This window comes from Burkholderia ubonensis (assembly GCF_902833085.1).
In the GTDB taxonomy this organism is placed as follows: domain Bacteria; phylum Pseudomonadota; class Gammaproteobacteria; order Burkholderiales; family Burkholderiaceae; genus Burkholderia; species Burkholderia ubonensis.
On sequence record NZ_CADFEB010000005.1, the window covers coordinates 170,699 to 281,640 of the forward strand.

A 110,942-nucleotide genomic window follows, 5' to 3' on the forward strand; every position below is an offset into this window, starting at 1 on the left:
CTGCGCGTGCGCGTTCCGCGGTGTACTTGCCCGCATAGATCAGCACGCCGGGGTAGACGGCGCGCAGCTTCTGCTTGAATTCGACCGGCATCAGCGGCGCATCGTCCCAGTCCGCTTCCGCGATGTGCAGGTAGCCGACGCCGAGATCGGCAAGCAGTTTCGCGGCGGCGAGATACGTCGTTTCCGGATCGGCGTCGACGCAGCCGTTCAGCGTGGTCAGCGGCGCGAGGCGGATGCCGACGCGCGAGGCGTCGCCGGCGCCTTCGATCAGCGCCTGCGCGACTTCGCCGAGGAAGCGCAGCCGGTTCTCGAGCGAGCCGCCGTATTCGTCCGTGCGCGTGTTGGCGTTCGAGTCGATGAACTGGTTGACGAGATAGCCGTTCGCGCCGTGCAGCTCGACGCCGTCGAAGCCCGCGTCGATCGCGTTGCGGGCGGCGGCGCGATACTGTTCGACGACTTCGCGAATTTCCTCGACCGTCAGCGCGCGCGGCTCGGAGGCCTGCACGAAGCCGGGCGTGCTGCCGTCCTCGCCCGCGATGAACACGTTCACGCCCGTCGCCTGGAGCGGCGAAGACGATACCGGCTGCCGGCCGCCGAGCAGGCTCGTGTGGCTCAGCCGGCCGACGTGCCAGAGCTGCGCGAAGATGCGCCCGTCGGCGGCGTGCACGGCGTCGGTCACCTTGCGCCAGCCGGCGACGTGCTCGGGCGCATGAATGCCCGGCGTCCACGCATAGCCCTTGCCGAGCGGCGCGATGTAGGTGCCTTCGCTGACGATGAGGCCGGCGCCCGCGCGCTGCGCGTAGTACGCGGCCATCAGGTCGTTGGCGACGTCGCCGGGCTGGCTCGCGCGCGAGCGGGTCATCGGCGGCATCACGATGCGGTTCGGCAGCGTCAGCGCGCCGAGTTGCAGCGGTTGAAACAAGGGGTCCTGGGTCATGATGGGTGTCCTGTCAGGCCCGCGGCCTGCGGGCCGCGGGCGGGTATGAGAATGTGCCGGGGCGATCAGTCCCACTCCGGCGCGAGGCCGGCGGGGTCGACTTCGCGGCCGTTGCGCTCGAGCGCGGCGATCTGCGCCATGTCGTCGTCGGTGAGGCGCAGCGTCGGCGCGAGCAGGTTGCTCGCGAGGTTCTCGCGCTTCGTCGACGACGGAATCACCGAGTAGCCGAGCTGCAGCGCCCACGCGAGCGCGACCTGGGCCGGCGTGGCCTGGTGCTTCTGCGCGATCGCGCCGATCACCGCGTTGCCGAGCACCTTGCCGTACGCGAGCGTCATGTACGACGTGACGTGGATGCCCTCGCTCTGCAGGAACGCGACCAGCTTGCGGTTCTGCAGGTACGGGCTCAGCTCGATCTGGTTGGTCGCGATCTCGCCCTTGCCGACGGCGGCGATCGCCTGCTTCGTCAGCTCGATGTTGAAGTTCGAGATGCCGATCCGGCGCGTCAGGCCCTTCGCCTTCGCGTCGGCAAGCGCGGTCATGAATTCCTCGATCGACACGCCGTTGCCGGGCGCCGGCCAGTGGATCAGCGTCAGGTCGACGTAGTCGGTGCGCAGCTTCTCGAGGCTTTCCTGCAGGCTCGGCACGAGCTTGTCCTTCGCGTAGTGGTCGACCCAGATCTTCGTGGTCAGGAACAGCTCGTCGCGGCGCACGCCGGACGCGGCGATCGCTTCGCCCACTTGCGCTTCGTTGCCGTAGATCTGCGCGGTGTCGATCGCGCGGTAGCCGAGTTCGAGGCCGTTGCGGACCGAATCGATGACGACCTGCTCCTGCAGGCGGAACGTGCCGAGGCCGAAAGCGGGGATCTTGCTCATGATGTGCTCCGTGGAGTGTAGGTGGACCGGGTGGGTCCGTGAGGCATTCAGGCATTCTGGCGCTTGCCACTAATGAAATAAACGCCTCTAGAAGACAAAAATATTTGATTTGAAATCAAATACGGTTCATGCGACGGGCGCGTCCGCCGGCGCATGGAACGCGGGCAGGACTTCCGCGGCGATCTCGGCCAGCGTCTCGTCGAGCGGGCGGCGGTTGCGGCGGAAATGCAGGCCGATGTGCTGCACGCCCGCGTCGCGCATCGCCGCCAGTTCCTCGATCAGCCCGATGCGCCCCGCGCGCGCGCCGAAGCGGTGGCGCTGCAGCGGCTCGTGCGGATCGGCGGCGAGGTCGAGGTGAATGAAGCTCGTGTACGGCTTGTCGCCCGCCACCGCGCGCCACGCGGCGACGCGGTGTTGATGGTCGGACGGTGTGCCCGGGTACGCGAGGCAGCCGTCCAGGTGTGCGCCGATCCAGGCCGGCGTCTGCTGCGCGAGGCCCGCGACGAACAGCGGAATCGGCGTGCGCGCGGCGGGCAGCACGTCGAGGCCCGGCGGCAGGTGCCCGCGCGCGCCGTCGCGCAACAGCGCGATCTGGTCGCGGAAGTTCGCGCCGCGCGATTCGAAGTCGCGGCCGAACAGCGGGTATTCGACCGGCCGGTCGCCGCTCGCGACGCCGAGCAGCAGGCGGCCGCCGCTCAGTTCCTGGATCGTAGCGGCCGACTTCAGCGTCAGCAGCGGCTCGCGCAGCGGCAGCACGACGGCCGCCGTGCCGAGCAGGATGTCGCGCGTGATGCCGGCGAGGTAGCCGAGATACGAAAACACTTCGAACACCTGCGCGGCGTCGCCGAACGCCGGGTCGTACACCGGCACGTCGCGCACCCAGAGCGCGCGAAAGCCGAGCGTATCCGCGAGCCGGGCGAGTGCCGCGTGGTTTTCCAGGTCGGGCACGCCGGGGCTGCGCGCGTCGCGCTGGCGCTTCGCGTCGCCTGCCGGCGACCAGTCGTTGTCGAGCGGCAGCTCGATGCCGATGCTGAAGCCGCCGCGCGTCAGTTTGCCAAGGGGAGTGGGCATGGTCGGGAAGATCCGTTTCAGAGCGCGCGCAGGCTGCCTTCGAGCCGATGAAAATCGAGCGACGGCGCGGTGAAGAACGAGCGCGACGTGCCGGCGGCGAAGTCGTCGATGTGCACGACGGTCGCGCGGTCGGCTTCCTGCCACGAGATCGCGTAGATCTCGCCGGCGACGTGCTGCCACGCATAGGCGACTTCGCCCTTCGCGCCGGTGAAATCGCCTTCGGTGATTTCGTAGCGCATGTGGACGCCGTCGTCGGCATACGCGTTGATCGCGGTCAGCCCGGCGTAGCGGACTTCGAAGGTCTTGCCGGCAAACGGCGGACGTTGGGTCGATGCGTTCATGGTGGTGATCTCCTGCGGGTAGCGGACGGGCTCAGTGGGCGAATTCGGCGGCTTCGGCGGGCTCGGCCGTGCGCTCGGGCAAGCCGGCGCGCTGGTCGAGGCGGCCGCTCAGCGCGGTGAGCGCGAACGCGCCGAGCGTGACGACCGCGGCGATCCACGGCGTGTGGCCGAGGCCGACGTGCGCGACGATCAGGCCGCCGAGCGACGAGCCGCCCGCGACGCCGAGGTTGAAGGCGGCGATGTTGAAGCCCGACGCGACGTCGGCGGCATCCGGCGCGAAATGCCGCGCCTGCTTGACGACGTAGACCTGCAGGCCCGGCACGTTGCCGAACGCGACCGCGCCCCACGCGAGCATCGTCAGCACCGCGAGCCACTTGACGTGAACCGTGAACGTCAGCGCCAGCAGCACGACGGCGAGCAGCAGGAAGATCCGCTTGAGCGCCTTGACGGGGCCGACGCGATCCGCGAGCTTGCCGCCCCACACGTTGCCGAATGCGACCGACACGCCGTAGCCGACGAGCACGAGGCTGATCTGCGACGGCGTGAAGCCGGCGATCTGCTCGAGCAGCGGGGCCATGTACGTGAACGCGATCAGCGAGCCGCCGTAGCCGACCGCCGTCATCGCGAACACGAGCAGCAAGCGCGGCTGCGCCAGCACGCGGAACTGCCGGGCGAGCGGCGCGGGTTCCGTTTGCGGCAGCCGGCGCGGCACGAACGCGACCGCGCCGAGGAACGCGACGAGGCCGAACAGCGCGACGACCAGGAACGTCGCGCGCCAGCCGAAGTGCTGGCCGATGAAGGTGCCGAGCGGAATGCCGGCGACGAACGCGACGGTCATCCCGCTGAACATCGTCGCGATCGCGCTCGCGGCCTTGTGTTTCGGCACGAGTGTGGTCGCGATGATCGAGCCGACCGAGAAGAACACGCCGTGCGCGAGGCCGGTGAGGATGCGCGCGACGATCAGCGATTCGTAGCCGGGCGCCTGCCACGCGACGAGGTTGCCGACGGTGAACAGCGCCATCAGCCCGGCGAGCAGCGTCTTGCGCGGCACGCGGCCGGTGAGCGCGGTGAGCAGCGGCGCGCCGATCGCGACGCTGAGCGCATAGAGGCTGACGAGCAGGCCCGCGGAGGGCAGGGTGACGGCGAGATCGGTGGCGATCGTCGGGATCAGCCCGACGATCACGAATTCGGTCGTGCCGATGGCGAATGCGCTGATCGTCAGCGCGAGCAGGGCAAGAGGCATGATGGGCGCTCCAGGTTCCAGTAATGACGGAGCGCAGTGTGCCCGGTTTATTTTTGCGGAAAAACCAGTCGATTCACCAAATTGTTTTGATTTGAAATCAAGAATTGAGGGTGTCGCCCGGCCGCCTGCCGCCGCAAGATGCCCGCCGGCAGTGCGATATGATCGCTACTTCTGTTTTGTGTATTGGAAATGCCGCCATGCAAGTGCTGGTCGATGCCGACGCGTGTCCCGTCGTGATCAAGGACATGTTGTTTCGGGCCGCGCGTCGTGCCGAAGTCCACGTGACCCTGGTCGCGAATCAGTATCTGCGCACGCCGCCGTCTCCCTTTATCAAGGCGCTTCAAGTACCGGCGGGTTTCGATGCCGCCGATGCCCGCATCGTCGAGCTGGTCACCGCCGGCGATCTCGTGATCACGGCGGACATACCGCTTGCGGCCGCCGTCCTCGACAAGGGCGGCCACGCGCTCGATCCGCGCGGAAACTGGTTCAGCCGCGAGAATATCGAGGAGCGCCTGTCGACGCGTGCCATGCTGGATCAACTTCGCAGTACGGGCATCGACACGGGAGGGCCGGCGCCCTATAGCGCGCGAGATGGCAAGGCGTTCGCGGGGCAACTCGACCGGTTCCTCGCCCGTCGCACGGGTGCCGAATGATTCGAAGCTAAAGCGACGACCGACGTGTTCCTCTATCCGGGTCCTTGACCTTGAAGTCGCGTTCAACCTTAAAGTGCTTGCTGACGGCAATACCGGACTTCGGTGCAGACCGATACGCCGTCGTTCACGCAGGGCCTGTTGCCGCGAGACGTGAAGCCGGCCACGCCCGCTCCAAAGGAATCGTCCATGACCACGCCGACCCATGATCTCGTCGTATTTGGCGCCACCAGCTTCGTCGGGCAGATCCTGACCCGCTACCTGTCCGAACACCTGTCGGGCGACGGTGAGACGCTGCGCTGGGCCATCGCCGGCCGCTCGGAAGCGAAGCTCAGGCAGGTCAGGGATTCGCTGGGCGCGGCGGGGCAGTCGTTGCCGATCATCGTCGCCGACGCGGCCGACGACGCGCAGCTGCAAGCGCTATGCGCACAAACGCGGGTGGTGGTGTCCACCGTCGGACCCTATGCGCTTTACGGGGAGCCGCTGGTCAGGACGTGCGCGGAAAGCGGCACGGACTACTGCGACCTCACCGGCGAGACCCAGTGGATCAAGCGGATGATCGACAGGTACGAGCCCGCGGCCCGGCAGTCGGGGGCGCGCATCGTCCATTGCTGCGGCTTCGATTCGGTTCCGTCGGACATGGGCGTCTTTTTCCTGCAGCAACAGGCAACGCGGCAGTGGGGCGTGCCGGCCGAGCAGGTGAAGATGCGCGTCAGGACGCTGAAGGGCGGGGCGTCGGGCGGAACGGTGGCGAGCGTGATCAACGTCGTTCGGGAAGCCGCGGCCGACCCTGCGTTGCGCAGGACGCTGCTCGATCCTTATTCGCTGTGCCCGAAAGGCCACGGATTCACGGTGCGGCAGCACGCCGTCAGATCGGCCGAATTCGATCGCGACTGCGATGCGTGGATCGCTCCCTTCGTGATGGCGGCCGTCAACGAGCGTGTCGTGCACCGCTCCAACGCGCTTGCGGACAACGCCTATGGCAGCCGGTTCACCTATGACGAAGCCGTCATGACGGGCACGGGCCTCAAGGGCCGGCTGGCCGCCCTGGCGATCGTCGCCGGCCTGGGTGCGTTCATGGCGGGCGTCGTCATCAAGCCGGTGCGCGGCCTGATGGAGCGGTTCCTGCTGCCGAAGCCCGGCGAGGGGCCGAGCGTCGAGGCCCAGTTGGCCGGCCGCTACGACTTGCGTTTCTTCGGCCGCACCGGCGACGGGCAGACCTTGCGCGTGAAAGTCACCGGGGATCGCGACCCGGGTTACGGCTCCACGGGCAAGATGCTGGGCCAGGCGGCGATCAGTCTCGCGCTGGATTGCCGCAGGGACGGCGAGAAGACGGGGCGCGGCGGCAGCTTCTGGACGCCTGCGACGATGTTCGACGAGCGCTATATCGAGCGTCTGGTTCGTCATGCGGGGCTGCGTTTCGAGCGGATTTGAGGCCGTCGCCTTCGCCGATTGCGGATTCTGTGCGGTCACCCGACGACCGTCGACGCCGTCATTTGCCCGAGAACTCGACGCTGTTCGCGGTGACCAGGATTTCCCGGAAGATGCCGACCAGCGGCCGCAGGTTGACCTTGTGCCACGCGGCCCACAGGGGCGTGCGGTAGCTGAACCACGGCAGCTCGCGCACTACGACGCCTTGCGGCACTTGCTCGCGAAGGCTCTGCTGGATCATCGTCACGCCGAGTCCGGCCGCGACGAGCCCCAACGCCGCCAGGGGCTCGGTTGCCTCGACGGTAATGTTCGGGGAAAAGCCGGCCTTCGCGCAGGCCGCCACGAACGCGCCGTGACGCGGCGCGCTTTCCTCCTGCGTGACGCCGATCCAGGGTTGCGTGGCGAGGTCGTCCGCCGACAGCGTCCGCTTCCCGGCCAGCGGATGCTCGTCGGGCATCGCCAGCAGCATCGGATCGTTCAGCACCAGCGACGACTCCAGTTCCGCGTCGTCGGCGGCAGGGGGCTCGCTGACGAGCGCGATGTCGAGGCTGCGTTCGCGCAAGCCTTCGAGCTGCGCGGCGGAATGATAGTTGTACAGCGCGATGTGCACGGCCGGACGGTCGGCGCGCAGCGCTTTCAGCGCGCGGGGCAGCACGCCCGAGTGCATCGACGTTTCCAGGTAGCCGATGCACAGGCCGCCTTCGTCGCCTTTGCCGAGCCGCCGCGCGAGCGATTCCAGCCGGTTCGCGTGCGTCAGGAAGGCGCGCGCCTCGTTCAGGAAGGTGCGGCCGTCCCGCGTCAGCCGGATGCGTTGCTGGGTGCGCTCGAACAGCGTCAGGCCGAGCTTTTCCTCGAACTGGGCGATCTGGCGGCTGAGCGGCGACTGCGAAATGTGCAGACGCTCCGCGGCGCGCCCGACGTGTTCTTCCTCCGCCACCGCGATGAAGTACTGGAGTTGGCGCATGTCGAGCATATAAGACCTTGTGTGACTTAAGTGTGTCGAATTATGTCTTGGACAGGCATAACTACGCAACCTAGACTGGGCTCACTTTCCCTAACACATGGAGAAGTTCATGAGTCTCAAAGGCACACTTCCGGCTGGCAACATCATTGGCTTCGGCACTGCACCGCTCGGCAACATGTTCCGCAACATTCCCGAGGACGAAGCGCTGGCGACGGTCGAAGCCGCGTGGCAACAGGGCGTGCGCTATTTCGACACGGCGCCGTTCTACGGTGCAGGCCTGTCTGAAATGCGCGTCGGCGAAGCGCTGGCCAACCATCCGCGCGACGAATTCGTGCTCAGCACGAAGGTCGGCCGAGTGATCCTCGACGAGATCGAAGACGTCACGGCGCGCGATCTCGGCGAGAAGGGCGGGCTGTTCGAATTCGGCCGCCCGAACAAGATCGTCAACGACTACTCCGCCGACGCCACGCTGCGCTCGATCGAGGACAGCCTGAAGCGCCTGCGCATGGATCGCCTGGACATCGTCTGGATCCACGACATCGCGCAGGATTTCTACGGCGACGAATGGCTCGCGCAGTTCGAGGTCGCGCGCAAGGGCGCGTTCCGCGTGCTGACCCGGCTGCGTGAAGAAGGCGTGATCAAGGCGTGGGGCCTCGGCGTCAACCGCGTCGAGCCGTGCGAACTGACCCTCGATCTGTCCGAGGCGCAGCCGGACGGTTTCCTGCTGGCGGGACGCTATTCGCTGCTCGACCACGAGCGCGCGCTGCAGCGCCTGATGCCGGCGGCGGCCGCGCAGGGCGTCGATATCGTCGTCGGCGGCCCGTACAGCTCGGGCGTGCTCGCGGGCGGCACGCACTTCGAATACCAGAAGGCTTCGCCGGAGATCCTGGCCAAGGTCGAACGGATCAAGGCAACTGCCGCGCGCCACAACGTGAGCGTGAAGGCCGCTGCGCTGCAGTTCTCGCTCGCGCATCCCGCGTCCGTCGCGGTCATGCCGGGTGCCAGCCGTCCGGCGCGGATCGCGGAAGACCAGGCCGCGCTGAAAGAGGTCATTCCGGCCGACTTCTGGCGCGAGATGCGTGAACAAGGTCTCGTCGCGGCCCATGCGCCGCTGCCGACCGATCGTTGAACAGGGGATGACGACATGGCACAGGCATGCGCAAGCATCGACATCCCGGCGTCGGCCGACGAGGTCTGGACGCTGATCGGCGGGTTCGGGTCGCTGCCCGACTGGCTGTCGTACATTCCGAGCAGCGAACTGAGCGAAGGCGGGCGCGTGCGCCGGCTGGCCAATCCGGCCGGTGCGACGATCGTCGAGCGTCTGGTCGCGTTCGACGAAGCGGAGCGCAGCTACAGCTACGCGATCCTCGAGGCGCCGTTCCCGGTCGTGAACTATCGCTCCACGCTGCGCGTGCGCGAGAACGGCGGCCCGAACGCATCGAAAGTCGAATGGTCCGGCACGTTCACGCCGAACGGCTCGACGGACGAGGAAGCGAGCAAGCTGTTCCGCGGCATCTATGAAGACGGCCTGAGCGAACTCGCGAAGCGGTTCTCGGCAACCGCGTAACGATGCGTCGGCCGGGCGGTCGCGGCCGCGGCCGCGTACCGCAAGCCGCCCGAAATGAATCGCGATGTATCCGCCGGCGACACGGATACATCGCGATACAAGGCAACCTGTCGCGTGCGCTATAACGCAAGGCATGACCTTGATACGGAGCGCAAAATGCAACATGCTGCCTGGCACAAAGGGTCCTGCCATTGCGGGGCCGTGAAATTCGAAGTCCGCACCGCCGTCACGCCGGCGGCGCGCTGCAACTGCAGCCTGTGCCGCCGCAAGGGCGCGCTGATGAGCCCGATGTTCGACGGCCATGAGCTAAGAATCCTGGCAGGTCGGGACGCGCTGACGGTCTATCAGTTCAACACGCGCGTCGCGAAACACTACTTCTGCAAGCACTGCGGCATCTATCCGTTCCACCAGACGCGCAAGGACCCTGCATGCTGGCGCGTCAACCTCGGCTGTCTCGACGGCGTCGATGCGTACGCGCTCGATGCCGCCGTCTCCGACGGCGCCAGCCTGTCCGTGGTGGAGGACGCATGAAGCGCTGGCTGACGATCCTCCTGTTCGCCGCGGGCGGATTCGCGACCGAACTCGTTCATCCCCTGCAGTGCTCGCTGCTGACGGAAAGCCGGCTGCGAGCCGACAGGAAAGCGGACCGGCACGGCGACCGGCGACGGTGAGCGCCGGGGCGCAACCGGCATCGTCCACATCGTTGCGCAACAGCCGGCCGCGGCATGCGCCGCGCGTCGGCCATCCCGATTGCTTCCGATAAGATCGCACGCGACATATAATGCGTGCATTCGCCGCGATCTTTGCCAAGGAGGCAGCCGATGAAACCGACCCAGACAGCGCCCAGGCTGTCCGACTTCCTGTGCTTCGCCGTCTATTCGGCGAACCTGGCCTTCGGCAAGGCCTACAAGCCCATTCTCGAGGAGCTTGGCCTCACGTACACGCAATACATCACGATCATTGCGCTGTGGGAGGAGGACAACCAGACGGTCGGCAGCCTCGGCGAAAAGCTGTTCCTCGAATCCAATACGCTCACGCCGATCCTGAAGAAGCTCGAAGCGATGGGCTACCTGCAGCGTCAGCGCGATCCCGCCGACGAGCGCCAGGTGCTCGTCAGCCTGACCAAGAGCGGCCGGCGTTTGCGCGAGAAGGGGCTGGGCATGGATCTCGTCGAGGCGACCGGGCTGAAGCCCGACGAGTTCGCCAAGATGCAGAAGGCGATCGTGACGCTGCGCAATAACCTGATCCGCTCGACCGAGGAGCAGGAACAGGCGTGACGGCGGGGCAGGCAGGCGGAAGCAGGAAATGCTTCCGCCTTTTTTCAAAACAAAACACCGCATGCGATTACATCGTATGCGGTGTTTTGTGGAAATGTAATGACATCGATGCGGTCGATTCCGGCCGCTTGTCCATTCAATGACCGAAGTAGATCGAACGCTCGGCGCTGCGGATTACGTTGCGGCGGCCGGCCTGCGTGGCGGCGTCGGCGTTGCCGCCGTAGCCGGACGCCGACGTGTCGCCTGCGGCCGCGTCGTTCGCGTGAATGCGCGTCAGGGCCGCCTTCAGGTCGTCCGGGTAGTGCGGGTCGTTGGCGCGGCCCGGCTGGTAGCCCGCTTTCTGCAGTTCGGCCAGCTCCGCCCGCACTTGCGCGCGGGTGAGGGCCGCAGCGGAAGGCGAAGTTTCGACGCCGGCGAACGCGGGTGCGGTGAAGGCGGCTGAAACGGCGACGAGCAGGGCAGCGATCAGAGGGGTTTTCATGGTTGACCTCGACAAAAGATGTTCAATGGTTAGGGGGCCGATTTCGGACCGACAGGCCGCGGACATCGGGTGATGCAAAGGCATGCTCAGACCAGATTGATGGCGACGTCGATGTTGCCGCGCGTCGCTTTCGAATATGGGCAGGTCTCATGCGCGGCATCGACGATGCGTTGTGCGACGTCACGTTCGAGGCCGGGCACGCTGACGTTGAGCCGCGCCTGAAGGAAATACGCATTGCCGGACGTGCCCAGATCCACTTCGGCGTCGACCGCGAGATCCGCCGGCAGCGTGATCTTCGATGCGCGCGCCGCGAGCTGCATCGCACCGATGAAACACGCCGACCAGCCCGCGGCGAACAGCTGCTCCGGATTGGTGCCGCCGCCCGCGCTGCCCGGCGACGAAAGCTGGAGGTCCAGGCGGCCGTCGGAACTGCGCACCGCGCCGTCGCGGCCGCCGGACGAGGTGTGGGTTTTACCGGTGTACAGCACTTTTTCGATCTTGCTCATCTTGAACTCCTGACGTGGTGAAGTGGGTGTCTGCGCATGCGATTCGATCGCACGCGATGCATTCTGCGACTGGTGCTTTGCAATGTCAAGCGGTATCGATTAAATCGCATGCGATGTATATGGATGTATCCGAGGCGATACAGGGACGTATCGCCGGATCGTCCGACGGCATTAACTCGCAGCGGGCGCGTTGCGCGGCGGGGCGGCGGGGTTCAGGCCGGCAGAATTTGCGCGATTACGCAGCCCCCATGATCCGCGTGCCGAGCGAGACGCCGAGTTCGGCCAGCGACGCATTGGCCGCGAGCTGGCGGGCTTCCCAGCGTGACAGCGCGACATCGACCGCCGTACCGCGCGTGACGTCCCGCAGCGCTTCGGCGAGATCGACCGCGTTTTCCGCGGCTTTCGCGACGCCGGCCGCCGTATGCGGCCGGACGAGGCACGCCGCGTCGCCGAGCAACACCGCCCGGCCGAAGACCATCCTGTCGACCGCGAGATCCTGAATGGCCTGGGCGAACGGCGCGCGCGTCGCGTCGACGAGCGCCGCGAGCGTCGGCGCGAGCATCCGGCGGCCCGCATCGACGAGTTCGAGCCGATTGTCGTCCCGCATTGCGCCGGGCGGCAGCGAGCCGTCGCGCTGGGTGCCGTCCTGTGCGAGGAACAGCGCCGGCAGCCGGTCGGGCGCGAGACGCCGGTACCAGACCCAGTTCACGCGCCGCTCACCCGGCTCGACCGCGCCGTCGCGGCCGGGCACCAGATAGGTCAGGAAAAGATGCGCGTTGCCTTGCTGAAACGTGAAGCGTTCGCGCAACACGCGCAGTACCGAATCGGAAAGATCGCGTTCGTCGACGAGCCCGCGCCACGCGACATAGCCCGCATACGCGGGCCGCGCATCCGGAACGAGCTGCGCGCGCACGCTCGACCGGCCGCCGTCGGCGCCGACCAGCAGGTCGGCCTGCTCGACGCGGCCGCTCGCGAAGCGCGCGATCACGCGGTTGCCGTCCTGCTCGAGCCGCTCGAACGATTCACCCGCATGAACGACGCCGGCGGGCAGCGCGCGCTTCAGTGCCGTGTAGATCACGTTCCACGCGGTTTGCGTTTGCGGCATGTGGAGGCGTTGCACGATCCTGTCGTGCTCGTCGACGTAGATCCGGTCGACCGAATCGACGCCTGCATCGCGCGGCACGGGCACGCCGCCGAACGCGAACGCGCGGACGATCGGCGGCTGCAGCACGATGCCGCCGCCGCGGCTGTCGAGGTCGTGCGGCGACTGCTCGAATACCTTGACGCGCCATCCGGCCGCGCGCAATGCGGTCGCCGTGAAAAGCCCGCCGACCGATCCGCCGATCACGACTGCCAGCGGGCCTGATAAGTTTTCCATGATGCTTTCCTCGTGCAAGCCGGACCGGCCGGCGAAATCAGCGCGGCGCGCGCGCAAGCGATTCGACGAAATCGATGAACGCTCCGACGCGTTTCGAGCCCCGCTGATTCGGCAGGTAGAGCGCGGTGATGACCGAGCGGGCCGCATCGGGCGTGACTTCGTACTGTTCGAAGAGCCGGCGCAGCCGGCCCGACCGGACGTCCGCGTCGACCAGCCAGTCGGGCAGCAGCGCGATGCCGGCGCCGTCCAGCGCGGCATGCCGCAGCACTTCGCTGTGGTTCGACTTGAGGCGCCCGGCAACGATGACTTTCGCCGCGCCGTGGGCATCGGCAAACGTCCAGGCCTGCTGATCGCCGCCGAAGTGAAAGCGCAGGCACGCGTGATCGACCAGCTCGGCGGGCGTCGCCGGCGTGCCGCGCGCTTCCAGGTACGCGTGGCTCGCGACGACGTATCGCTGGAACGCGCCGTACTGCCGGGCGACGACATCCGCGGACGGCGCCGCTTCGCCGAGCCGGATCGCGACGTCGATCCTGTCGACGACGAGATCGACCCGTTCGTCGGTGAGCTGCAGATCGATGTCGAGCTTCGGGTAGCGGGCGAGGAACGCGGCGATGTGCGGCGCGATGCAGCGCACGCCGTAGGCGACGGGCACCGACACGCGCAGCGGTCCGGACGGTTCGCTGCCGCGATCGGATACGAGCGCGTCGGCCTCGGCCAGTTCCTCGAGCAGCCGCTTCGCACGCGCGTAATAGACGGCACCCGCGTCCGACAGGGTCACCTGCCGCGTCGTGCGGTTCAGGAGCACGGCGCCGAGCGACGCCTCGAGCGCGTCCACCGCGCGCACCACGGACGAAGCCGCGAGATCGAGACGCCGCCCCGCGCTCGAGAAGCCGCCGGCTTCCGCCACTTCCACGAACGCGCGCAGCGCGGAGAATTTGTCCATGTCGTCACCTTGGTGCCATCCGCAACGTTGCGTTGCATGCCGTTCGAATGCTATCCCCGGTCCTCGAGCGCTCAGGCCGCCGCGACGGCTTCGCCGTGACGCGCATAGTCGACGTACCCCGCGCGATCCCCGCCGTACCAGCCCACCGTCCTGGGTGCGGCGAGCGGCGCGTTCGCCGCGATGCGCTCGACGAGATCGGGGTTCGCGATGTAGGCGCGCGCGAACGCGACGAGATCGGCGTCGCCGGCTTCGATCAGCGTGTTCGCGGCATCCGGCGAGATTCCGCCGTTGACGATCAGCGTGCCGCCGAACGTCTTGCGCGCGTTTTCGATGATGCGCGGCAGATCGGGCTCGCCGCTCCAGCCGTTGGTGTCGGCCGCATGCAGATAGGCGACGCCGGCTTCGTCGAGCATGCGGCCGACGTAGGCGTAGGTCGCATCCGGGCTCGCGTCGCGCACGTTGTTGTACTTCGCGTACGGCGAGATGCGCACGCCGACGCGGCTCAGCGGCATCACGCCGCCGACCGCGTCGACGATTTCCTCGAGAAAGCGCGCGCGGTTCGCGACCGAGCCGCCGTAACGGTCGTCGCGCAGGTTCAGCGTCGACGACAGGAACTGGTGCGGCAGGTAGCCGTTGGCCGCGTGGATTTCGACGCCGTCGAAGCCGGCCGCCATCGCGCGAGATGCCGCGCGCCGGAATTCGGCCACCGCTTCGACGACTTCGTCCGTCGTCATCGCGCGCGACGGCGTCGCATGAATCTTCGTGTAGTAGCCGTTGCTCAGTTGGGCCCACACCTGAAGCTGCTCGAGATCGTCGTTCACGCCCGACGGCGACAGCGGGGCCGCGCCGCCGAGCAGCGTCATCGAGCTGACGCGTCCGCCATGCCACAGCTGCGCGAAGATGCGGCCGCCCTTCGCATGGACGGCGTCGGTGATCGTTTTCCAGCCGGCAGCCTGCTCGTCGGTGACGAGCCCCGGCGTCAGCTCGAACGACGCGGAGGCCGGGCTGACGTTGGTCGCCTCGGTCACGATCAGCCCGGCGGATGCGCGCTGTGCGTAGTATTCGGCCATGAGTTCGGTCGGCTGGCCGCGCGACGGCGCGCGCGAACGCGTCATCGGGCCCATCACGACACGGTTGGGAAGCGCGAGGCCGCGCAGATCGTAATTGCCGAGCAGGGAAGACATGGTGGTTTCCTCTTGAGTGAGGCAGGGCCGTGCTGCAATGCGTCCGGTCGTGCCGGGCGCAGCGGAGCGGCGGCTCCTGCGGGAAGTCGGGGGTGACGTGCCGGCAGCGTTCCTGCGCGCGAACGGCCCTGGCCGGCATCGCGCGTGAACCGGTGCCGGCGCCGGTTCAGGTCCGTGCGTGGCGTTCCGCGTGCGGCCGCCCGATCGCGAGGTAATGCGCGAGCGCGACGATCGGGAACGCGCCGGCGACGGCTGCGACGAGCGGCCAGCCGCCGTGCTCGTACAGCGGGCTCGCGAGCGCGGAGCCGGCGGCGCCGCCGACGAAGATGCTCGTCATGTAGAGCGCGTTCAGGCGGTTGCGGCTCGCGGCATGCAGCGCGTAGATCTCGCGCTGGCCGAGCACCATGTTCATCTGCACCGCGAAATCGAGCGCGATGCCGGTAATGACGAGACCGTACAGGCCGGCGCCGTGGATCAGCGCCGTGGCGTACGACAGGGTGCCGGCGACCAGCGCGATCAGCGTCGCGCGCACGGTATGGCCGGCATCCGCGAGACGACCCGCGACCGGCGCCGACGTCGCCCCGATCGCGCCGACGAGCGCGAACAGGCCGATGGCGGATTGCGACAGCCCGTAGTGACGCGTCAGCTCGACCGGCACGGCGGTCCAGAACAGGCTGAACGATGCGAACATCAGCCCCTGGTAGAGCGCGCGGTGGCGCAGCACCGGCATCGTCCGGACGAGATGCAGCAGCGAGCCGATCAGTTCGAAGTAGGTGGCGCGATGCTCGGGCTGGCGCGACGGAATCGTCAGCGCAAGCACGGCCGTGACGAGCGTCATCAGCACGGCGGCGGCCATGAACACGAAGCGCCAGCCGAACGCGTCGGCCACCACGCTCGACAGCGGGCGGGCAAGCAGGATGCCGAGCAGCAAACCGCCCATGATCGTGCCGACCACGCGGCCGCGCGAATGATCCGGCGCGAGGTGCGCGGCGAGCGGCACCAGAATCTGCACCGCGACCGAGCTGAAGCCGATCAGCAGCGAGATCGCGAGGAACAGCCCGGGCGTGCGGACCAGCCCCGCCGCCGCGAGGCTCGCGATCGACACGACGGCCGTCACGATCATCAGCTTGCGGTTCTCGAGCAGGTCGCCGAGCGGCACGATGAAGAACAGGCCGAGCGCGTAGCCGATCTGCGTCAGCGATACGATGAGGCTCGCCGTGTCGCCGGACATATGCAGGCCGGGCGCGATGAGTTCGGTGATCGGCTGCGCGTAGTACAGGTTCGCGACGATCGCGCCGCAACTGAACGCGAAGAGCAGAATGAGCCCGCGCGTGAGCTTGGGCACATGCCCTTGAGCCGCGAGCGAGGGGGTATGCGTTGACATGGTCGACTCCTTGAAAAGTGATGCCGGGCGCCCGTCCGCGGAGCGGGTGCAGTCATTGCCGCCGCGGTGAAACGAGGCCACCGCACTGCCGTCCAGCTTATTGATCGATCGATAACCGGGGAATACGCCCGGCGCGCAATCGAGCATTGCGCGCCGTGCAAAGGCCGGATCGGTCGCGCGTCGTCATGCGCTTCCCGAAACGTGCCGCCCACGCAGTCGTCGCGAATGGCGAAAGGCTGTACGGCCCAGTCTGGCTTGAAGCGGCTGAAATGTCCTAAACCCGCCTGAATTCCGTCGCTCGATGCGATGGGCGGCCGGCGTGGCGCGCATCCGGGGCGGCACGAGGAAGCGGGGGCGTTCGCGGCGGGCGCCGGGCGATATCGCGCTGAACGCCGAGCGCCGAGCGTGCGCAACCGCCGCGTTCAGTCCCGCTTGCCCTGCAGCGTCGGAATCTGCTCGAACAGGCTGGAGAGCCAGTCGACGAAAAGCTTGAGCTTGGCCGGCACGTGCCGATTCGGCGGATACAGCACCGAAATCGGCCGCGCCGGTGTATTGAAGCCGGTCAGGACTTCCCGCAATTCGCCCGACTTCAGATAAGGATCGACCAGATACAGCGAGGTCTTGATCAGGCCGATTCCCGCGACGCCGCACGCGATATAGGTATCCGCATCGTTGACGGCCACCGTGCCGCACATCTGCATCACGCGCGGCTCGCCGTCGACGACGTATTCCCACGCCCGCGGCCGCCCCGTATCGGCGGAGACGTGGCTGACCGCGACGTGCTGCGCGAGATCCTCCACCGTTTCGGGTTCGCCGAACCGTTCGAGATAGGCGGGGGACGCACAGGTGCAGGTCGTCAGGCTGCCGATCCGCTTCGCGATCAGGCCGGAGTCGTCGAGCGCGCCGACGCGCACGACGCAATCGACGCCCTCGCCGACGAGATCGATCTGGCGATCGGTCACGCCCAGCTCGATCGTGATGCTCGGGTGCGCGGCCAGGAACGCCGGCAGCGCCGGCACCATGATCTGTTTCGCCATCGCCGGCGGCAGATTCACCTTCAGGCGGCCGCGCGGCGCATTGCGTGCGTGGGACACCGATGCTTCCATGTCGTCGATCTCGCGCAGCACCGCGACGCAGCGTTCGTAGTAGGCCCGCCCGTCCTCGGTCAGCGCGATCCGGCGCGTCGTGCGGTTCAGCAGCCGGCAGCCGAGGTGTTGCTCGAGCGCGCTCAGCAGCGCGGATACGCGCGGCGTCGTGAGCCCTGTCGTGTCCGACGCGCGCGTGAAGCTGCCCGTCTCGACGATACGCGTAAACACCCGCATCGAAAGCAGTGTATCCATCGTTCGATCCTCTCCAACCCGTGAATCGTCGGCGCCGGTGCGTGCCGGCGCGCTGTCGAGTGCGTGCCGCTATGCGTCGATGCGCTTGCGGAGCCCGTCGCCGGCGAACGGCATTTCACGCATGCGCTGGCCGGTCGCATCGAAGATCGCGTTGGCCAGCGCGCCGGCGGTCGGCCCCATCGACGCCTCCGCCGCGCCGAGGAACGGCGCGCCGGGACGGTTGATCAGATGGACCTTCATGCTCTGCGGCGCGGCCGAGAAGCGCAGGATCGGATAGCTGCTCCAGTCGAAGCTGCGAATGCGCTGCGTGTCGTATTGCAGCGCCTCGTACAACGTCCAGCTCGCGGCCTGCACGATGCCGCCCTCGATCTGGTTGCGAATGCCGTCCGGCGACACGATCTGGCCCGCGTCGACCGCGGCTTCCGCGTGTTCGAGCGTCACGTGGCCGGTTTCCGGCACGACCGAAATCTCGACCGCGAGCGCGACGTAGGCCATCAGGTTCTTGTACTTGCCGAACGCGAAGCCGACCCCGCGGTTGCGCGCGCGCGGCGGCCGCGGCCAGCCGAAGCGCGTCGCGGCGAGCTGGATCACGTGACGCGCGCGGGGGTCCTGCATGTGGCGCAGCCGGAACTCGACCGGATCGACGCCGGCCGCGTGCGCGAGCTCGTCCATGAAGCTCTCGATCGCCCACACGTTCGTGTGCGCGCCGAGCGAGCGCATCGCCGAGGTCTGCAGCGGCATCGTCGGCGAGAAATTGTTGACGACGTGCAGGTTGGGCAGCGCATACAGCGGGATCGCGTTGCGGTCGCCGCCGCCCTCGGGCTGCACCATCGGCGTCGACGGCGCAGGCACGAACGGCGGCTCGAGCATGCGCGCGGGCAGCAGCCGGCCGGCGTTGACGATCCGCTCGTTGTGCGAACTGCTCCACAACGCGTAGTTCCAGTCGACGATGTGGCCGCTCGCATCGAGCGACGCGCTGAGTTCGGTCACCATCGCCGGCGTGAAGTGGTCCCACGTATGTTCCTGCTCGCGCATCCACTGCACGCGAATCGGCTTGCCGGGCATCGCGGCCGCGATCAGCGCCGCGTGCGCGGCCGCGTCGTCCGCGCCGTTGTGCCCGTAGCAGCCCGATCCTTCGGTATGGATGCAGCGCACGCTCGCCTTCGGCATCGACAGCATCTCCGCGAGCGCGTCGCGCAGCGGGTAGACGCCCTGCGAGTGGGTCCACACGGTCAGCATGCCGTTCTCGAGCCGGGCGACCGCGCACGACGGCCCGATCGAGCCGTGCAGCAGGTAGTTCTTCAGGAACGTCGCGGTGAGCGTTTTCGTGGCCGGCGCGGTCGTCGCATGCGCGTTGGCGATCTCGATGCGCTGCGTCGCGATCCGCTTCAGGTCGTCGTGAACCGTCTTGCGATCGGGCAGCGGCCGGCCGGGCGACCAGCGGCAGCCGGCGGCCAGCGCGCGCTGCGCGACGACGGCCTGCCATTCGCCGCGCGCGACGACCGCGAGCATGCTGCCGTTGCGCACGATCCGCACGACGCCGGGCAGCTTCAGGATCGCGGCCTCGTCGAACGCGAGCAGCTTCGCGTCGTATACGGGCGGCATCACGACGCGCGCATGCAGCATGTCCGGCAGCGTCATGTCCTGCACGTAGCTGACGCCGCCCGTGACCTTGTTCGGAATGTCGACGCGCGGCAGCGACGTGCCGATCACGGCGAACGTGGCCGGATCCTTCAGCGGCGACGTCGGGGTCGCGCTGCGATGCAGGTCGACGCTGCGCACCGCGTCGCCGTAGCGCATCGTGCGGCCGTCCGGCGCCTTGATCACGGCGTCGGCGGTCGTCAGCAGGCGCGCGTCGATGCCGAACTGCTTCGCCGCCGCGTCGACCAGCAGCCCGCGCACCTGCGCGGCGGCATTCAGCAACGCGGAGCCGCTGTCCGCCATCGTGTGGCTGCCGGCGGTCAAGCCCTCGTCGGGCGACGCGCCCGTATCGGCGGTGAGGAAGGTGATCAGCGAGGGCTTCATCCCGAGCTCCTCGGCGGCCACCTGCAGCAGCGCGGTGCGCACGCCGGTGCCGAGCTCGACCTTGCCCGTGAACACGGTGACCTTGCCGTCGGGCGTGATCCTGATCCACGCGTCGAGCAGCGGGTTGGTCTTCAGGCTGCCGGCGAGCGTTGCCGTGGCTTTCGACACGTGCACGGCGGCGCCTTCGTCCGCGATCACGACCTGGGCGGCGGCGCGGGCGGCCGGCGCGAGGCTGAACGCGACGAACAGCGCGCCGGAAACCATGAAGTGCCGGCGGCCTTCGTCGATGTCGTCGTGAGCGTTCATTACAGTGCCTTGTTGATCATGACAGGGGCGGAGCCGGGCTCCGGCTCGGGCAGGCCCGCGACCTGGCGCACGGCTGCCAGGATTCGCATGTGGGTGCCGCAACGGCACAGATTGGGTTCCATGTGCGTGCGCAGCTCGTGCTCGGTCGGCTTCGGATTGCGCTCGAGCAGCGCCTGCGCGCGCATGATCATCCCCGCGATGCAGTAGCCGCACTGCGCGGCCTGGTGATCGATGAACGCGCGCTGCAGCGGGCCCGGATGCTCGGCGGTGCCGAGGCTCTCGATGGTCCTGACGCGGCGCGTGCCGACGGCGGCGACCGGCAGCAGGCACGAGAACATCGGCTTGTCGTCGACGATCACGGTGCAGGCGCCGCATTGTCCGAGCCCGCAGCCGAACTTCGCGCCGTGCAGATGCAGGTCGTTGCGCAATGCATAGAGCAGCGGCGTGGACGGATCGATGTCGAGCGTGTGCTGCACGCCGTTCACGTTGAGGGTGATCATCGCGCGCTGTCCTCCTTTCTGAGCTTCGCGGCCATCGCTTCGACGCCGGTCCACGCGGGCCGGTCGGAGTAGGCCGCGCGAATGTACGCGGCAAGGTCCGCGATCTGGGCGTCGTCGTACTGGTCGAGATACGACGGCATGTAATTCAGTGAGTCTTCGCCATGCCAGCCGATCCCGTTGAACATCATCTGGATCGCGTTGCGCGGCGTATCGGCGCTGACGGCCGTGCTGAACGCGAGCGTCGGCCGTTCGCCGATCGCCTGCATCGGCGACGCGGGCCCGTGGCACTGCGCGCACGACGCCTGGAACAGCACCGCGCCGCGATGTTCGTCGGGCGTCGCCGCATTGCGCGCGGCGACGGGCGTCGCGGGCCGTGCGCCGGCCGGCTTCTGGATCGACAGGATGTAGGCGGCGATCGCCTCGACGTCCTCGACCGGCACCGTCGCGAGATCGCGCGTGACGGGGAGCATCGGCCCGGCCGCCGCGCCGTGCTCGCTCGCGCGGCCGGTGCGCAGGTACGTGACGAGCTGCGCCTGCGTCCACGGGCGCGTCGCATGGCCGAGCGTATTGAGCGGCGGCGCTTCCCAGCCGTCGACGATGCCGCCGTCGAACGCCTTGCCGGCCTGTTCGCCGCCGATCGCGTTCAGCGGCGAATGGCAGGACGCGCAGTGGCCGAGGCCGTCGACGAGCAGCTTGCCGCGGTTCCATTGCGCGGATTGCGTCGCGTCGGGCTGGTACGCGCCCTTGCGCAGGAACAGGATGTTCCAGAACGCCAGCGGCGGACGGAAGTTGAGCGGGAAGATCAGGTCGTTCGCCGGCGCGGCCGCGCGAACGGGCTCGCGGGTCATCAGGTACGCATAGGCGGCCGCGATGTCGTCGTCGGTCATCCGCGTGAAATGAATATACGGAAATGCCGGGTAGAGCAGGTGGCCGTCGCGGGCGATCCCGCTGCGCAGCGCGCGCGCGAACGCGTCGCGCGACCAGCGGCCGATGCCGGTGTCGGGGTCCGGCGTGATGTTGGTCGCGTAGATCGTGCCGAACGGCGTCGCGAGCGGCAGCCCGCCGGCGAACGGCCGGCCGTCCTTCGCGGTGTGGCAGACGACGCAGTCGCCGAGTGCGACGACGCGCGCGCCCGCGCGCACGAGCTGCGGATCGAACGACGTGCGCGCGGGCGGGTCGATCGGTGCGATCGACGGCTGCACCATGATGCCGATCGCGATCGCGAGGCCTGCGATCGCAACGCCGGCCGCGCCGAACCAGAGTTTTTTGTGCTTCATGCGGGCTCCGCGCGGCGGCGAATCGCAATGGGGATCATGTCGTCACTCCAGGGAGGGAGGCCGCGCGCGGGCGATGGCCGGCGCGGCGTTGGGTGCAGGCAGTCTATGCCAGCGTCGACGTCATATCTTGAAGCGAGGCTGAAACGTTCTGAATCAGGACGACAGGCCGAACTACGCCAATCAATCGTCGTGAATCGATGTGCCGAGCCCGAACGATGCGGCGAGCTGCGGTCCTTTCGCGAGCAGCGTCGTCACTTCCGTGCGCCGCTGCGCCGACCAGCGCGCGAGGCGCTCGACCACATCGGCCGCATCGGGCGGCAGCGCTTCGGCGAGCGACACGGCGTCTTGGGCCGCCTTCGACGTGCCCGACGCCGTATGCGGGCGCACGGTGCATGCGGCGTCGCCGACCAGCGCGACGCGGCCGCCGACGAAGTCGGGGCTCATCGCGTCGAAAATCGCCTGCACGAACGGCGCGCGCGTCGCGAGCACCAGTTGCGACAGCACGGGCGGCAACCGCTCGGCGGCCAGTTGCCGCAGCGACGCGGTGCTGTCGTCGGCGAGCTGTCCCGGATGGACCGACGCGTGATGGACGCGTCCGTCGCGATCGGTCAGGTGGCGGCGCAGCGCATCGGGGTCCGCTTCGTTGCGATACCAGAGCCAGTTGAAGCGGCGTGCGCCGGGTTCGAGCGAGCCGTCCAGCGCGGGAATCAGAAACGCCATGAACAGTTCGCCCGGCGCCTTGTGAAGCGTCATGTTCTCGACCAGCGACGCGATCGCGGCCGCGTCGAGCGCGGCTTCGTCGACGATGCCGCGCCACGCGACATAGCCGGCGAACGACGGCGCGTAGCCGGGGAAGAGCCGCGTGCGCAGGCTCGATCCCGCGCCGTCGGCCGCGATCAGGAGATCCGCGCGGACGCGTTCGTCTTCGACGTGCACGTCGATGCCGTCGGCGTGCTGGTCGAAGCCGGTGATCGCGCGGCCGTAGCGGATCCGTCCCGGCGGCAGCGTATCGCACAGCGAGCGGTAGACGGCGTCCCACGACGAGAACGGCAACATCTCGGGTTCGTCGCGCGTGACGGCGCCTTGACGATCGATCCATCGCCGCCGATGCGTCGGCACGCTGATCATGCGGCGGCAATGCCGGCCATGCTGTTCGAGAAACGCCATCATGCGCCGCAGCACGGCCACACCGCCGCCCTGGCCGCGCAGCGGGTTGGGCGAGCGCTCGTAGACGGTCACGTCGTGCCCGATGCAATCGAGCGTCAACGCGGCCGCGAGGCCCGCGATCGAGCCTCCTGCAATGACTATCTTCATCGTGCGTGGCCTCGGTTCTTGCGCGGATTCGATTGTGCACGATCGCTTTGCGGCCGGGCCTTAATTCTTATTAAGCGCGACAACGCAACCCGTACCGACGTCGAGTCGGGATGGCGGACACATGACTCGGTCGCGGCACGGATTGATCGTCGCCGGATTGCGCGTTTATCTTTTTTCAGGATCTGCGTCCGACGCGGGCGGCATCCAGCCGCCACCCAACGCGCGCACGAGGCTCAACGTCGCGATGGCGAGCGCCTGGCGGCTGTGGATCAGCTGACGGCGCGCATTCAGCGCGTCACGGTCGGCGTCGATGACCTCGAGATAGCTGACGTAACCGTGGCCGTAGCGGCTCGACGACAGTCTCGCCGCCGCTTCGGTGGCGTGCGCCGCACTGTCGTAGCGCGCGATCCGCTCCTTCTGCGCCGCGATGTCGTTGAGTGCGTCCTGCACCTCGCGCAGCGCGCCGATCGAAGTTGCGCGATAGTTTGCGTCTGCAATGGCCGCACCCGCCGCCGCCGCGGCGACGGCGGCCTGGCGCTTGCCGCCGTCGAGCAACGTCTCGGCGACGCTTGCGCCAAGGCCCCACAGCGAACTGTTGCGGTCGAGAAACGCGCCGAGGTCGCGGCTCGCGAACCCGCCCTGGGCGGTCAGCGTCAGCGTCGGCAGCCACGCGGTGCGCGCGACGCCGAGTTCGAGGGACGCCGCATCGACGCGTCGCGCGGCCGCGAATACGTCCGGCCGTTGCGCGAGCAGCGTGGACGGCAGGCCGGGCGGAACGTCCGGCACGCGGAGGGTTGCCGCGGTCGGCGCCACGTCGAACGCGGTGGGCGAGACGCCGGTCAGCACGGCGAGCGCGTCGGCGAGATTTTCGCGCAGCCGCCGGCTGTCCGCGAGATCGGCGCGGGCCGTATCGAGGTCGGCCGCCGCGCGCAGCGCGTCGAGATCGCTGGCGGCGCCGGCCCGCACGCGCGCGGCGATCACGTCGAGCGCAGTGCGTCTCAGCTCGATCGCGCGGGCGAGCGTCGCGAGGTCCTGTTCGACGTAATGGAGCGTCAGGTAATCGCTCGCGACGTCGATCGCGACGCGCAGGCGGACGCTATCGCTGTCCGCGGCTGCCTGCAGCACGTTCTGCCGGCCGATATCCGCATCGCCGCGCAGGCGGCCCCACAGATCGACTTCATAGCGCGCCGCAAACGGAACCGACCAGTTGCGCATCATGCGTTTCGGCAATGCGTTGTCGACCGTGCCGGACGCGCGCGCCCGACTGAACGACGGATCGACGCTCACGGTTGGCGCCAGCACGGCCTCGCGCACGCCGAGCAGCGCCTGCGCCTGATCGACGCGTGCCGCAGCGGCGCGGATATCGAAATTGTGCGCGAGCGCGGCATCGACGAGCGCGTCGAGATGCGGATCGCCGAACAACGCGGGCCACCGGGCAAGCGACGGCCGGCGCTCCGGCGGCATGTCCGCGTGGCGGTACCGGTCGAGGCCGAGCGGTACAGGGGCGAGGGGCTGCGGTGCGATCGTGCAGCCGCTCAGCACGCAGGCGACGAGCAAGGCAATCGAGCGGTTCATGGATACTCGCGGCCGCGTTGCAGCGTGACGACGACCGACAGCCCGGGCCGGATGCGCGGCTCGGCCGCCGCCCGGCCGTCGAGCAGGATCTTGACCGGCACGCGCTGCGTGACCTTCGTGAAATTGCCCGTCGCGTTATCGGGCGGCAACAGCGAGAATTGCCCCCCGGTCGCGGGCGACAGGCTGTCGATACGCCCGCCGAAGGTCAGGCCCGGAAGCGCATCGAAGCGCAATTGCACGGCGTCGCCCGCGCGAACGCGCCGGAGCTGGGTTTCGCGGAAATTCGCGACGACCCACGCGCGCGGCTCGACGAGCGTGAGCAGCGCCTGGCCCGGCGACACATGTTCGCCGGTTTCGACGGTCTTCTTGCCGACGTAGCCGTCCGACGGCGCGACAACCGTCGTGTACTGGCGCTGGAGCAGCGCATCGCGCAACTCGGCGTCGTTCTGGCCCGACACGGCATCGGCCGCCTGCCAGGCGGCCAGCGCGCTGCGTCGTTGCGCATCCGCTGCCGCGATCCGTGCATGCGCGGACTTGCGCGCCGCGTCGGCCGCATCGTATTCCTGCTTCGACAAGCCGCGCGGCGTCTCGCGGGTCAGTTCGCGCGCCCGAGCGTAATCGAGTTCGGCCTTTTCGGCATCGGCGTGCGCCGACACGCGCGTGGCGTCGGCCTGCTCGACCAGCGCACGCGCGCGGCCGGCATCGGAGCGCGCCTGTGCGACGCGTGCTCGCTGCAGCGCGACGCGCACGTCGAAATCGCGCATGTCGAGCTGAACCAGCGGGTCGCCCGCATGCACGAACTGATTGTCGTCCACCAGCACGCGCTCGACCGTGCCGGCCACGCGCGGGGAAATCACGTGCAGGTGACCCGTCACATACGCATCGTCGGTGCCGCGATCGCGTGCCTCGAATTCGTAGATCAGCAGCGCGACGAGCACGAGCGCGAATCCGGCAATCAGCACGATCGGGAGCCTGCGCGAGCGCGCGGCGGGAACGGACGGCGTGTCCGGGGAAATCGGGTTCACGGTCGGGAAACTCCATCGAACAGACAGGTTACGGAACATCGCGCTATGCTTGCGCGAGCTTTATTTGCGGGAGCCGATCGACGATGAACACCACGTACGCCACCGACAGCGCGGCGCCGACCACCGGCGCGTCGTCGGACATACCGACGCTTCGTTCGATCGCGGCGATCGCGGCCGTGCTGCTCGGCGCAATCATTTCGACGCTGACATCGCGCATCACGTCGCTCGGACTTGCCGACGTGCGCGGCGCACTCGGCGTCGGGTTCGACGAGGGCGCGTGGATCAACACGGCGTTCACCGCGTCGCAGATGTTCGTCGGACCGCTCGCGATCGCGGCGGCCTTCATGTTCGGCACGCGTCGCGTGCTGCTGGCGGGAGCCGCGGTGTTTCTCTGCGCCGAAAGCGCGCTGCCGACGTGCACGAACTTCGGCACGTTCATCGTGTTCCAGAGCATTGCCGGGCTCGCGTCCGGCGTGTTCGTGCCGTTGACCGTCGGGTTCGTCGTCCGCACGCTGCCGCCGCGGCTCATTCCGTTCGGCATCGCCGCCTATGCGATGAACCTCGAAATGTCGCTCAACCTGTCGGCGACGCTCGAGGGCTGGTACAGCGAACACCTGAGCTGGCGCTGGCTGTTCTGGCAGAACGCGCTGCTGACCGTGCCGTTCATCGTCTGCCTGATGCTGTCGCTGTCCAACGAGCCGATCAAGCGCTTCGCGACCGGCATCGACTACCGCGGCATGCTGCTCGGCGCCGGCGGCTTCGCCTGCCTGTGCGTGGCGCTCGATCAGGGCGAACGGCTGTTCTGGCTCCAGTCGCCGCTGATCGTCGCGCTGCTGTGCATCGGCATCCTGATGGTCGCGGCCTTCCTGATCCACGAACTGGCATCGCGGCAGGCGGGTCTCGACCTCGGCTACCTCGTGCGGCCCAACGTCGCGCTGCTGCTCCTGCTCGTCGGCCTCGTGCGCTTCACCGTGCTCAATACGAGCTTCATTCCGTCGGTGTTTCTCGCGAGCACGTACGGGCTGCGTCCGCTGCAGATCGGCGACACGCTCCGCTGGATCGCGATGCCGCAGCTCCTGTTCGCGCCGTGCGTGGCATGGCTGCTGCAGCGCGTCGATCCCCGCCGGCTGATCGTGGCCGGCTTCGTGATGGTCGCGGTGGCTTTCGCGCTCGGTTCGCGCCTCACGCCCGTCTGGGCCGAATCCGATTTCATTCCGTCGCAGATGCTCCAGGCGCTGGGGCAGACGATGGCGCTCACGTCCGTCGTGTACTTCTTCGGCAAGCACGTGACCGCCGAGCATGCGCTGACGTTCGGCGCGGTCGTGCAGACCGCGCGCCTGCTGAGCGGACAGCTCGGCACGGCGTCGATCGCGGTGATTCAGCGCATCATGGAGGCTACCCATTCGAATCTCGTCGGTCTGCATGTCACGCTGTCGGATCCGGAAACGCTCGAGCGGCTGCGAGCCGGCGCGGCGTCGCTCGTTTCGCACGGCGCGACTGTCACGGTGGGCGGCCAGGCTGCCTATGCGCTCCTCGATCGGGCGGTTCGCGTCCAGGCGACGACGCTCGCGCTTGCCGACAACTTTCGGGTCGCGACGGCATTCGCCGTCGCCGGGGCGCTGATCGGCATGCTGCTCAAGCCGGTGCGTTCGCGTTGAGCGCCGGATGCCGGGCCGGCGGATTTCCCGCATCGACGATGTTAGCGATCGCGCGCCAAAACGGAATCGCCGCGGCCTGAATCGTCCTGAAACGTGCTGAACGGCCGCCGCGGAATTCAGAACATTTCAGCCTGAACTCAGGACACGCGCCGTCGGCGCGCCTACATTGCCGATACGGAGATCGTCAGCGGGAGCGCGGGCAGGAGGCCTGCCTGCACGGCCGCTCGGTCGACGTCGACGAATCCATTGAATGCAAGACAGGCCGATGCCATGCGGCGACGCGCAGTCGTCATCGGTCGCCATGCGTGCCCGAGTCCCGCTTCGATATGCTGATCCTCTCCGACACGGTCGCGTACGGCGCGCCGATCGTACTTGCCGACGTTGCCGCGTGGCGGCTGCTGGGGCCAGGCCGCTCCACCGCCGGCGCGGCATGGCGATGCGCGGCGTTCGCGGCGCTGACGTACGTGCTTTTCGCGACCGGCGTCAGCCCGCTCGCGGTGCCCGCGTCGCCCGACCGCTTCGGTCGACTTGCCATCCAGGCGATCTGCGTCGCGTGGTGGCTGCAGTGCGCGATCGTTTTCAGCCTGATGCTCGATCATCTGCTGCCGCGGGCATGGCGCAGTCAGCGGCTGTTCCACGATATCGCCGCCGGCGTCGTGTTCGGCGCCGCCGCGGTTGCCGCATTGGGCTATGTGCTCGGACTGCCGCTGAGCGGGTTGGTCGCGACATCCGGCGCCGTGGCCGTGATACTGGGTCTCGCCGTCCAGAACACGCTGAACGACGTGTTCTCCGGCCTGGTCCTGAACACCACGCAGCCGTTTCGCCTGAACGATACGGTGTCCATCGGCGGTCTGGAAGGGCGGATCGTCGAAAGCAACTGGCGCGCGACGAAGATGATCAACAGCCTCGGCAACCTGGTCGTCGTGCCGAACAGCGCCGCCGCCAAGGCGACGATCGTCAACCTCAGCGAACCCGCGAACACGCATGGCGTGACGCTGACACTCGAGATCGATCCCGAAGTGCGGCCCGCCATCGTCATCGATGCGCTCGACCGGGCCGCCGCCAGTTCGCCGGACGTGCTGACCAGTCCGGAACCGATCGCGCTCGTCAAGGCGTTCAGGACAAACTCGGTCGAATACGAGCTCATCTGTTACGTCGATGCGCTGCAAAAGAAGGCGGCCGTGCGCAACCGGCTTTACGATCTGGCCCATCGGCATCTGGCAGCCGCGGACGTTGCGTTGCGCCCGCTCGCAGGGACGTCCGCGGATCGCCGTCCCGCTTCGCGCCGTCAGCGGCTGCTGCGCGCGGTCGAACTTTTCACGCGTCTCGACGACGAGGATCTGGCAGCGCTGGCCGACACGCTCACATCACGCGTGTTCGGCAAGGGCGATGTGATCTATGCGTCGGATTCCGATACGCGCCTGCTGACGATCGTCGAATCCGGCGTGGCGTCGGTGCGCGTACCCGGCGCGACGGGCGACGTGGAGGTCAGGCGGATGGCGCCCGGCGATGCGATCGGCCAGTCGGTCGTGCTCGCCGGCACGCGGCTTCACGCGACCGTTTACGCCATGACCGCCATGACGGTCTATCAGCTACGAAGTCGCGACCTGTCCATGCTCATCGGCAAAAAACCCGAACTCGGCAGATTGATGTGCGAATCCCTCACCGAGCACATCGCGACGGAGGAGAAGATGATGATTCCGCCGGCCGTGAAGGAGCATGCGTCGTTCAGCCTGGTTGCGTGGATCGAGAAGGAGATGAAGCGCTTTCACGATTCGATCGCCTGATTTCGGTCGCCTGATTTCGATCGCCTGATATGCGGCGACCGATTGCGGCCGGGCTGTCGAGAACGGCCGCTTGCCGCATTGCGCGCCTTGCAAGCGGCCGTTCTCGTGGCGACGCATGCGCGGTCCATCTGTGCGCTGCATCGCCGGCGTCGCGTCAGCGCACCGTCGCGGCGGATTGCCCGAACAGGATGCTGCGCGATTGCTCGTCGACGACGGGCGTCACGTTGATTTCCTTCGCGCGCTCGTACGCGCGGGTCGTCGCCGGCCGCGCACCGATCCGCTCGAACCACCGCGCGAGATAAGGGAAATCGTCGAGACGCTGACGCTGGCGCTCGTGCGGCACGATCCACGGATAGCATGCGATATCGGCGATCGAGTAATCGCCCGCGATGTAGTCGCGGCCGTCCGACAGCTGCTTGTCGAGCACGCCGTACAGCCGCGACGTCTCCTTCACGTAGCGATCGATCGCATACGGCAGCGGTTCGGGCGCGTACTGCGCGAAATGATGGTTCTGCCCGGCCATCGGCCCGAGCCCGCCCATCTGCCAGAACAGCCACTGCAGCACGAGATTGCGGCCGCGCAGGTCCTGCGGAATGAAGCGGCCGGTCTTGTCCGCGAGATACAGCAGGATCGCGCCCGATTCGAAGATCGACAGCGGCTCGCCGCCGTCGGCCGGCGCCCGGTCGACGAGCGCGGGAATCCGGTTGTTCGGCGCGATGCGCAGGAAGTCGGGCGCGAACTGCTCGCCGCGGCCGATGTTCACCGGGACGATCCGGTACGGCAGCCCGGCTTCCTCAACGAACATCGTCACCTTGTGCCCGTTGGGCGTCGTCCAGTAGTAGAGGTCGAGCATGTCACGCTCCGGTCGCGGCGCCGGCCGCGAGCCGCGCGTTCTGCGGGAACATCGCGCGGCGGGCCTCGTCGTCCATCTCGAGCTTGAACGCGTGGCGCGCCTTCAGCGCCTCGGCGCGCTGCGCGGCCGGCCGCGCACTGATTTCGTCGAGCAGGCGCTTCACGTTCGGCAGTTGTTCCCACGCGGCTTCGCCGAGCACGAACGGCACCGCGCGCGCCCAGCCCCACACCGCCATGTCGACCAGCGTGTACGTGTCGCCGAGCATGTAGCGCGACGTCGCGAGTCGCTCGTCGACGATGCGCCAGTGCCGCCACGCCTCGAAGTCGTAACGGTTGATCGCGTACGCGTTCGGCTCCGGCGCGTGGTGCTTGAAGTGCACCGCCTGTCCCGCATACGGGCCGATGCCGGTCGCGACGAACATCAGCCACGACAGCATCGCGCCGCGCGCGGCCGGCGTGTCGTCGGGGAGGAACCGGCCGGTCTTTTCGGCGAGGTACAGCAGGATCGCGTTGCTGTCGAACACCGTGGCGTCGCCGTCGACGATCGCGGGCGTCTTCGCGTTCGGGTTGATCGCCCTGAATGCGGCCGAGTGCTGTTCGCCCTTGCGCGTATCGACCGGCACCAGCTCGTACGGCAGCCCGGCTTCTTCCAGGAACAGCGCGACCTTGGCGGGATTCGGGGAAGGGTGGTAGTGGAACTGGATCATCGGCGTGATTCCTTCGTTGAAGTAGGGTTGAACCAAGGGCTCCAATCTACCGGAATCGACGGGATGGCAAGTTACAATAAGTCCGAAAATCGCAACCAATCGTCCCATGCCAGATCGACTCTCCAATCTCATCAGCCGCTTCGACCTGCAAGCGCGCGTGTTCTCCGACCACAGCGCATGCAGCGTCGACGATGCCGGCAGCCACGACGGGGCCGGCCATCTGCACCTGTTGCGCGCCGGGCGGATCGTCGTGACCGGGGCCGCGACCGGACGCCAGACGATCGACGCGCCGAGCATGCTGTTCCTGCCGCGGCCCCAGTCCTGCCGGGTCGACATGGGGGCGCACACGCCGGCCGATCTCGTGTCCGCGCGCATTGCCTTCGGGTCTCGCGACGAGAATCCGCTGCTGCGCAGCATGCCTGACCTGCTGGTCACGCCGCTGAACTGCGTGCCGTCGCTCGACGCGGTCCAGCAACTGCTGTTCGCCGAAGCGCTCGAGCCGGCCTGCGGCCATCACGCGATGGTCAACCGGCTCGTCGAAGTGCTGATGGTCCAGATGCTCCGCCATGCGATGCGCAAGCAGCTCGTCGATACCGGCTCGCTCGCCGGCCTGTCCGATCCGCGGCTCGGCAAGGCGCTGACCGCGCTCCATTCGGACCCGTCGCGCAACTGGACGCTCGAGGACATGGCCGGGACGGCCGGCATGTCCCGGTCGCGGTTTGCCGCGCATTTCGCGGACATCGTCGGCGTGCCGCCGGGCGAATACCTGCTGCAGTGGCGGATCGGGCTCGCGAAGTCGCTGCTGCGCCGCGGCCGGCCGGTCAAGCTGGTTGCCGCCGAAGTCGGCTACGGCAGCGCCAGCGCGCTCGCGCGGGCGTTTGCGCAAGGCGTCGGGCTGACGCCGACGCAGTGGCTCGCGCTGCAGCGCGGGTAGGCCGACGAGCTGTGGTTATCGAGATCCGGCGCGACGTAGTCGGGTGCGTTTTCGTGGTCGCCAGTTTCGCTTCAAAATACGATCGTTAAGATAAGAAAACTTATCCTGACCGCGCCGAAAAATTGCAAACCGGATGCATTCGAAATTCACTTTTAGTCGGATTCGGGGGGCCTTATCCGGGGGAGGGCGGGGGATGACGCCGACGCGCGCGTCCGGCGAAGCCCTCGAGAATGCGAGTAGCCGAAAGCCGGGCAAGGGCAGCGCATGGTCCGGACAGCCGCCTGGCGCGGCTTCCTCGCCAGGCCGGCGCGCGCGCCGAATGCGAGTTGTTGGGAGCGGGCCACCGCTTATATTCTGACGTCCTCAGGCGGTAACGGCATCGGGCCACCGCCACTGCACGAGAGATCGAACATGACCGACGTCACCCGAACCATGAAGCTCAATCACCTGAGCTTCCCCTCCGCCGACACGCTCGCGACCGCCAGATTCTTCGAGCGGTATCTGGGTTTCACGATCGCGGGAAGCTGGCAACAGTCCTACATCCTCAAGCGTGCCGGTTTCGACGTGGTCATCGATCACGCCGGCGACACCGTGCCCGCCTGGCCGAAGGCGTTTCATGCCGGGTTCGAGCTGCCGAGCCTCGATGCCGTTCGCGAGCTGTATGAGCGCTTCAAGGAAGAGGGCGTCGAGATGGAAACGGAGATCTTCAACAACGGACGCGGTTCGCGCTTCTTCTGCCGCGCGCCGGGCGGCGCGATGTTCGAATTGAACACGCGCGCGGACGCCGCACCGGAATACCGCGGCACGTTCGACGACTGATTCCCGGTCGTTCATCGGCCGGTTCCGGACCCGGATGATCAGTTCTACTGCCGATTCCGTGCGGCGGCATGTCATGGCGAGGTTGACACTGCCGCCCTGCGACCGTTACATTCGCGTCGCGGGGCGGTGGGTCAAGCACACCCCCGGAGCAGGCAGCGCATGTTCCAGGACTACGGGGCTACCCCGTGGATGAGATCGACTCCCCGATGCGTCGCAAGAGCCGCGATTGCGCGTTGCGCAAGACAGCTCTCGCAGCACCAGGCACGTTGGCTCATCGTCCCGCCCATCCATATTCATGCGTTCATCCGTATACGACACCGCGCGCACGATCGCCGATGCGATGCTGGCCGGGCCGCCGGACCCCGGCGGCGTGGCCGCGCGCATGGCGGCCGTGCTCGGCGATGCGCCGGCGTGGCTGCTCGACGTCGCGCGCGACGCGGTCGCGCGTTTCGGCGCGCGCTGGGCCGCCGTCGAGGCCGGCGACCTGACGCGGCTCGTCGCCGAGGCGCCGGGATTTGTCGCAGCATGGCGCAGCGACAGTCCGCCCGCGATCGTCCGCATCCTGCCGCGCCCCGCGGTGCAGCGGCCGTTGCCGGCGGCGCTCGGCGCGCTCGATTTGCCGCAGTGGCCGACGCCCGGCGAGCTCGCCGGCTGGCTCGGCGTCGCCGTGCCCGACCTCGACTGGCTGGCGGACCGGTGGCGCGTTGCCGCGCGCGGCAGCGAGACGCCGCTGCATCACTACACGTACCACGCGTTCGACAAGCGCGACGGCGGATGTCGCCTGATCGAGATTCCGAAGGGCCGTCTGCGCGAAGCGCAACGCAGCATCCTGCACGGGCTGCTCGATCGCGTTGCGCCGCACGACGCCGCGCACGGCTTTCGCAAGGGGCGCGGCATCGTGTCGTTCGCCGCGCCGCACGCGGATCGCGCAGTCGTGATCCGGTTCGACCTCGCCGACTTCTTCGCGTCGGTCAGCGCGGCGAAAGTCCATGCGCTGTTCGATACGCTCGGCTATCCGGTCGAGGTCGCCAGGACGCTGACCGCGCTTTGCACCAACCGCGTGCCGTCGGCGCGGCTCCTTGCGCCCGACCTGCGCGACCGGCTCGACTGGTCCGGCCGCCAGCGCTATCGCAACCGGCACCTCCCGCAGGGCGCACCGACGTCGCCCGCGCTGGCCAACCTGTGCGCGTACCGGCTCGACACGCGGCTTGCCGCGCTCGCACGCTCGCTCGACGCGACCTACACGCGTTATGCCGACGATCTCGCATTCTCCGGCGGCGCCGTGCTGACGCGCGCGACGGAATGGATGACGGTCAGGGTCGCCGCGATTGCGCTCGAGGAGGGCTTCGCACTGCAACTGCGCAAGACCCGGGTGATGCGGCGCGGCGTGCGGCAGCGGCTTGCGGGCGTGGTCGTCAACCGGCACCCGAATCTCGCGCGCGACGAATTCGACACGCTGAAGGCGATACTGACCAACTGCGTGCGACACGGGCCGGCGTCGCAGAACCGCGCTGCGCATCCGGATTTCCGCGGCTATCTCGCCGGGCGCGTCGCGCATGCGACGATGCTGAACGCGGCGCGCGGGATGAAGCTGCAGGCGATCTTCGACCGGATCGTGTGGGACGCGGGCGATATCGGCACCTGAGATCCGTCGACAACGGAACAGGAAACTGCCTAGCGGGTCTCGCTCGTGCGCCGGCCGGCGATACCAAGCCGCTCTTCGAGATAGCATCCCAAGGCCCGCTGCATCTCCCGACGCAACGATACGCGCTCGCGCGGGTCGACCAGCCGGATTCCCTGAATCGTCGCGCGGATCATCAACGCGCCGGCATGGTGTGCGATCCCGCCCGCATTTTGCGTGATTAAGGTCAACCCGTAATCGCGGTGTTTTTGCGATTGTGTGAATCGCCCGGCGTATTGTCCGTCGACTTGAATCCGTGTTCAACGGCATCGTCATGCGGCGCAGCGCTGCGTCACGCTTTCGACCGGCTGATCGATCAGCCGAAGTGTCGTCTGCTTCGTCCGAAGTTCCTCAAACAGGAGTTGCAGCATGTCCGATGTCAACCACGCGGTACCATCCCCGGTCCAGTGCGCGCAAGACGCGATCGAATACGGGATCGATGCCTGGCAACGCAGCGTATTGCTGCTGGACGTGCTGCGTGAGCGCGGCAACATCTATCTCGATCATGCGCGGTCCGGCAAGCCTCCTGTTCTGGCGTTCGAGTACGAAGTCGTCATGGACGGCCGAGCGCTGTCCGAGCCGGCAAATTATGCACTGGCGCGCATCGTCCCCCCGGACGGATCGCCCGAGACCGATCCGAAGAAGCGACCGTTCATCGTCATCGATCCCCGCGCCGGTCATGGGCCGGGCATCGGCGGCTTCAAGATGGACAGCGAGATCGGCATCGCATTGACGCAGGGACACCCATGCTATTTCGTCTTCTTCTTTCCCCACCCGGAACCGAGCCAGACGATCGAATCGGTCACGCGCGCGGAGATCGCCTTTCTCGAATGCGTGGCGCAGCGGCACCCCGACGCCGAAGACAAGCCGTTCCTGATCGGCAACTGCCAAGGCGGATGGGCTGCGCTGATCCTTGCCGCCGCCGCGCCCGAGATGGCCGGGCCGCTGCTGCTCGCGGGCTCGCCGGTGTCCTACTGGGCCGGCGTGGCCGGCAAGAACCCGATGCGCTATACGGGCGGCCTGCTCGGCGGGACATGGCTCGCGTCGTTTGCCGGCGACTGCGGGAATGGAACCTTCGACGGCGCCAACCTGGTCAACAACTTCGAGCAGATGAATCCGTCCAATACCTATTGGACGAAGCTCTACAACGTCTACGCGAACATCGACACCGAGCCTGCCCGTTTCCTGGAATTCGAGCGCTGGTGGGGCGGCCATTTCCTGATGAACAAGGAGGAAATGGAATGGATCACGCAGAACCTCTTTGTCGGCAATCGCCTGTCCGCGGGCGAGGTGGTATCGGCTGACGGCAGGACGCGCATCGATTTGCGCAACATCCGTTCGCCGATCGTCGTCTTCGCATCGTGGGGCGACAACATCACGCCTCCGCAGCAGGCGCTTTACTGGATTCCGGATCTGTACGACAGCGTCGACGCGATCCGCTGCAACGAGCAGACGATCGTCTATTGCCTGAACGACAGGATCGGGCATCTGGGGATTTTCGTGTCCGCCGGCGTCGCGAAGAAGGAACATGCCGAACTCATCAGCGCGCTCGACCTGATCGACGTGCTGCCGCCCGGCCTGTACGAGGCGGTGATCGAGGATACGCAGCCCGACCTGCCGGGTCTCGAGTTTGTCGCGGGGCGGTATCTGATTCGTTTCGAGGCCCGGGAGATCAGCGACATTCTCGCGCTCGGCGACGGGCGCGATGGGGAGCGCGCGTTCGAAGTCGTCAAGCGCGTCGCCGAAATCAACCAGGGCGCTTACGACAAGTTCGTTTCGCCGTGGGTGAGGGCTGCATCGAATCCGTGGACCGCGGCGTGGGCACGGCTGATGAACCCGGCACGCGTCGAGCGGTGGGCGATTTCGAACCTGAATCCATGGGCGTTGCCCCTCGAGCTGACGGCGGACGCGGTACGGACCTGGCGGCAGGCGGCGTCGCCCGAGAACCCGCTGGTCAAAGGCGAGAACCAGGTATCGCAGGCGATCGTACGAGGTCTGGAAGGCTATCAGGCATGGCGCGACGGCGCCGTCGAGATACTGTTCAGGACGATCTACGAATCGCCGTGGCTCGCATCGCTGGTCGGCCTGAAGGAAGGGTCCGTACAGCGACGCACGAACGAAACGGAGAGTTGGCTCGAAGAGGAATTCAAGCGGCTCAAGCGGCTTGAGCTTGAAACCTGGTTCGAGAACGGCACGCTGCTCGACGGCGCGATGCGCCTGCTCATCTACTGCGGGCGCGACCTTCGTGTCGTGGATGAGCGCCCGTTCAACGCGATGCGCGAGCTGATGCGCGAATCCGGACTCGACGCGCAGATCCGGCTCTCCGACCTCAAGCAAGTGACCAAGCGTCAGACCTTTCTGGTGCTGCTGGACGAGGAGCGCGCGCTGGCGGGGCTTCCCAGGCTACTGGTGCGCGAGTCCGACCGCCGTCGCGCGCTCGACGCCGCCTATGCGTTGGCAGCCACCGTCGGCGAGATCGCGCCGGCGGAGCGGGCTCGATTCGACCGTGTCGCCGAGGTGCTCGGCTTGGCGCCGCGCGCGCGTCGCGCGACGCAGTCGACGGAATCCGCGTGAGTGCCGGCCATGGAACGCAACAATGAAGAATGGATGATCGCATCGCATACCCTTGATCTACTGGGAGAGCCTGAATGGAGAAGATCCCGAACTTGCCGCTCGAGGGGCGCAAGGCGCTGATCCTCGGCATCGCGAACGAGCATTCGATCGCCTATGGCTGCGCGCGGGCTTTTCGCGAGCTGGGTGCGGAACTGGCGATCACCTACGCGAACGACAAGGCCCGTCCGTATGTCGAGCCGCTCGCGCGTGAGCTCGGAGCGTCGCTCGTGATGCCGCTCGACGTGTCGACGCCGGGTGAAATGGACGCGTTGTTCGACGCGATTCGCCGTACGTGGGGTCGACTCGACACGGCGGTTCATTCGATTGCATTTGCGCCCAAGGCGGATCTCCAGGGCGGTTTGATCAACAGCTCGGCGGAGGGGTTCGCAACGGCCATGGATGTGTCGTGCCACTCGTTCATTCGGATGGCGCGGCTCGCCGTACCGTTGATGGATCAGGGCGGAACGCTGTTCGCGATGAGCTATCTGGGGGCCTCCAGGGTCGTGCCGAACTACGATCTGATGGGGCCGGTCAAGGCGGCGCTCGAGGCGACGTGCCGATATCTCGCGCACGAGCTTGGTCCGCGCGGCATTCGCGTTCATCCGATTTCGCCGGGGCCGCTCAAGACGCGTGCCGCGTCGGGACTCAAGGATTTCGATTTGCTGCTCAACGAAGCGGTTGAGCGGGCGCCGCTTGGAGAACTGGTCGACATCATGGATGTCGGTTTCAGCTGCGCCTATCTCGCCACACCGTATGCACGGCGTATTACTGGAAACACCATGTTCATCGACGGCGGCGTCAGCATCATGGGCTAGGCGCCGCGCGCGGCGATCCTGGACACCGTCGAGCGCGTCGCTTGATTTCCTTGCAAAGAGATTCCCGACATGAGATTGCTGATCGGAAACTTGCCGCCCGGTACCGGGAGCGTGCGCTTCAACCAAGGCAGGAATCGGACATTTCTAATGAGCCCAAATCGGACATTACTAAAAAGCTCTAACATATGAGCTGGTGATAATTGAGATTATGTAAACTTTCAGGGGCTAACGAAAAACTGATATTCATCGAGGTCGGTTGCATCAAATGAAAACCCCGGCTTCGACTGGGGTTTCAGCTTGCGTACACGCCCAGGCACACCAATCGCCAGCATGCGCGGCGGAATGTGCCGCCTCGCAGAAACGAACGCGCATGCTCCGGCAATTGTTATCGCACCAATGACGGCCGTCCGTCACGGCTGCGTTCATACCGACCATCACTTCCCGGCCAGATCATTCGCAAACTGATTCGTATAGCCAAGAGTGCCAACGCCGCCGATGGAGTTGCACGTCGACGATGCGGCGCCGGGCGGACAATCGACGTCACGGTCAAACGACCAGAAGTGGACACCCACGAGCCCGTTCTGTTTCACAAACGCGGCCGTGGTGTCAGCATCCGCAGGTGTGAAGGTTTCACCGGCCACATCGTTGCCACCAATCATCGGAGTCAGCTCCATCTGACTGTACGGTACGCCCCAGTGATCGTGCAGGTTCATGGCCGCCTGAATGGCCGACTGTCCCATCTGGCAGGCACCGTTCGCGACCACGCAGTTCCCCGGCCCCGCCGAACCGTAGTCCATCGTCATCAGGTTGATGGTGTAGTTCTTCAGGCCGTACGTCTGGATAGCCTGCATCACCCAATCACCGTAAATGTTGAAGCTGTCTGGTGCGCTTGCGCCCCATGAACTGGCCGTGACCGCTCCCGGCTGCGAAGGGGCAAGTGTCGCCAGAGTGAAGCTGAAACGCAGATTGGGATAATTCTGCTGGGCCACGGCCACGCGCTGCACCAGATCGTTGATCACCTGTTGCGTCTGCCCTGCCTCGATATCGAAATCGATTCCGACGAGGTTATTTGAGGCATAGCGATTGATGAAAGTCGCCATGCCCGCATCGCTACCGCACGTGAACGAACCCGCTGCGCCGCCGGTGGAAATCACATAATTCACGTTGGCCGCGGTGAACAGCGGCACATTTGCGGCGGCCAGCGCCCCACCATCGACGCCCGCCCAGTTCTCGCTGCCGCATTCGCCGGTTGCAAACGCGAGCGTCAGCGCGCGAACATTGGTCGGAAGCACCGACAGCACCGGGCTCATCTGGCCTGTGACGTTCGACGAGATGACGTTCGTGTTCCAGTTCATCGAAATCGTCGCATCCTTGTACGGGCTATACAGGAATGCCGGAGCCGTGCCGGTACCGGAGCTGGCCGAAGGCGCCGTGGTCGTGGCGGCGCCTGTGTCGAACGGTGCCCACGCTAACAGGAGAGCCGATGCGACGCCCAAGATCGGCCGCCTCGTGATTCCGGATGGTTCTTTCTTCATTTCCCTGCCCTCGTTGAGTTGGGTGATTTATTTCATGTCTGTCATCTGAACTACCGAATCAACGTCGTAATCAGATCCGCCTTCGGACTACCCCAGCCGGTTACCAGGTCGTAGCCCTTCACCGCCGAGTAACTTCCCGACGTGCCGCTCGCAATATCGTGGAAACCTGCCGTATAGGCCGGCGTCAACGCGCCATTGACCTGGTTCTGCGCATAAATCAACGGATTGAAGTAACCGACGGGCGCTTTGTGCGACGCGGCGGCCTGCTGGTTGGCCAACGCAATGAAGCCGGCCCACATGGGTGCGGCAAAACTGGTTCCGCCAAACTCGTTCGCAGTACAGTCGGTCTGGTTGGCGCATACATAGAAGGTGAAGTCGGCGTTGGCGGAGACGTCCGGTCCATTGCGGTAGGTCGTGGAGCCATGGTTACTGGAATTGATCACGCCGCGGATCTTCTGCCACGATGGGATCGCGATCTGGTCGGGGGAGACGCCGCCGCCGCTGTCGCTCCAGGCCGTCTCGGCCTTCCATGCGCCCGCCGCGGAGCCGGTCGTCAGATCGGTCCCGCCGACGGAAATGACGTAGGCGCTGTCCGCGGGCCATGCCTCGTTGCTCGTCGACCAGGTCGAGCTGTCGCCGGACGCGGCAAAGAACGATTGTCCCTGGGCGGCCATTTTCTCGAAGTACGGGTCCAGCGTGGACGGATCGGCCGGCGTCCAGCCCCACGAGCAGCCGATCGTCATCGGCAGCGGGTTGCGGGTCGTCATCGCGCTGAGGATGGCCGTGTCGGTGGAACCCACATACATCGTCAGACTCGCGAGCCCGGGCGCCATGCCGAGGGCCTGGGTCATGTCGAGCGTCTGTTCGCCGTCATCGCACACGCTTGGGTCGCAGGACGTCGCGGTCCCGTCGGTCGAGAGCAGCGTGATCGGGACACGATTGGTCTGGCCGGCGTTGCGGAAATAGGTGTCGAGGTCGGCCAGCTCGGTTCCCGCGTATTCAAGCAGGGCCAGGTGTTGCCCCGCGCCCGTCAGGCCGGCGCCGCCATAGTAGGCCGCTCGCATGTCGCTTCCCAGGAACGAAGCGAACGGACCCGAACCGGTCGTCGCACGGGTGACGATGGAATCCGGGCTGATGCCGTGCGCTTTCGCGTAGTCGCCCTTCTTGACGAACAGCGGATGCGGGATCGAATAGTTGTCGAGCCCCGAGACGTGCCAAAGCGGAACGTCCATCGAGGTCGTCGGTTCACGATCCGGGCCGAAAAAAAGCCGGCCTTCCGTCGGATGCCGGTAGTAATGCAGCCTCAGGTTGAAGGCCGCTTCAATGACCGAAGCGGGTCCGCTCACCTGTACATCCATGCCGTCGCGGCTGCCGCCTGTCAACGTCAGGCCGTGCTTGACGAGATACTGCACGGTCGAATCGTAATCCGCTTGTGTCGGACCAAATCGGGCGCTGAATTCGGCAGGCGTCAGGTAATGACGGAAGTTTGGACTGGCCGGATTGGTGACATCCGCGACGAACGCGTCCAGGCCCTTCCGATCCCGCAACGGGAGAACCACGTCGAGCACCATTCGTTGGTCCGCAGGGAAGTCTCTAACCGGCGCAGCCATTGCGATGCCGGTACCGGCCCGGACGTGGCGAGTCAGCAACTCCGCTGCGTGGCTTGCCGCCGCACCAAGCGTGAAGCACAAGGCGAGCGAAAGTGAACAGGCATGTGGAATGCGGCCGACTTTACTTTTGAAACACTGCCTTTCAGTAAATGTGACTTGAGTCATGGCTGCTCCTTGAATTGACAATGAGCTGCTTGAGTCGCGCCTTAATGGATTGCAGATTGGGAGTTGCGATTGGCATTTTTTGGTGCCAATATCGGAGGCAAATTTTTTATTGTTGATTCTTTCGAAACATCACCGGCCTGGCTGGCAATTTTTGCTTGAGACAAGCATAGAACCTCGCGAATAAACATCAAGCATTATTTAGAAGATTGTGCTCGACCGCACCACGGCCAGCCAAGGCGCAGCATGGAGTCGAATGAAAGGAAAGAAAGATTCGATGTTCAAGGCATCAAACAAGCGCCCCCGCCCCTCGGATTGTTATTTTTCTCGGCGATTGTTTTTAAATATAAAAACTGCCTGCGGGCAGCGAGAAATCGTTAACGAAATTACCGATTTTTTATTCATTAAAAATATTCCGGCCCGCAACCAACCTCCACACCTCGCTATCACCCACCCGGCGCATCATCGGCCTCATCCGCCTCGGCAGGATACCGATGCTGCCCGAACCGCAGAATCAGCACGCCCACGGCAAGCAGCACGATGCCGAGCGTCGTCATCAGCATGTGTTCGGGGCTGTCCGTCACGCCGCGCAGGATCAGGTCACGCGCGAGCGACGTCATCGCGATATAGAGCGGGAAGCGCACCGGCAACCGCCCCAGACGCAGGTACCGCACGGTCATCGCGAGCACTTCCAGATACAGGAACATCAGCAGCAGGTCCGTCAACGAAACCGCGCCGGCCACGACGACCTTCCAGGCTTCCTGTCCCATCGCGAACGACGTCGCGAGACCGATCACCACGAGCCCGGCGAGTTCGGCCGCATGAAGAAAGCGGTCGAAGCGCCGGCGGATGCGGTCTGCCGCGGTGGCCAGCGGCCGAGAGGTATTCAATGTATTCAATGTGTTGAACAGCATAAAAAGTGGATCGACATCCTCGTTCTCCCGATCGGCGACGAAACCATCATTGATTCGTTATCCCGATCAAACTGCGCACTGCGCCCGACTGCCTGCCTTGCTCGACCACCGCGACATAAACGCGCATTGCGGCCGACGGCTTCATCGTGACGCTCATTGCCGGATGAGCCGAAGCCCTAATCTACTTCACGCGGCGCGCCGGCATCAAGAGCACAGCTGCCGCCGGGCTGTGCTCCAATCCGGCGTCAATCAAGCATTCGAATAACAGATCGGCGATTCGTGTTCCAAAGTCGCATCGAAGCTGTTAGATTGCTTTCGCATCGATATCCTGCGATGCGGCGGTCGCGCATGTCGCAATCGAGAACAGACGCCTGTCACACTTCTCCGATACGCTTTCGCAAAGCAGCATTTCAACAACCCGCGTATCGTATCGGCATCAATAACACCGACACACCCGATGCAGACAAACCTTCCCTCCCCTCAGAACGTCCATAGCCCGCCGACCCGCAACGCGATCTTCCTCGTCGCGACCCTCCATCCCGGCGCAGACCACGCGGACACGATCCGTGCGTGGTGCGGCGACATCGCCGCCCTCGTCCGCTCGGTCGGCAAGCGCGTGCCGTCCGGCAACCTGTCGTGCGTGTGCGGCTTCGGCGCCGATGCCTGGGATGCGCTGTTCGGCGCGCCGCGGCCCGCGTCACTGCATCGGTTTCGCGAATTCGGCGCGGGGCAGCGCGTTGCCGTGTCGACGCCCGGCGACATCCTGCTGCACATCCGGGCAGACGCGATGGATCTGTGCTTCGAACTCGCGACCCAACTGGTCGGGCGCCTCGGCGACGCGGTGCAGTTCGTCGACGAAGTGCACGGCTTTCGCAATTTCGACCAGCGCGCGATGATCGGCTTCGTCGACGGCACGGAAAACCCGGACGGGCGCGAAGCGGTCGACTTCACGGTGATCGGCGAAGAAGACCCGGAATTCGCGGGCGGCAGCTACGTAATCGTGCAGAAGTACCTGCACGACATGGCCGGATGGAATGCGCTTCCGGTCGAAACGCAGGAGCGCATCATCGGCCGCACCAAGCTGTCGGACATCGAGCTCGACGCCGCGGTCAAGCCGTCGTCGTCGCACAGTTCGCTGACGACGCTGGTCGAGAACGGCGAGGAGGTGAAGATCCTGCGCGACAACATGCCGTTCGGCCGTCCCGGCGCGGGCGAGTTCGGCACCTACTTCATCGGCTATGCACGCTCGCCCGCCCCGATCGAACAGATGCTCGAGAACATGTTCGTCGGCCGGCCGCCCGGCAATTACGACCGGCTGCTCGATTACAGCCGCGCGGTGACGGGCTCACTCTTCTTCGTGCCGTCGGCAGACCTGCTCGACGCGCTCGCCACGCGCGCCGCACCAGCCGCCGATGCCGGCCAGCCGGCCGCCCCCCCATCGACCGAGCCGGCCTCCGGCGGCTCGCTGAAAATCGGATCGCTCAAAGGAGCCCACCCGCATGAATAACCTGCACCGCGAACTCGCCCCCATCTCCGCAGCCGCCTGGGCGCAAATCGAAGAGGAAGTGGCCCGCACCTTCAAGCGCTCGGTCGCCGGCCGGCGCGTCGTCGACGTCGAGGAGCCGGGCGGCGTCGAGCTGTCGGGCGTCGGCACGGGCCACCTGAGCGACATCGCCGCACCGCGCGAGCACGTCGGCGCGAAGCTGCGCGAGGTCAAGGCGCTGGTCGAGTTCACCGTGCCGTTCGAACTGCGGCGCGATGCGATCGACGCCGTCGAGCGCGGCGCGCGCGACGCCGACTGGCAGCCGGCGAAGGACGCCGCGCAGCGCCTCGCGTTCGTCGAGGACAGCGCGATCTTCGACGGCTATCCGGCCGCGGGCATCGTCGGCATCCGCGAAGCGACGTCGAACCGCAAGATCGCGCTGCCGAGCGACGTCGGCGCATACCCGGGCGCGATCGGCGACGCACTCGAGGCGCTGCGGCTCGCGGGCGTCGACGGCCCCTATTCCGTGCTGCTCGGCGCGGACGCGTACACGGCGCTCGCCGAGGCGCGCGAGCACGGCTATCCGGTCCTCGATCACATCAAGCGGATCGTCAGCGGCGAGATCATCTGGGCGCCCGCGCTCAGCGGCGGCTGCGTGCTGTCGACGCGCGGCGGCGACTTTGCGCTGCATCTCGGTGAAGACGTGTCGATCGGCTACCGCAGCCACAACGACGAAGTCGTGCATCTGTACTTGCGCGAAACGTTCACGTTCCTGATGCTGACGAGCGAAGCATCGGTGGCGGTGGAGCCGCAGCAGGCGGCCGTGTAACCGGATTAACGGATCGCGTCAGCGGCTCGCCATGAACCGCTGACGCCGACGCACCCCTTCAAGTCCCGCGGTGTCAGGCGTTCAGCCACGGCATCGCGGGCGCATCCCGGGCCGTTCGTTTGCCCGAGTATTCCCCTCCTCACGCGGATGCCGGATCGCCTCCGGATTCTCGCCCCGTCTCACCCGAACGCATTCGCACGACGAAACGACGCAAGACGTTTCGCGCCTGTGACGAACGCGTATTCGTCTGTACTCCAATTCAGCACGCCTCCCCTTCGCGCAAGGGTGCAATTCACGCGCCACGACGCCGCCAACTGTGTCTTGGATGGCATCCGTCGATCCGTTATTTTTTGACGCATTCAACGTGATGCGGCGAGCTCCTCGAAGCACTGCGCCGCACCGCATCGGACATTGCCCATCGACCTCTTTCACGGACAGGAGCCACCCCACGATGCCCGCCGTTTGCGATATCTGCGATGCCCGGCCTGCCGTCTCGCGCGCGACCGTGAACGATGCGGCGAACGACTCGAAGGAGACTCGCTGACCCGCCCGTGCTCATTTCGAACGGCGCGCGCCCCCGCACGCGCCGCTGGCGCCGCCCCGCCCTCGCGCGGCGGCGCCGAACCCGGCCGCCACGCGGCCTAACCCGAGCCGCGATCCGGCCTGCCCGGAACGGCTCACGGAGCATTCACATGACAAATCGACGCGAAGTGCCAGGTATCAGGAAGTACGACGGGCCCGCCGGCGGTTGGGGCGCGCTTCGCGCCACGGCCGACGCCGTACGGACGCAGATGGACGCCATCGAGGCGCCGATCATCCTGATGCGGACCAACCAGCCCGACGGCTTCGATTGCCCCGGCTGCGCGTGGCCCGACAAGGAGCACAAGTCCACGTTCCAGTTCTGCGAGAACGGCGCGAAGGCCGTCACGTGGGAAGCAACGAGCAAGCGCGTGACGCCCGAGTTCTTCGCGGCGAACACCGTGTCGTCGCTGTTGCGCATGTCGGACTACGAGCTGGAGAACATGGGCCGGCTCACCCATCCGCTCGTCTACGATCGCGCGACCGATACGTTCCGCGCGGTCGAATGGGACGCCGCGTTCGCGCGCATCGGCGAGGTGCTGCGCGGCCTGCCGCCCGAGCAGGTCGAGTTCTATACGTCCGGCCGCGCATCGAACGAGGCCGCGTATCTGTACCAGCTGTTCGCGCGCGAGCTCGGCACCAACAACTTCCCCGACTGCTCGAACATGTGCCACGAGCCGACCAGCGTCGGCTTGCCGCAATCGATCGGGATCGGCAAGGGCACGGTGTCGCTGGAGGACTTCGACAAGTGCGAGCTGATCATCTCGATCGGCCACAATCCCGGCACCAACCACCCGCGGATGATGGGCACGCTGCACGAGTGCTCGCGGCGCAACGTGCCGATCATCGTGTTCAATCCGCTGCGCGAGCGCGCGCTCGAACGCTTCGCGGACCCGCAGGACATGATCGAGATGGCGTCGTTCGGTTCGACCCGGATCGCGTCGACGTACTTCCAGGTCGATGCGGGCGGCGACGCGGCCGCGCTCAAGGGGATCATGAAGGCGCTGCTCGCGCTGGAGGCCGAACAGGGCAACGTGCTGGACCGCGCGTTCATCGCCGAGCATACCGAAGGGTTCGACGCGTTCGCAGCGGACCTGGAAGCGACGCCGTGGGACGACATCGAGCGGGCCAGCGGCCTCAGCCAGGCGCAGCTCGAACAGGTTGCGATCGCGTATGCGAAATCGAACGCGACGATCGTCACGTACGGGATGGGCGTCACCCAGCACAACAAGGGCACGGCCAACGTGCGCCTGATCGCCGACCTGCTGCTGCTGCGCGGCAACTTCGGCAAGCCCGGCGCGGGCATCTGCCCGCTGCGCGGCCACTCGAACGTGCAGGGCAACCGCACCGTCGGCATCACCGAAAAGCCGTCCGAGGAGTTCCTGAAGAAGCTCGAGGAGGTGTTCGGCTTCACCCCGCCGCAACACCACGGGCACGACGCGGTCCAGGCGATGCAGTCGATGATCGACGGCACGTCGAAGGCGCTGCTGTGTCTCGGCGGCAATTTCGCGGTGGCGCTGCCCGATCCGGAGCAGTCGTTCCCCGCGATGGGCAAGCTCGACCTGAGCGTGCACGTCGGCACCAAGCTCAACCGCTCGCACCTGCTGGTCGCGAAGGAGACCTACGTGTTCCCGTGCCTCGGCCGTACCGAACTGGACGTCCAGGCGAGCGGCCCGCAATCGGTGACGGTCGAGGATTCGATGTCGATGGTGCATGCGTCGGCCGGCAAGTTGAAGCCTGCGTCCGAGCAGCTGCGCTCGGAACCTGCGATCGTCGCGGGGATCGCGCACGCGACGCTGCCCGACAGCAAGGTCCAGTGGCTCGACGCGATCGCCGACTACGACCGCATCCGCGACATGATCGACCGGACGATTCCGGGCTTCGAGGCGTTCAACGAGCGTATCCGCACGCCGGGCGGCTTCCGCATGCCGCTGCCGCCGACCGAGCGCGTGTGGCCGACGCCGACCGGCAAGGCGATGTTCTCCGTGTACAAGGGCGTGAAGGAAGACGCGGACGTGCTCGGAGCGGAGCAGGTGCTGCGGCTGATCACGCTGCGCAGCCACGACCAGTACAACACGACGATCTACGGGCTCGACGACCGCTATCGCGGCGTGTTCGGGCGTCGCGACGTGCTGTTCATGAACCCGGCGGACTTCGCGAAGTACGGGCTCGAGCACGGCGACCTGGTCGACATCGAGACGGTCACGCCGTCGGGCCGGACGCGGCGCCTCGAGAAGATCACCGCGATCGAGTACGACATCGCGCCGGGGTCGGTCGGCGCGTACTATCCGGAGGCGAACGTGCTGGTGCCGCTCGACTATATCGACAAGGAAAGCGGCACGCCGTCGTACAAGTCGGTGCCGGTGCGGGTTGTGCGGTCGGCTACGGTGTGATGATGGGCGGCACGGGCACGAATCGGTGCCCGTGCCGCCAACGTGAAAATGGCGCGTCGGGATGACGCGCCATTTTTGGGGTTCGCGGATTTCTGTGAATGTCGCTGTCCGACCCATCGCCGTCAGACGGTCAACACGGAATCATCGGCTTTTGGAAATCACGTCACTCATGTATTCATTCAGATCGCGAAAATCCTGAACGGTCCAGGAGTGCGGCGCCAGCTTTACGCCGTTCTCCCTCAAAGTTCTCGGAATCAGGTCCCCGTTCGGACGAAGTATTACCGATGAAACAATGACGCCTGGATAATCATGGAGTCGCTTTTTGAACGCAGCAGTTGTGAGGTCAGGCGTGGCAGGGTTGCTTTTCTTGGCCAATGGCCCGGTGCCCTTGATATCTGCGCCATGGCACATCGCGCATCTCTGGATATAGAGATTTTTCCCGTTGATGTTTTGCGAGAAGGATAGTGAAGGTTGAGTCAACACCAACGCTCCTAGCGAAGCGATGAACAATTCTCTTGCTGTCATTTGGCCTTGTCGTATCACGCAGATTGCCGGGCCGGGGAGTATAAACTCGTATTCGCGGAATGACCGCAGCCGATCGCCGACAGTCTGCCCCGCGCTCCCCGAAAATCCGCGAAGGACCATTTTTTTGCCTTTTTCGCGCCGCGCGCTGCGCCGCGGCCAATCTGGCCAATTCAGGTCAACTGGTAAGTCTCCGTCGGCGCGACCTCCTTCGGCAACTCGGCGCCACACAGCTCGAGCACCGACCGCTCGATCGTCCTGGCCATCGCATCGAGCGCCAGCGCGTTGGGCGCCGTGCTGAACGGCTCGGCGACCTCGTTGGCGATCGCCTCCAGCGCGATCAGCGTATAGGAGATGAACACGCAGATCAGCGGCGTGAAGAATTCCGTCGAATCGACGAGGCCGAACGGCAGCAGCACGCAATACGCGTAGACGGTGCGGTGCAGCAGCACGCTGTACGCGAACGGGATCGGCGTCGACGCGATCCGCTCGCAGCCGCCGACCGCGTTGCCGAGATGATTGAGCTGCTCGTCGAACATCCAGGTCGCGACGTCCGGGCCGTCGGCGCGGCCCTGCATCCGCATCAGGCGACCGCGAATCTCGTCGAGCAGCGCGACCGGCTTATAGCATTTGCGGGCGAGCGCGTCGGTGCGCGCGCCCCCGAGGATGCGCGTCAGGTCGTCGGCCGGATCGGTGTGGCGCAGCTGATGCTTCAATGCGTAGACGAATGCGATCAGCAGGTCGATCGTCTGGTTGCGCAACGCGTCGTCGACGTGCTCGGGCAGATAACGCCGCATCTGCGACGTCAGCGTGCGCGACGCGATCAGCACGTCGCCCCACAGGTGCCGTGCTTCCTTGAAGCGCTCGAAGCTCGCGTTGTTGCGGAAGGCGAGGAAGATCGCCAGCGCGAGCCCGAACAGCGTGAACGGCGCCGTGTTGAGCGGAATCTTCTCGCCGAAGATGCGACCGTTCGTAAAGACCGCCAGCGTGCTGACGATCGCCATGAAAACGAGCTGCGGAATGATCGATTGCAATACCGAGCCGTTCCACACGAACAGCATCTGCAACCAGTTTTGTCTCGGTCTGACGATCATGATGATTCTCTGCGGGCCGTGGCGCAGCCGCGTGGCCCCTGCGTAACGAAAACGGCCCCGCGAGGCGGGGCCGGGGTGCGGGTGTCGCAAAGCCCGTCGGCATGACCTGCGCCCGCAGGCGTCAGTGGTGGTAGCCGTCCCCTTCGCGCACCTTGCCGCGGAACACGCGGTATTGCAGCCCGTTGTAGACGAGGATGACCGGCAGCACGATCACCGTGCCGACCAGCGCGAACAGCTGGCTCGAATGGCTCGACGATGCATCCCAGATCGTCAGCGACGGCGGCACGATGTTCGGCCAGATGCTGATGATGAGGCCCGTGTAGCCGAGGAAGCACAGCGCGAGCGTCAGCAGGAACGGCGTCGCCTCGTGCTTGCGGCGCACGGTGTGGAAGATGCCCCACACGCAGACGAGCACCAGCACCGGCACCGGCAGGAACCACACCAGGTCGCCGCTGCCGAACCAGCGATGCGCGACGGCCGGCAGGCCGATCACGGTCCACAGGCTGACGACGGCCATCGCGCCGAGCAGCACGCCCGTCAGCGGCTTCATCAGCACGCGCATCTTGCGCTGCAGCTCGCCGTCGACCTTGAGGATCAGCCAGCCGCAGCCGAGCGCCGCATAGGTCGCGAGCACGCCGAGCCCGCAGAACAGGCTGAACGGCGACAGCCAGTCGAACGGGCCGCCGACGAACGTGCCGTTGGCGATCTTGATGCCCTGCAGCAGCGAGCCGAGCACGACGCCCTGGCAGAACGCCGCGAGCGCGGAGCCGCCGATGAACGCGAGATCCCACAGATGCTGGGTGCGCGTCGCCTTCGCGCGCAACTCGAATGCCGCGCCGCGGAAGATCAGCCCGACGACCATCAGGATCAGCGGCAGGTAGTTCGCCGGCAGGAGCGTCGAATACACGACCGGGAATGCGCCGTACAGCCCCGCTCCGCCGAGCACCAGGAACGTCTCGTTGCCGTCCCACACCGGCGCGACGGTGTCGAGCATCACCTGCCGCTCGGCTTTCGCGTCGAAGAACGGAAACAGCAGGCCGATGCCGAGATCGAAGCCGTCCAGCACCACGTAGATGAACACGCCGAGCCCGATGATCGCGGCCCATACGACAGGAAGATCGATGTGCATGGCTTACTCCGCTTCGGTGACGTTGAGCGGCGTGGACAGCGCGCTCTTGCGCAGCCCCGGATGCCGGTGCAGTTCGATGTATCCGGCGTTCGCGGCCGGCCCGTGCTTCATCAGTTTCAACATGTAGTAGACACCCGTTCCGAATACGAGGAAATACACCACCACGAAGATCAGCAGCGACACGCCGACCTGCTGCGCGCTGAGCGGCGCGACCGAATCCGCGGTGCGCAGCACGCCGTACACCGTCCAAGGCTGCCGGCCGACCTCGGTCGTGATCCAGCCGGCGAGCAGCGCGACGATGCCCGACGGCCCCATGCACAACACGAACCACTGGAACCAGCGCGTTTCATAGAGGCGGCCGCCCTTTCTGAGCAGCAAGCCGAGCAGCGCTGTGAGCAGCATCAGCATGCCGAGGCCGGCCATGATCCGGAACGTCCAGAAGATGATCGTCGAGTTCGGGCGGTTCTGCGGGGGGAATTCCTTCAGCCCGCGGATCTCGCCGCTCCAGCTGTGCGTGAGGATCAGGCTGCCGAGGTGCGGCACCTGCACCGCGTAGCGCGTGACTTCCGCCTGCATGTCGGGCAGGCCGAACAGGTTGAGCGCGGTGCCGCCCTTCTCGGTTTCCCACAGACCTTCGATCGCCGCGATCTTCGCCGGCTGGTATTCGCGCGTGTTGAGGCCGTGCGCATCGCCGACGACGATCTGCACCGGCGCGAGCAGCAGCAGCATCCACAGCGCCATCGAGAAGCTGCGCTTGACCGGCTCGTCGCGGCGGCCGCGCAGCAGATGCCACGCACCGCAGGCGGCCACGATGAAGCCCGCGACGATGAACGCCGCGATCGTCATGTGCGCAAGGCGGTACGGGAACGACGGATTGAACACCACCTTCATCCAGTCGACCGGAACGACGATGCCGTCCCGGATCGCGTAGCCCTGCGGCGTCTGCATGAAGCTGTTCGACGACAGGATCCAGAACGTCGAGATCAGCGTGCCGACCGCGACCATCAGCGTCGCGAAGAAGTGCGCGCGCGGGCTCACGCGGTTCCAGCCGAACAGCATCACGCCGAGGAAGCCGGCTTCGAGGAAGAACGCCGTCAATACCTCGTACGTCAGCAGCGGCCCGGTGATGTTGCCGGCGATCCGGGAAAACCCGCTCCAGTTGGTGCCGAACTCGTAGGCCATCACGACGCCGGACACGACGCCCATGCCGAAGCCGACCGCGAAGATCTTCGACCAGAACTGGAACATCGATTTGTACGCGGCGTCGCCCGTGGCCAGCCAGCGCCATTCGAGCACGGCGAGAAAGCTCGCCATGCCGATGCTGATCGCGGGGAACACGATATGAAAGGACACCGTGAACGCGAACTGCAGCCGCGCCAGGTGGAATGCATCGAAGATTTCCATGATCGTTGTGTGGTCGTGGTTGTGAAGACGTCCGCCCGAAGCAGGAAATCCCCGCGAGGCCCGACGGCCGCCCCTGCGGCCGGCCCGGCGATCGCATGTGAATCGCATCGCACCGGCATCGAGGCGAAACGACGATATCGCGTTTCGAATGCCGCTCGCAATCACTCGCTCGCGCTTGCGAACTGTGCTCGTTGCCCCCTTCGCGAGGTGTGCATGTAAAACCGGGTTGCCCCGCATCACGCCTGCTATCTGTACTGCTTTTTCGGTCGCGGCGCTGTGCACGTACGCCCCAACCGAACGCCCGTAAGCTGGCAGCGGATTCGGGTTCCCGGCACTCGGCGTACAGATGCGACGGCCGTCGCGGGTCCCGTCATCCATCGGCGCGCCGATCGTTCGGCCGCCTGTCGAAATTCAGGGGATCTTTCATGCAGCCATGCGCCCTTCCAGTCGAGCCGGTCGGCAGCGTCGCGTGCGACGTGACGCGCCATCGTCACGGAGACCTCGCACAGGTCGTCGACCGAGTCGTCGAGGAGTGCCCGGTCGCCCTCGTGTTCAACGATATTTCGCATGCCGTGATGATGGCGACGCCGATCGACCTCGACGTGTTCGGCCTCGGCTTCGCGCTGAGCGAAGGCATCGTCGAGCGCGCGTCGGACGTCTTCGACATCGAAAGCGAATGCACGGCAAGCGGCGCCGTGGTGCGCCTCACCGTCGCCCAGCAGGCGTTCATGGCGCTGAAGGCGCGGCGGCGCGCGCTGGCCGGCCGCACCGGCTGCGGCGTGTGCGGCATCGAGAGCATCGAGCAGCTCGACCTGCATCCGTCACGGATCCGACACGCGGGCGCCGCGGCCGGCATCGGCGCCGACGCGGTCGAACGCGCGTCGCGCGCGCTGCCTGCGCACCAGGTGCTGATGCGCGACACCGGCGGGATTCACGCGGCCGCGTGGTGCAGCCGCGACGGCGCGGTCGTCGACGTCTTCGAGGACGTCGGCCGGCACAACGCGCTCGACAAGCTGATCGGCCAGCTCGCGCAGCGCCGCGCGGACACGCGCGACGGCTTCGTGTTCCTGTCGAGCCGCGCCAGCTACGAGCTCGTCCGCAAGGCCGCGCGCCTCGACATTCCGATGGTCGCGACGATCTCCGCGCCGACCTCGCTCGCGATCGACGTCGCGCGCGAAGCCGGCATCCGCCTGCTCGGCTTCTGCCGCGGCGACGGCTTCGTCGAATACACCGCTCCGGCCGCTCAGGCCCATTCTCCGGCAGCCCTTGAACAGTAACGCCACGATGACCCGACCGATCGACTTCGAAACCGCCCAGCAGCAGTTCGCGCACGCGTTCGCGCGGCCGCTCGCCGCGACGTCCGTGCCGACCGCCGACGCGGCGGGCCGCGTGCTGGCCGCGCCGCTCGTCGCCGTGCTCGACCAGCCGAGCGCCGACCAGAGCGCGATGGACGGCTACGCGGTGCGTCACGCCGAACTCGCGAGCGGCACGCCCTTGCCCGTCGCGCAGCGCTGCTACGCGGGCGATGCGCCGTTGCCGCTCGCGCCGCGCACCGCGGCGCGCATCTTCACCGGCAGCCTGATCCCGCCCGGCGCGGATACGGTCGTCATGCAGGAAGACGCACAGGAACGCGACGGACACGTGACGTTCGATGCGGACGTGCGTTGCGGCATGCACATCCGCCGCCGCGGCGAGGAGCTGCAGGCGGGCCGCGTGCTGATTCCCGCCGGCGTGCGGCTGCGGCCCGCGCACGTCGGGATGATCGCCGCGCAGGGCATCGGTTGCGTCGACGTTCATCCGGCGCTGCGCATCGGCATCCTGACGACGGGCGACGAGCTCGTCGCGTGCGGCCAGCCCCGGCTGCCGCAGCAGATCTACAACAGCAACGCGCCGATGCTGGCCGCGCTGGTTGCGGGCGCCGGCGCGATCGTCGCGGCGAGCACGCATGCGCACGATACGGCGGACGCGATCGACCGCGCGCTGCGCGACCTGCATGCCCGCTGCGACCTGATCGTGTGCGCCGGCGGCGCGTCCGTCGGCGACCGGGATCTCGTGCGACCCGCGCTGACCGCGCTCGGCGCGTCGTTCGTGCTGTCCGGCGTGCGCATGAAGCCCGGCAAGCCCGTCGCGCTCGCACGGCTCGACGGCAAGCCGGTGGTGCTGCTGCCCGGCAATCCGGGCGCCGCGCTGACGGCGTTCGCGCTGCTCGTCACGCCGCTGATCCGCTGCCTGCAGGGGCGCGACGAGCGCCTGCCGCTCGCGCCGTCGCTGCCGATCGGCGCCGACATCGAAGCGGACGACGCGCGCGACCGTTTCATCCGGGTGCGATGCGGCGTTGCATCGAACGGGCTGCCGGTGCTCGATACGCTGCGGCAGCAAGGCGCCGGCACGCTGTGCTCGCTCGCGGACGCGGCCGGCATCGCCCGGCTGCCGGCCGGCCGCGCGATCGCGCGCGGCGACGCGGTGCCGTACTACGATTTCGCGCAATGGCTCGCATGACGGCCGCGACGCGCATCGTCATGCTGCGGCGCGGCGGCGAACTGTATTCCTGCGATTCGGCCGGGATTGTGTCTCTGCACGGCCATTGCGGCGGACTATCCTCCGGCTTGGCGCCTGTCACGGCCGCCGTGCCGTCGTGCCGACGCGTCGCGCGGGCCGCCGACGGCCCGTTTCCTCTCATCCTGCGCAGGCCAACGGACAGATCGTGAACGTCATCGACTCCGTCACGCCGACCCTCACCGCGCCGAGCCGCGGCGCGGCGGCGAGCGACCCACCCGGCACCGTCGACACGCTCGCCCGCCCGCTGCGCGACTTGCGGCTGTCCGTCATCGATCAGTGCAACTTCCGCTGCACGTACTGCATGCCGCGCGAGAGCTTCGGTGCCGACTACGCGTTCATGCCTTCGTCGGCGCGCCTGTCGTTCGCGGAGCTGACCCGCATCGCGCGCGCGTTCGTCGCGCTCGGCGTCGAGAAGATCCGCCTGACCGGCGGCGAGCCGCTGCTGCGGCGCGGGATCGAAACGCTGATCGAGTCGCTTGCGGCGCTGACGACCGTCGACGGCAAGCCGGTCGAGATCGCGCTGACGACGAACGGATCGCTGCTCGCCGCGAAGGCGCGCGCGCTGCGCGACGCGGGCCTCGGGCGCGTGACCGTGAGCCTCGATGCGATCGACGACGCGGTGTTCCGCAAGATGAGCGACGTCGACATGCCGGTGTCGCGCATCCTGGCCGGCATCGAGGCCGCGCAGGCGGCCGGGCTCGCGCCCGTCAAGGTCAATTCGGTGATCGAGCGCGGCGTCAACGACGACCAGCTGCTGCCGCTCGTGCGCGCGTTCCGGCACACCGGCATCGCCGTGCGCTTCATCGAATACATGGACGTCGGCGGCGCGCAATTCTGGGCGACCGACAAGGTCGTCACGACCGCGCAGATGCGCGGGATCATCGAATCCGCGTATCCGCTGCTCGCGGACGCCGCCGACGACGACGCGCACGTCGGCACCGCGCTGCGCTATCGGCACGCCGACGGCGCGGGCGAAGTCGGTTTCATCGCCAGCGTCTCGCATCCGTTTTGCGGCACGTGCTCGCGCGCACGCGTGTCGGCCGACGGCCAGCTGTACACCTGCCTGTTCGCGACGCACGGCACGGACCTGCGGCCGTGGCTCGGCGACGCGGCGCCGCTCGATCAGCTCGTCGCCGCGATCCGCGGCCGCTGGCTGCGCCGCGACGACCGCTACTCGGAGCTGCGCGCGGCGCACCGCGCCCGTCGCACCGGCAAGACCTACCCGACGGTACGCATGTCGCTCGTCGGCGGCTGACGGACGGCTGACCGCTGCCGCGCGATGCGAGACGAACCGCCCCCTGGAGAACAGTCATGACGTCACTCATCGATCCGCAAGCCGAGCCGGACGACCCGGCACGTTCCGACCGCCGTCACGGCGACGAGCCCGCCGGGCCACCCCCGCATTCGCCGCCCGCGATCTCCGGCGGCATCGAGGTCCGGGTCCAGTACGAACCGATCGACGTCGATGCGGAGATCACGCCGATCGTGCGCAACCCGCGCGTCGGCGCGGTCGTGAATTTCCTCGGCGTCGTGCGGCAGTCGGGCGACGTCGACGACGTCGTCTCGCTCGACATCGAGCACTATCCTGGCATGACCGAACGGTCGCTGTGGAGCATCGTCGAGGAAGCGTCCGCGCGCTGGCCGCTCGAAGCGGTCAGGATCGTGCACCGGATCGGCCGGATCGCGCTCGGCCATCCGGTCGTGCTGGTGGTCGTGGCCGCGCCGCATCGGGCCGCGGCCTTCGACGCGTGCGAATTCATGATGGATTTCCTGAAGACCCATGCGCCGTTCTGGAAGAAGGAAATCCGGCACGACGGCGTGGCCGAATGGGTCGAGGCCAAGACGCACGACGATCACGCCATGAAGCGCTGGGGCTGACCCGCCCGCCGCACCTTCCCTTCCCGCCAACGACCCATCATGAGACTGACGATCAAATATTTCGCGAGCATTCGCGAACAACTCCGCATCGACGAGGAAACCCTGGAGATCGACGCGCCCGAGCTCACCGTGGATGCATTGCGCGGCACGCTCGCCGCACGCGACGAACGCAGCGCACAGGCGCTGCGCGACGAGCGGCCGGTGCGCACCGCCGTCGATCACGAGATGGTGACCGGCTCGTTCGTGTTGCGCGAGGACTGCGAAATCGCGTTCTTCCCACCCGTCACCGGCGGCTGACGCACGGCGCGGCGAACCCGCCGCGCCGTGCGCTGCGCCCCGCTCAGTTCAACTCAGCGCGCGCAGATCGCCGCCAGCTTGCCGACCGTGATGACCGCCTGCTCGATCTGGCTCGACCATGGGCTGCTGTAGTTCAGCCGGATGAAGTTCCTGTAGTTGTCCGAAATCGAGAACATGTAGCCGGGGCCGATGGTGATCCCCTGCTCCAGCGCAAGCTGGTACAGCCGCATCGCATCCACCTTCGCGGGCAGCTCGACCCACAGCACGTAGCCGCCCGCCGGGCTCGAGATGCGCGTGCCTTCGGGGAAGAACCGTGACACGATCGCCCGCATCAGGTTCGCCTGCTGCGCATACGCCTTGCGGACCCGCCGCAGGTGATGCTCGTAGCCGTCGCGTTCGAGGAATTCCGCGATCGCGAGCTGCGGCAGCAGCGGCGTCGTCAGCGTGTTCAGGAACTTCAGCTTCTCGACCTGATCGCGGTAGCGGCCCGGCAGCGCCCAGCCGATCCGGTACGCGGCCGTCAGGCTCTTCGAGAACGACGAGCAGTGCAGCACGAGCCCCTTCTTGTCGAACGATTTCAGCGTGCTCGGATGCGTGTCGCCGAAGTACAGCTCGTTGTACACGCCGTTCTCGATGATCGGCAGCTCCGCCTTCGCCGCGAATTCGACCAGTTCGCGCTTGCGCTCGTCCGGCATCTGGAAGCCGAGCGGATTCTGGAAGTTCGGCATCACCATGCACGCGGCGATCGGCTGCGACTTCATGATCGCCGCGAGTGCGCCGATGTCGATGCCGTACTCCGGATGCGTCGACACCTCGATCGCCTTCATCCCCATCCGCTCGATCGCGTGCAGCATCGCATAGAAGGTCGGCGACTCGACCGCGATCACGTCGCCGGGCTTCGCGACCGCCTGCAGGCACAGGTTGATCGCCTCCGTCGCGCCGACCGTGACGATGATCTCGTTCGGGTCGACCGACATGCCGTTCTCCAGGTAGCGTCGCGCGATCTGCCGCACGAGACGCGGGCTGCCGGGCGGCAGCCCGTCCGTCACGCCCCACAGCGACTTGTCGCGGCCGGCCGCATACGCGTAGCGGTTCAGCTTCTCGAACGGAAACAGGCCGGGGTCGGGGTACGGCGAGCCGAGCGGCACCGCGTCGTCGGCGTCGATCGAGCGCAGCGTCGACAGCACGAGCCGGCTGACGTCGACCGACGACGAGATCGCGATCGGCTTCGACGGGCGCAGCTCGTGCACCTGGCCGTTGCCGTCGTCGCGCCGCAGGTTCACGAAGTAGCCGGACTGCGGGCGGCTTTCCAGCAGGCCGCGGCTTTCGAGCAGCAGGTATGCGTGCAGGACCGTCGTGATGCTGAGCCGGTGCTGCTGGCTCGCCTGCCGCACCGACGGGATCCGGTCGCCGTGCCGGTACACGCCCTGGCGGACCAGGCGCTCGATGTCGTCCGCGAGCTTCTCGTACAGTTTCATCGTGCGCCTCCCGCCGGGGCGCCGCCCGGGACGTGATGCGTCGCGCGCTTTCCGTTCGACCTTGCCTTTTCCATCGCTTGACTCTCTCGTGGGGGCATCCGCAGCGCCCCCAAACCTCGGGCGCCGCGATGCTGTGCTTTTGATGATGGAAGAGTAAAAGGAGAACAGTCGGTCGCGAGCACACACATTCATCGTGCGCACAAGAGTACAGTTTGGGCAATCAGGGTTACTGCGCGCGAACTGTACGTCTTACGAATTCGCGACGGGGAAGTGTCGGGAAGAGAAGTCGAATCGCGGAAAGGTAGGGAGCACGAACGGTCCCCGACGGCAATTTACTGGCGCACGCTCGCCCCTCGGGCGCGCAGCCTGAAAAGATGCGTCGCCTCGATCCCGCCGTCGGCCGCCATGACGGCCGACGACGATCGCCCGCGCCGGCTGCCGCTCAAGACGCCATGCCCTGCATCTTGTGCGAGAAATGCGCGCGCTCGGCGGTTTCCATCAGCGACAGGAACTCATCCTGCGTCATGTGGATCAGCGCTTCGTGGTCGCCGGCCTCGAAATAGACTTCCGGCTGCGTCGCCAGATTTTCCTCGAGGAACGTCTGCATGCCGTAGGCCATGCAGACCGGCGGCAGCGCGCCCGCATCGCAGTCCTTGAACAGCTCGCGCAACTCGAGCTCCTTCGCGAGCACGAGATGCCGGCCGGTCTTCGCCCAAAGATCGGACAGGCGCACCGCGTGCGTCGTCGGCAGCACGGCCGCGACATAGCCGTCGTCGTCTTCGAGCAGCACGGTTTTCGCGAGGCGATCGCCGGGGATATGCGCGGCGGCGGCGGTCTCCATGCTCGTATGGCTATAGGGGTGGTACACGACTTCGTACCGCGAGGACTTCTGCCGCAGGCAGTCCTGCAGGGTCGCAGACATGGACATGGCACACCTCGTCTGAACGAATCGGGCGAACGGCGTTCGCTCCGGATTCGTTCAGCATAGGTCGCAATCGCGCGAATGGAAAATCCCGTTGCCCCCCATCGTCACGCCGGTTCCAGACCCTTCTCGCGCAGCCATGCGGGGTTGAACAGCCGCGCGCGATAGATGTCGCCGCGATCGCACAGCAGCGTCACGATCGTATGTCCGGGTCCCATCCGGCGGGCGAGCCAGACTGCCGCCGCGACGTTGATGCCGCTCGATCCGCCGACGTACAGCCCCTCCTCGCGCAGCAGCCGGTAGACCATCGTCACGCACTGCACGTCGTCGATGCGCACCGCGTCGTCGATCGGCGCGCCGGCGAGATTCGCGGTGATCCGCGTCGAGCCGATCCCTTCGGTGATCGAGCTGCCTTCCGCCTTGATCTCGCCCGTTTTCACGTGGCTGTAGAGGCCGCTGCCGTGCGGGTCGGCGAGCACGATCCGGATCTCCGGGTCCTGCTCCTTCAGGTAGCTGCTCACGCCAGCCAGCGTGCCGCCTGTGCCGGTCGCGCACACGAATGCATCGACCGTGCCCGCCGTGTCGCGCCAGATTTCCGGCCCGGTCGTCTCGTAGTGCGCCTGCCGGTTGACGAGGTTGTCGAACTGGTTGGCCCATACCGCGTTGTCGAGCTCGTCCGCGAGCCGGCCGGCAATCTTCTGATAATTGTTCGGGTCGCGGTACGGCGCCGCCGGCACCGGCCGCACCTCGGCGCCGAGCGTGCGCAGGATTTCCATCTTCTCCGGCGATTGCGTTTCCGGTATCACGATCACGCAGCGATAGCCGCGCGCCGCGCAGATGTGCGCGAGCCCGATGCCGGTGTTGCCCGCCGTCCCTTCGACGACGGTGCCGCCCGGCGTCAGCACGCCGCGCTGCTCGGCGTCGCGGATGATGTAGAGCGCCGCGCGGTCCTTCACGGAGCCGCCCGGATTCATGAATTCCGCCTTGCCCAGGATCTCGCAGCCGGTCTCCGCGCTGAGCTTCGCCAGCCGGATCAGCGGCGTGCGCCCCACGCAGTCGACGAAACCTTGTCGCACGTCCATATGCCCCTCCGTCGCGCGCCCAACCCGCACACAACGAAGGATAGGACGCCGCGCCGCCGCCCGCTTTCGCCGCCGGCGATCGCGTACTAAGCTTGGAGAGCCCATCCGCGACGCCCGCGCCGCATCGCCCCAGACGAGGTCCGCCATGCTGCAATTGCACACCGTGACCGTCCACAAGCCCGAGACGATGAACTTCATTCTCGGCCAGACGCACTTCATCAAGTCCGTCGAGGACATCCACGAGGCGCTCGTCGGCACCGTGCCCGGCATCCGCTTCGGCCTCGCGTTCTGCGAGGCGTCGGGCAAGCGGCTCGTGCGGCGCTCCGGCACCGATCCGGACCTGGTCGAGCTCGCGTCCCGCAACGCCACCGCGATCGGCGCCGGTCACGCCTTCATCGTGCTGCTCGGCGACGGCTTCTACCCGGTCAACGTGCTGAACGCGATCAAGGCCGTGCCGGAGGTCTGCCGGATTTTTTGCGCGAGCGCGAACCCGACCGAGGTAATCGTCGCGGAGACCGCGCAGGGCCGCGGCATCGTCGGCGTCGTCGACGGCTTTACGCCGCTCGGCGTCGAAAACGACGACGACGTGCGCTGGCGCAAGGAGCTGCTGCGCACCATCGGATACAAGGCGTAGGCGGGATACGCCGCGAACCCGCGCCGGCCCTGGTGGCTTTGCAGGCCAGGCTCCGCGATGACGCGTCAGGATTCGGCGGCGGTAAAAAAGCTCGACCGTTAGTTGCGATTCGTCGGGATGTGCGGTGCGTGTGCCCTATACTTCCCCGCAGGCCGATACCGGGAGCGACGCATGCATTACCAGCTGATCTACGAACTCGTCGACGACTACCTGACGCGGCGCGAGCCGTTCCGCGCCGAGCATCTCGCGCTCGCGCACGCCGCCACCGAGCGCGGCGAGCTGGTGCTCGCGGGCGCGTTCTCGGACCCGGCCGACCAGGCCGTGCTCGTCTTCGAGGGAGACTCGGCCGAAGTGGCCGAATCGTTCGCGCGCGCCGATCCTTACGTGCAGAACGGCCTCGTCAAGTCGTGGCGCGTGCGTCCGTGGCGCGTCGTGGTCGGCAAGCACGCGCCGCGCTAGGGTCTGCTCACCAGGCTACAGCCACCCTGCCCGCTTGAAGCGCCACCACAGCGCGAGGTCGGTCACGAGCATCACGCCGAGACAACCGTAGAAGCCGTACTTCAAGTGCAGTTCGGGCATGTTGTTGAAGTTCATCCCGTAGATGCCGGCGATCATCGTCGGAATCGCGAACAGCGCGGCGAACGAGCCGAGCCGCTTGGTCACCTCGTTCTCCGCGAGCGAGATCATTCCGAGATTGACCTGGACCGCCGTCACGACCATCTCGCGCCGCCCCTCGATCGTCCTCACGATCCGCTGCAGGTGGTCGTACACGTCGCGAAAGTAATGCTCCATCCCGCTGCAGACCTGCGGGATGCGCCCGCCCGTCAGCTTCGCGAGCGGCTCGAGCAGCGGCGCCGTGTGCTGGTGCAGCATCACGAGCTGGCGCTTCAGCGAATACAGGTCCTCGATGATCGCGCGCGACGCCGCGGGCGTCGCTTTCGCGAAGATGCGGTCCTCGAGCTCCTCGAGCTCGTTGCCGAGCGTCTCGAGGACCGGGAAATAGCGGTCGACGACCTGGTCCATCAGCGCGTAGAACACGAACGCAGAGCCTTCCTGCAGCAGATGCGGCTCGCGCTCGCAGCGCGTGCGCACCGCGCGGAAATCCTGCTCGGTGTGATTGCGGATCGACAGCACGTAGTTCGGCCCGACGAACACGTTCAGCTCGCCGACGTTGAATTCGCCGTCCTTGTCGAACTCGACCGTGTGCAGCACCGCGAACAGCGAGTCGCCGTATTCCTCGATCTTCGGCCGTTGATGGCCCTTGCGGGCGTCCTCGAGCGCAAGCTCGTGCAGCCCGAATTCCTCGCCCATCAGTTCGAGCTCGTCCGGCGTCGGGTCTTTCAACGCGACCCACACGAAGCACTCGGGCTTCGACACGTAGTCGCTGATGGCGTCGATGTCGATGTCGGCCAGCTTGCGGCCGTCCTGGTATGCAGCGCAGTTGATCAGCATTGTTTCCATCATGTTGCGGTTTCGTCCGCCAGTTTACCGGTTTGTCGCAGGTCCGGTCCCGCTTCGGCGCGGCTTGCGCGGCGCGCCGTTATTGGTCATGATCGGGCTGCGTGCGCCGCGGCATGCGCGGGCACGCACCCGCACGCCCGCACGCGGCCCGGCCGCGCGGCCTCATCACCTCAGCGTCAAGGAGACGGACCCATGTGGTATTTCTCGTGGATACTCGGCATCGGCGTTGCGCTCGGCTTCGGCATCATCAACGCGATGTGGCTGGAAGCGGAAGTGTATCCGCGCGACCCGAATCTCAACGGCGCCAGCCGGCCCGGATCGGGGAGCACGCCCTCGTGACGCATCTGGTGTTCTTCTGCGGCCACGCCGGCACCGGCAAGACCACGCTCGCGAAGCGGCTCATCGGGCCGCTGATGCGCGCAACCGGCGAGGCCTTCTGCCTGCTCGACAAGGACACGCTGTACGGCCGCTACAGCTCGGCGGCGATGGGCGCCCTCACCCACGACCCGAACGACCGCGACAGCCCGCTCTACCTGAAGCATCTGCGCGATCCCGAATACCAGGGCCTGCTCGACACCGCGCGCGAGAACCTCGCGCTCGGCATCGGCGCGCTCGTCGTCGGCCCGCTGTCGCGCGAGGTGCGCGACCGGCGCATCTTCGACCGCGCGTGGCTCGGCATCGGCCCCGAGGTCACGCTGACGGTCGTCTGGGTCCATGTGCCGGAAGACGTCGCGCACCAGCGGATCGTCGCGCGCGGCAACCCGAACGACGCGTACAAGCTCGCGCACTGGGACGAATACCGGCAGCGCCGCTTCGTGCCGACCGGCGCCGAATGCGAAGGGCTCGTGATGTTCGACAACACCGCGGCGACCGACGCGGACGTCAACGCGCTGCTCGCGCGGATCGTGCCGCCGCCGCGGGCGCCGCTCGTCCCGCCGCTGCCCGCCTGAACGCTCCTGCCGCAAAGCATCCTGCCGCAAAGAAAAAACGCCGGGCGGCGCATCGCGCCCCCGGCGTCGTGACGGCGTCGTGCGCCGACGTCAGGCCATTCAGGCCAGCGCGTGCACGCGCTCCATCGTGCCGCCGTCGTACAGCTTGCCGAAGCGGTTCGCGAGGAACGCCTTCAGCGACACCTTCTCCTGCGGGATGAAGCCGTGCTGCGGCAGCTTCTTCTCGCGGAACAGGTCCAGCACCGCGCACATCGCGCCGGCCGTCGTGATCTGGATCGCGCTCATATGCATCCCGCACACGTCCTTCGCGAAGATCTTGCGCGTGAACACGTCCTGCACCAGCTGGCCGTCCTTCACGCCCGTCACCGTGACGAACACGAGTACGACGTCCTGCTTGGTCGACGGCACCGCGCGGCGCATGATCGACTTCAGCGTGTCGCGATCGGTCGACAGGCGCAGGTCCTCGAGCAGGAACTGCACGAGGTCGCGGTGGCCCGGGTAGCGCACCGACTTGTAGTCGAGCGTCTCGACCTTGCCCGACAGCGTCTCGCACAGCGTGCCGAGGCCGCCCGACGTGTTGAACGCTTCGTATTCGGTGCCGTCGAGCGAGAAGTGCTCGAGGCCTTCGAGCGGCTGCACCCACTGCTTGCGGCCGTCGCGGATCGCCTCGCACGGCTGGCAGTATTCGTTGATCAGGCCGTCGACGCTCCACGTCAGGTTGTACTTCAGCGCGTTGGTCGGGTACTCGGGCAACGCGCCGACGCGCATCTTCACGTCGCGCACCTCGCTGAAGCCGTTCACGAGCTCGTGCGCGGCGATGCCGATGAAGCCCGGCGCGAGGCCGCACTGCGGCATGAACGCGCGGTCGGACCCGTCGGCCAGCTCGCGAATCGCGTGCGTCGCGCGCACGTCCTCGGTCAGGTCGAAGTAATGGACGCCTGCCGCCTTCGCGGCGGCCGCGACGTTGACCGCGAGGTAGTACGGCAGCGCGTTGACGAGCGCATCGAAGCCCTTGACCGCTTCGCGGATCGCATTCGCGTCGGCCGAATCGACACGCTGCGTCGCGATGCCTTCGCGCGACAGCTTCGCGAGCGCATCCGCGTCGCGATCGAACGCGACGACTTCGTAGTCGCCGGTTTCACGCAGCATGTGAGCAATGGTGTGGCCGATCAGACCTGCGCCGACGATGGCGATTTTCATGCGCTTATCTCCTGATGATGGGTTGTGTTGTGTACGGCGTTGAGCCATGCACACAGTCTAGGGATGCGCAAAATCAGTTCCAAGACGAAGAATGATGCGAAACGACGGGTATCTTCGACGTTATGACGTCACATTTCGTCGGTTCGTCGAACCACGCCGTTTCCGCCCTGCCGGCCGCGCTATGGGTGGCCTAAGTTTCCCGCGCCAGACTGCTTGCCGATCACCCGACTCCAAGGAGGCTTCGGCATGCAGCAAACCCTATCCGTCCATCGCGCGCCGCACTGGCTGAACAAGGTGCCCGACGTCGCGCTGTCGTTCTGGATCATCAAGATCATGTCGACCACGGTCGGCGAAACCGGCGCGGACTTTCTCGCGGTCAACGCAGGCCTCGGCCAGGCCGTCACGCGCATCGCGATGGCGTCGCTGCTCGCGATCGCGCTGTGGCTGCAATTGCGCACGCGCCGGTACGTGCCGTGGATCTACTGGCTCACGGTCGTGCTGGTCAGCATCGTCGGCACGCAGATCACCGACCTGCTCACCGACGGGCTGGGCGTCAGCCTGTATGCGAGCACCGCCGCGTTCGCGGTCGCACTCGCCGCGATCTTCTTCGTCTGGCATCGCGTCGAGGGCACGCTGTCGATCGACACGATCGTCACGCCGCGACGCGAACTGTTCTACTGGGCGGCGATCCTCTGCACGTTCGCGCTCGGCACCGCCGCCGGCGATCTCGCAACCGAAGCGCTCGGCCTCGGCTTCACGGTCGGCGCGCTGTGCTTCGGCGCACTGATCGCGGCCGTGTTCGCGATGTGGCGGCTCGGCATCGACGCGGTCCTCGCGTTCTGGATCGCCTACATCCTCACGCGGCCGTTCGGCGCGTCGCTCGGCGACCTGCTCACGCAGGCCCGCACGTACGGCGGGCTCGGCATCGGCGCTGCGTGGACGAGCCTGCTGTTCCTGACCGTGATCGTGCTGCTCGTCGCCGCCGCGCAGTTTGGCGTCGGCCAGCGCACACCGGCCGACGCCGCCGAATGAATCCCGACCGTTTCCGTTCATCGACTCGAGGACACATCATGCGCATTCCGGATTGCGTTTCCCGTCTCGCCCTCGCCGCGGTCGCGGCTGCCGCGCTGAGCGTCGCCGCCGGCTGTTCGAAGCATCAGGACGCGAATGCGTCGACCCCGGCGGCCGCGCCGGCCGCTTCGTCATCCGCCCCCGCCGGCGCAACGAAGCTCGGCGACCTGTCGGCGTTCCGCACGATCGCCGCCGACGTGAGCGCGCGGGTCGGCAAGGGCGACCTGCCCGGCGCGAAAACCCGCATCAAGGATCTCGAGATCGCGTGGGACTCGGCCGAGGCCGGCCTGAAGCCGCGCGCCGCCGACGACTGGCACGTGGTCGACAAGGCGATCGACCGCGCGCTCGCCGCGCTGCGCGCCGATCACCCGACCCGGGCCGATTCGGCCGCCGCGATGAAGGTCCTGCTCGCGGCCTTCGACCGGTTCGGCGGCAGGTGATCCCGCCCGGGGCGCGCGGCGCACGTGACGCGAAGCCGGGAATCGCATACGCTGGCGGCGTTTGCGCCGCACGGAGAGCACGCATGCGAATACTGCTGGTCGAAGACGACCCGATGATCGGCGAAGCGGTCCAAGCCGCGCTGAAGGATGCGTCGTATGCAACCGATTGGGTGACGGACGGCGCGCACGCGTTGACCGCGTTCACGGCGCAGCATTACGACCTGGTCCTGCTCGACCTCGGCCTGCCCGGCCGCGACGGCCTCGACGTGCTGGCCGGCATCCGCGCGCAGGACGCCACCGCGCCGCTGATCGTCGTCACCGCGCGCGACGGTCTCGACGACCGCCTGCGCGGCCTCGACGGCGGCGCCGACGACTACATCGTGAAGCCGTTCGAGATGGCCGAACTGCTCGCGCGGATCCGCGTCGCGATCCGGCGCCAGGCCGGCTCGGCCGCGCCGGTGCTGAGCAATGGCGTCGTGTCGCTCGACCCGGCGACGCGCGAAGCTGCCGTCGACGGGCTTGCGCCGGTGCAGTTGTCGAATCGCGAGTTCTCGCTGCTGCGCGCGCTGCTGGTGCGCCCCGGCGCGATCCTGTCGCGGCGCGAGCTCGAGGACCGCCTTTACGGCTGGGGGGAGGAAGTCGAGAGCAATGCGGTCGAATTCCTGATCCATTCGCTGCGCCGCAAGCTCGGCAGCGCCGTCATCAAGAACGTCAGGGGCGTGGGATGGATGGTTTCAAGAAGCGCCTGAGCGAGTCGATCCGGTTTCGCCTGTCGGCGGCGCTGTCGGTCGCGATCCTGGTCGTCGCGACGGTCGCGGCCGCGTTCGCGTTCTCGTCGGCGTTCGACGAAGCGCACGAACTGCAGGATGACGTGCTGCGCGAAATCGCGACGCTGCTCGACCGTCAGCGCGCGCCGTCGCCCCCCGGCGGCGCCGCGCACGCGCGCGAAAGCGACGAGCTGTCGCGCGTGATCGTGCAGCCGCTCGGCCGCGACGCGCGGCCGGCCGCCGTCGGCGGGCCCCGGCTCGCATTGCCGGCCACGCTCGCCGACGGGCTGCATACGCTCGAGGCCGGCGGCAAGCCGTATCGCGTGATGGTCCACACGCTCGCGAACGGCGAGCGCATCGCGGTCGCGCAGGAAGCCGGCATGCGCGACGACGTCGCGCGCGAAAGCGCGTGGCGCACCGCGCTGCCGCTCCTGATCCTCGTGCCGATCCTGCTGCTGCTCGTCGCCGATCTCGTGCGCAAGCTGTTCCGCCCCGTTGCGGCGCTGTCGGCCGGGATCGATGCGCGTGACGAGCACGACCTGCGGCCCGTGCCGGCCGGGCACGTGCCGGTCGAAGTGCAGCCGTTCGTCGTCGCGATCAACCGGATGCTGGGACGCGTCGCGCAGTCGGTCGACGCGCAGCGCCGCTTCGTCGCCGATGCCGCGCACGAATTGCGCTCGCCGCTCACGGCCATGTCGCTGCAGGCCGAACGGCTCGCCGACACCGACCTGCCGGCCGATGCGCGCGCGCGCCTCGCGGCGTTGCGCGGCGGGCTCGAGCGCAGCCGCAACCTGATCGAGCAGCTGCTTGCGCTCGCACGGGTGCAGAACGCGCCGGCCACGGCGCACGGCCCCGTGTCGGTGCAGGCGGTCTATCGCCGCGTGCTGGAAGACCTGATTCCGCTCGCCGAAGCGAAGGCGCTCGACATCGGCGTCGAGGAAGGCCCCGACGCCGACGCATGTGTCGACGAAAACGAGCTGGCGTCACTGGTCAAGAACCTCGTCGACAACGCGATCCGCTATACGCCGCGCGGCGGCCGCGTCGACCTGTCGACGCAGGCGACGGCGTCGCACGTGGTCCTGACGGTCACGGATACCGGGCCGGGCATTGCGCCGCACGAACGCGAACGTGTATTCGATCCGTTCTACCGGGTGCCCGGCAACGAGCAGATCGGCTCGGGGCTCGGCCTGTCGATCGTGAAGACGATCGCCGACCGGATGGGCGCCGTCGTCACGCTCGCGTACGCGGACGAACGGCAATGCCGCGGGCTGCGCGTGTCGCTGCGGATTCCGCACGGCCGGCCGCCGCGCGCTGCGCCGGCCGAGGCCCGACAGGACAGGCTGCCCGCCGCCGGCATCACGGCGCAGGCGACGGACGACGAGCGCCGACCGCGCTGACCGCGCGCATCACCCGCCGATCGTGCCGCGGTCGATCTTGCGCGACAGGATGATCGACGTCGTCGTGCGCTCGACGCCTTCGAGCGCGCCGATCTGGTCGAGCAGGTCGTTGAGCCGCTCCGGCGAATCGGCGCGCAGCCATGCGACGTAGTCGTATTCGCCGCTCACCGCGCACAGCAGCTGCACTTCGGGCATCCGGTCGAGCTTCTTCAGCACGTCCTTGCCGTACTTCGGCGCGAGGATGATGCCGACATACGCATAGATGCTCGCGTCGAGCACGTCCTGCCCGAGCCGCACGCTGTAGCCGGCGATCACGTTGGTCCGCTCGAGCCGTGCGATGCGTGCGACGACCGTCGTGCGCGCAACGTCGAGCTGGCGCGCGAGATCCGCGACGCTCGCGCGCGCATCGGCTTGCAGCAGCGCGACGAGTTGCCGGTCGAGGTCGTCGAGTTGGTCGAGGCGAGGTGGACGCATGAGGCTTGAGGCACGCGCGGAGCGCATTCGGATTGGAAGGTGACGGGATGATAGCGCCGAACGCCTGCCCGCCCAACCGGCGCGTGCATCGGCGACGGCAGACGGCCTCGCCGAACCTCGCCGAAAGGTTACGCAACGATTGCGATTCGTATCGGATGTAAGCAAGTGTCGCGTTGGCTGAACGCGCGGCGCGCGTCGTGCTACTAATATGTTGCGACGCGAAACCCGCGTGCGCCGCAGAAGCGCCCGCACCCGCTCGCACGACACTACCCGGAGAGCCACCATGAAGAACATTTCGCTCACCCTCGCTGCGCTCGCGCTTGCGACCAGCGCGTTCGCGCAGACGCAGACGCCGCCGCAGGCGCCTGCGCAGCCGGCTGCCGCCGCCCGCCACGAAGCGCGCCTCGAGGAGCGCATCACGTACCTGCACAGCCAGTTGAAGATCACGCCGGCGCAGGAGCCGCAATGGAAGACCTTCGCCGACACGATGCGCGCGAACGGCGAAACGATGGGCCGCCTGTACCGGCAGCGGATGGAAAGCCGCAACGCAACCGCAATCGACGACATGAAGCAGTACGCGGAGCTCGCGCAGGCCAACGCCGACGGCGCGAAGAAGCTGGCCGACGCGTTCGCGCCGCTCTACGCGAGCTTCCCGGCCGACCAGAAGGCGCTGGCCGACACGACGTTCCGCAGCTGGCTGCACCGCGGCGGCGAGCCCCGCGGCAAGGCCAAGGCGGCGCCCGGCGCGGCCGCGAGCGCACCCGCGAAGCCCTGACGCGTGACGCGCAGCCGCCCCGCCCTCGCCGGGCCGGACGGCTGCGCGGCTTCCGCCGGCGACCGGCGCCGATTTCACAGCGCGCCGATTTCGGGATAAGCTCCACGCTTTTCCCGCATTTCCTCGCCATGCTAGAACTCAAGCAACTCGATCTCGGCACCGATCCGCAGGCCCGGCGCGTCGTCAAGGACGAGACCGTCGCGGTCGCCTTCGCGGCCGGGGACGGCGAACTGATGAGCCTCGAAGGCCCGAACCGCTACGTGGCCGGCGATGCGCTGATCACCGGCTCGACCGGCGACCGCTGGGTCGTGTCGCGCGCGCGCTTCGACGCGAAATACCTGCCGGCCGATCCGGCGCTCGCGCACGGCGAGCCCGGCGCGTACCGGAACCGGCCGGCGGTGGTCCTCGCGAAGCGCATGGACGAGCCGTTCACGATCGCGCGCTCCGCGAACGGCGACACGCTGCGCGGCGTCGCGGGCGACTGGGTGATGCAGTACGCGCCCGGCGACTACGGCGTCGTGCAGGCGCAGCGCTTCGCGCAGGTCTACCGCGACGCCGGCTGACGCCCGGCCGGCACCCTCAAGACGCCGCGCTCAAGCAAACTCCTCGTCGAGCGCAATCTCCGCGTCGCGCGACACCGCTTCGCCCGCCGCATGGCGCTCTTCGAGCGAACCCAGCATCGCTTCCACATACGCATGCAGCACCGCGTGGCTGCGCGCGCGCTGCATCGGCCTCATCGCCAGATAGCGCGCGAGCGCGGCCGGCGCGATGCGCACGTCGAGCGTCATCCGTTTCGGCGTCGCGCCGAAACGCATCGCGAGCCAGTGCACGGACAGGAAGCGGCCGCGTTCGTCGCGGCTTTCGACGAAACGGGTCTGCTCCGGGAACAGCTCGCAGATCACGCGCGCGAGCGCATCGAATTCCCCGCTTTCGCATTCGATCAGATAGTCATCCATCTCACGCCTCCCGTCGGGCCGCCGCGCGCGACGGCCGGCAGAGCTTCACCAGCACGCCGATCAGCAGCGCGGCCAGCATGAAATGCCACGCCTCGGCCCACGCGGCCGGCAGGATGCGGACCTGATAGAGCATCCCCGGCACGTACGCGAGCGCGTGCAGCGCGATCGCGAGCGGCAGCACGCCGCGCCAGCCGGCGCGCATGCCCCGCCACATCAGCATCGAAAGCGCGACCTGCAGCGCGAACGCCGCAACGCGCTCGAGCAGCAGCATCGCGATCGACGGCGCCGACAGCGTCGCGAGCATCACGTGCAGACGCAGCACCGCATCGCCCGGCAGCCCCGCGAGCTGCGCGTCGAGCTGGCCGTGATTCGCGAGCCATGCGAGGTAGATCCACTGCCCCCAGACGAGCACGCCGACGAACCATGCTTGCGCGCCGCCGTGACCGAGCCCGTAGCCGATCGCGCGACCGTCGCCGGCCGTCGCGCCGTAGCGGCGGCTCAGGTAGCGCATCCCGAGATAGCGCCCCACTTCCTCGAACACGCCGGCCGTGAGCGCGCCGTACGCAACGAACGCGAGCGGCTGCGTCAGCCAGCCGCCGGCGGACGCCTGGCTCAGCACGATCCCGTGAAATGCGCGTTCGACGACCATCGCGAACAGCGTAAACGCGGCGACGCCGACGATCGCGTCGCGCTTGTCGAGCGACAGCGGCTTGCGCAGGATGCGGTAAAGGACGAGCGGCAGCAGTGCGAGGATCAGCGTGGCGGCGATCAGCAGCGCCAGCGTGAAGGGGGAAACAGTCATGTAAATCCTTGTTCGGGGCAGCGCACCTGGCGCGCTGTGTGCCCCGAATGATACTCAGCTTGCGGTCGACGCGCGCGCGATCAGCTCGCCGGGCAGCAGCGCGACGCGCACGTCGCCCGCCGCGCCGTCGATCCGCTCGTGGACGAATTCCACCGCCTTGTAGCCGATCTCGTAGGTCGGCTGACGAATCGTCGTGATGCCGATCAGCTCCGCCCATTCCGGATCGTCGATCGACACCAGCGCCGCCTGCGTCTGCCACGCGGAGCCGAAGCGGGCGCGCAGATGCCGCGCGATCGCGAGCGCGACCGGCGCGTTCGCCGCGAACAGCGCCGCGCGCGTGCCCCGCTGCGCGGCCGCGTCGATCCGCGCATCGAGTTCGGCGAGCGCGGCGGCCGCGGCCTCGGGCGCATTCAGGTCGAGCACGACGGTCCGGGGCACCGGCCGGCCGTGCGCGGCGAGCGTCGCACGGAATGCTGCCTCGCGCAGGCGCCGCGAGCTGACCTGCTCGAACGGCTGCACGACGAAGTGGATTGCGTCGAAACCGCGCTCGATCAGGTGCCGCACGCCCATCTCGATCGCATCGCCGTTGTCGAGGCCGATCAGGTCGGCGTCGAAGCCCTCGACCGTCCGGTCGACCAGCACCGCCGGAATCCCGCCGCCGCGCAGCGGGCGCAGCACGTCCTCCTCGGCGCCGAGCGCGTTGACGATCAGCCCTTCGACGCGATACGTGGTGAGCAGCTGCAGGAAGCGGCGCTCCATCTCGACCTCGTTCGCCGCGTGGCAGATGAGCGGCATGTAGCCGAGCGCGTGGCACGCGGCCTCGACGCCCAACAGCACCTCGACGGTATAGGGATTGGTCAGGTCGGCCGCGAGCATGCCGAGCAGCCGGTTGCGGCCGCGCTTGAGGCCGCGCGCCATCTGGTTCGGCCGGTAGTTCAGCCGCGCGATGGCCGCTTCGATCCGCTGGCGCAGATCCGCGGACAGCACATGGGTCTCGCCGTTCAGATAGCGCGAGACGCTGGTCTTGCCGGTACCAGCCTCGCGGGCGACGTCGCTGATCGTCGCGGGACGCTGGCTGATGGGGTGCGATTCGGTCACTGTCGTGCCTCGCGACGTGCGATCCGCTCTGCGACATACGCGGGCGGACGTTTGTTGTTGGATAGGTAAGCCAACTGACGGACTCTCCTGTCGGTCAGCCGCGCCGGACCCGGCGCGGATACGGGTCGCCCGAAGCCGCTTGCAACGGCGCCGGCTTCGAGACGACGAGCGGGCGATCATAACGCAGCCGACGGGGCCGCTCCAAGTCCATCGACTCTAAACGATCGACGCGAAAAACGCCCGTCGTACGCGGCCCCTCCCGGCCGCGCCCGCGCGCTCAGCCGGCGCGTGCGCGGGTCAGCGCGTCCGGATTGACCAGATTGACGCGCAGCGTGCCCGCCAGCGCGCCGACCAGGTTTTCCGCCGCGCAGCGCGCCATCGCGTGCCGCGTTTCGTGGGTCGCCGAGCCGATGTGCGGCAGCGCGACGACGTTGTTCATCCGCAGCAGCGGCGAGTCGGCCGCGAGCGGCTCCCGCTCGAACACGTCGAGGCCCGCGCCGCGGATCGCGCCCGCGCGCAGCGCGTCGATCAGCGCCGCCTCGTCGACGACCGGCCCGCGCGACGCGTTGATCAGGATCGCGCCGCGCTTCATCTTCGCGAATTCGGCCGCGCCGATCAGGTGGCGCGTCTCGTCCGACAGCGGCACCTGCAGGCACACGAAATCGGACGCGGCGAGCAGTTCGTCGAGCGTGACGCGGCGCGCGCCGTACTGCGCCTCGGCATCCGGCTGCGCGGAGCGGTTCGTGTACAGCACCCGCATCCGGAAGCCGAGCGCCGCGCGGCGCGCGACCGCCGCGCCGATCCGCCCGAGCCCGACGATGCCGATCGTCTTGCCCTGCACGTCGGTCCCGTACAGGTCCGGGCCGATGCTGTGGTGCCAGCGGCCGGCCTTCACCCACTCCGCCAGCTCGACGACGCGCCGGGCCGACGCGAGGATCAGCGAGAACACCGTGTCGGCGGTCGACTCGGTCAGCACGTCCGGCGTGTGCGCGAGCACGATGCCGCGCCGGGTCAGGTCCGCGACGTCGAAGTTGTCGTAGCCGACCGAGATCGTCGACCACGCCTTCAGCCGCGGCGCGCGCTCGAGCATCGGCGGCGGGATCTTCAGGCTCGCGCCGATCGCGCCGTCCGCGTTGCCGAGCGCCGCGGCGAGCGCGTCGGCGCCGTCGACCTGCACGACTTCCGCATGCTCGCGCAGGTACGCGAGGACGTCGTCGGGCAGCGGCTTGTAGGCGACGATACGAGGCTTCATTGAGGCATTTTTCCTTGCAGCGGCGCGCCGAGCGGCTGCGCATCGCGCGCCTGGGGTTTGACGGACAGCGTGAGGATCACCGCGGCGACCAGCGCGGCGCTCATGAACGCGTACGACGCGACGGGCGAGCCGGTCGCGCCGTTCAGGTAGCCGACGAAATAGGAGCCGACGAACGAACCGAGCGCGCCCATGCTGTTGATCAGCGCCATCGCGCCGCCCGCGACGTTCCTCGGCAGCAGCTCCGGCACGATCGCGAAGAACGGGCCGTACGGCGCGTACATCGCGGCGCCGGCGACGACGAGCAGCGCATACGAGATCCAGAAGTGCGTCGAGCCGAGCGCATACGATGCGGCGAACGCGGCCGCGCCGATCAGCAGGAACGGCCACACGAAGCCGCGGCGCGAGCCGAGCCGGTCGGACGCCCACGACGCGGCGAGCATCGCGATCGTCGCCGCCAGGTACGGCAGCGCGGACAGCCAGCCGGTCGCGACCATCCCGAGCGCGGAACCGTTCTTGACGATCGACGGCAGCCACAGCACGAAGCCGTACACGCCGATGCTCCAGCAGAAGTACTGCGCGCACAGCTTGATCACGGCCGGCGAGCGGAACGCCTCGCCGTAGTTGCGCATCGGCTTGATCGCCGCCTGCTCGGCCGCGAGCGCGGCGTCGAGGTCGCGCTTTTCCTGCGCGGTGAGCCAGTTGGCCTGCGCGGGCTTGTCCTGCACGAGGAACCACCAGCACACGGCCCAGAGGATCGCCGGCACGCCTTCGGCAATGAACATGTGGCGCCAGCCGAATTCGTGGACGAGATAGCCCGACACCACCGACATCCACAGCACCGTGACCGGGTTGCCGAGGATCAGGAACGTGTTCGCGCGCGAGCGTTCGCGCTTCGTGAACCAGTTGCTGATGTAGATCAGCATCGCCGGCATCACGGCCGCCTCGACGACGCCGAGCAGGAAGCGGATCGCCATCAGCGACGGGATGTTGCTGACGACGCCCGTGAGCGCCGCGCACGCGCCCCACAGCACGAGGCTCCAGAACACCAGCGTCTTGACGCTGCGGCGTTCCGCGTAGATCGCGCCGGGAATCTGGAAGAAGAAGTAGCCGAGGAAGAACAGCGCGCCGATCAGCGACGACAGGCCCTTGCTGATGCCGAGATCCTGGTTGATGCCGGCCGCCGCCGCGAACCCGTAGTTCGCGCGGTCGAGATAGGCGAGGCTGTAGGTAATGAAGATGATCGGCATGATCATCCACCAGCGACGAGCGGCGAGATTGGCAGTCATGGATGTGTCTCCTGAGTCGACCGGGGTGCTTCAGCACCGGCTACGGTCCCATGCAAAGCGATGAAATAGCCCGCGATTGTGCCGTGCACGGCATCTCATTGCGCGGCGAAGTTTTCCTCTAAGCGATCGGCCCGATTGCTGACGTTTTCGAGACAGTCGAGCTGCTCGCGGGTCGGCAGGCCCTCCGAGTCGCCGATCACCTGGATCGCCAGCGCGCCGATCCGGTTGCCGCGCGTGACCGCCTGCTCGACGTCGCGGCCTTCGAGCAGCGCGCTGACGACGCCGACCGCGAAGCCGTCGCCCGCGCCGACCGTGTCGACGACGTGCTCGACGCGCACGCCGTCGACCGTGCCTTCGCGGCCGTCGGCGGTCAGATAGTACGCGCCTTGCGCGCCCAGCTTGATCACGACGCCGCGCGCGCCCTGCGCGAGATAGAAGCGCGCGATGTCGGCCGGCGCGTCGCGCCCGGTCAGCTGCCGCCCTTCCGCGAGGCCCGGCAGCACCCAGTCGGCGAGCGCCGCGAGCGCGTTCAGCGTGTTCGCCATCGCTTCGGCGGACGGCCACAGCGTCGGGCGCAGGTTCGGATCGAACGAGATCGTCTTGCCGGCCGCGCGCATCTCGCGGGCCAGGTGGAACGCAAGCTCGCAAGACGTCGCGGAAATCGCCGGCGCGACGCCCGTCAGGTGCAGGTGGCGCGCGCCGAGCACGTAGTCGGCCACGTAGTCTTCGCACGACAGGTGGCTCGCCGCCGAGCCCTTGCGGAAATACTCGACGGTCGGATCGCTGCCGTCGTCGTTGCGCGACTTCAGCTGGAAGCCGGTCGGGTAGCGGTCGTCGACCGTCACGCACGACGCGTCGATGCGTTCTCGCGCGAGCGTGTCGAGCACGTAGCCACCGAACGAGTCGCGCCCGACCCGGCTCACGTAGCCCACGCGGAAGCCGAGCCGGGACAGGCCGATCGCGACGTTCAGGTCGGCGCCCGCGATCCGCTTCGTGAATTGCGACGCGTGCGCAAGGTGGCCGGTCTCGGCGGCGACGAACATCGCCATCGCTTCGCCGTAGGTGACGACATCGAGTTGCTGGTGCATCAGTGAATTCCTCCGTGTCCTTTACGCATTCGTGCGCGCTTCAAGGGGCTTCATGCGGCATCAAGCGGCTTCGAGCCACGCGACGCGATGGCGCGCGTCACGCCCCAGGTCGGCGGCATCGAACGGAAACTCGATGCCGCGCGGCGCGTGCCGCGGCAGCGCCGCCAGCACGGCCGTGACGAGCGGGTCGCGCGGCGCCGGCGCGACCGCGAAACGGCGCGCGCCCTCGCCTTCGACCGCCTTGCAGTGAATGTATTCGACATGCGGCGCGAGCGCATCCGCGCACGCGAGCGGCGCTTCGCCCGGCCATTGCCAGTTGCCGATGTCGAAGGTCATGCCGAGCGCGCGCGGCGCGCCGGCCGCGTCGAGCGCGGCGAACAGGCCGCGGAACTGCGCGAGCGAGCCGCCGACCGGCAACTGCCCGTTCTCGACGACGACCCGGGCGCGCGCGCCTTGCGACAGCGCGACGATGTCGGCCGCCTGCGCGTTGCCGGCAAAGCCGCCGAGCTGGAATTTCACGAAGCGCGCGCCGAGCGCATCGGCTTCGGCGAGCGTGTCGCGCAGCGCATCGGCGTCGAGCGCGCCTGCGTCGGTGTACAGGTTGGCGGGCGTCGAGTAGACCGACCACAAGCCGTGCGCCGCGAGCTGCGCGCCGAGCGCGGCCAGCGCGTCATGCGACGCGTCCGCGTCGGACGCGAACAGCTCGCGCCGCACCTCGAACCCGGCCGCGCCCGCCTGCGCGGCGGTCGCGACGAATGCCCGGTGGCCCTCCTGTCGCACCCGGTCCATGCCGAATGCGCTCGCCACGATCACGATGTCTGCCATGTTGCCCTTTATCACCGAAATGGAACCGGTTCCATTTGCGTGAAACGGATGGTGCGCCTCGTGCGGGGGGCACGCCATAGAGGAAATCCCTAGGAACCGCCCCGTGCGCGCGTCAAATCCCGTTTTGCGCAAGGCTCAACGCCAGGAACTGCGCCGCGACCCGCGACGGCGCGCCGCCGTGCGGCACGAGGATCGAGAAATGACGCGTGAGCGGCGCAGGCGCGAACGAGCGCATCACGAGCGCGGCATCGTCATGCCGCAGCGACATCGCGGACACGAAGCCGACGCCCATTCCCGCCCGCACCGCCTCCTTCACGGCCTCGACGCCGGCGATCTCGAGCGCGACGCGCAGCGGCGCGCCGGTGTGCGCGAACGCGCGCTCGACGAGCTGCCGCACGCCCGAGCCCGCCTCGCGCAGCACCAGCGGATGCCCGGCCAGCGCGTCGAGCGACACGCCGCCCGCGTGCGCGGGCCCCGCCAGCGGATGCCCGGCGGGCACGATCGCGACGATCTCGTCCTCGTGCCACGCATGCACGGCCGTGCCGGGCGGCAGCGCCTCGCCCGGCGGGCCTTCGATCAGCGCGATGTCGAGCGACGGCAGCGCGGCGACCACTTCGGACGTGTTGCCGCTCATCGTCTGGATCGCGACGCGCGGCGCCGTCGGCTGGAACGCGGCGATCAGGTACGGCAGCAGGTAGCTCGCGGGCGTCGTGCTCGCGCCGATCCGCAGCGTGCCGGCGTCGAGCCCGCGCACCGCGTCGCGAAACGCGCGCGCCTGCGCGAACGTGTCGCGCAGCGCGTTCGCATACTGCGCGAGCTGCTCGCCGGCCGGCGTCAGCCGGATGCCGCGGCCGTCGCGCTGGTACAGCGGCTCGCCGAACTCGTCCTGCAGCAGGCGCAGCTGGCCGGACACCGCCGGCTGCGACAGATGCAGCGCCAGCGCGGCGCGGCTGATGTTCAGGTGCTCGGCGACGGCCGCGAACGTTATCAGTTGATCCGGGGTCATGGAGATGAATTATCGGTTTTCCGGATAGTTTATGTCACAAATCACAATTTTTCATATCGATATAACCAAACTAGGATTAGGGCATTGAAATGACGATCCGATCCGGGTTCCATCATGTCCACTGCTCCGACTCCCCATCTCAGCCACGCCGCGCCGTCGATGCGCGGCCAATTGAACGGCATCCTGTTCGTCGCGCTGTTTGCCGCGGCCGTGACGAGCCTGTCCGAACTGCCCGCGATCGCCGGGCTCGGCCTCTCCCCGCTGATCGTCGGCATCGTCGCCGGCGCGTTGTACGGCAATGCGCTGCGCGACGGCATGCCGGCCAGCTGGGCGGCCGGCGTCAACTTCTCGGCGCGCAAGCTGCTGCGCATCGCGGTCGCGTTCTTCGGGCTGCGCGTGAGCCTGCAGGAAATCGCGCAGGTCGGCCTGCCGGGCCTGACCGTGTCGGTGCTGGTCGTCGTCAGCACGCTCGTGATCGGCACCTGGGCCGGCATGAAGCTGATGAAGCTCGACCGCGATTCCGCGCTGCTGACCGCCGCCGGCAGCGCGATCTGCGGCGCGGCCGCGGTGCTCGCGTTCGAATCCACGCTGCAGTCGAAGCCGCACCAGAGCGCGATGGCGGTCGGCAGCGTCGTGCTGTTCGGCACGCTGTCGATGTTCGTGTACCCGCTCGCGTATCACGCCGGGCTGCTGAACCTCGACGCGGCCGGCCTCGGCCTGTTCTTCGGCGGCACGATCCACGAGGTCGCGCAGGTGGTCGGCGCGGCGAGCGACGTCAGCCCGCAGGTCGCGCACATCGCGACGATCGTCAAGATGACCCGCGTGATGCTGCTCGTGCCGGTGCTGCTCGCGCTCGGCTGGTGGCTCGCCCGCTCGGCCGGCGCAGCGGCCGGCGGCGCGCACGGCAAGCGCAGGATCGCGGTGCCGTGGTTCGCGCTCGGCTTCCTCGGCTTCGTGATCGTCAATTCGCTGAACGTGCTGCCGGCCGACGTCACGCACACCCTCAACGTGCTCGACACGTTCGCGCTGACGATGGCGATGACCGCCCTCGGCATCGAGACCCGCGTGTCGCAGATCCGCGAAGCCGGCCCCCGCGCGTTGACGACCGGCCTGATCCTGTACGTGTGGCTGATCGCCGGCGGCTACGGGATCACCTGGGCGGTCCAGCACTGGCTTGGCTGAGCCGCACGCCCGCTCCGCCTCGCGCGCCGCGCCCGCCGGGAAGGTCCCGCGGGCGCGGCGCAGTGCTATGCTTCGCGTCGTTTTCCACGGTCCTCGCTCAGTCGTGCTTTCCTTCCTGCTGAAGCTGCGCACCCGCGCCCAAACCCTGTTCCGCCTGTCGGACGCCCATACGATGCTGATCTGGTCGGTGATCGTCGGGATCGGCGGCGCGTTCGCGACGATCGCGTTCCGTGAAGGCATCGAGGTCGTGCAGCGCGTGGTCTCGGGCCACAGCGGCAGCTTCGTCCAGATGGCGAAACGCCTGCCGTGGTACGTGCGCTTCTGGCTCCCCGCCGCGGGCGGCTTCCTCGCCGGCTGCGTGCTGCTGCTCGCGACGCGCAGCGACGCGAAAACGCGCAAGACCGACTACATGGAGGCGGTCGCGCTCGGCAGCGGCGTCGTGCCGGTGCGGCAGAGCCTGTGGCGCAGCGTGTCGTCGCTGCTGACCATCGGCACCGGCGGCTCGATCGGCCGCGAAGGCCCGATGGTGCAGCTCGCCGCGCTCGCCGCGTCGCTCGTCGGCCGCTTCGCGCACTTCGACCCGCCGCGGCTGCGCCTGCTCGTCGCGTGCGGCGCGGCGGCCGGCATCACGTCCGCGTACAACGCGCCGATCGCCGGCGCGTTCTTCGTGTCGGAGATCGTGCTCGGCGCGATCGCGATGGAAAGCTTCGGCCCGATGGTGGTCGCGTCGGTCGTCGCGAACATCGTGATGCGCGAGTTCGCCGGCTACCGGCCGCCGTACGAGATGCCGGTGTTCCCGGCGGTCGCGGGCCCCGAGGTGCTGCTGTTCGTCGTGCTCGGCCTGCTGTGCGGCGTGCTCGCGCCGCAGTTCCTGCACCTGCTCGACGCGTCGAAGCACCAGTTCAAGCGGCTGCCCGTGCCGCTGCCGGTGCGGCTCGCGCTCGGCGGCCTGATCGTCGGTGTGATCTCCGTGTGGATTCCGGACGTGTGGGGCAACGGCTACAGCGTCGTGAACCAGATCCTGCATTCGCCGTGGACCTGGCAGGCGCTCGTCGCGGTGCTGGTGTTCAAGGTGCTCGCGACGGCGGCCACCGCCGGCTCCGGCGCGATCGGCGGGGTCTTCACGCCGACGCTGTTCGTCGGCGCGGTGCTCGGCTCGCTGTTCGGGCTCGGCATGCAGGCGCTGTGGCCGGGGCACACGTCCGCGTACTTCGCGTACGCGATGGTCGGGATGGGCGCGTTCCTGGCGGGTGCTACTCAGGCACCGCTGATGGCGATCCTGATGATCTTCGAGATGACGCTCAGCTATCAGGTCGTGCTGCCGCTGATGGTGTCGTGCGTCGTCGCGTATTTCGTCGCGCGCGCGACCGGCACGACGTCGATGTACGAGATCACGCTGCGCCACCACCAGGACGCGCAGGAGCGCCTGCGGATCCGGACCACGCAGATGCGCGAGCTGATCCAGCCCGCGCAGACGGTCGTGCCGCTGACCGCGAGCGTGGCCGACATGACGCGCGTGTTCCTCGAATACCCGGTGAAATACCTGTACGTGACCGACGACGCGGGGCGCTTTCGCGGCGCGGTCGCGCTGAAGGACATCACGTGCGACCTGCTCGACAAGCGCGACACCACCGACAAGACGGCCGCGCACTACGCGCACACGCCGTTCCCGCTCCTCACGCCCGACATGCCGCTCGGCACCGCGCTCGAGCTGTTCATGGGCTTCCAGGGCGAGCGGCTGCCGGTGATCGAGAGCGAGGCGGAGCCGACGCTCGCGGGCGTCGTCTACAAGACGTCGCTGCTCGACGCGTACCGGCGGATGACGGGCGAGCGCTGATTCAGTCCGGCGCGCGCCCCAGCACCGCCCACGAGAAGAACCCCGCGAGCACGGCCTCGGCCGCCTCGGCCGACACGTGCTGCGGGTCAGCCGTGTAGTACGACTGCACGCCGTCGCACAGGCTCATCAGCCCGAGCGCGAGCGTCTCGGCCGGCAGCCGCAGCGGCGTGCCCGAGTGCTCCGAGAACGCACGGATGATGTCGGTCATCCGCGTGCGCGATTCCTGCAGGAACTGGTTGAAGCGCACGCGGAACTTCGCGTCGCGCGCCGCCTGCAGCTTCGCCTCGACCCAGAGCAGGTGGCACCGGTCGTCGATATGCATCCGCCGGTAGTAGGCAAGCGCGGTCGCCTCCATCTGCTCGCGCGTGCCGCCGCCCTCGAAGATCTGCCGCAGCTCCGCCTGCACGGACGCGTGATCCCGCTCGAGCAGCTCGAACAGCAGCTCCGCCTTGCTGCGGAAATTCGAGTAGAACGCGCCCCGCGTAAAGCCGGCGGCCGCGGCGATGTCCTCGACGCTCGCGGCGACGAAGCCTTTCTCCAGAAAAATCGACTGCGCAGCACTCAGCAGACGCTCGCGCGTCTGGTCCTTGCTCTGCTCCCGGGTCAAGCGCGTTGGTTGTTTCATGCCGCGAAGTCTAGCACCAACCCAGCACCAGCTGGCTTTCAGATTCATCTTTGCATTCAGATACAGCACTGTATTAGAATCCGCAACAGTATCCGAAAGATCTGGTCCGCGCGCATCGTCGCGCGCCGCTCGGGGCAAGCGCCCGCCGCTTGCCGGTTTCGCTCCGCTCTTACCGCCTCTGGGGGTTTCGTGAATCGCTCCGGTTCCCGCGCTGCGCTGCTGGTCGGCGCCGCGCTCGTCGTCGCTGCCTGTCACCCGAAAGAATCCGCACCACCCGCACCCCGCCCCGTCGTTGCCCAGCCGGCTCGCGCCGACGGCGTCGCGATGTCGCGCACGCTGCCCGGCGAGATCCAGCCGCGCTACGCGACGCCGCTGTCGTTCCGCATCGCCGGCAAGATCGTCGAGCGCAAGGTGCGGCTCGGCGACACCGTCAAGGCCGGCCAGGTCGTGGCGCTGCTCGATCCTTCGGACGTCGAGAAGAACGCCGCGAGCGCGCAGGCGCAGCTCGATGCCGCGTCGCACCGCCTCGCGTTCGCGAAGCAGCAGCTCGACCGCGACCGCGCGCAGGCCCGCGAGAACCTGATCGCGACCGCGCAGCTCGAGCAGACCGAAGATGCATACACGTCCGCGCTCGCACAGCGCGACCAGGCGCAGCAGCAGCTCGCGCTCGCGAGGAACCAGTTGCGCTACGCGACGCTCGTCGCCGACCACGCGGGCACCATCACCGCCGAACAGGCCGACACGGGCCAGAACGTGTCCGCGGGGCAGCCCGTCTACCAGCTTGCATGGGCAGGCGACGTCGACGTCGTCAGCGACGTGCCGGAAGCGGCGCTCGCGTCGCTCGCGCCGGGCCACGCGGCGAGCGTCACGCTGCCGTCGCTGCCGGGCCGGCAGTTCGCCGCGAAGGTGCGCGAGGTCGCGCCGGCCGCCGATCCGCAAAGCCGCACCTACCGCGTGAAGCTGTCGCTCGAACGGCCCGACCCGGTGATCCGCCTCGGCATGACGGCCGACGTCGCGTTCGACGGCCCGCCGGCCGGCAACGACGCCGCGACCATCACGCTGCCCGCGACCGCGCTGTTCCATGACGGCCAGCATCCGGCCGTGTGGGTCGTGCGCGCGAAGAACGACACGCTGGAGCTGCGCCGCGTCGACGTCGCGCGCTTCAACGAGCGCACCGTGACCGTGTCGCACGGGCTGCAGCCGGGCGAGCGCGTCGTGCTGCAGGGCGTGCACACGGTCAGCGCGGGCGAGAAGGTGCGCGCGATCGCGCCGCTGCATCCGGAGGACTTCGCGTCATGAGTTCGTTTCGCGAAGAAAGCCGCTTCAACCTGTCCGCGTGGGCGCTGCGCCACCAGGCGCTGGTCGTCTACCTGATCGTGCTGGCGACGGTCGCGGGCATCCTCGCGTACACGCGCCTCGCCCAATCCGAAGACCCGCCGTTCACGTTCCGCGTGATGGTGATCCGCACCTTCTGGCCGGGCGCGACCGCGCGCCAGGTGCAGGAGCAAGTGACCGACCGGATCGGCCGCAAGCTGCAGGAAACCCCGGCGATCGACTTCCTGCGCAGCTATTCGCGCCCCGGCGAATCGCTGATCTTCTTCACGATGAAGGACTCGGCGCCCGTGAAGGACGTGCGGGAGACCTGGTACCAGATCCGCAAGAAGGTCGGCGACATCGGCTACACGCTGCCGCCCGGCGTGCAGGGCCCGTTCTTCAACGACGAGTTCGGCGACGTCTACACCAACATCTACACGCTCGAAGGCGACGGCTTCTCGCCCGCGCAGCTGCACGACTACGCGGACCAGCTGCGCACGGTGCTGCTGCGCGTGCCGGGCGTCGCCAAGGTCGACTATTTCGGCGATCCGGACCAGCGGATCTTCATCGAGGTCAACAACGCGCAGCTCACGCGCGTCGGTATTTCGCCGCAGCAGCTCGGCCAGGCGCTCAACGCGCAGAACAGCGTGGCGTCGGCCGGCGTGCTGACGACCGCCGACGACCGCGTGTTCATCCGGCCGAGCGGCCAGTACGACAACGTCGCCGCGCTCGCCGACACGCTCTTGCGCATCAACGGCCGCACGTTCCGCCTCGGCGACCTCGCGACGGTGAAGCGCGGCTACGACGATCCGCCCGTCACGCAGATGCGCAGCGCGGATGCAGGGACGAACGGCAAAGGCGCGGCCGACAAGAACGCGGCAAGCAAAGCCGTCGTCGGCAAGGCGGTGCTCGGCATCGGCATCACGATGCAGCCGGGCGGCGACGTGATCCGGCTCGGCAAGGCGCTCGACGCGACGTCGCAGGAACTGCGCGCGCAATTGCCCGCCGGCCTCAAGCTGACCGAGGTGTCGAGCATGCCCGATGCGGTGTCGCGCTCGGTCGACGACTTCCTCGAGGCGGTCGCCGAAGCGGTCGCGATCGTGCTGGTCGTGAGCCTCGTGTCGCTCGGGCTGCGCACCGGGATGGTCGTCGTGATCTCGATTCCGGTCGTGCTCGCGGTCACCGCCCTCTTCATGTACCTGTTCGACATCGGCCTGCACAAGGTGTCGCTCGGCACGCTGGTGCTCGCGCTCGGCCTGCTCGTCGACGACGCGATCATCGCGGTCGAGATGATGGCCGTGAAGCTCGAGCAGGGCTACAGCCGCGCGCGCGCCGCCGCGTTCGCGTACACCAGCACCGCGTTCCCGATGCTGACGGGCACGCTCGTCACGGTGTCCGGCTTCCTGCCGATCGCGCTCGCGAAGTCGAGCACCGGCGAATACACGCGCTCGATCTTCGAGGTGTCGGCGATCGCGCTGATCGCGTCGTGGTTCGCGGCCGTCGTGCTGATCCCGCTGCTCGGCTTCCACATGCTGCCCGAGCGCAAGAAGCACGCGCACGAAGCGCACCTGCCCGACGATCACGAGCACGACATCTACGACACGCGCTTCTACACGCGGCTGCGCGGCTGGATCCACTGGTGCATCGAGCGGCGCTTCGTCGTGCTGGCGATCACGGTGGCCCTGTTCGTCGTGTCGCTGCTGGGCTTCTCGCTCGTGCCGCAGCAGTTCTTCCCGAGCTCCGACCGGCCCGAGCTGCTCGTCGACCTGCGCCTGCCCGAAGGCGCGTCGTTCGCGGCGACGCTGCGCGAAACCGAGCGCCTCGAGCAGACGATCGCCGGGCGCCCCGAGATCGACCACGCGGTCAATTTCGTCGGCAGCGGCGCGCCGCGCTTCTACCTGCCGCTCGACCAGCAGCTGCAGCTGCCGAACTTCGCGCAGTTCGTGATCACCGCGAAATCGGTCGAGGATCGCGAAAAGCTCGCGCGCTGGCTCGAAACCACGCTGCGCGACCGGTTTCCGGCGGTGCGCTGGCGGCTGTCGCGGCTCGAGAACGGGCCGCCGGTCGGCTATCCGGTGCAGTTCCGCGTCAGCGGCGACACCATCGCGACCGTGCGCGGCATCGCCGAGCAGGTCGCGGCGACGATGCGCGGCGACGCGCGCACGGTGAACGTGCAGTTCGACTGGGACGAGCCGGCCGAGCGCTCGGTGCGCTTCGAGCTCGACCAGAAGAAGGCGCGCGCGCTGAACGTCACGCCGCAGGACGTGTCGAGCTTCCTCGCGATGACGCTGTCGGGCACGACCGTCACGCAATACCGCGAGCGCGACAAGCTGATCGCGGTCGATCTGCGCGCGCCGCAGGCCGACCGCGTCGATCCGGCGAAGCTCGCGGGCCTCGCGCTGCCGACGCCGAACGGCCCCGTGCCGCTCGGCTCGCTCGGCCGCTTCACGCCGTCGCTCGAATACGGCGTGATCTGGGAGCGCGACCGCCAGCCGACCATCACCGTGCAGTCGGACGTGCGCGCCGGCGCCCAGGGCATCGACGTCACGCATGCGATCGACGGCAAGCTGAACGCGCTGCGCGCGCAATTGCCGGTCGGCTACCGGATCGACATCGGCGGGTCGGTCGAGGAAAGCGCGAAAGCGCAGAAGTCGATCAACGCGCAGATGCCGCTGATGGCGATCGCCGTGTTCACGCTGCTGATGATCCAGCTGCAGAGCTTCTCGCGCGTGCTGATGGTCGTGCTGACCGCGCCGCTCGGGCTGATCGGCGTGGTGTCGACGCTGCTGCTGTTCGGCCAGCCGTTCGGCTTCGTCGCGATGCTCGGCGTGATCGCGATGTTCGGGATCATCATGCGCAACTCGGTGATCCTCGTCGACCAGATCGAGCAGGACATCGCGGCCGGCCACGGGCGCTTCGACGCGATCATCGGCGCGACCGTGCGGCGCTTCCGGCCGATCACGCTGACGGCCGCCGCCGCGGTGCTCGCGCTGATCCCGCTGCTGCGCTCGAACTTCTTCGGGCCGATGGCGACCGCGCTGATGGGCGGCATCACGAGCGCGACCGTGCTGACGCTGTTCTACCTGCCGGCGCTGTACGCCGCGTGGTTCCGCGTGAAGAACGACGAGCGCGATGTGCCGGGCAGCACGCCGCCCGCCGCGCCGTCCGGAGCCTGACCATGGAGCTGTCGATGAATCTGATGACGAACACCGCGCGCGCGCTCGCGGCCGCGGGCCTCGCCGGCGCGCTCGCGGGCTGTGCGTGGTTCGCGCCGAGCGGCGAGCCGCCGGCGATGCCGTCGCCCGCGCACTACGGCGCGACGCCGCAAGCGGCGCAGACGGTCGCGGCGCAAGGCGTCGCGCAGCATTTCGAAGTGGGCGCGCAGCCGGTGCCCGACTGGTGGACGCAGTACCGCTCCGACGCGCTGAACGCGCTCGTCGACGAAGGGCTGCGCAACAGCCCGACGCTCAGCGCCGCCGCGCACACGCTGAACGCCGCGCGCGAGCAGCTGCGCGCGCAGATCGGCAGCTCGATGCTGCCGTCGATCGACGCGGGCGGCCAGGCCGCGCGCCAGCGCGCGCTCGGCGTGCCGATTCCCGCGCTCGGCGCGCCGACGCTGCTGTACGACACGTTCATCGGCCAGCTCCAGGCGCGCTACACGATCGACCTGTTCGGCGCGTCGCGCTTCGCGAACCGGGCGCTGGCCAAGCGCGTCGACGTCAGCGCGTTCGAGCTCGAATCCGCGCGCCGCGCGCTCGCCGCGAACATCGTCGTCGCGTCGGTCACGAGCTCGGTGCTCGGCGCGCAGATCGACACGACCGAAAGGCTCGTCGCGCTCGCCGACGCGCAGGCGCGCGACGCGGAACGCCGCTACGCGCTCGGCGCCGCGTCGCGCGGCGATGCGCTCAACGCGCGACAGAGCGCGGAGACGGCCGCGGCCGGCCTGCCCGCGCTGCGCCAGCAGCGCGACTCGGCGCGCCATGCGCTCGCGGTGCTGGTCGGGCGCACGCCGGACCAGCCGCCCGCGGACCTCGCGCTCGCCGACCTGCATCTGCCCGCGCAGGTGCCGGTCGTGGTGCCGTCCGACCTGCTGAGGAGCCGGCCCGATATCCGCGCGGCCGACGCGGCGCTGCAGGCCGCCGCGGCCGAGGTCGGCGTCGCGACCGCGCAGCTGTTCCCGCAGCTGTCGCTGTCGGCGTCGATGGGGCAAGGCGGCTTCAACTGGCCGGCGATGCTGTCCGGCGCGGGCGCGATCTGGAGCATCGGCGCGTCGCTCAGCCAGCCGATCTTCCACGGCGGCGCGCTGCTCGCGCAGCGCCGCGCGGCCAAGGAAAGCTACGCGGCCGCCGTCGACCAGTACAAGCAGACCGTGCTCACCGCGTTCCAGGACGTCGCCGACTCGCTCGCGGCGCTCGAGCACGACGCACAGGCGCTCGACGCGTCGGGCCGCGCCGCGCTCGCCGCGCGCGGCGCGTATGACGATGCGGCCGCGCGCGTGCGGCTCGGCGCGCTGCCACCGTCGGCGTCGCGCGCGAGCGAGCTGCAGTACCGCAACGCGCGGCTCGACGAGATCCGCGCGACGGGCGCGCGGCTCGCGGACACCGCGCGGCTGTACCAGGCGATGGGCACGCCGCCCGACGGTACGGCGGCCGGCCAGCAAGCCCGCGCCGCGATCCCGCACGCGACGAACGCGCCACCCACGCCGCAATGAGCCGGCCCGGGCGTCGGGCGCCGCGCCCGACGCCCGATCTTCCGCTTGACCCTCACGTAGCGTAACGTTCGAGACTCCAGCGTGCGCACCAAACGGAGGAACGAATGCGGCTGAAAGTGGGAGAACTGGCGAAACGCAGCGGGCTGACCGTCCGCACGCTTCATCACTATCACGCAATCGGTCTGCTGACGCCTTCGGCGCGCGCCGACAACGGCTACCGGCTGTACGACCGCGACGACATCGCCCGGCTCCACCAGATCCAGGCCCTGCGTCGCTTCGGACTGTCGCTCGCCGAAATCGGCGACTACCTGAACCAGTCCGGCGCCCCGCTCGTCGACCTCGTCGCGAAGCAGATCACGCTGCTCGACCGTCAGATCGAACAGAGCGCGCAGTTGCGCGAGCGGCTCGTGCGCCTGCACGCGCAGCTCGCCGAAGGCACGGAGCCGGAACTGGCCGATTGGCTCACCACCCTGGAGTTGATGACCGTGTACGACAAATATTTCTCCGAGGAAGAACTCGCACGCATGCCGATGTACCGCAAGAGCCAGACCGGCGACGCGGAATGGATCGCGCTCGTCGCCGACGTGCGCGCGCTATATGACACGGGCGTGCCGCCCGAGGACGAACGCGTGCGCGCGCTCGCCGACCGCTGGATGACGCTGCTCGTGCGCGACACGAACAACGACCCGCGGCTGTTGGCGAAACTGAACCTGATGCACGAACGCGAGCCGTCGATGCAGACGCAGACCGGCATCTCGACCGCGTTGCGCGACTACGTGCTGCGCGCGGTGGCCGAAACGAAGATGCGGATCTTCGAGCAGTACCTCACGCCGGACGAGATCCGCTTCATGCGCGCGCACTACGGTGAGCGTGCGATGGAATGGCCGCAGTTGATGGCCGACGTGCGCGATGCGATCGACGCGGGTGCACGGCCCGATTCGCACGAGGCCCGCGCGCTCGCGCGGCGCTGGCTCGACCTGTTCCGCAGCTATGCGGGCGACGATCCGGCCACGCACGCGAAATTCCGCCACGCGATGATGAACGAGCCGGCGCTGACGAAGGACGCGTGGGCCGACGAGACGCTGCTCGGCTTCATGCGGCAGGCGATGGCGCAATTGAGTCCGCAGCAGCATTGAGCGAGGTTTGGCCGGGCCACATGCTCACCGCATGCGGCCCGGCCGCTTGACGGACCGGACGGGATGCGCGCGCTTACGGATAAGCGCGCAGGCTGACGCCGCGCCAGTGCTTCGTCATGTAGCGGAGAAACGCGGGGTTGGCCTTCAGGTCCGCGTTCGGGACGGGCCGCGCGCCGCCGTCCATGAACTTGCCCTGCATCGTGATGAGTTCCTCGCCGCGCAGCACGTATTTCCGGCCCTGATCGATCAGGAAGTACTTGACCTCGTCGGGGCTGACATCGCCGCGGCAGCCGATCTTGTACGCGAACAGGAACTGCTTGCGGCCGTTGCCGAGCAGGTCGAGCATTTCGACCGACGACGGCACGACGTCGAGAACCTTGTCCAGATCGCATGCCGTCACGTCGTCGCGCACCTTCCAGTCCGGCTGTCCGTTCAGCGTCCCGACGATCCTCAGCTGCGCGCCGTCCGGCCGCGGGGTCTGGGTGATCGTGACCGCGTGCGCGCCGGTCGTGTCGGTCCAGGTGTACTCGGCTGCGTGAGCGGCGTGGCTGAAGAGCATGGCGGCGATCGCGGGCCATGCGTAGTGGAAGCTTGTTTTCATTGTGACGGCGAATCGCGGAATGGACGCGCCATTATCCCGAAAGGTGCAAGCTGCCGCCATGCGACGCACGCCGCTCACCACTTGCAGCCGGTATCGCGCACCGCGTCGATCGCGAGCGCCGGAATCGCGAGCAGCCCCATTCCCGCATACGCATTGCGGCAGTCGGCACGGCGCGCCTCCGACATCCCGCGCGCGAGCGTGGCGTCCGCCGTCGCCCGCCTCGACACGCCCGCGCCGGACGAGGCCCCCAACCCGCTGATGGTCGCGGCCGCCGGACTGCGCCGGCTCGTTCGCGGCGCGCCGATCGCATCCAGGTCGCGCCGCCAGTCGACGTCGGGCGCCGGCGCGTCGGCCGGGCCGCTTTCGCGGGCGCTCACGGTGTCCGCACGCGTGACGGCCTCCGCTTTCGCCATTCGCGTCGCCGCTGCGGTCGAACGCGCCGGCACGCGTGTCGCCATGCTCGCGCCCCGGTCGCGCAGCGGGCGCGCGCCGCCGGACCCGGCCGCATCCGTCCGGCCCCGAGCCGGTGCGATCGTCGCCGGCTCGCGCGGCGGCTGCGCCGGCGTCTGCATCGGAATCAGCTCGACGCTCAGCGCCCGCCTGGCCGTGTCCGCCACCGGCAGTCTCGCGGCGCGCTCGGCCATCGACGCCGACCGCAGCGCCAGCCAGCCGAGCAGATGGAGCGACGCCACGACGACGAACGCCAGCACGCCGACGCCCAGCCGCTGCCGCTGCCGCAGCGTATCGACCTTGCCGACCGCCACGTTTCCCGTCATGCCCGAACCGCGCGTTTGCGCGACGCGTCAGCCCGCGTCGGCGACATCGTCGTCGCTGAATGCGAGCAGATCGCCGGGCTGGCAATCGAGATGGCGGCAGATCGCCTCGAGCGTCGCGAAGCGAATCCCCTTGACCTTCCCCTGCTTGAGCAGCGACAGGTTCTGTTCGGTGATGCCGACGGCCGCCGCGAGGTCCTTCGAGCGGACCTTGCGGGTCGCGAGCATCACGTCGAGCTTGACGATGATCGGCATCGCGCGCGCCTCACACGAATTGCCGGTGCTCGGCGTCGAGCGCGCTCGCCTGCCGCAGGATGTGCGCGATCACGAGGATGCAGGCCGAGGTGAACAACGCGACGACATACGGCATGCCAATGCTGATCGTGACGACACGGTGTCCGGCCGGCTCGCGCATCGTCGCCCACATGCTCAGGAGCGGCTCGCACACGATGCTCAGCAGGACCCACAGACCGACCGCGCGCCCCATCTTGCCGAGGTGCCCGGCGGCGTCCGCCGAGAAATAATCGCCGCCCGCGTAGCCGCGGAACAGCAGGCGCAGATGACGCAGGCCGCTCGCCAGCGCGACGAGCGGCACGCTCGACAGCACGATGCCGCCGGCCTTCTGCCACCACGGAAACGCGGCGACGTCGACGCCGAGCCCGGCGATCAGCGAATCGGTCAGGCCGAAGCCGAGGCCCGCGCCGGACGGCGTCGCATTCAGCGACGGCGCCACCCAGCATGCGGCGTTGAGCAGCATCATCGCGACGATGAACCAGAGCGTGACGGCAGCCATCCGCTGGCTGACACGGGCAATGCGATCGGCAGGCATGCGAATTCCTCGCGGTAGGGAGAACATGCCCGGATTCTAAGCGATGAATTATCGTAAAACAATCATTAATGATCGTCCGGGTTTTAATATTTGTCGCAATGCATGCATATGCGGCGATCGGGTGCCGTCACGCGTCCCGCGTCGCGATCCCGAGCGCGCGCAGCCGCCGGTACAGCGTGCGCTCGCTCAGCCCGACGCGCTCGGCGAGCGCGCGCCGCGTGCCGCGGAACGAGCGCGCGATCCGCACGAGTTCGTCGTCGGACGGCGCGCGCGACGCGTCCGGCAGCCGCGACGCCGCGTCCGCAAACGCGACTTCGTCCGGCAGGTGCTCGACGCGGATCGTGCCGTCGTCCGCGAACAGGCATGCGCGTTCGAGCACGTTGCGCAATTCGCGGATGTTGCCGGGCCACGCATAGGCGTCGAGGCACGCGCGCGCGGCGTCGGTCAGCGTGTGCGGCGCGGCGAGCGCGTCGCCCGCCGCGGCGCGCGCGTTCGCGATCCGCCGCAGGATCGACGCGGCCAGCAGCGCGACGTCGCCGTGCCGCTCGCGCAAGGCCGGCAGGTGAATCGGAAACGCGTTGATCCGGTAATAGAGATCCTGCCGGAACCGGCCGTCGTCGATCATCGCGCGCAGCGGCTTGTGGGTGGCGGCGACCAGCCGGAAATCCGCGCGCAGCGTCTCGACGCCGCCGACGCGCCGGAACGTGCCCGACTCGATCAGCCGCAGCAGCTTCACCTGCATCGGCAGCGGCACGTCGCCGATCTCGTCGAGAAACAGCGTGCCGCCCTGCGCGGTTTCGACGAGGCCCGGCTTGCGCGCCGCCGCGCCCGTAAACGCGCCCTTCTCGTAGCCGAACAGCTCGCTTTCGAACAGCGTCTCGGCGATCCCCGAGCAATCGACCACGACGAACGGCCCCATCGCCCGCGCGCTCGCCTCGTGCAGCGCCCGCGCGAACAGTTCCTTGCCGGTGCCCGACTCGCCGAGCAACAGCACCGGCAGCAGCGACGGCGCGACGCGCTGCAGCGCGCCGAGCGCCGCGTTGAACGCGTCCGAGCCGCCGACGAGCCCTTGCGCGCTCGGCTGCGCGGACGCGCTCTTCAGCGTCGTCAGCCGCTCGACGTACGCGATCACGTCGCCCGCCGCATCGAAGATCGGGCGCAGCTCGACGTCGACGTGCTCGGGGCCGCGCGGCGTGTGATGGATGTGCAGCACGCGGTCGGCGCCGCGCGATTCGAGCGCCTGCTTCATCGGGCAGTGCTCGCCCGCCTGGTCGCACGGCACGTCGTAGTGGTGCGACACGCGGTAGCAATGCCGGCCCACGTGCTCGACGCCCGCGACGCCGAACTGCCGCCGGTACGCGCCGTTCGCCGCAAGGATCCGGTAGTCGGGATCGACCACGATCATCGGCTGCGGATCGTGTTCGAGGTAGGAGACGAGCGCGCCCACGTCGGGCGCGGCGCCGCGCGGCTGTGCGGGAACGATCGGGATGATGTCGTGCTGGCTCATGGTCGGGTTCGGCGGGATCTGTCATGCGAACTGCCAATTCTGCCATGACACTGCCGGAACTGGCAGCACGCATGCGCCGGCAGGTTGCGCGCGGCGCCGCCCGCCGCGTGCCCGATGGTAAAAACCCGAACTGAATCAAGCCTCTGGCGCGTTCCCCGGTGCGTTACGGCCGCCTGGCACGGTTTTTGTACTACCGGACGTCGATTGCAGAACCTGAATGAGGACGATCCCGTGAGCAACCTGCCCGTCATGTCGGTCGAAGGCTTCTTCGACCCGGCGACCAGCACCATCAGTTACCTGCTGCTCGATACGACGAGCCGCGAATGTGCGCTGATCGACAGCGTGCTCGACTACGACCCGAAGTCGGGGCGCACGCGCACCGCCAGCGCCGACCGGCTGCTTGCGCGCGTCGCCGAGCTCGGCGCGACGGTGCGCTGGCTGCTGGAGACGCACGTGCACGCCGACCACCTGTCGGCGGCGCCGTACCTGAAGGCGCGCATCGGCGGCGCGATCGCGATCGGCGCGCAGGTGCGACGCGTGCAGCATGTGTTCGGCCGGCTGTTCAATGCGGGTGCCGGCTTCGCGAGCGACGGCAGCCAGTTCGACCGGCTGCTCGACGACGGCGACGTGCTGCCGCTCGGCGCGCTGTCGATCCGCGCGCTGCACACGCCCGGCCACACGCCGGCGTGCCTGACCTACTGCGTCGACGACGGTGAGCAACGCGCCGCGTTCGTCGGCGACACGCTGTTCATGCCCGACTACGGCACCGCGCGCTGCGACTTCCCCGGAGGCGACGCGCGCACGCTGTACCGGTCGATCGCGCGCGTGCTCGGCCTGCCCGCCGACACGCGCCTCTACATGTGCCACGACTACCCGCCCGGCGGCCGCGACGTGCAGTACATGAGCACCGTCGCCGAGCAGCGGCGCGCGAACGTGCACGTGCGCGACGGCGTGACCGAGGACGACTTCGCCGCGATGCGCACCGCGCGCGACGCGACGCTCGACATGCCGGTGCTGATGCTGCCGTCGGTGCAGGTCAACATGCGCGCGGGCCACCTGCCCGAACCCGAAGACAACGGCGTGCGCTACCTGAAGATCCCGCTCGACGCGATCTGAGCGCCCCGCCGCCGCCCCAACCGAAGGACCCACAAAATGAACATCCGCAAGCTGACCGACACGCTGTCGGTCTCGCCCCAGATCACGGCGGCCGACCTGCCCGCGCTGCACGCCGCGGGCTTCCGTGCGATCGTCTGCAACCGCCCGGACGGCGAAGGCCCGGACCAGCCGACCGTCGCCGAGATTCGCGCGGCCGCCGCGCCGCTCGGCATCGCCGTGCACGACCTGCCGGTCGATTCCGGCAAGGTCACCGACGATCAGGCCGCGCGCTTCGGCGCGCTCATCGCGTCGCTCCCCGCGCCGGTGCTCGCGTACTGCCGCACCGGCACGCGCTCGGCGACGCTGTGGGCGCTGTCGCAGGCGGGCCTGCGGCCGTTGAACGACATCGTCGCGACGGCCGCCGCGGCCGGCTACGACCTGGCCGGCATCGCGCCGCGCGTCGCGGCGCGCGGCCAGCGCGCGACGCAGGCCGTCGACGCCCGGCACGACATCGTGATCGTCGGCGCGGGCGCGGCCGGCCTCGCGGTCGCCTCGAGCCTGCTCGCGCGCGACCGGTCGCTCGACATCGTCGTGATCGATCCCGCCGACGTGCATTACTACCAGCCCGGCTGGACGATGGTCGGCGCGGGCGTGTTCCGGCCGGAGACGACCGCGCGCCGGATGTCCGACGTGCTGCCGCGCGGCGTGCGCTGGATCCAGGCGGCCGTGGCCGGCTTCGAGCCGGACGCGCATGCGGTCGTGCTCGACGGCTGCCGGCGGATCGGCTACCGGCAGCTCGTCGTCTGCCCCGGCCTCAAGCTCGACTGGCATGCGATCGACGGCCTCGCCGACACGCTCGGCCGCAACGGCGTCACGTCGAACTACCGCTACGATCTCGCGCCGTACACGTGGCAACTCGTCCGCGAATTCCAGGGCGGCCGCGCGCTGTTCACGCAGCCGCCGATGCCGATCAAGTGCGCGGGCGCGCCGCAGAAGGCGATGTATCTCGCGTGCGACCACTGGCTGCGCTCGGGCCGGCTCGGCGCGGCGAACGTCGAGTTCTGCAATGCGGGCGCCGCGCTGTTCGGCGTCGCCGACTACGTGCCCGCGTTGATGGAATACGTGAAGCGCTACGACATCGGGCTGTCGTTCGGCCACAACCTCGTCGCAATCGACGGGCCCGCACGCCGCGCGACGTTCCGGCGCACGCTGCCCGACGGCGGCGCGGAAACCGTCGAGCGCGAGTTCGACATGATCCACGTTGTGCCGCCGCAGAAGGCGCCCGATTTCGTGCGCGCGAGCCCGCTCGCCGACGCGGCCGGCTGGATCGACGTCGATCCGGCCACGCTGCGGCACAAGCGCTTTCCGGACGTGTTCGCGCTCGGCGACGCGACCAACACGACCAACGCGAAAACCGCCGCCGCCGCGCGCAAGCAGGCGCCCGTCGTCGCGCACAACGTGCTCGCGGCGCTCGGCAAGGCGCAGGGCGACGCGGCCTACGACGGCTACGGCTCGTGCCCGCTGACCGTCGAGCGCGGCCGGATCGTGCTCGCCGAATTCCTGTACGGCGGCAAGGTCGCGCCGACCTTCCCCGCGTGGCTGATCGACGGCCGGCGTCCGTCGCGGCTCGCGTGGCTGCTGAAGGAGCGGTTGCTGCCGCCGCTCTACTGGAAGGCGATGCTCAAGGGCCGCGAATGGCTCGCGAAGCCGACCATCGCCGACTGATCGTGCCCGACCGGATGACATCATGCTGATCTCTCTCGTGCTGGGCGGCATCGTCGGCGCTGTGCTCGGGCTCACGGGCGCGGGCGGCGGCATTCTCGCCGTGCCCGCGCTCGTCGTCGGGATGGGCTGGCCGATGCAGCAGGCGACCCCGGTCGCGCTCGTCGCGGTGGCCGGCAGCGCCGCGCTCGGCGCGCTCGAAGGCTTTCGCCGCGGCCTCGTGCGCTATCGCGCGGCGTTCCTGATGGCCGCGGCCGGCGTGCCGCTCACGACGCTCGGCGTGCGGCTCGCGCACGTGCTGCCGCAACGCGTGCTGCTCGCGCTGTTCGCGGCGACGATGCTGGTCGTCGCCGGCCGGCTGCTGCGGCAAGCGCTGCGCACGCCTGGCGGCGCCGTGCAGGCTTCGCCGCTGTGCGTCGGCCGCGTGAACCCCGACACCGGCCGGCTCGTCTGGTCGTGGCCGGCCGGCCTCGCGCTCGCGTCGACCGGCGCGATGACCGGCCTGATGACGGGCCTGCTCGGCGTCGGCGGCGGCTTCGTGATCGTGCCGATGCTGCGCAAGTTCACCGACGTGTCGATGCACGGGATCGTCGCGACGTCGCTGATGGTGATCGCGCTGGTCGGCACGGGCGGCGTGTTCGCGACGCTCGCCGCCGGCACGCACGCGCCGCTCGACGTGACGCTGTGGTTCACCGCGACCACCGCGCTCGGGATGGCGGCCGGCCGCGGCGTGTCGCGCTTCCTGTCCGCGCGCCACGTGCAGGTCGGGTTCGCGGCCGCGCTCGTGTGTGTCGCGCTCGGGTTGCTTGTGAAGGCGGTGTTGGGTGGGTGAGCGAAGGGGCGCACGTCACAACTTACTTCGGTAATCATCCATCAACGCCCCCCAGCAAAGCACCGGAACCAGCGGCATCGCGAACGTCGCGATGCCCGCCTCACTGTCCGCAAAAATGACAGCCGTCCAGTGGAGTGGTGGCAACCGTGAATCGCTCGGGCGGCACCTGCAAAACGTCCCTGACAACGTGGATCGCCAGTTGCTTTCGCACTTCCGCCAGCGCTTCCGGATTATTTGATGACCCTGCTATTCGGCGTCACTCTTGGGTCGTTACAAAGGCGCTCGCATCCTCCCTTGCACAACGGCAAGAGACTTACACCGAGTTGCAGATAGCCACCATTTCCAGTGCTATCCCTTTCATAAGGCGAGTTCATTACGTGCGTGTCAACATAAATATATTGCCGCTTTATTCCAAGTTGAATTAAGAAATCCCTAAGTTGCCAACCTCTCGATTCCGCCAACTCCTTGGGGCTGTTTTCGCCGGAAAAAGCGTTCGCAACAACCTGTGCTTGAATTTCGACGTCGGGCCATCGCCGCGCATTCAACACAAGGTCTACCATTTTTAAGCGATACGAATTTGGTATGCCTTGATAATTCAACGGAACGCTTTCGACCACATCCTCAGATATGGCGCAGGCGACAACCTGTTGAAAAGCACCCAAACCAAATATCAGAAAGACGGTTAAAACGCACTTTCTCATAACATCACCAAATTCCCTTTTTCTTGAAGTCATCCATATACTCAAAGTGAGCAATATAGCACGCAATATTGTCCGCATTCCTGCTTGCCGCATCCGGATCACTTTGCGCCCAATAGCCGATACCGCTAGCAAATCCGTAATTCACGTCGTCCGAGTCAAATGTGTCAATATAATGTGTACACTCGTGAATTAGAATCTTCAGCTTGCAGTTTCCAGCGACGTAAACGTCTTCAACTGTGCAAAAGTGCGGATAGATTGCAATAATTCTTCGCGCCGAATCCGGCTTGCATACTGCTGCATCGTTACTGCCGCTGTTCGGCACGATGTCGCAGGTAATATTTCTAGCCTTCTGCTCATCCCACCGGATGATGTTCTCAGGCTTCAACTCTTGCATCGCCACAGCGAGCTTTGGCAATCCGGCACTCAATTTCGCCCGGAGTGCGTCGTCAGCGCGACCGAACCAGAATTGCGCCCGCTTTTTTGCAGATACGTCCCATCGAGCCACGTCTGCGATTCTTTCTTTAATAAGAATCACCGCAGTATCTCGCAGTCGCATTATCAGCGCGCGAAATTCCTTATTGCTCATGCTTGGGCAGATTGGCGTTGTGTTTACGAGAACGTCGACCTTCGAGCCCGGCGTCGTGTTCGTCGCGGCAGAATCGTGAACAAGTTCGTAGCCGTCATTAGGCATTTTCGTTTCTCACAATTTCAAGGTAAAGCGATTCGATGTTGGTCGTGGTGACGCGCTGCGTATGGCCGGTAGCGTCCGTGGCACCGCTGAACACTTTTCCGGACGCAGTACGGATTCGGTATTGCACACGCGCCAGTGGTCGACCGGTGTCGGCGTCGCGCAAAACATATTGTTCGTCGTGTTCGACCCGCCCCTCCGCCGCCGAACGCAGGGCACCTTGACCTGTCAGCGTCGCCACTTGCTCTGCCGTGAAAACCATTCTCATGTTGCGCTCGGCGTAGAAGACCGGCGGTGGGTTGCAACCGCACACGTTAATGTCGCCGCTCAACGCCCATTGCTTGCCGTTCGGGCCTGTGCCGGGCCAGCGCGGCCCTTTCGGCGCGATGAATCCTTCCTGCTTGCAGGCCGTGCAGTAGGTTTTCATGTAGAGCGTGGCGATATGTACCCTCGGCGGTGGGTTCGAGCAGGTCACGGTGCTGAGACCTTCGGTGATGACCGCACTGCCGGCGCGGTCGCCTTGAGCGAGAAAAGACCGGATCATGTCGCCGCCGCTTGGTCAGCCACAGTCGCCAGTTTCACCACCGTGAACGTATCGGCGAAGCCCCTGCCCTCACGTTCCGGGCTATCGGTGATCGCGTCGCCATTGTCGAGTTCGCTCCCGACGAAAGCGAGCGGCGCGAAGTCGTTGCTCAGTTGCGAGCCGGCACGCACGAACGGCTTGCTCTCCGACGCAGCAGCAAATCCCGCCCCGTCGATGACGACGGCTTCGCTGCCGTCATCGTAATTAACGATGTCGCCAACACAGGCCAACAACAGTCCGCGATAACTCGCCTTGCCCGTGACTTCGGCGCCCCACCCTCCGCGCTCGGTACGTGAGCCGATGGTCGCGAAAAGATGCGAAAGTGCGTTTGCATCTTGTTCATTCGTCATCCTGAACCCCTTTCCGGTTAGCGGGCAAAATATGCCCCTTGCCAACCTAACGCTGCCCCAACAGTGGGATCAATCGGCCGCGTACGAAAAGGTGATAACGGTTTTCTGGTATCCGAACGAATGTCACGAAAAGCTGGCGGGCAAACAATGGCGGGGGTGAAAGTCAATTGTTCGGAGGCGCGGCGTCGGCCGGATGCCCGTACCGACTGCTAGACTTGCCGCCACGCGCCATCGCCCGGCGCACCAACACCTGCAGACAACGAGAAAGGAGTCAATCCATGCCGATCAACAAAAGAAGATGCACGGCGATTGCGGCGTTGATGCTCACGCCGCTCGCCGCGTTCGCAGCACCCGCCTATACCGCGGCACTAACCCTCGCCAGCCTCAACCCATCCGTCGGCGGAACCGACAAGGCGACGCTGCAACTCTCCAACACCGGCACCACACCCGCCGCCGCCGGCCTGACGATCGGCATGCCCGCCGGCTTCACGGCGGACGGCTTGACGAGCGTGTGCGGCGGCGCGCTCACCGCAAGCGACGCCACTGTCACGCTCTCCGGCGCGACGGTGCCTGCCGGCGGCGCCTGCACGTTCACGTTCACGACTCACGTGCCGCCCGTCGCATCGCTGCCGCCGCCGGGCGCGCGCAGCTTCAGCATCACGGCGAGCACCGCTGCGGGCCTCGCGACGCTGTCGTCCAGCAGCGCGCCGACGCTCAAGGGCTTCCTCGGCGCGACGCCGGGGCTGTACAGCAATACGTGGTTCCCGTCGACGGTGCGCAGCGTCGCGATCCTCGACCTGTTCATCACGCCGCAGACCGACCCCGGCCCGAACTCGAACGTGTTCTGGTCGAACCAGGTCAACTCGCTGCACGGCTATACGGGCCTGCAGTCGACCGAACTGGTGTCGGCCACCGAAGGCGTCGGCAAGCAATTCCTGTTCAGCCTGTGGGGCGCGACCGCCGCGAAGCCCGGCACCCCCGCGAGCGCCGGCATCGGCGCCGGCAGCTACTGCACGGTCAGCGGCTCGGCGACGGACGGCAGCGCGGGCGCGCAGTGCCGCTACCGCTATGAGTGGCAGGCAGGCCACACGTACCGGTTCCGCATCACGCCGGACGCGAACCAGGGTCCCGGCTGGTTCAAGAGCAACGTGACCGACGTGACGAACGGCGCGACCGGCGACAGCTTCGACATCGGCAGCATCTACGTCGGCACGACGCAGACGCAGGTGCCGGTCTCGTCGATCAGCCAGTGGGTCGAGTACTTCGACTGGAATTCGAGCCGCACGAGCTGTGCGTCGGTCGCGTACACGAACGCCCGGTTCAGCGTGCGCGCGTACGACACGCTCGGCAATGCGGTGACGGTGCCGGCCCCGTCGGTCACGGTCAACAAGACCTGCCCGGCGTCCTACGCGAACGCGTCCGCGTCGAACGGCGTCGCGACGCTGATCGGCGGCCCGCAGCAGTCGGCGGCCGGCCTCGTCAAGGCGAACGGCGCATGCCTGACGGCCACGAGCGGCCTGCGCGACGGCAGCCCCGCGGCGCTCGGCGCCTGCCCGACGCTCGCGTCGGTGCGCGCGTCCGGCGGCACGCACTTCAATCCGCAGCTGTGGGTCGCCGCCGGCGACGGCACGCTGCAGACCAAGTCCAGCTACTGCCTGACCGCCCCCGCGCCGGGCGCTGCCGGCGGCGCGCTGCTGCGCACCTGCGTGCCCGGCGAAGCGGACCAGCAATGGCAGGTGACGGCAGGCCCGCAGCCGGGCGCCGTGCAGCTCGTATCGCTGCCGTCGAGCCGCTGCCTCGCGCCGGCCGGCAGCACGCTCGGCCTCCAGCCGTGCACGGCGGCCACAGCCGTCTGGACGACGCCGGGCAAAAGCTTCGCGTACTGACCTGACCGGCGTGCCGCACGACGGTACAGAAGAAAACGCCCGGCCCGACTCGTCGTCGGCACCGGGCGTTTTACGTGGCATCGGGCGAAACGGCGTCAGGCCATTGCCGCAGCTGCCGCCGTCATCCTGCGCCGCTCCTGGCGCAGCATCACGAAGTTCGCAATCACGACGCCGGCCGTCACCGCGAAGATGAGCAGCGTCGCGAGCGCGTTCATCTCCGGATTCAGTCCGAGCCGCACGCGCGAGAACACGACGAGCGGCAGCGTCGTCGAGCCGGGGCCCGACAGGAACGCCGACAGCACGAGGTCGTCGATCGACAGCGTAAACGACAGCAGCCAGCCGGCGATCAGCGCCTGCGAGATCAGCGGCAGCGTGACCGCGAAGAACACCTTGAGCGGCGTCGCGCCGAGATCGAGCGCAGCCTCCTCGAGCGACGGGTCCAGCTCGCGCACGCGCGACTGCACGATGATCGCGACGTACGAGATGCACAGCATCACGTGGCCGAGCCAGATCGTGAAGATGCCGCGCTCGGCAGGCCAGCCGATCCACTTGCCGAGCTCGATGAACAGCAGCAGCAGCGAGATCCCCTGGATCACTTCCGGAATCACGAGCGGCGCATTGATCATTCCGCTGAACAGCGCAAAGCCGCGAAAACGCCCCATCCGTGCGAGCACGAAGCCGGCCCACGTGCCGATCACGACCGACGCGGTCGCGGTCATGAGGCCGATCTTCAGCGACAGCCACGCGGCGGTCAGCAACTCGTCGTCGTCGACGAGCGCCGAGTACCAGCGGAACGAAAAGCCGGACCAGACCGTGACGAGCTTCGACTCGTTGAACGAATAGACGATCAGGCTGACGATCGGGATGTACAGGAACGCAAAACCGGCAAGGAGCGCCGCGAACTGCAGGAAACGATTCGGCTTCATTGACGGCGGCCCTCCTGCTCTTTCGCCTGGAAACGCTGGAACATCGCCATCGGCACGAGCAGCAGCAGCACCATCGCGCAGGTGACCGCGGAAGCCATCGGCCAGTCGGCGTTGTTGAAGAACTCGTTCCACATCACGCGGCCGATCATCAGCGTGTTCGCGCCGCCGAGCAGTTCCGGAATCACGTATTCGCCGACCGCCGGGATGAACACCAGCAGGCAGCCCGCGATGATCCCGTTCTTCGACAGCGGCAGCGTGATCTGCACGAACGCCTTCCACGGCCTGGCGCCGAGGTCGTATGCGGCTTCGAGCAGGCGCAGGTCCATCTTCACGAGGTGCGCATAGAGCGGCATCACGAGGAACGGCAGGTACGAATACACCATCCCGATGTAGACCGCGTAGTTGGTGCGGTACAGCTCGATCGGCGTATGGATCAGGCCGATCGCCATCAGGAAGTTGTTCAGGAGGCCGTTGTTCTTCAGGATGCCGATCCACGCATACACGCGGATCAGGAACGACGTCCAGAACGGCAGCATCACGCCCATCATCAGGATGTTGCGGGTCGCCGGGTTCGAGCGCGCGATGTAGTACGCCATCGGATAGCCGAGCAGCAGGCACAGCAGCGTCGTGATCGCGGCGACCAGCACCGAGTTCACGTAGGTCGCGAAGTACAGGCTGTCGGTCAGCAGGAACGCGTAGTGCGACAGGTTCAGCGCGATGTGCACGACGCCGTCGGTGTACGTCGCGAGCTCCGAGTACGGCGGGATGCCGAGCTGCAGCTCCGCGAAGCTGATCTTGACGACCAGCACGAACGGCACGAGGAAGAACAGCACGAGCCACGTGAACGGGCCGGCGACGACCGCGGTGCGGCCGGTCAGGTTGAAGCGCCTCACCGGCCAGTTGAGCAGGGACTTGAACGCGGTCATGAGGTCAGCACCACGCCCGCCGATGCGCTCCAGCGCACGTAGATCTCGTCGCCGAGCGACGGCGTCTCGAGCTCCGAGATCGCGAGGCTCGACACGTTCGCGATCACGGTCTTGCCGCCGTCGAGCTTCACGTGATAGAGCGAATACCCGCCCATGTACGCGACGTTCGAGATCCGGCCGTGCGCCCAGTTGAACGCGCCTTCGGGCGGCTTGCGCGTCAGCGCGATGCGCTCGGGGCGCACCGACACCGAGACCGGCATGCCGAGCGGGCCGGTGATGCCGTGGTTCACGTACAGTCGGCACGGCAGGCCCGGCGACTCGATGAACACGTGGTCGGGCTCGTCCTCGACGGTGACGCCGTCGAACAGGTTGGTCGAGCCGATGAACTCGGCCGAGAAGCGGGTGTTCGGATACTCGTAGACCTCGTTCGGCGAGCCGATCTGGACGATCTGGCCTTCGCTCATCACCGCGAGCCGGTTCGCCATCGTCATCGCCTCTTCCTGGTCGTGCGTGACCATGATGCAGGTGACGCCGACCTTGTTCAGGATGTTGACGAGCTCGATCTGCGTGCGCTGGCGGATCTGCTTGTCGAGCGCCGACATCGGCTCGTCGAGCAGCAGCAGCTTCGGGCGCTTGACGAGCGAGCGCGCGAGCGCGACGCGCTGCTGCTGGCCGCCCGACAGCTGGTGCGGCTTGCGCTTCGCGAACTTGCCCATCTGCACGAGCTCGAGCGCCGCATGCACGCGCTCCTTCAGCTCGGCCTTCGGCACGCCTTCCTGCTTCAGGCCGAACGCGACGTTCGCTTCGACCGTCATGTGCGGGAACAGCGCGTACGACTGGAACATCATGTTCACGGGCCGCTTGTACGGCGGCATCTGCGCGAGGTCCTCGCCGTCGATCAGGATCTTGCCCGACGTGACCGTCTCGAGGCCGGCGAGCATCCGCAACAGCGTCGACTTGCCGCAGCCCGAGCTGCCGAGCAGCGCGAACAGCTCGCCTTTGCGCACCGTCAGGCTGACGCTGCGCACCGCTTCGGTCTCGCCGAATTTCTTGACGACGTCGATGATCTGGACAAAGTTCTCGGCGCGCGAACCGGCGCCGGACGAGGAAACGAAGGACGGCGCGCTCGCAACCGGCGCACTCGACTGGCTATTCATGATGTGCTGCTTCTCTCCTGCGTTTGACGAACAAAGCCCCCGGGGGCACCAGGGGCTTCATGACTGCATGTGCGACTCCGGCCCGCTTTGCGTCAGCGTCCCGATTTCAGCTCGGTCCACAGACGCGTCTGCAGACGCTGGATCTCCGGCGGCAGCGGCTTGAGCAGGAACAGCGTCTTCACGACGTCGGCCGGCGGATAGACGGCCGGATCGTTCGCGACGTCAGGCCGCACGTACTTGCGCGCCTCGGCGTTCGCGCTCGGGTAGTACACCGCGTTCGTGATCGCCGCGTGGACCTTCGGGTCCTCGATGTAGTTGATCCACTCCAGCGCGGCTTCCTTGTTCTTCGCGTCCTTCGGGATCGCCATCACGTCGAACCAGACCGGCGCGCCGCCCTTCGGGATGTAGTACTCGACCTTGTACGGCTTCTTCGCTTCCATCGCGCGATGCTTCGCGATCACGACGTCGCCCGACCAGCCGAACGCGAAGCACAGGTCGCCGCCGACCAGGTCGTTGATGTAGCCCGACGAGTTGAACTGCGTGATGTACGGGCGGATCTTCTTCAGCACTTCCATCGCGGCCTTGTAGTCGGCCGGGTTCGTGCTCATCGGATCCTTGCCGATATAGTGCAGCGTCGCCGCGAACATCTGGTCGGGCGCGTCGAGCACCGACACGCCGCACGCCTTCAGCTTCGAGATGTTTTCCGGCTTGAACAGGATGTCCCAGTTGTCGAGCGGCACCTTGCCGAGGATCTGCTGGGCCTTGTTCACGTTGTACGCGAGGCCGGTCGTGCCGTATGCCCAGGGCACCGCGAACTTGTTGCCCGGGTCCGCGCCCGCGACGAGCGCCATCAGTTGCGGATCGAGATGCTTGAGGTTCGGCAGCTTCGACTTGTCGAGCGGCGTGAAGATGCCGGCCGCGATCTGCTTGCCCGCGTAGTTGCTGGTCGGCACGACGATGTCGTAGCCCGAGCTGCCGGTCAGCAGCTTCGCCTGCAGCGTGTCGTCGCTGTCGTAGTTGTCGTAGCGGACCTTGACGCCCGTCTGCTTCTCGAAATTCGGGATCGTGTCCTTCGCAATGTAGTCCGACCAGTTGTAGACATTGAGCTGCGTATCCTTCGCCGCTGCCGCCGATGCGCCCACGCACAGCGCCAGCGCTGCGAACCGGCCCGCCACCTTTGCTTTCATCCCGTTCTCCCGTCCGGCCGGACGCGTGTCCGGCTGTCGTCTGCCTCGCCATGACCGCGCGTGAAAATCCGCGCTGTCCCTTGAAAACCCCGAAAGCTACCATTATTCGACGCCCGTCACAAAAAAATCATGCCGGTGTCGCGCAAACGGAACAGATTCCTGTCGCAAACCGCATACCGGCTCGCGCAGCGGGGTAATCCGGGGGAAATTCTATCGGGTAATTTCCGTCTGTCCATCCCGAAAATGGACGGCCGAAAGCAATCGGCCGACAGGCGGCCTCGCCCGGCATCACGCCGGGCGCCGGGAGCGGTCGCGTCCGATGCATTAAAATGCCCGCTGACGTTTTCCCGTGCGAACCTTCCGATGGCCTCCAATCTTCACGACCTGCCCGACAGCCCCTGCATCGGCGTCTGCTCGACCCTCTTCGACGAAGTCTGCAAGGGCTGCGGCCGCACGGCCACCGAGGTCTCGAACTGGGTCTTCCTGAGCGACGACGAAAAGCGCGCGGTGTGGGAGCGCATTTCGCGCGAAGGCACCGCGATGCGCTTCCAGTACGACAAGCTCTGACGCGACGGCGCGTTCCGGCGCGCAAACAAAAAAAAGCGGCACGCATACCGCCGTGCCGCCAACCCCAACTCTGTTCTTATTGCGTCTGTTGCGCGTGCTGCGTGATCAGAACTTCATCCCGACGCCCACGCCGACGATCAGCGGATCGATGTGCAGCGTGCCGATCGGCTTGTCGCCGAGCGTCGCGTCGGTGCTCATCCAGATCTTCTTCACGTCGACGTTGACGAACACCTTCTTCGTCACCTGCACGTCGAGGCCGAACTGCAGCGCCGGGCCGAAGCTGCTCTTGTTGATCGACACGCCCTGCCCGCCGACGTTGAGTCCGTTGTTGTAGAAGTACGTGTAGTTCAGGCCCGCACCGACATACGGACGCACCTTGCCGGCATGGTTGAAGTGATACTGCAGCAGCAGCGTCGGCGGCAGCACGTTCACGCCGCCGAGGTTGCCGAGGTTCGACGTCATCTGGTGCCGCGACGTGCCGAGAATCAGCTCGACGCCCAGGTAGTCGCGGATCATGTACGTGAAATCGAGCTCCGGCACGATCGCGTTCTTCACGCCGACGTTGATCGCGCCCAGCGTGTCGCTGCCGCGCTCGTTCGGCTGAATGCTGATCGCGCGCAGGCGGGCCAGAAAATCACCCTGGTAAATACCGTCGCCCTGCGATGCTGCGTGCGACACCGCCGGCATCGCGGCAAGACCCGCAGCGCATGCCGCGGCGGTAACAAATTTTTGAATCGTCTTATGCATCTGTATGGACCCCCAAAGAACGGAATCCATTCTGCCGGGAGGGTCTTGGGTGCGTTTTGATGTTCGTCAAGCCAGCGTAAACGCTGGACGGTTTGTCGCAGGCTCGCCCGCGCTGCCCGTGAGCAGCAGGTCGAGCAGATCGCGCACGCTGCGGATCGCACGGCCGAACGGCAGCGCTTCGCGGCCGCGGAAGAACAGCCCGTTCGCGACGTCGCCGCGCAACGCGGCCGCGAGGCGCGTATCGATGCAGAAGTGCCCGAACTTCTCGATGCCGTCGCGCAGCCCGCACACGCTCAGGCATTCGAGCGCGGCCGGACAGCGCAGCTTCAGCGCGCCGAGCTTCTCGCGTATGCGCGCCTCGTTGCGCAGGTAGCGCTCGAGCCACGGCGTCTTCACCGCGCGCGCGGGCAGGCCCGTCACGCTGACGAACTCGACGATGTCGTCGGGGCTCGCGTCGGCGAGCACGCGCTTGAAATTCGGATGGGCGTCGCCTTCCGCGGTGACCGCGAACGGCGTGCCGATCTGCACGCCGTTCGCGCCGGCGGCCAGCGCGTCGCGCACCGCGTCGTGACTGTTGATCCCGCCGGCGACGATCAGCGGAATTCGCTCGCGCTCGAGGCCGAGCGACGCGATCACCTGCGTGGTCTCGTCGAGCACGCGCGCGAAATCGAAGCGCGCGTCGTGCATGTCGTCGAGCTGCGTGACGCCAAGATGGCCGCCCGCGTGCGCGGGATGCTCGATCACGATCGCATCCGGCAGCCGGCCCTTCTTCATCCACTTCTTCAGCACGAGCGCGATGCCGCGGCTGTCCGACAGGATCGGAACCAGCGCGATGTCGCGGCCGTGCGTCAGGTCCGGCAGGTCGAGCGGCAGGCCCGCGCCCATCACGATCGCGTCCGCGCCTTCGTCGCAAGCGACGCGCACGTAGTCCGCATGCGCGCGGACCGCCTTCATCACGTTGACGGCGATCATCCCGCGCCCTTCGCCATAGGTTTTCGCGAGACGGATCTCGCGCGCGAGCGCCTCGAGATTCGCGGCTTCGAGCGTGGCGCGGTCCGGTTGCGCGCGGCAGCGCGCGAGCAGGTCCGCATGGTGATGCCGCAGGTCGATGCTCGCGATCGTGCCGAGCGCGCCTTCGCGCGCGACGCTGCCGGCGAGGCGATGCGCGGACACGCCGACGCCCATGCCGCCTTGCACGATCGGCAGCAGCGAACGGCCGCGAATCACGAGCGGCGGGAAGGAAGTGCGTGCGGACATCGGGTACCTCGTCGAACATCGGGAAATGCGATGATCGGCGCGTCCGCCGACGCGCACCTTGAGCGGCGTCAAGAAAAAACGGCACGCGCGGTGCGTGCCGTTTTCAGAAATCGCGCGTCGTGCCGTTCAGGCGGGCTTCGCCGGCTTCAGCTGCATCGACTTGTATTCGAGGTATTCCTCGAGTCCGTAGACGCCGTTCTCGCGCCCATGGCCCGACTGCTTGAAGCCGCCGAACGGCGCGGCCATGTTCCACGTGCCGCCGTTGATGTCGACCTGCCCGGTGCGCATGCGCCGCGCGACGCGCAGCGCGCGCTCGTCGCTGCCCGCCCACACCGCGCCGCCGAGGCCGTACGGCGAGTCGTTCGCGATGCGGACCGCTTCCTCCTCGTCGCGATACGTGATGATCGACAGCACGGGCCCGAAGATTTCCTCCTGCGCGATCGTCGATTTCGGATCGACGCGGCCGAACACGGTCGGCTTCACGAAGAAGCCCTTCTCGATGCCGTCAGGCAGGCCGACGCCGCCCGTCACGAGCTCGGCGCCTTCGTCGATGCCGCGCTGGATGTACGACTGCACGCGCTGCTGCTGCGCGGCCGACGCGAGCGCGCCGAGACGCGTCGCCTCCTGCCGCGGGTCGCCGGCGACGTACGCTTCGGCCGCGGTCTTCGCCAGCGCGCGCGCCTCGTCGTAACGCGCCTGCGGCACGAGCATCCGCGTGTGTGCCGAACAGGTCTGCCCGGCGTTCAGGTAGCACGCGTTGACCGTGCCCTTCACCGCCGCCGCGAAGTCGGCGTCGTCGAGGATCACCGACGCCGACTTGCCGCCCAGCTCGAGCGCGACGCGCTTGACGCTCGCGGCGGCCAGCTCGGCCACGCGCTTGCCCGCGCGCGTCGAGCCGGTGAACGACACCATGTCGACGTCGGGATCGGTCGCGAGCACTTCGCCGACGACGGGCCCGTAGCCGCACACGAGGTTGAATACGCCGGCCGGCAGCCCCGCGGCATCGATCGCCTCGGCGAGCATGAACGCGTTGAGCGGCGCGACTTCGGACGGCTTGAGGACCACCGTGCAGCCGGCCGCGAGCGCCGGCGCGACCTTCAGCGTGATCTGGTTGAGCGGGTAGTTCCACGGCGTGATCGCCGCGACGACGCCGACCGGCTCGCGCACGACGAGCGAATTGCCCACTTGCGCGTCGAACTCGAACGACTCCGCGAGCTTCGCATACGCGTTCCAGTTGTAGATCGGCCCGCCGACCTGAATCGCACGCGACAGCTTGATCGGCATCCCGACTTCGCCCGTGATCGACTGCGCCAGCTCCTCGCTGCGCGCCTGCAGATGCTCGGCGATCTTGCGCAGATACGCGGCGCGGGTCGCGGGCGGGGTCGCGGCCCAGCCGTCGAACGCGGCGCGCGCGGCGCGGATCGCCGCCTGCGCATCGGCCGGCTGCCCTTCCGGAATCCGGCCGATCACGGCCTCGGTGCCCGAATCGATCACGTCGATCGTGCCGGCGCCCGCCGGTTGGCGCCAGGCGCCGTCGATATAGAACTGGTCGTAGGTTTTCATCGTCGTGTTCCGTCTCCGTGGAAACGACCATTTTAGCGAGCGCGGAACGCGCGTGACGGCATGCGGCGCCGGCGCGGCGATCCGCGCGGTGCAGGATGACGCCGCGCCGCCATGCGCCCCCCTATCCGCACCAGTCCGGGTGCGCGGCATGGTCCGCATCGTGCTATGTTTTTAGTATCGGCACCGGCGCCTTGCGCCCGGCCGCCACCCGGAATCGACGCTTATCGTGAGCGCTGCCATGACCGACGCCCGTCCCACCCTCGGCTCGCACGACCGCCTGGAGCTCCTCTGCTGGCTCACCTGCGGCAATCTCGGCGCGTACTACCTCAATGAGGCATGGCCGGATTCCGCGTTCCAGGTACAGGCCGCGCACCGCTGGCTCGACCGCCATCACCGCATGGCCGACTGGCTGGCGATCGCGAAGCTGTCCGCGCTCGCGCAGGACATCGCGAAACGCCACGCCGGCTTCGTCGACGCGGCCTGGGCGCGCGACGCGGTCGAGGAGATCGTCGACACCGACGACCTGAACTATCAGGCGCGGCTCGTGCAATGGGTGTACGACGACTGCTGCAAGGCGCTCGCGGACCAGCGGCTGGCGGATTGACGACGAGGCGGACATGCGGCGCACGGATCGATGCTCGGGCGCCGTGCCTGCAGCCCAACTGAACCTCGAACCTGCAAGGATGATCGCGTGACACGCGCATACCGACTTTCGCTGATCGCCGGCGCCTTCGCCGTGCTTGCCGCCTCGGCCCGCGCGGCCACCCCGGCGGCGCCCGCCAGCGCATGCCCGTCGCCATCGTTCGACCGATACCCGGCTCGCGCCGTGCGCGCGCCGCGCACGCTGCCCGACGCGCCTCGGCTGCGCAGCAAGGAAGCCCGCCTCTACCGTACCGTCATTCGAGGCGAATTCACGGAACCCGCCAATTTTGCCGGTCACTACCGCGTCGCCGTGTGGGGTTGCGGGACGGACTGCCGGAATTTCGCGATCGTCGACAAGTACACGGGAACGACCTACACGATGCCCGGCGTGCAGGAGATCTCGGGGGTGATGGGCAATGGCGACGAGCGGCTCGACTTCCGGAGCGGCAGCACGTTGCTGATCGTTTCGGGCTGCTTCAACGACGACTGCGACCACGGCAACGCCAAGGCGGCCCGGTTCTTTTACGAATGGACCGGCACGCGGTTGCGCCTTGCCGGCACGTGCCCGCTGGACATCGAGCCGGCCGAGTGATTGGCGACCTGCCGGTTCGCCGCTCGGCGCGCCGGCTCGTCGCGACACATGCGCTTCGCCACCTTCATGCAGGGCGCCCGTCCACTGATACGGCATGCCCGCCCCGACGACGCGCTGACTGCCGCTGAAACCGCCATTCGGCGTCCCCTTCCGATTCCCTGCAACGCGGCCTGCACGCCGGCGGCCATCGCCTTCCGGCCTGCGAACGTCGTCGCGGTCGAACCTCTGCCGTTCGCCGCCTTTCGCCCCTCGGATACCTGCACCTGGCGATACGGCCCGCGCAACGTCGAAGCGCATTGTTGCAGCGCTATGCATACAAGCCTTTTCCCGAGCGTCCAAACCTTTTGCTCGGGGGTAATTTTTTGATATTCCGCAGATCAATGCGATCTGATATTCTGCGCGGCAGCCGGCGATACCGCGTCGCGCCTTGTCACCGGGGTGCCGCATGCGCCGCTGCAGTGCAGCGATTCGGGCCAGGCAAAACAATCGTGAGAAGTCGGTAAATCAGACCGGTCGCGTAGAACGCGAATTGACACAGCGACCGAAAGACAACCGAAAGCTTGATGTCGGATCGCAATCCGCAACGCCTGCACGTATCCACCATGCTGCCCCGACCATCCGCACTTGCCGACGCGCACATTCTTGTCGTCGACGACCAGCCGGACCAGCTTCACCTGTTGATCACCATCCTGCGCCGTGCCGGCTACCGGATCAGCATTGCATTCGATGGATCACAGGCGTATCAGCGGGCGCTGGCGATCTCGCCCGACCTGATCCTGATGGACGTCCGGATGCCGCGCATGGATGGCTTCGCGGCCTGCCGGCTGCTTGCCGAAACGCCCGGCACGTGCGCGATTCCGATCATTTTCCTGACGGTGGCCGGCGACCTCGACGAGCGTCTCGAGGGGCTGGAGATCGGCGGCGTCGACTACGTGCTGAAGCCGTTCGAGCCTGCCGAGGTTCTTGCGCGGATTCGCATCCACCTCGGCCGCGCGAAAGGCGGCCGGCATGCCGAAGCCGATCCGGCTGAGTCGGACCCCACCGGCAACAACGCCATCGTTCGCGCGGCCATTCGGCATCTTTCGCAAAGACTGAGCGACCCGCCCACGGTCGAACGGCTCGCCCACCTGGTCGGCACCCATGAAAAGCGGCTGACGCGCGCATTCCGGGACACCCTTGGCCAGACCGTATTCGAGTATCTGCGCAACGAACGTTTGCGGATTGCTCAAGGCCTGCTGAGTACCACGCCGTTGAGCATCGCCCAGATTGCCGAAGAAATCGGCTTTTCGAGCCCCGCGAATTTCGCCACGGCGTTTCGCGAGCGATTTGACGTCACGCCGTCGGCCTACCGGGACGAATGTCGTTCATGTCGCTTGCAGGAGCCGGCCGTCATCCTGGATGCCCGATCTTGATCTCGGCTAGCGCCGCGACAACGACCGTCATGTGGCGACGGTTGCTCTTGCTGTTCCTGTGCCTGTGCGGGTGGGTGTCGTGCGCCTTTGCCGTGCTGCCCGATGCGTCCGCCCAACCGATCCCGCAGCGTGCTTCGCTGGACCGGATTCAGGTATTCGAAGACGTGTCGGGCCGGATGCGGCTGGACGACGTACTCGCGCTGCCGACCGAACGCCCGGGCGGGTTTCGCTCCGTGCGGCAGGACGGATTGAAACCCGGCTTCTCGCATTCGGCGTGGTGGCTGCGGGTGACCGTGACCAACCGCGGCACGACGGAATCGTCGCTCGTCCTTGCGCTCATGGAACCGCGCCTCGTGCACGTGGACTTCCATATCGGAAGGGGCGGCCATCGGACACCTGACGGCATCGATGCCGTCGCGGCGCCGGCAGCGCGGCCATCGGCATCCCGCAATCCATTGACGCGATTCACCCTCGGTCCCGGCGAGCAGGCCGTCGTCCTGATTCGCGTGACGGGCGATACCGCGCTCGCGCTCGAGCCGAAGCTGTATGCGGCCGCGGAATACGACGCGTTCGAGAAGCGCGCGGCGCTTTGGGGCGGCGGCCTGATCGGCGGCATCCTGGCGCTCGGATGGTGCGCGTTGCTGATCGCCTGTTTCTCGCGCAGCGTCTCGTTTCTCCTGCTCGCGGCCGTCTGTTTCATGACGGCATCGTATGAAGCCGCCGTGCGCGGTTATACGAAAGTCTATCTATGGCCGCACGCAGTCGAATGGAGCGCCCGCAGCGTT

General features: G+C 67.6%; 108 protein-coding genes and 1 pseudogene (2 of these 109 running past the window's edge). 48 read left to right on the plus strand and 61 right to left on the minus strand.

Annotation, left to right across the window (positions count from 1 at the left end; translation table 11 throughout):
* The 5 genes from HWX31_RS15205 to HWX31_RS15225 all read right to left on the minus strand — a co-directional run.
* Positions 1–937, minus strand: the 5' portion of a protein-coding gene (locus HWX31_RS15205; RefSeq protein ID WP_174959950.1) for an alkene reductase. It extends 179 nt beyond the left edge of the window; the window shows 937 of its 1,116 coding nt (coding positions 1–937); it begins with the start codon at positions 935–937; its stop codon lies off the left edge, out of view.
* Positions 938–1,002: 65 nt separating this feature from the next.
* Entirely contained in the window at positions 1,003–1,809 is an 807-nt protein-coding gene (dkgB, locus tag HWX31_RS15210) for a 2,5-didehydrogluconate reductase DkgB (RefSeq protein ID WP_174959952.1), read from the minus strand.
* Positions 1,810–1,935: 126 nt separating this feature from the next.
* Positions 1,936–2,880: a TIGR03571 family LLM class oxidoreductase gene (locus HWX31_RS15215; RefSeq protein WP_174959954.1), complete on the minus strand. Its 945-nt coding sequence runs from the start codon at positions 2,878–2,880 to the stop codon at positions 1,936–1,938.
* 17 nt (positions 2,881–2,897) lie between these two features.
* The gene (locus HWX31_RS15220; protein ID WP_059613669.1) at positions 2,898–3,221 is read right to left on the minus strand and encodes a MoaF-related domain-containing protein; all 324 of its coding nucleotides are present in this window, start codon (positions 3,219–3,221) and stop codon (positions 2,898–2,900) included.
* Between the two features lie 31 nt (positions 3,222–3,252).
* Entirely contained in the window at positions 3,253–4,464 is a 1,212-nt protein-coding gene (locus tag HWX31_RS15225) for an MFS transporter (RefSeq protein WP_174959956.1), read from the minus strand.
* Between the two features lie 197 nt (positions 4,465–4,661).
* Between HWX31_RS15225 and HWX31_RS15230 the strand changes: the two genes are divergently transcribed.
* Together HWX31_RS15230 and HWX31_RS15235 are read left to right on the plus strand one after the other, a co-directional pair.
* Positions 4,662–5,117 carry a YaiI/YqxD family protein gene (locus HWX31_RS15230; RefSeq protein WP_059613665.1) on the plus strand — a complete coding sequence of 152 codons (456 nt, stop codon included), beginning with the start codon at positions 4,662–4,664 and terminating at the stop codon, positions 5,115–5,117.
* 186 nt (positions 5,118–5,303) lie between these two features.
* Positions 5,304–6,548, plus strand: a complete 1,245-nt coding sequence (locus HWX31_RS15235; RefSeq protein ID WP_174959958.1) for a saccharopine dehydrogenase family protein — start codon at positions 5,304–5,306, stop codon at positions 6,546–6,548.
* 58 nt (positions 6,549–6,606) lie between these two features.
* Here the strand turns inward: HWX31_RS15235 and HWX31_RS15240 are convergent, their stop codons facing one another.
* Entirely contained in the window at positions 6,607–7,518 is a 912-nt protein-coding gene (locus HWX31_RS15240; protein WP_174959961.1) for a LysR family transcriptional regulator, read from the minus strand.
* 100 nt (positions 7,519–7,618) lie between these two features.
* On the opposite strand from HWX31_RS15240, the gene HWX31_RS15245 reads away from it, so the two are divergent.
* The 5 genes from HWX31_RS15245 (at position 7,619) to HWX31_RS15265 (ending at position 10,353) form a co-directional block, all read left to right on the plus strand.
* On the plus strand, positions 7,619–8,638 hold the full coding sequence (locus HWX31_RS15245) for an aldo/keto reductase (protein ID WP_174959963.1): 1,020 nt from the start codon (positions 7,619–7,621) through the stop codon (positions 8,636–8,638).
* Between the two features lie 15 nt (positions 8,639–8,653).
* A complete protein-coding gene (locus HWX31_RS15250; RefSeq protein ID WP_174959965.1) occupies positions 8,654–9,076 on the plus strand; it encodes an SRPBCC family protein in 423 nt (140 codons plus the stop codon).
* 156 nt (positions 9,077–9,232) lie between these two features.
* A complete protein-coding gene (locus HWX31_RS15255) occupies positions 9,233–9,607 on the plus strand; it encodes a GFA family protein (RefSeq protein WP_174959967.1) in 375 nt (124 codons plus the stop codon).
* The gene (locus HWX31_RS15260; protein WP_174959969.1) at positions 9,604–9,747 is read left to right on the plus strand and encodes a hypothetical protein; all 144 of its coding nucleotides are present in this window, start codon (positions 9,604–9,606) and stop codon (positions 9,745–9,747) included. The genes HWX31_RS15255 and HWX31_RS15260 overlap by 4 nt, the downstream gene beginning before the upstream one ends.
* Before the next feature lie 150 nt (positions 9,748–9,897).
* Positions 9,898–10,353, plus strand: a complete 456-nt coding sequence (locus HWX31_RS15265) for a MarR family winged helix-turn-helix transcriptional regulator (RefSeq protein ID WP_042584058.1) — start codon at positions 9,898–9,900, stop codon at positions 10,351–10,353.
* A gap of 136 nt (positions 10,354–10,489) precedes the next feature.
* Here the strand turns inward: HWX31_RS15265 and HWX31_RS15270 are convergent, their stop codons facing one another.
* The 13 genes from HWX31_RS15270 to HWX31_RS15330 all read right to left on the minus strand — a co-directional run bounded on the left by HWX31_RS15270 (position 10,490) and on the right by HWX31_RS15330 (position 25,630).
* Positions 10,490–10,834, minus strand: coding sequence for a DUF4148 domain-containing protein (locus HWX31_RS15270; protein ID WP_174959971.1), 345 nt, complete (start codon positions 10,832–10,834; stop codon positions 10,490–10,492).
* A gap of 86 nt (positions 10,835–10,920) precedes the next feature.
* Positions 10,921–11,340, minus strand: a complete 420-nt coding sequence (locus HWX31_RS15275; protein WP_174959973.1) for an organic hydroperoxide resistance protein — start codon at positions 11,338–11,340, stop codon at positions 10,921–10,923.
* Between the two features lie 235 nt (positions 11,341–11,575).
* On the minus strand, positions 11,576–12,718 hold the full coding sequence (locus tag HWX31_RS15280; protein ID WP_174959975.1) for an FAD binding domain-containing protein: 1,143 nt from the start codon (positions 12,716–12,718) through the stop codon (positions 11,576–11,578).
* A gap of 37 nt (positions 12,719–12,755) precedes the next feature.
* The gene (locus tag HWX31_RS15285) at positions 12,756–13,661 is read right to left on the minus strand and encodes a LysR family transcriptional regulator (RefSeq protein ID WP_174959977.1); all 906 of its coding nucleotides are present in this window, start codon (positions 13,659–13,661) and stop codon (positions 12,756–12,758) included.
* Between the two features lie 71 nt (positions 13,662–13,732).
* Positions 13,733–14,845, minus strand: a complete 1,113-nt coding sequence (locus HWX31_RS15290; protein ID WP_174959979.1) for an alkene reductase — start codon at positions 14,843–14,845, stop codon at positions 13,733–13,735.
* Positions 14,846–15,011: 166 nt separating this feature from the next.
* Positions 15,012–16,229 (minus strand): MFS transporter, encoded by a 1,218-nt coding sequence (locus HWX31_RS15295; protein ID WP_174959981.1) that lies wholly within the window; start codon positions 16,227–16,229, stop codon positions 15,012–15,014.
* A gap of 422 nt (positions 16,230–16,651) precedes the next feature.
* Positions 16,652–17,569, minus strand: a complete 918-nt coding sequence (locus tag HWX31_RS15300; RefSeq protein WP_174959983.1) for a LysR family transcriptional regulator — start codon at positions 17,567–17,569, stop codon at positions 16,652–16,654.
* Between the two features lie 69 nt (positions 17,570–17,638).
* Positions 17,639–19,900: a xanthine dehydrogenase family protein molybdopterin-binding subunit gene (locus HWX31_RS15305; RefSeq protein WP_174959985.1), complete on the minus strand. Its 2,262-nt coding sequence runs from the start codon at positions 19,898–19,900 to the stop codon at positions 17,639–17,641.
* Positions 19,900–20,400 (minus strand): (2Fe-2S)-binding protein, encoded by a 501-nt coding sequence (locus tag HWX31_RS15310; RefSeq protein WP_174959987.1) that lies wholly within the window; start codon positions 20,398–20,400, stop codon positions 19,900–19,902. The genes HWX31_RS15305 and HWX31_RS15310 overlap by 1 nt, the downstream gene beginning before the upstream one ends.
* On the minus strand, positions 20,397–21,677 hold the full coding sequence (locus tag HWX31_RS15315; RefSeq protein ID WP_059617538.1) for a c-type cytochrome: 1,281 nt from the start codon (positions 21,675–21,677) through the stop codon (positions 20,397–20,399). Before HWX31_RS15315 ends, HWX31_RS15310 begins: the two co-directional genes overlap by 4 nt.
* Before the next feature lie 180 nt (positions 21,678–21,857).
* Positions 21,858–22,991 (minus strand): FAD binding domain-containing protein, encoded by a 1,134-nt coding sequence (locus HWX31_RS15320; protein WP_174959989.1) that lies wholly within the window; start codon positions 22,989–22,991, stop codon positions 21,858–21,860.
* Between the two features lie 165 nt (positions 22,992–23,156).
* Positions 23,157–24,566 (minus strand): efflux transporter outer membrane subunit, encoded by a 1,410-nt coding sequence (locus HWX31_RS15325; RefSeq protein ID WP_174959991.1) that lies wholly within the window; start codon positions 24,564–24,566, stop codon positions 23,157–23,159.
* Positions 24,563–25,630: an HlyD family secretion protein gene (locus HWX31_RS15330; RefSeq protein ID WP_174959993.1), complete on the minus strand. Its 1,068-nt coding sequence runs from the start codon at positions 25,628–25,630 to the stop codon at positions 24,563–24,565. The genes HWX31_RS15325 and HWX31_RS15330 overlap by 4 nt, the downstream gene beginning before the upstream one ends.
* Before the next feature lie 44 nt (positions 25,631–25,674).
* On the opposite strand from HWX31_RS15330, the gene HWX31_RS15335 reads away from it, so the two are divergent.
* Both HWX31_RS15335 and HWX31_RS15340 read left to right on the plus strand, forming a co-directional pair.
* The gene (locus HWX31_RS15335) at positions 25,675–27,249 is read left to right on the plus strand and encodes an MFS transporter (RefSeq protein ID WP_174959995.1); all 1,575 of its coding nucleotides are present in this window, start codon (positions 25,675–25,677) and stop codon (positions 27,247–27,249) included.
* 326 nt (positions 27,250–27,575) lie between these two features.
* Positions 27,576–29,036, plus strand: a complete 1,461-nt coding sequence (locus tag HWX31_RS15340; RefSeq protein WP_174959997.1) for a mechanosensitive ion channel family protein — start codon at positions 27,576–27,578, stop codon at positions 29,034–29,036.
* Positions 29,037–29,190: 154 nt separating this feature from the next.
* Here the strand turns inward: HWX31_RS15340 and HWX31_RS15345 are convergent, their stop codons facing one another.
* Both HWX31_RS15345 and HWX31_RS15350 read right to left on the minus strand, forming a co-directional pair.
* Positions 29,191–29,889 (minus strand): glutathione S-transferase N-terminal domain-containing protein, encoded by a 699-nt coding sequence (locus HWX31_RS15345; RefSeq protein WP_174959999.1) that lies wholly within the window; start codon positions 29,887–29,889, stop codon positions 29,191–29,193.
* 1 nt (position 29,890) lies between these two features.
* On the minus strand, positions 29,891–30,595 hold the full coding sequence (locus tag HWX31_RS15350) for a glutathione S-transferase family protein (protein WP_174960191.1): 705 nt from the start codon (positions 30,593–30,595) through the stop codon (positions 29,891–29,893).
* 106 nt (positions 30,596–30,701) lie between these two features.
* On the opposite strand from HWX31_RS15350, the gene HWX31_RS15355 reads away from it, so the two are divergent.
* The 3 genes from HWX31_RS15355 (at position 30,702) to HWX31_RS15365 (ending at position 33,993) form a co-directional block, all read left to right on the plus strand.
* Entirely contained in the window at positions 30,702–31,529 is an 828-nt protein-coding gene (locus HWX31_RS15355) for an AraC family transcriptional regulator (RefSeq protein WP_174960001.1), read from the plus strand.
* 411 nt (positions 31,530–31,940) lie between these two features.
* Complete coding sequence (locus HWX31_RS15360; RefSeq protein WP_174960193.1) at positions 31,941–32,348, plus strand: VOC family protein; 408 nt, start codon at positions 31,941–31,943, stop codon at positions 32,346–32,348.
* A gap of 295 nt (positions 32,349–32,643) precedes the next feature.
* Positions 32,644–33,993, plus strand: a complete 1,350-nt coding sequence (locus HWX31_RS15365) for a reverse transcriptase family protein (protein ID WP_174960003.1) — start codon at positions 32,644–32,646, stop codon at positions 33,991–33,993.
* Between the two features lie 29 nt (positions 33,994–34,022).
* Here HWX31_RS15365 and HWX31_RS15370 read toward each other — a convergent pair whose 3' ends face one another.
* A complete protein-coding gene (locus HWX31_RS15370) occupies positions 34,023–34,220 on the minus strand; it encodes a hypothetical protein (RefSeq protein WP_174960005.1) in 198 nt (65 codons plus the stop codon).
* Positions 34,221–34,398: 178 nt separating this feature from the next.
* Between HWX31_RS15370 and HWX31_RS15375 the strand changes: the two genes are divergently transcribed.
* Positions 34,399–36,603, plus strand: a complete 2,205-nt coding sequence (locus tag HWX31_RS15375; RefSeq protein ID WP_174960008.1) for a DUF3141 domain-containing protein — start codon at positions 34,399–34,401, stop codon at positions 36,601–36,603.
* 74 nt (positions 36,604–36,677) lie between these two features.
* The gene (fabI, locus tag HWX31_RS15380; protein ID WP_174960010.1) at positions 36,678–37,457 is read left to right on the plus strand and encodes an enoyl-ACP reductase FabI; all 780 of its coding nucleotides are present in this window, start codon (positions 36,678–36,680) and stop codon (positions 37,455–37,457) included.
* 434 nt (positions 37,458–37,891) lie between these two features.
* Here the strand turns inward: fabI and HWX31_RS15385 are convergent, their stop codons facing one another.
* Complete coding sequence (locus HWX31_RS15385; RefSeq protein WP_244143754.1) at positions 37,892–38,812, minus strand: glycoside hydrolase family 18 protein; 921 nt, start codon at positions 38,810–38,812, stop codon at positions 37,892–37,894.
* Here HWX31_RS15385 and HWX31_RS34960 point away from each other — a divergent pair.
* Positions 38,799–39,041 carry a hypothetical protein gene (locus tag HWX31_RS34960; protein WP_244143755.1) on the plus strand — a complete coding sequence of 81 codons (243 nt, stop codon included), beginning with the start codon at positions 38,799–38,801 and terminating at the stop codon, positions 39,039–39,041. The genes HWX31_RS15385 and HWX31_RS34960 overlap by 14 nt on opposite strands.
* A 1-nt stretch (position 39,042) precedes the next feature.
* On the opposite strand, the gene HWX31_RS15390 is transcribed toward HWX31_RS34960, so the two are convergent.
* Positions 39,043–40,767 carry a S53 family peptidase gene (locus tag HWX31_RS15390; protein WP_174960014.1) on the minus strand — a complete coding sequence of 575 codons (1,725 nt, stop codon included), beginning with the start codon at positions 40,765–40,767 and terminating at the stop codon, positions 39,043–39,045.
* 443 nt (positions 40,768–41,210) lie between these two features.
* Complete coding sequence (locus HWX31_RS15395) at positions 41,211–41,654, minus strand: phosphate-starvation-inducible protein PsiE (RefSeq protein ID WP_174960016.1); 444 nt, start codon at positions 41,652–41,654, stop codon at positions 41,211–41,213.
* Between the two features lie 481 nt (positions 41,655–42,135).
* On the opposite strand from HWX31_RS15395, the gene HWX31_RS15400 reads away from it, so the two are divergent.
* The 3 genes from HWX31_RS15400 to HWX31_RS15410 all read left to right on the plus strand — a co-directional run bounded on the left by HWX31_RS15400 (position 42,136) and on the right by HWX31_RS15410 (position 46,962).
* Positions 42,136–43,185 carry a Dyp-type peroxidase gene (locus tag HWX31_RS15400; RefSeq protein WP_174960018.1) on the plus strand — a complete coding sequence of 350 codons (1,050 nt, stop codon included), beginning with the start codon at positions 42,136–42,138 and terminating at the stop codon, positions 43,183–43,185.
* A complete protein-coding gene (locus tag HWX31_RS15405; RefSeq protein WP_059614953.1) occupies positions 43,178–43,990 on the plus strand; it encodes a family 1 encapsulin nanocompartment shell protein in 813 nt (270 codons plus the stop codon). The genes HWX31_RS15400 and HWX31_RS15405 overlap by 8 nt, the downstream gene beginning before the upstream one ends.
* A 692-nt stretch (positions 43,991–44,682) precedes the next feature.
* A complete protein-coding gene (locus HWX31_RS15410) occupies positions 44,683–46,962 on the plus strand; it encodes an FdhF/YdeP family oxidoreductase (protein ID WP_174960020.1) in 2,280 nt (759 codons plus the stop codon).
* A 141-nt stretch (positions 46,963–47,103) separates the two neighbouring features.
* Here HWX31_RS15410 and HWX31_RS15415 read toward each other — a convergent pair whose 3' ends face one another.
* The 4 genes from HWX31_RS15415 to HWX31_RS15430 form a co-directional block, all read right to left on the minus strand.
* The gene (locus HWX31_RS15415) at positions 47,104–47,487 is read right to left on the minus strand and encodes a c-type cytochrome (RefSeq protein ID WP_174960022.1); all 384 of its coding nucleotides are present in this window, start codon (positions 47,485–47,487) and stop codon (positions 47,104–47,106) included.
* A gap of 170 nt (positions 47,488–47,657) precedes the next feature.
* Positions 47,658–48,578: a bestrophin family protein gene (locus tag HWX31_RS15420; protein WP_174960024.1), complete on the minus strand. Its 921-nt coding sequence runs from the start codon at positions 48,576–48,578 to the stop codon at positions 47,658–47,660.
* A 121-nt stretch (positions 48,579–48,699) separates the two neighbouring features.
* Entirely contained in the window at positions 48,700–49,707 is a 1,008-nt protein-coding gene (gene cydB / locus HWX31_RS15425; protein ID WP_174960026.1) for a cytochrome d ubiquinol oxidase subunit II, read from the minus strand.
* Positions 49,708–49,710: 3 nt separating this feature from the next.
* Entirely contained in the window at positions 49,711–51,111 is a 1,401-nt protein-coding gene (locus HWX31_RS15430; protein ID WP_059638296.1) for a cytochrome ubiquinol oxidase subunit I, read from the minus strand.
* Positions 51,112–51,536: 425 nt separating this feature from the next.
* On the opposite strand from HWX31_RS15430, the gene fdhD reads away from it, so the two are divergent.
* The 5 genes from fdhD to moaD all read left to right on the plus strand — a co-directional run bounded on the left by fdhD (position 51,537) and on the right by moaD (position 55,845).
* Entirely contained in the window at positions 51,537–52,388 is an 852-nt protein-coding gene (gene fdhD / locus HWX31_RS15435) for a formate dehydrogenase accessory sulfurtransferase FdhD (protein ID WP_174960028.1), read from the plus strand.
* A 7-nt stretch (positions 52,389–52,395) separates the two neighbouring features.
* On the plus strand, positions 52,396–53,610 hold the full coding sequence (locus HWX31_RS15440; protein WP_174960030.1) for a molybdopterin molybdotransferase MoeA: 1,215 nt from the start codon (positions 52,396–52,398) through the stop codon (positions 53,608–53,610).
* A gap of 205 nt (positions 53,611–53,815) precedes the next feature.
* A complete protein-coding gene (moaA, locus tag HWX31_RS15445; RefSeq protein ID WP_174960032.1) occupies positions 53,816–54,925 on the plus strand; it encodes a GTP 3',8-cyclase MoaA in 1,110 nt (369 codons plus the stop codon).
* Positions 54,926–54,981: 56 nt separating this feature from the next.
* Positions 54,982–55,548 carry a molybdenum cofactor biosynthesis protein MoaE gene (locus HWX31_RS15450; protein ID WP_174960034.1) on the plus strand — a complete coding sequence of 189 codons (567 nt, stop codon included), beginning with the start codon at positions 54,982–54,984 and terminating at the stop codon, positions 55,546–55,548.
* Between the two features lie 39 nt (positions 55,549–55,587).
* The gene (moaD, locus tag HWX31_RS15455; RefSeq protein WP_059614938.1) at positions 55,588–55,845 is read left to right on the plus strand and encodes a molybdopterin converting factor subunit 1; all 258 of its coding nucleotides are present in this window, start codon (positions 55,588–55,590) and stop codon (positions 55,843–55,845) included.
* 53 nt (positions 55,846–55,898) lie between these two features.
* Here the strand turns inward: moaD and HWX31_RS15460 are convergent, their stop codons facing one another.
* The 3 genes from HWX31_RS15460 to HWX31_RS15470 all read right to left on the minus strand — a co-directional run bounded on the left by HWX31_RS15460 (position 55,899) and on the right by HWX31_RS15470 (position 59,327).
* Positions 55,899–57,323, minus strand: a complete 1,425-nt coding sequence (locus HWX31_RS15460) for an aminotransferase-like domain-containing protein (protein WP_174960036.1) — start codon at positions 57,321–57,323, stop codon at positions 55,899–55,901.
* Between the two features lie 442 nt (positions 57,324–57,765).
* Positions 57,766–58,251, minus strand: coding sequence for an aminoacyl-tRNA deacylase (locus tag HWX31_RS15465; RefSeq protein WP_076480927.1), 486 nt, complete (start codon positions 58,249–58,251; stop codon positions 57,766–57,768).
* 101 nt (positions 58,252–58,352) lie between these two features.
* The gene (locus HWX31_RS15470) at positions 58,353–59,327 is read right to left on the minus strand and encodes a cysteine synthase A (RefSeq protein WP_174960038.1); all 975 of its coding nucleotides are present in this window, start codon (positions 59,325–59,327) and stop codon (positions 58,353–58,355) included.
* Positions 59,328–59,472: 145 nt separating this feature from the next.
* Here HWX31_RS15470 and HWX31_RS15475 point away from each other — a divergent pair, with 145 nt between their 5' ends.
* Complete coding sequence (locus tag HWX31_RS15475; protein WP_088500736.1) at positions 59,473–59,961, plus strand: adenosine-specific kinase; 489 nt, start codon at positions 59,473–59,475, stop codon at positions 59,959–59,961.
* Between the two features lie 171 nt (positions 59,962–60,132).
* Positions 60,133–60,420 (plus strand): YciI-like protein, encoded by a 288-nt coding sequence (locus HWX31_RS15480; RefSeq protein WP_174960040.1) that lies wholly within the window; start codon positions 60,133–60,135, stop codon positions 60,418–60,420.
* Positions 60,421–60,435: 15 nt separating this feature from the next.
* On the opposite strand, the gene corA is transcribed toward HWX31_RS15480, so the two are convergent.
* Positions 60,436–61,413: a magnesium/cobalt transporter CorA gene (corA, locus tag HWX31_RS15485; RefSeq protein ID WP_059614930.1), complete on the minus strand. Its 978-nt coding sequence runs from the start codon at positions 61,411–61,413 to the stop codon at positions 60,436–60,438.
* 201 nt (positions 61,414–61,614) lie between these two features.
* On the opposite strand from corA, the gene cydX reads away from it, so the two are divergent.
* Both cydX and HWX31_RS15495 read left to right on the plus strand, forming a co-directional pair.
* Entirely contained in the window at positions 61,615–61,761 is a 147-nt protein-coding gene (gene cydX, locus HWX31_RS15490; RefSeq protein ID WP_174960042.1) for a cytochrome bd-I oxidase subunit CydX, read from the plus strand.
* Positions 61,758–62,372, plus strand: coding sequence for a P-loop nucleotide/nucleoside kinase family protein (locus tag HWX31_RS15495; protein WP_174960044.1), 615 nt, complete (start codon positions 61,758–61,760; stop codon positions 62,370–62,372). The genes cydX and HWX31_RS15495 overlap by 4 nt, the downstream gene beginning before the upstream one ends.
* Positions 62,373–62,471: 99 nt before the next feature.
* On the opposite strand, the gene HWX31_RS15500 is transcribed toward HWX31_RS15495, so the two are convergent.
* Positions 62,472–63,572: a saccharopine dehydrogenase family protein gene (locus tag HWX31_RS15500; RefSeq protein ID WP_010092331.1), complete on the minus strand. Its 1,101-nt coding sequence runs from the start codon at positions 63,570–63,572 to the stop codon at positions 62,472–62,474.
* 246 nt (positions 63,573–63,818) lie between these two features.
* Between HWX31_RS15500 and HWX31_RS15505 the strand changes: the two genes are divergently transcribed.
* From HWX31_RS15505 to HWX31_RS15520, 4 genes are all read left to right on the plus strand, one after another.
* A complete protein-coding gene (locus HWX31_RS15505) occupies positions 63,819–64,604 on the plus strand; it encodes a COG4705 family protein (RefSeq protein WP_174960046.1) in 786 nt (261 codons plus the stop codon).
* Positions 64,605–64,642: 38 nt separating this feature from the next.
* A complete protein-coding gene (locus HWX31_RS15510) occupies positions 64,643–65,083 on the plus strand; it encodes a hypothetical protein (RefSeq protein ID WP_174960048.1) in 441 nt (146 codons plus the stop codon).
* An 83-nt stretch (positions 65,084–65,166) separates the two neighbouring features.
* Positions 65,167–65,832, plus strand: a complete 666-nt coding sequence (locus HWX31_RS15515; protein ID WP_174960050.1) for a response regulator — start codon at positions 65,167–65,169, stop codon at positions 65,830–65,832.
* A complete protein-coding gene (locus HWX31_RS15520; protein ID WP_174960052.1) occupies positions 65,808–67,247 on the plus strand; it encodes a sensor histidine kinase in 1,440 nt (479 codons plus the stop codon). The genes HWX31_RS15515 and HWX31_RS15520 overlap by 25 nt, the downstream gene beginning before the upstream one ends.
* Before the next feature lie 9 nt (positions 67,248–67,256).
* Here HWX31_RS15520 and HWX31_RS15525 read toward each other — a convergent pair whose 3' ends face one another.
* A complete protein-coding gene (locus tag HWX31_RS15525; RefSeq protein ID WP_042584089.1) occupies positions 67,257–67,721 on the minus strand; it encodes an Lrp/AsnC family transcriptional regulator in 465 nt (154 codons plus the stop codon).
* A gap of 283 nt (positions 67,722–68,004) precedes the next feature.
* Between HWX31_RS15525 and HWX31_RS15530 the strand changes: the two genes are divergently transcribed.
* Positions 68,005–68,496, plus strand: coding sequence for a Spy/CpxP family protein refolding chaperone (locus HWX31_RS15530; protein ID WP_174960054.1), 492 nt, complete (start codon positions 68,005–68,007; stop codon positions 68,494–68,496).
* A gap of 128 nt (positions 68,497–68,624) precedes the next feature.
* On the plus strand, positions 68,625–69,059 hold the full coding sequence (locus tag HWX31_RS15535; RefSeq protein WP_042584091.1) for a PGDYG domain-containing protein: 435 nt from the start codon (positions 68,625–68,627) through the stop codon (positions 69,057–69,059).
* 30 nt (positions 69,060–69,089) lie between these two features.
* On the opposite strand, the gene HWX31_RS15540 is transcribed toward HWX31_RS15535, so the two are convergent.
* From HWX31_RS15540 to HWX31_RS15575, 8 genes are all read right to left on the minus strand, one after another.
* Positions 69,090–69,452 (minus strand): DUF3022 domain-containing protein, encoded by a 363-nt coding sequence (locus HWX31_RS15540; protein ID WP_059611764.1) that lies wholly within the window; start codon positions 69,450–69,452, stop codon positions 69,090–69,092.
* Position 69,453: 1 nt separating this feature from the next.
* The gene (locus HWX31_RS15545) at positions 69,454–70,254 is read right to left on the minus strand and encodes a YhfC family intramembrane metalloprotease (protein WP_174960056.1); all 801 of its coding nucleotides are present in this window, start codon (positions 70,252–70,254) and stop codon (positions 69,454–69,456) included.
* Between the two features lie 54 nt (positions 70,255–70,308).
* On the minus strand, positions 70,309–71,352 hold the full coding sequence (locus tag HWX31_RS15550) for a LacI family DNA-binding transcriptional regulator (RefSeq protein ID WP_174960058.1): 1,044 nt from the start codon (positions 71,350–71,352) through the stop codon (positions 70,309–70,311).
* 277 nt (positions 71,353–71,629) lie between these two features.
* Positions 71,630–72,604, minus strand: a complete 975-nt coding sequence (locus HWX31_RS15555; protein ID WP_174960060.1) for an NAD(P)-dependent oxidoreductase — start codon at positions 72,602–72,604, stop codon at positions 71,630–71,632.
* On the minus strand, positions 72,601–73,890 hold the full coding sequence (locus HWX31_RS15560; RefSeq protein ID WP_174960062.1) for an MFS transporter: 1,290 nt from the start codon (positions 73,888–73,890) through the stop codon (positions 72,601–72,603). Before HWX31_RS15560 ends, HWX31_RS15555 begins: the two co-directional genes overlap by 4 nt.
* Before the next feature lie 95 nt (positions 73,891–73,985).
* On the minus strand, positions 73,986–74,978 hold the full coding sequence (locus HWX31_RS15565; protein ID WP_174960064.1) for a sugar kinase: 993 nt from the start codon (positions 74,976–74,978) through the stop codon (positions 73,986–73,988).
* 60 nt (positions 74,979–75,038) lie between these two features.
* On the minus strand, positions 75,039–75,803 hold the full coding sequence (locus HWX31_RS15570; protein WP_174960066.1) for a TIM barrel protein: 765 nt from the start codon (positions 75,801–75,803) through the stop codon (positions 75,039–75,041).
* Between the two features lie 112 nt (positions 75,804–75,915).
* Positions 75,916–76,809: a LysR family transcriptional regulator gene (locus HWX31_RS15575; protein ID WP_174960068.1), complete on the minus strand. Its 894-nt coding sequence runs from the start codon at positions 76,807–76,809 to the stop codon at positions 75,916–75,918.
* Between the two features lie 114 nt (positions 76,810–76,923).
* Here HWX31_RS15575 and HWX31_RS15580 point away from each other — a divergent pair, with 114 nt between their 5' ends.
* Positions 76,924–77,991, plus strand: a complete 1,068-nt coding sequence (locus tag HWX31_RS15580) for a YeiH family protein (RefSeq protein ID WP_174960070.1) — start codon at positions 76,924–76,926, stop codon at positions 77,989–77,991.
* A gap of 103 nt (positions 77,992–78,094) precedes the next feature.
* Positions 78,095–79,828, plus strand: a complete 1,734-nt coding sequence (locus tag HWX31_RS15585; RefSeq protein WP_208456082.1) for a ClcB-like voltage-gated chloride channel protein — start codon at positions 78,095–78,097, stop codon at positions 79,826–79,828.
* Between the two features lies 1 nt (position 79,829).
* On the opposite strand, the gene HWX31_RS15590 is transcribed toward HWX31_RS15585, so the two are convergent.
* Positions 79,830–80,453, minus strand: coding sequence for a TetR/AcrR family transcriptional regulator (locus tag HWX31_RS15590; protein ID WP_059964655.1), 624 nt, complete (start codon positions 80,451–80,453; stop codon positions 79,830–79,832).
* Between the two features lie 189 nt (positions 80,454–80,642).
* On the opposite strand from HWX31_RS15590, the gene HWX31_RS15595 reads away from it, so the two are divergent.
* The 4 genes from HWX31_RS15595 to HWX31_RS15610 all read left to right on the plus strand — a co-directional run bounded on the left by HWX31_RS15595 (position 80,643) and on the right by HWX31_RS15610 (position 87,614).
* Complete coding sequence (locus tag HWX31_RS15595) at positions 80,643–81,752, plus strand: efflux RND transporter periplasmic adaptor subunit (protein WP_174960074.1); 1,110 nt, start codon at positions 80,643–80,645, stop codon at positions 81,750–81,752.
* Complete coding sequence (locus HWX31_RS15600) at positions 81,749–84,943, plus strand: efflux RND transporter permease subunit (protein ID WP_174960076.1); 3,195 nt, start codon at positions 81,749–81,751, stop codon at positions 84,941–84,943. The genes HWX31_RS15595 and HWX31_RS15600 overlap by 4 nt, the downstream gene beginning before the upstream one ends.
* Before the next feature lie 2 nt (positions 84,944–84,945).
* The gene (locus tag HWX31_RS15605; RefSeq protein ID WP_174960078.1) at positions 84,946–86,478 is read left to right on the plus strand and encodes an efflux transporter outer membrane subunit; all 1,533 of its coding nucleotides are present in this window, start codon (positions 84,946–84,948) and stop codon (positions 86,476–86,478) included.
* Positions 86,479–86,582: 104 nt separating this feature from the next.
* A complete protein-coding gene (locus HWX31_RS15610) occupies positions 86,583–87,614 on the plus strand; it encodes a MerR family transcriptional regulator (RefSeq protein WP_174960080.1) in 1,032 nt (343 codons plus the stop codon).
* A gap of 73 nt (positions 87,615–87,687) precedes the next feature.
* Here the strand turns inward: HWX31_RS15610 and HWX31_RS15615 are convergent, their stop codons facing one another.
* From HWX31_RS15615 to HWX31_RS15635, 5 genes are all read right to left on the minus strand, one after another.
* Positions 87,688–88,215 (minus strand): M949_RS01915 family surface polysaccharide biosynthesis protein, encoded by a 528-nt coding sequence (locus HWX31_RS15615; RefSeq protein ID WP_174960082.1) that lies wholly within the window; start codon positions 88,213–88,215, stop codon positions 87,688–87,690.
* A 74-nt stretch (positions 88,216–88,289) separates the two neighbouring features.
* A complete protein-coding gene (locus HWX31_RS15620) occupies positions 88,290–88,991 on the minus strand; it encodes a hypothetical protein (RefSeq protein WP_174960084.1) in 702 nt (233 codons plus the stop codon).
* Positions 88,992–89,018: 27 nt separating this feature from the next.
* Entirely contained in the window at positions 89,019–89,243 is a 225-nt protein-coding gene (locus HWX31_RS15625) for a helix-turn-helix domain-containing protein (protein ID WP_045567749.1), read from the minus strand.
* A gap of 10 nt (positions 89,244–89,253) precedes the next feature.
* Positions 89,254–89,817, minus strand: coding sequence for a DUF2975 domain-containing protein (locus HWX31_RS15630; protein ID WP_174960086.1), 564 nt, complete (start codon positions 89,815–89,817; stop codon positions 89,254–89,256).
* Positions 89,818–89,944: 127 nt separating this feature from the next.
* Positions 89,945–91,324 (minus strand): sigma-54 interaction domain-containing protein, encoded by a 1,380-nt coding sequence (locus HWX31_RS15635; protein WP_174960088.1) that lies wholly within the window; start codon positions 91,322–91,324, stop codon positions 89,945–89,947.
* Between the two features lie 249 nt (positions 91,325–91,573).
* On the opposite strand from HWX31_RS15635, the gene HWX31_RS15640 reads away from it, so the two are divergent.
* Genes HWX31_RS15640 through HWX31_RS15650 form a run of 3 tightly spaced genes read left to right on the plus strand, consistent with a single transcriptional unit; the run spans position 91,574 to position 94,973 of the window.
* Positions 91,574–92,440 carry an MBL fold metallo-hydrolase gene (locus tag HWX31_RS15640; protein WP_415493155.1) on the plus strand — a complete coding sequence of 289 codons (867 nt, stop codon included), beginning with the start codon at positions 91,574–91,576 and terminating at the stop codon, positions 92,438–92,440.
* A 36-nt stretch (positions 92,441–92,476) separates the two neighbouring features.
* A complete protein-coding gene (locus HWX31_RS15645) occupies positions 92,477–94,144 on the plus strand; it encodes a bifunctional protein tyrosine phosphatase family protein/NAD(P)/FAD-dependent oxidoreductase (RefSeq protein ID WP_174960090.1) in 1,668 nt (555 codons plus the stop codon).
* Between the two features lie 22 nt (positions 94,145–94,166).
* Entirely contained in the window at positions 94,167–94,973 is an 807-nt protein-coding gene (locus HWX31_RS15650) for a sulfite exporter TauE/SafE family protein (RefSeq protein WP_174960092.1), read from the plus strand.
* Between the two features lie 230 nt (positions 94,974–95,203).
* Here HWX31_RS15650 and HWX31_RS15655 read toward each other — a convergent pair whose 3' ends face one another.
* The 4 genes from HWX31_RS15655 to HWX31_RS15670 are packed head-to-tail and all read right to left on the minus strand — an operon-like array spanning position 95,204 to position 97,295.
* Positions 95,204–95,707: a hypothetical protein gene (locus tag HWX31_RS15655; protein WP_174960094.1), complete on the minus strand. Its 504-nt coding sequence runs from the start codon at positions 95,705–95,707 to the stop codon at positions 95,204–95,206.
* The gene (locus HWX31_RS15660) at positions 95,679–96,365 is read right to left on the minus strand and encodes a M35 family metalloendopeptidase (protein ID WP_174960096.1); all 687 of its coding nucleotides are present in this window, start codon (positions 96,363–96,365) and stop codon (positions 95,679–95,681) included. The genes HWX31_RS15655 and HWX31_RS15660 overlap by 29 nt, the downstream gene beginning before the upstream one ends.
* Positions 96,358–96,906 (minus strand): PAAR domain-containing protein, encoded by a 549-nt coding sequence (locus HWX31_RS15665; protein ID WP_174960098.1) that lies wholly within the window; start codon positions 96,904–96,906, stop codon positions 96,358–96,360. Before HWX31_RS15665 ends, HWX31_RS15660 begins: the two co-directional genes overlap by 8 nt.
* Positions 96,903–97,295, minus strand: a complete 393-nt coding sequence (locus HWX31_RS15670; protein ID WP_174960100.1) for a hypothetical protein — start codon at positions 97,293–97,295, stop codon at positions 96,903–96,905. Before HWX31_RS15670 ends, HWX31_RS15665 begins: the two co-directional genes overlap by 4 nt.
* Positions 97,296–97,573: 278 nt before the next feature.
* Here HWX31_RS15670 and HWX31_RS15675 point away from each other — a divergent pair, with 278 nt between their 5' ends.
* A complete protein-coding gene (locus HWX31_RS15675; RefSeq protein ID WP_174960102.1) occupies positions 97,574–99,181 on the plus strand; it encodes a DUF3472 domain-containing protein in 1,608 nt (535 codons plus the stop codon).
* Between the two features lie 95 nt (positions 99,182–99,276).
* On the opposite strand, the gene HWX31_RS15680 is transcribed toward HWX31_RS15675, so the two are convergent.
* The 4 genes from HWX31_RS15680 to HWX31_RS15695 all read right to left on the minus strand — a co-directional run bounded on the left by HWX31_RS15680 (position 99,277) and on the right by HWX31_RS15695 (position 103,377).
* Positions 99,277–100,107, minus strand: coding sequence for an ABC transporter permease subunit (locus HWX31_RS15680; RefSeq protein ID WP_059611813.1), 831 nt, complete (start codon positions 100,105–100,107; stop codon positions 99,277–99,279).
* Positions 100,104–101,033 (minus strand): ABC transporter permease subunit, encoded by a 930-nt coding sequence (locus HWX31_RS15685; protein WP_059611815.1) that lies wholly within the window; start codon positions 101,031–101,033, stop codon positions 100,104–100,106. Before HWX31_RS15685 ends, HWX31_RS15680 begins: the two co-directional genes overlap by 4 nt.
* The gene (locus tag HWX31_RS15690) at positions 101,030–102,190 is read right to left on the minus strand and encodes an ABC transporter ATP-binding protein (RefSeq protein ID WP_059611817.1); all 1,161 of its coding nucleotides are present in this window, start codon (positions 102,188–102,190) and stop codon (positions 101,030–101,032) included. The genes HWX31_RS15685 and HWX31_RS15690 overlap by 4 nt, the downstream gene beginning before the upstream one ends.
* Positions 102,191–102,282: 92 nt before the next feature.
* Positions 102,283–103,377, minus strand: coding sequence for a polyamine ABC transporter substrate-binding protein (locus HWX31_RS15695; RefSeq protein ID WP_059611819.1), 1,095 nt, complete (start codon positions 103,375–103,377; stop codon positions 102,283–102,285).
* Positions 103,378–103,740: 363 nt separating this feature from the next.
* Here HWX31_RS15695 and HWX31_RS15700 point away from each other — a divergent pair, with 363 nt between their 5' ends.
* Positions 103,741–103,944, plus strand: a complete 204-nt coding sequence (locus tag HWX31_RS15700) for a DUF1289 domain-containing protein (protein ID WP_059611822.1) — start codon at positions 103,741–103,743, stop codon at positions 103,942–103,944.
* A 105-nt stretch (positions 103,945–104,049) separates the two neighbouring features.
* Here HWX31_RS15700 and HWX31_RS15705 read toward each other — a convergent pair whose 3' ends face one another.
* The 3 genes from HWX31_RS15705 to HWX31_RS15715 all read right to left on the minus strand — a co-directional run bounded on the left by HWX31_RS15705 (position 104,050) and on the right by HWX31_RS15715 (position 107,511).
* Positions 104,050–104,691, minus strand: a complete 642-nt coding sequence (locus HWX31_RS15705) for an OmpW/AlkL family protein (RefSeq protein ID WP_174960104.1) — start codon at positions 104,689–104,691, stop codon at positions 104,050–104,052.
* A 66-nt stretch (positions 104,692–104,757) separates the two neighbouring features.
* Positions 104,758–105,948: an NAD(P)H-dependent flavin oxidoreductase gene (locus HWX31_RS15710; protein WP_174960106.1), complete on the minus strand. Its 1,191-nt coding sequence runs from the start codon at positions 105,946–105,948 to the stop codon at positions 104,758–104,760.
* A 126-nt stretch (positions 105,949–106,074) separates the two neighbouring features.
* Positions 106,075–107,511 (minus strand): aldehyde dehydrogenase family protein, encoded by a 1,437-nt coding sequence (locus HWX31_RS15715; protein WP_060260362.1) that lies wholly within the window; start codon positions 107,509–107,511, stop codon positions 106,075–106,077.
* A 238-nt stretch (positions 107,512–107,749) separates the two neighbouring features.
* Between HWX31_RS15715 and HWX31_RS15720 the strand changes: the two genes are divergently transcribed.
* On the plus strand, positions 107,750–108,115 hold the full coding sequence (locus tag HWX31_RS15720; protein ID WP_029226536.1) for a hypothetical protein: 366 nt from the start codon (positions 107,750–107,752) through the stop codon (positions 108,113–108,115).
* Between the two features lie 87 nt (positions 108,116–108,202).
* Complete coding sequence (locus HWX31_RS15725; protein WP_174960109.1) at positions 108,203–108,745, plus strand: hypothetical protein; 543 nt, start codon at positions 108,203–108,205, stop codon at positions 108,743–108,745.
* An 81-nt stretch (positions 108,746–108,826) separates the two neighbouring features.
* Here HWX31_RS15725 and HWX31_RS35385 read toward each other — a convergent pair.
* Positions 108,827–108,954 (minus strand): annotated as a pseudogene (locus HWX31_RS35385) (YadA-like family protein); the annotation flags it as partial.
* A 393-nt stretch (positions 108,955–109,347) separates the two neighbouring features.
* On the opposite strand from HWX31_RS35385, the gene HWX31_RS15730 reads away from it, so the two are divergent.
* Together HWX31_RS15730 and HWX31_RS15735 are read left to right on the plus strand one after the other, a co-directional pair.
* Positions 109,348–110,157 carry a response regulator transcription factor gene (locus HWX31_RS15730; RefSeq protein ID WP_174960195.1) on the plus strand — a complete coding sequence of 270 codons (810 nt, stop codon included), beginning with the start codon at positions 109,348–109,350 and terminating at the stop codon, positions 110,155–110,157.
* Positions 110,158–110,204: 47 nt separating this feature from the next.
* On the plus strand, positions 110,205–110,942 hold the 5' portion of the coding sequence (locus tag HWX31_RS15735; RefSeq protein ID WP_279613151.1) for a sensor histidine kinase. 1,545 nt of this gene lie beyond the right edge of the window; only the first 738 of its 2,283 coding nucleotides appear in the window; the start codon lies at positions 110,205–110,207; the stop codon falls past the right edge of the window.

Excerpts from the sequence above, each read along its gene's own strand:
- dkgB (WP_174959952.1), bottom strand. The coding sequence starts at position 1,809 with ATGAGCAAGATCCCCGCTTTCGGCCTCGGCACGTTCCGCCTGCAGGAG.
- HWX31_RS15215 (WP_174959954.1), bottom strand. The coding sequence starts at position 2,880 with ATGCCCACTCCCCTTGGCAAACTGACGCGCGGCGGCTTCAGCATCGGC.
- HWX31_RS15220 (WP_059613669.1), bottom strand. The coding sequence starts at position 3,221 with ATGAACGCATCGACCCAACGTCCGCCGTTTGCCGGCAAGACCTTCGAA.
- HWX31_RS15225 (WP_174959956.1), bottom strand. The coding sequence starts at position 4,464 with ATGCCTCTTGCCCTGCTCGCGCTGACGATCAGCGCATTCGCCATCGGC.
- HWX31_RS15230 (WP_059613665.1), top strand. The coding sequence starts at position 4,662 with ATGCAAGTGCTGGTCGATGCCGACGCGTGTCCCGTCGTGATCAAGGAC.
- HWX31_RS15235 (WP_174959958.1), top strand. The coding sequence starts at position 5,304 with ATGACCACGCCGACCCATGATCTCGTCGTATTTGGCGCCACCAGCTTC.
- HWX31_RS15240 (WP_174959961.1), bottom strand. The coding sequence starts at position 7,518 with ATGCTCGACATGCGCCAACTCCAGTACTTCATCGCGGTGGCGGAGGAA.
- HWX31_RS15245 (WP_174959963.1), top strand. The coding sequence starts at position 7,619 with ATGAGTCTCAAAGGCACACTTCCGGCTGGCAACATCATTGGCTTCGGC.
- HWX31_RS15250 (WP_174959965.1), top strand. The coding sequence starts at position 8,654 with ATGGCACAGGCATGCGCAAGCATCGACATCCCGGCGTCGGCCGACGAG.
- HWX31_RS15255 (WP_174959967.1), top strand. The coding sequence starts at position 9,233 with ATGCAACATGCTGCCTGGCACAAAGGGTCCTGCCATTGCGGGGCCGTG.
- HWX31_RS15260 (WP_174959969.1), top strand. The coding sequence starts at position 9,604 with ATGAAGCGCTGGCTGACGATCCTCCTGTTCGCCGCGGGCGGATTCGCG.
- HWX31_RS15265 (WP_042584058.1), top strand. The coding sequence starts at position 9,898 with ATGAAACCGACCCAGACAGCGCCCAGGCTGTCCGACTTCCTGTGCTTC.
- HWX31_RS15270 (WP_174959971.1), bottom strand. The coding sequence starts at position 10,834 with ATGAAAACCCCTCTGATCGCTGCCCTGCTCGTCGCCGTTTCAGCCGCC.
- HWX31_RS15275 (WP_174959973.1), bottom strand. The coding sequence starts at position 11,340 with ATGAGCAAGATCGAAAAAGTGCTGTACACCGGTAAAACCCACACCTCG.
- HWX31_RS15280 (WP_174959975.1), bottom strand. The coding sequence starts at position 12,718 with ATGGAAAACTTATCAGGCCCGCTGGCAGTCGTGATCGGCGGATCGGTC.
- HWX31_RS15285 (WP_174959977.1), bottom strand. The coding sequence starts at position 13,661 with ATGGACAAATTCTCCGCGCTGCGCGCGTTCGTGGAAGTGGCGGAAGCC.
- HWX31_RS15290 (WP_174959979.1), bottom strand. The coding sequence starts at position 14,845 with ATGTCTTCCCTGCTCGGCAATTACGATCTGCGCGGCCTCGCGCTTCCC.
- HWX31_RS15295 (WP_174959981.1), bottom strand. The coding sequence starts at position 16,229 with ATGTCAACGCATACCCCCTCGCTCGCGGCTCAAGGGCATGTGCCCAAG.
- HWX31_RS15300 (WP_174959983.1), bottom strand. The coding sequence starts at position 17,569 with ATGGATACACTGCTTTCGATGCGGGTGTTTACGCGTATCGTCGAGACG.
- HWX31_RS15305 (WP_174959985.1), bottom strand. The coding sequence starts at position 19,900 with ATGAACGCTCACGACGACATCGACGAAGGCCGCCGGCACTTCATGGTT.
- HWX31_RS15310 (WP_174959987.1), bottom strand. The coding sequence starts at position 20,400 with ATGATCACCCTCAACGTGAACGGCGTGCAGCACACGCTCGACATCGAT.
- HWX31_RS15315 (WP_059617538.1), bottom strand. The coding sequence starts at position 21,677 with ATGAAGCACAAAAAACTCTGGTTCGGCGCGGCCGGCGTTGCGATCGCA.
- HWX31_RS15320 (WP_174959989.1), bottom strand. The coding sequence starts at position 22,991 with ATGAAGATAGTCATTGCAGGAGGCTCGATCGCGGGCCTCGCGGCCGCG.
- HWX31_RS15325 (WP_174959991.1), bottom strand. The coding sequence starts at position 24,566 with ATGAACCGCTCGATTGCCTTGCTCGTCGCCTGCGTGCTGAGCGGCTGC.
- HWX31_RS15330 (WP_174959993.1), bottom strand. The coding sequence starts at position 25,630 with ATGTTCCGTAACCTGTCTGTTCGATGGAGTTTCCCGACCGTGAACCCG.
- HWX31_RS15335 (WP_174959995.1), top strand. The coding sequence starts at position 25,675 with ATGAACACCACGTACGCCACCGACAGCGCGGCGCCGACCACCGGCGCG.
- HWX31_RS15340 (WP_174959997.1), top strand. The coding sequence starts at position 27,576 with ATGCTGATCCTCTCCGACACGGTCGCGTACGGCGCGCCGATCGTACTT.
- HWX31_RS15345 (WP_174959999.1), bottom strand. The coding sequence starts at position 29,889 with ATGCTCGACCTCTACTACTGGACGACGCCCAACGGGCACAAGGTGACG.
- HWX31_RS15350 (WP_174960191.1), bottom strand. The coding sequence starts at position 30,595 with ATGATCCAGTTCCACTACCACCCTTCCCCGAATCCCGCCAAGGTCGCG.
- HWX31_RS15355 (WP_174960001.1), top strand. The coding sequence starts at position 30,702 with ATGCCAGATCGACTCTCCAATCTCATCAGCCGCTTCGACCTGCAAGCG.
- HWX31_RS15360 (WP_174960193.1), top strand. The coding sequence starts at position 31,941 with ATGACCGACGTCACCCGAACCATGAAGCTCAATCACCTGAGCTTCCCC.
- HWX31_RS15365 (WP_174960003.1), top strand. The coding sequence starts at position 32,644 with ATGCGTTCATCCGTATACGACACCGCGCGCACGATCGCCGATGCGATG.
- HWX31_RS15375 (WP_174960008.1), top strand. The coding sequence starts at position 34,399 with ATGTCCGATGTCAACCACGCGGTACCATCCCCGGTCCAGTGCGCGCAA.
- fabI (WP_174960010.1), top strand. The coding sequence starts at position 36,678 with ATGGAGAAGATCCCGAACTTGCCGCTCGAGGGGCGCAAGGCGCTGATC.
- HWX31_RS15385 (WP_244143754.1), bottom strand. The coding sequence starts at position 38,812 with ATGAACTGGAACACGAACGTCATCTCGTCGAACGTCACAGGCCAGATG.
- HWX31_RS15390 (WP_174960014.1), bottom strand. The coding sequence starts at position 40,767 with ATGACTCAAGTCACATTTACTGAAAGGCAGTGTTTCAAAAGTAAAGTC.
- HWX31_RS15400 (WP_174960018.1), top strand. The coding sequence starts at position 42,136 with ATGCAGACAAACCTTCCCTCCCCTCAGAACGTCCATAGCCCGCCGACC.
- HWX31_RS15405 (WP_059614953.1), top strand. The coding sequence starts at position 43,178 with ATGAATAACCTGCACCGCGAACTCGCCCCCATCTCCGCAGCCGCCTGG.
- HWX31_RS15410 (WP_174960020.1), top strand. The coding sequence starts at position 44,683 with ATGACAAATCGACGCGAAGTGCCAGGTATCAGGAAGTACGACGGGCCC.
- HWX31_RS15415 (WP_174960022.1), bottom strand. The coding sequence starts at position 47,487 with ATGACAGCAAGAGAATTGTTCATCGCTTCGCTAGGAGCGTTGGTGTTG.
- HWX31_RS15420 (WP_174960024.1), bottom strand. The coding sequence starts at position 48,578 with ATGATCGTCAGACCGAGACAAAACTGGTTGCAGATGCTGTTCGTGTGG.
- cydB (WP_174960026.1), bottom strand. The coding sequence starts at position 49,707 with ATGCACATCGATCTTCCTGTCGTATGGGCCGCGATCATCGGGCTCGGC.
- HWX31_RS15430 (WP_059638296.1), bottom strand. The coding sequence starts at position 51,111 with ATGGAAATCTTCGATGCATTCCACCTGGCGCGGCTGCAGTTCGCGTTC.
- fdhD (WP_174960028.1), top strand. The coding sequence starts at position 51,537 with ATGCAGCCATGCGCCCTTCCAGTCGAGCCGGTCGGCAGCGTCGCGTGC.
- HWX31_RS15440 (WP_174960030.1), top strand. The coding sequence starts at position 52,396 with ATGACCCGACCGATCGACTTCGAAACCGCCCAGCAGCAGTTCGCGCAC.
- HWX31_RS15450 (WP_174960034.1), top strand. The coding sequence starts at position 54,982 with ATGACGTCACTCATCGATCCGCAAGCCGAGCCGGACGACCCGGCACGT.
- moaD (WP_059614938.1), top strand. The coding sequence starts at position 55,588 with ATGAGACTGACGATCAAATATTTCGCGAGCATTCGCGAACAACTCCGC.
- HWX31_RS15460 (WP_174960036.1), bottom strand. The coding sequence starts at position 57,323 with ATGAAACTGTACGAGAAGCTCGCGGACGACATCGAGCGCCTGGTCCGC.
- HWX31_RS15465 (WP_076480927.1), bottom strand. The coding sequence starts at position 58,251 with ATGTCCATGTCTGCGACCCTGCAGGACTGCCTGCGGCAGAAGTCCTCG.
- HWX31_RS15470 (WP_174960038.1), bottom strand. The coding sequence starts at position 59,327 with ATGGACGTGCGACAAGGTTTCGTCGACTGCGTGGGGCGCACGCCGCTG.
- HWX31_RS15475 (WP_088500736.1), top strand. The coding sequence starts at position 59,473 with ATGCTGCAATTGCACACCGTGACCGTCCACAAGCCCGAGACGATGAAC.
- HWX31_RS15480 (WP_174960040.1), top strand. The coding sequence starts at position 60,133 with ATGCATTACCAGCTGATCTACGAACTCGTCGACGACTACCTGACGCGG.
- corA (WP_059614930.1), bottom strand. The coding sequence starts at position 61,413 with ATGCTGATCAACTGCGCTGCATACCAGGACGGCCGCAAGCTGGCCGAC.
- cydX (WP_174960042.1), top strand. The coding sequence starts at position 61,615 with ATGTGGTATTTCTCGTGGATACTCGGCATCGGCGTTGCGCTCGGCTTC.
- HWX31_RS15500 (WP_010092331.1), bottom strand. The coding sequence starts at position 63,572 with ATGAAAATCGCCATCGTCGGCGCAGGTCTGATCGGCCACACCATTGCT.
- HWX31_RS15505 (WP_174960046.1), top strand. The coding sequence starts at position 63,819 with ATGCAGCAAACCCTATCCGTCCATCGCGCGCCGCACTGGCTGAACAAG.
- HWX31_RS15510 (WP_174960048.1), top strand. The coding sequence starts at position 64,643 with ATGCGCATTCCGGATTGCGTTTCCCGTCTCGCCCTCGCCGCGGTCGCG.
- HWX31_RS15515 (WP_174960050.1), top strand. The coding sequence starts at position 65,167 with ATGCGAATACTGCTGGTCGAAGACGACCCGATGATCGGCGAAGCGGTC.
- HWX31_RS15520 (WP_174960052.1), top strand. The coding sequence starts at position 65,808 with ATGGATGGTTTCAAGAAGCGCCTGAGCGAGTCGATCCGGTTTCGCCTG.
- HWX31_RS15525 (WP_042584089.1), bottom strand. The coding sequence starts at position 67,721 with ATGCGTCCACCTCGCCTCGACCAACTCGACGACCTCGACCGGCAACTC.
- HWX31_RS15530 (WP_174960054.1), top strand. The coding sequence starts at position 68,005 with ATGAAGAACATTTCGCTCACCCTCGCTGCGCTCGCGCTTGCGACCAGC.
- HWX31_RS15535 (WP_042584091.1), top strand. The coding sequence starts at position 68,625 with ATGCTAGAACTCAAGCAACTCGATCTCGGCACCGATCCGCAGGCCCGG.
- HWX31_RS15540 (WP_059611764.1), bottom strand. The coding sequence starts at position 69,452 with ATGGATGACTATCTGATCGAATGCGAAAGCGGGGAATTCGATGCGCTC.
- HWX31_RS15545 (WP_174960056.1), bottom strand. The coding sequence starts at position 70,254 with ATGACTGTTTCCCCCTTCACGCTGGCGCTGCTGATCGCCGCCACGCTG.
- HWX31_RS15555 (WP_174960060.1), bottom strand. The coding sequence starts at position 72,604 with ATGAAGCCTCGTATCGTCGCCTACAAGCCGCTGCCCGACGACGTCCTC.
- HWX31_RS15560 (WP_174960062.1), bottom strand. The coding sequence starts at position 73,890 with ATGACTGCCAATCTCGCCGCTCGTCGCTGGTGGATGATCATGCCGATC.
- HWX31_RS15565 (WP_174960064.1), bottom strand. The coding sequence starts at position 74,978 with ATGCACCAGCAACTCGATGTCGTCACCTACGGCGAAGCGATGGCGATG.
- HWX31_RS15570 (WP_174960066.1), bottom strand. The coding sequence starts at position 75,803 with ATGGCAGACATCGTGATCGTGGCGAGCGCATTCGGCATGGACCGGGTG.
- HWX31_RS15575 (WP_174960068.1), bottom strand. The coding sequence starts at position 76,809 with ATGACCCCGGATCAACTGATAACGTTCGCGGCCGTCGCCGAGCACCTG.
- HWX31_RS15580 (WP_174960070.1), top strand. The coding sequence starts at position 76,924 with ATGTCCACTGCTCCGACTCCCCATCTCAGCCACGCCGCGCCGTCGATG.
- HWX31_RS15590 (WP_059964655.1), bottom strand. The coding sequence starts at position 80,453 with ATGAAACAACCAACGCGCTTGACCCGGGAGCAGAGCAAGGACCAGACG.
- HWX31_RS15600 (WP_174960076.1), top strand. The coding sequence starts at position 81,749 with ATGAGTTCGTTTCGCGAAGAAAGCCGCTTCAACCTGTCCGCGTGGGCG.
- HWX31_RS15605 (WP_174960078.1), top strand. The coding sequence starts at position 84,946 with ATGGAGCTGTCGATGAATCTGATGACGAACACCGCGCGCGCGCTCGCG.
- HWX31_RS15610 (WP_174960080.1), top strand. The coding sequence starts at position 86,583 with ATGCGGCTGAAAGTGGGAGAACTGGCGAAACGCAGCGGGCTGACCGTC.
- HWX31_RS15615 (WP_174960082.1), bottom strand. The coding sequence starts at position 88,215 with ATGAAAACAAGCTTCCACTACGCATGGCCCGCGATCGCCGCCATGCTC.
- HWX31_RS15620 (WP_174960084.1), bottom strand. The coding sequence starts at position 88,991 with ATGACGGGAAACGTGGCGGTCGGCAAGGTCGATACGCTGCGGCAGCGG.
- HWX31_RS15625 (WP_045567749.1), bottom strand. The coding sequence starts at position 89,243 with ATGCCGATCATCGTCAAGCTCGACGTGATGCTCGCGACCCGCAAGGTC.
- HWX31_RS15630 (WP_174960086.1), bottom strand. The coding sequence starts at position 89,817 with ATGCCTGCCGATCGCATTGCCCGTGTCAGCCAGCGGATGGCTGCCGTC.
- HWX31_RS15635 (WP_174960088.1), bottom strand. The coding sequence starts at position 91,324 with ATGAGCCAGCACGACATCATCCCGATCGTTCCCGCACAGCCGCGCGGC.
- HWX31_RS15640 (WP_415493155.1), top strand. The coding sequence starts at position 91,574 with ATGTCGGTCGAAGGCTTCTTCGACCCGGCGACCAGCACCATCAGTTAC.
- HWX31_RS15645 (WP_174960090.1), top strand. The coding sequence starts at position 92,477 with ATGAACATCCGCAAGCTGACCGACACGCTGTCGGTCTCGCCCCAGATC.
- HWX31_RS15650 (WP_174960092.1), top strand. The coding sequence starts at position 94,167 with ATGCTGATCTCTCTCGTGCTGGGCGGCATCGTCGGCGCTGTGCTCGGG.
- HWX31_RS15655 (WP_174960094.1), bottom strand. The coding sequence starts at position 95,707 with ATGACTTCAAGAAAAAGGGAATTTGGTGATGTTATGAGAAAGTGCGTT.
- HWX31_RS15660 (WP_174960096.1), bottom strand. The coding sequence starts at position 96,365 with ATGCCTAATGACGGCTACGAACTTGTTCACGATTCTGCCGCGACGAAC.
- HWX31_RS15665 (WP_174960098.1), bottom strand. The coding sequence starts at position 96,906 with ATGATCCGGTCTTTTCTCGCTCAAGGCGACCGCGCCGGCAGTGCGGTC.
- HWX31_RS15670 (WP_174960100.1), bottom strand. The coding sequence starts at position 97,295 with ATGACGAATGAACAAGATGCAAACGCACTTTCGCATCTTTTCGCGACC.
- HWX31_RS15675 (WP_174960102.1), top strand. The coding sequence starts at position 97,574 with ATGCCGATCAACAAAAGAAGATGCACGGCGATTGCGGCGTTGATGCTC.
- HWX31_RS15680 (WP_059611813.1), bottom strand. The coding sequence starts at position 100,107 with ATGAAGCCGAATCGTTTCCTGCAGTTCGCGGCGCTCCTTGCCGGTTTT.
- HWX31_RS15685 (WP_059611815.1), bottom strand. The coding sequence starts at position 101,033 with ATGACCGCGTTCAAGTCCCTGCTCAACTGGCCGGTGAGGCGCTTCAAC.
- HWX31_RS15690 (WP_059611817.1), bottom strand. The coding sequence starts at position 102,190 with ATGAATAGCCAGTCGAGTGCGCCGGTTGCGAGCGCGCCGTCCTTCGTT.
- HWX31_RS15695 (WP_059611819.1), bottom strand. The coding sequence starts at position 103,377 with ATGAAAGCAAAGGTGGCGGGCCGGTTCGCAGCGCTGGCGCTGTGCGTG.
- HWX31_RS15700 (WP_059611822.1), top strand. The coding sequence starts at position 103,741 with ATGGCCTCCAATCTTCACGACCTGCCCGACAGCCCCTGCATCGGCGTC.
- HWX31_RS15705 (WP_174960104.1), bottom strand. The coding sequence starts at position 104,691 with ATGCATAAGACGATTCAAAAATTTGTTACCGCCGCGGCATGCGCTGCG.
- HWX31_RS15710 (WP_174960106.1), bottom strand. The coding sequence starts at position 105,948 with ATGTCCGCACGCACTTCCTTCCCGCCGCTCGTGATTCGCGGCCGTTCG.
- HWX31_RS15715 (WP_060260362.1), bottom strand. The coding sequence starts at position 107,511 with ATGAAAACCTACGACCAGTTCTATATCGACGGCGCCTGGCGCCAACCG.
- HWX31_RS15720 (WP_029226536.1), top strand. The coding sequence starts at position 107,750 with ATGACCGACGCCCGTCCCACCCTCGGCTCGCACGACCGCCTGGAGCTC.
- HWX31_RS15730 (WP_174960195.1), top strand. The coding sequence starts at position 109,348 with ATGCTGCCCCGACCATCCGCACTTGCCGACGCGCACATTCTTGTCGTC.